This is a genomic window from Flavobacterium sp. PLA-DH12 (genome assembly GCF_059511845.1).
On the sequence record NZ_JCAMPD010000013.1, the window covers coordinates 1 to 115,343 of the forward strand.

The following is a 115,343-nucleotide window of genomic DNA, read 5'->3' on the forward strand; positions in this document are numbered from 1 at the left end:
AATTATTACAATATTTATATTACTATAATCACGAAAGACCACATCAGGGAATTGATGGAAAAAAGCCAATTGAAATGATAAATCCGTTACCGAAATAAGTGACTTTTACAGAAATGACAAACTGCATGGAAACTTTATCAAAAAGCTTCGCGTCTTTGCTCCCGATAGCTATCGGGATTGCGAGATTAAAAATAAAAACTTCGAGTCTTCGTGCCTTTGTGGCAAAAAAAACTTGATTAAAAATTTAACATTCCAAAAAGGCATTCAGTAGAAAAATGAAGCCTTACATTTTCTTTTTCTCATTTTCAATCACCAATACATCATAAGGTTCTAAATGGTACGGCTTCTCATCAATTGTAATAACTGTTTCATTGAAAGAAAATAAAATCACTATTTCAGCATTACAATTCTGATTGCCATTTACTATTTCCAGTTTATGATTGGATATTTTTTCAGAAACCATCCAATTAAAATCAGTGCCTTTGGTGAAAGAAGTTACTTCATCATCCGAATTAAATTCCATGATTTCATACTTCTTATATTCTTTTTTCGCTTTGTTTACCTCAACATCTAATTCGTTATCAAGCATAACCAAGTATCGGTAATAGCCTTTAAATTTGGTAAACTCTGAAGGCACTTCCTCAATTGTAGCACTGCTTATTCTAAACCCAAAATTTCTATCGGCATAAATGGCTGTTTTTGGGTAGATTATAATTTCATACGTCAATCCGCCGCTCCAAATAGAGGGTTTAGTATTTTTTTAGAGAGAAGCTGTATGTTCACTTATTGAATGTTTTATAAGGTCAAAAAAAACTTCGCGACTTTGCCCCCGATAGCTATCGGGATTGCGAGATTAAAAAAACTTCGTGCCTTCGCGCCTTCGTGGCAAAAAAACTTAAATACTTTTCTCCAAATAAATAAACTCCAAAGGTTCAGCAGAAACTGTAGTATGAATTTCACTCTCAGGAAAAGCTTCACGTTTTCCTGTATCTACATAACCATGACGTTTGTACCACGCCACAAGCTCTTCACGAACTGAAATTACTGTCATAATAATACTTGATAATCCCAAAGATTTTGCATGATTTTCGGCTTCAGCCAAAAGTTTTTTCCCGATTCCGCTGTTTTGAAGTTCTGGCGAAACGGTTAGCATTCCTAAATACAATTGATGTCCTTTTTCAACCAATAAAACCGAACCGATGATTTTGTCATTTTCTGTAAATTTCAGAATTGTATTTTTTGGATCAAGAAAGATTTCGGTCATTTCCTGTTCGTCGGTTCTTTTTCCTTCTAGTAAATGCGCTTCGGTTGTCCAGCCTTTTTTAGAAGTTTCGCCTCTGTATGCTGAGTTTATTAAGATGGTTAATGCTGGAATGTCTTCTAGTATTGCTTTTGTAATCATATATTTTGTGAAATGTGAAATGTTAGATGTTAGGTGTAAAATTACATTAGAAAATGGCTTTAGCCTAATCTTTTTAATTAGGACACAGATTTAACGGATTCGTTATCACGAAGACGCGGATTTACACTGATTAAATTAAAAAATCCTTATAATTCGCGCTATCGGAACAGCTTTTATTAATAACGGTGTTCCGTGATCGATCTTACAAAATTGTCTGCTAGTGTTAGTCATGAAGCACTTTATACAACTCATCCAACAATTCCATTTCATCGGAAGGCAAAAGCTGTATTGCGATTTCAAGGAGAAGCATAACATCAATGGCAGTTTTAGAATCTTCCTGTTGAAGCGTGTTAATACTTGTTCTTAATAGGGAAATAATGGTTTGCATTAATTCGTTGTAACACGATATCGTCATTTTGGTTTTAAAAGAGTTTCTGTTCTTTTTACTGGGTTTTAATTGTGTAAAATAGTTAACTCTGGCTGCAAATTCTAAAAAATCGGTTATAGATAATTTACTTGATTCTGTCATGGCTTATAGTTTTAATTGATGTAAAAATCTTACTTTTGTGTAATTAGCGGCAAGTAAGCCAGAGATTTTGAGTTACAAAAATATTTACGTTTGTGTATCACAAATGGGCTTAGTTTTTTACAAAAATCTATTTTTCCTTAAGAATTTTAAATATCTTTGAATTATGAGTACAGCAACAAAACCAAAACATATCGGCAGAAATATAAGCCGTATCAGAGAGCTTAAAGATATGAAGCAGGATGCACTGGCATTGGCTTTAGGCATAAGTCAGCAGATGGTTTCGAATATTGAAAACAGCGAAACGGTTGACGAGCAAAGATTAATTGAGATTGCAAAAGCCCTTGGAGTTTCTGTTGAAGCCATTAAAAACTTTTCGGAAGAAGCTGTTTTTAATATTATTGGAAATACCATTCAAGATAACGGAACGCTTTCGACTGTAACAGGTAATTACAATTGTACTTTTAATCCTTTAGATAAAGTAGTTGAACTTTACGAACGTTTGGTGCAAGCTGAAAAAGATAAAGTGGAGTATTTGGAGAAGTTATTGAACGGGAAATAAACGATTTAGAAGATATATTAAAATGCGAAGAGACCTTTGGATGAGGTCTCTTTTTTTATGTCCTGTTGCTAGCGCGAGCGTCTCACTCGTGAACGTTCCAATTGGTTTTTGAATTTCTTTGTGTTCACGAGCGGGATGCACGCGCTAGCAGGGAAGAAAATCTAAATCTTCTATAATTTTTATTTGTTTTATGAGAGATGATAAAAGAAAAAATTTGTTGCAATGATTATTATAAGTATTTCTTTAAATGATCGGAAGAATGTTTTGTTAAAATAAGTTTGTTATTAAATCATATTAATTACATTTGTTTTGAAATTGAGAAAATTTCTCAAATTAAAACTATTAAATATGTTGTTAGAATTCACAGTTGGGAATTTCTTGTCATTTAAAGAAAAAAAGACATTTACTTTAGAAGCTTCTAGTATTACAGAATATAAAGACAATGTAGTACAAGAAGGTAAATATAAAATACTTCGTTCAGCAGTTATTTATGGTGCAAATTCTAGTGGTAAGAGTAATTTTATTAAAGCTCTAGAATTCATGGTTAATACTGTTAAAAATTCTTCGAAGTTAAATTCAACTGATAAATTAAATGTAAAGCCTTTTTTACTCAATAATAAAACGGAAAATCTTCCTACTCATTTTGAAATCTTGTTTACCAAATTTGGGAATAGATATAGATATGGATTTGAACTAGATAATGATCAAATTCATGAAGAATGGCTTTATATTTTAAATAAAAATTCAAAAAAAGAAACTTTGTATTTTATTAGAAATATTAATGGAATTGGTGTTTCAGATATTTTTGAAGAGGCAAAATCGTTTATTGAAAATACAAGAGATAATGGTTTATTTTTATCATTGTTGGATCAATTGAATATAGAAATAGCCAAAGATATTATGGGAAGCTTTTCTTTTGTATATGTTCAATCAGGATTAGAACACGAGCGTTCAATTTCAATGACTTCTGCTCTTCATGAGAACGATGATTATGAAGATATTGTAGATAAATTTATTAATAGATTAAATCTAGGTTTTAAAAAATTTATTATAGAATCGGATTCTAATAAAAGTTTCAAAAAAAGAATTAATACAATTCACAATATTTTTGATGATAAAGGCAACAAGGTTGGAGAGCGAGAATTTAAATTGATAGATCATGAATCTTCTGGTACAAATAAACTCTTTGATATCTCTGGATATATTGCTTTGACACTTTATTTTGGATTACAGCTATTTATTGATGAGTTAGATGCAAAACTTCATCCTATTTTAACTCAAGAGATTATTAAATTATTCAATAACCCGGAAACAAATCCAAAAAAAGCTCAATTGGTATTTACAACTCATGATACAAATTTATTGGGGGCAAAACTTTTCAGAAGAGACCAAATTTGGTTTGCTGAAAAAAATGAATTTGAAGCTACGGATTTATATTCTCTACTTGAGTTCAAAGATGAAGAAGGTAATACGATTAGGAAAGATAGAAGCTTTGAAAAAGATTATATAATGGGACGTTACGGAGCTATTCCTTATATTTCAAACTTTCAAGAGATTTAATCTTATGGCAAATATTATTAAAATTGATAATGCTGTTCTTAAAAGACAAAAAAGAACTGAAAAAAAACGAAAACAAAATACTAAAGAAGTAAGAGTTTATTTTTTGATAGTTTGTGAGGGAGAAAAAACTGAACCTAATTATTTTAAATCATTTAAATCAAATGTAAAATCATTTGTTTATACAATTGATACTTTAGGAGAAGGTTCTAATACCAAGGATTTAGTAAAAAGAACTATTAAGGCAAGAGATAAATCAAGTCAGAAATATGACAGGGTTTGGGCTGTTTTTGATAGGGATAGTTTTAATCCTGATAATTTTAATGGAGCGATCCATTTGGCAAATAGTCAAGATATTAATGTTGGATGGTCTAATGAAGCTTTTGAACTTTGGTATTTATTACATTTTCAATATCGAAACACTTCAATGTCAAGAGAAGATTATAAAAAAGCGATTGAAGATGAGATAAATGCTAGAATAGCAAAAGAATCAAAAAGTAAAAAGCCAAAAAAATTTGAGTACAAAAAGAATAGTACAGAAATGTATAATCTTTTAGAAAAATATGGTAATCAAACTCAAGCGATAAAATGGGCTGAAAAGTTGATCGCAACACATACCTGTGAAAATTATGCTATTCATAATCCTTGCACTCTAATTCATCTTTTAGTTAAGGAATTAATTGGAGAATCAGAAGAATTAATTAAAGAAATTAAAGATAGAGATGCTTAATTTTCTTTAGTCTTTTCATAAAAAAAAGCCAAGAATTATGTTCAATAGTTCTTGGCTTTTTATTTTATATAAAAAAAATTATCCCAAAAAGGCCTTCAACTCCTCATAAGTACCAATCTTCACACTAACTTTCTCCTCATTAATAACACTCTCAATTTGAGCAGGAATAGGAAGTGTAATTCCTAAAGCAGGTTCAACAACATCTAAGAATTTAATAGGATGTGCTGTTTCTAAGAAAATACCAATGGCGTTAGGGTGTTTTTCTAGTTCTTTTTTCAAACCTAAATAACCAACAGCACCGTGAGGTTCTGCAATGTAACCGTCTGTGTTATAAATTTTCTTTAGCGCTTCAAGCGTTTCTTCATCGGTATAACTATAAGAAGAAAAGTCTTTTTCGAAAGCTTTTAGGTCGTTGTTGTACAATTCCTGAATTCTAATAAAGTTACTTGGGTTTCCAACGTCCATGGCGTTAGAAATTGTGGCTTTAGAAGGTTTCGGGTCGTATTTTCCGTTTTCTAAGAATCTTGGCACCGTGTCGTTTACGTTTGTAGACGCAACGAAATGCTCAATTGGCAAACCTAATTTCTTTGCCATAATTCCGGCACAGATATTTCCGAAGTTTCCGCTTGGACAAGAGAAAACCAAAGGTTTGTTTTGGCTTTTCAAAGCTTTGTAAGCAAAGAAGAAATAAAACATTTGCGGTAACCAGCGTGCAATATTAATCGAGTTTGCAGATGTCAAGTTTTTATGCGCTAAAGTTTCATCCAAAAACGCTTTTTTCACCATATCCTGACAATCATCAAAAACACCGTCAACTTCAAGCGCTTTTATGTTTTGCCCTAAAGTAGTCAATTGTTTTTCCTGAATATCGCTCACTTTTCCTGACGGATATAAAATGACAACATCAACGCCATCAACGCCAAGAAATCCGCTGGCAACGGCTCCGCCTGTATCTCCAGAAGTAGCTACCAAAACGGTGTTTTTAGCGTCTTTTTTATCTTTATTGAAATAACCCAAACAACGCGACATAAAACGCGCTCCAACGTCTTTAAACGCCATTGTTGGCCCGTGGAATAATTCTAACGAATAGATTCCGTTTTCGACTTTCACAACAGGGAAATCAAAAACTAAAGTTTCAGCAATGATTTCTTTTAGTTTTTCTGCCGGGATTTCATCGCCGACAAATTGTTTAATCGCTTCAAAAGCGATTTCTTCGTGGCTTAAACTTTCAATTTTATCAAAAAAAGAAGGATCAAGCGGTGTAATGCTTTCCGGGAAATATAATCCTTTGTCAGTTGCTAATCCTTGTATAACAGCTTCTTGGAAAGAAACTTTTGGGGCATTATGATTTAAACTGTAGTATTTCATTTTTTTGTTGCTTTAGGCAGTAAGCTTTAGGCTTTAGGCTTTTTTGCGTGGCTTTAAGCTTTAGGCAGTAGGCTTTATGCTTTTTTCTTAGTTTTACATTTTTTCGCAAAGGTTTTAAGCTTATTGCCTAAAGCCTATTGCTTACAGCGTCCCGTGCTAAAGCACGCGGACACCATCAGGGTTGATTTTCGAGACGTGAATTTCATACGGTAAATTCATTTTTTCGTACACTTCGCTCATGGCTTTTGCTATTTGGTCGGCGGTGTTTTTTCCTCGGCTTAAAGCGAAGATTGATGGACCAGAACCTGAAATTCCAGAACCTAAAGCGCCGTTTTCGTAAGCCGTTTGTTTAATTTGATCGAAACCTGGAATTAAAACACTTCGTAAAGGTTCTACGATTTCGTCATGAAGCGAACGTCCGATTAAATCGTAATCTTTGGTGTAAAGACCTGCAACAAGTCCGCCTACATTTCCCCATTGCATAATGGCGCTTTTTAGGGAAACGTTTTGTTTTAAAACCGAACGTGCGTCAGACGTTTTCAATTCAATTTGCGGGTGAACCACTGTTGCATATAATTCTTCTGGACTGTCAATTCTAATAATATCAAGCGGCGCATAACTTCTTACCAAAGTAAATCCGCCTAAAAGGGCAGGAGCAACGTTGTCGGCATGCGCGTTTCCGCTGGCTAATTTCTCGCCCTGCATCGCAAACTGAACCAAATCTTTACGAGAATAAGGTCTTCCTAATAATTCATTAATTCCGAAAACCGCTCCGGCAGAACTTGCAGCACTGCTTCCGATTCCGCTTCCAGCTTTGATATGTTTATAAATTTCGATTTCGAATCCGAAGTCTAGTTCATCCAAAGTTTCTAACATTGCCAAAGCCGCAACTCCAGAAACGTTTTTTTCGGTTTCCAAAGGCAAATCGGCACCCACAATTTTAGTGATTCGAACTCCTTTTTGATCGACTTTTCGAACAATCATTTCATCGCCCGCATTGTCTAAGCAAAGTCCAAGTACGTCAAATCCGCATGAGAGGTTGGCGATAGTTGCTGGGCAAAATAGTTTAATTTCCATTTTTAAGGTTCTGAGGTTCTAAGATGCTAAGATTCTAAGGTTTCTGTAGCAACTTTTTATTTTTTAGTTTCTAAGGTTTCGAGATTCTAAGAGGCTAAGATTAGTTTTTAAAAAAAAAACTCAGAACCTTAGCATCTTAGAACCTTAGCATCTTTAAATATTTCCTATTCTAATAACGTCAGCAAAAATTCCTGATGCTGTTACTGCTGCTCCTGCACCGGCTCCTTTGATCAATAAAGGCTGATCTACGTAACGATCTGTGTAGAACAATACAATATTGTCTTTTCCTTCTAAATTGTAGAAAGGATGATCTTTTGGAATGAATTGCAGACCTACGCTTGCTTTTCCGTTTTCGAATTGCGCCACGTATTTCAATCTTGAATCTTTGGCTAAAGCTTCTTTGTAAATGTTTTCAAAGTGCGAAGCATGTTTGATTAACGAAGCAAAGAAATCGTCGTTGTTTGTTGTTGCTAAACATTCTGCAGGCAAGAACGATTCGTTTGCAATGGCATCAATATCCATTTCGTAACCGCTTTCGCGAATTAAGATCAGGATTTTACGCGCCACGTCGATTCCGCTTAAGTCAATTTTCGGATCTGGTTCTGTGAAACCTTGAACTCCAGCTTCTTTTACCACATCGTGGAAAGAATTGTTTTCGTCAAAATTGTTGAAAATGAAGTTCAAACTTCCAGATAAAACCGCCTGAATTTTATGCACTTTATCTCCAGATGCAATCAGATTTTTTACCGTATCGATAATTGGCAATCCCGCACCAACATTCGTTTCAAATAGGAAAGGAGCGTTGTATTGACGAGATAAGCTTTTTAATTTTTTATAGTTGTCGTAAGCAGAAGAACAAGCAATTTTATTGCAAGTTACAACGGCAATACTTTCTTTTAAGAATTTCTCATAAGCTTCAGAAACTGTTGCGTTTGCAGTGATGTCTACGAAAATACTGTTACGTAAATTCAGTTCTTTTGCTTTTTTGATGAATTCTTCAATGCTTGCTGGTTGACCTTCGCTTAAAGCGGCATCCCAATTTTTTAAAGAAATTCCGTCTTCATCAAATACCATTTTTCTTGAATTAGACAAAGCAATTACGCGAACGTTGATCTTTAAATTGTCTTTTAAAAACTTTCTTTGGTTGTGGATCTGCTCGATGAATTTTTCTCCCACATTTCCAACTCCCATTACAAATAGGTTCAGCTGTTTTGTGTTTTCTTCGAAGAAATTCTCGTGTAAAGTATTCAATGCTTTTTTAACGTCTCTTTCGTTAATTACAGTCGAAATATTTCTTTCAGAAGCACCTTGCGCAATGGCACGAATGTTTACGTTGTTTTTTCCTAAAGTAGAGAACATTCTTCCGCTTAAACCTTGGTGGTTTTTCATGTTTTCGCCAACAAGAGCAATAATGCAAAGGTCTTTTTCTACATAACAAGGATCGATTTTGTTTTGAGAAATTTCGATTTCAAAAGCGCTGTTGATTGCAGCTTCTGCATTATCAGCATCAGAATTCAAAATTCCGATACAAATTGAATGCTCAGAAGAAGCCTGAGTAATAAAAATTACGTTGATTTTTTCCTGAGACAATACTTCAAACAAACGTCTAGAAGAACCCGAAACTCCAATCATTCCTGGACCTTCAAGAGTTAAAAGCGAAATATGATCGATATGGCTAATTCCTTTTACAACAGTATCTTTTGATGAAACTTGATTCGAAATCAAAGTTCCCTCAGCTTCTGGCTCAAAAGTATTTTTGATTAAAATTGGAATGTTTTTTCTTAAAACGGGCTGAATTGTTGGTGGATACAACACTTTTGCACCAAAGTGCGACAATTCCATTGCTTCTTGATAAGAGATGTTTGAAATTGGCTGTGCCTGCTTTACAATTTTTGGGTTTGCAGTAAACATACCGTTTACGTCAGTCCAGATTTCCAATTGTTCCGCATTGATTGCTCCCGCGATAATGGCGGCAGTATAATCTGAACCTCCGCGACCTAAAGTCGAAGTGATTCCGTCAAGAGTCTGCGCAATAAATCCAGGCATGATATTGATTTTCGCTTCATTCGAACCAAAATATTCCTGAATCAATTTATTTGAAACTTCGAAGTTTACAACTGCTTTTCCGAAGTTATTATCTGTTTTAATTAATTCTCGACTGTCTTTGTAAACCGCATCTTTACTAATTTGCTCATAAGCTTTAGCAATAATGAATGACGATAGCAATTCGCCAAAACTTAAAATTGTATCGGCAGTTCTAGGAGATAATTCACCAAGTAAGAAACACCCGTCCAATAAAGTTTCTAAATGGTTAATGATTCTTTTTACATGGCTTAACAAACTGCTTTGCTCGCTTACCGGAATCAGTTCTTTTAGTGTATCAAGGTGTTTTTTCTCGATTTCAGCCACAACATCTCTAAAGCTTTCGTCGTTTGCCGCTGCTTTTGCTGCCGCTGATTGCAATAAATCGGTTACTTTACTAAGAGCAGAAACTACTACAACTAATTGATCCTGCTTAGATTTTTGATTGACAATTTCGAGAACGAGTTTTATATTTTGAGCATTGGCAACCGAAGTTCCGCCAAATTTTAATACTTTCATTTTGTGATATTTTTTTCTTTTGATGCAAATATTTTTATGTATCCAATAACTCTCTTCTTTCAAGAAAAAAGTATAGGTAACCTAGGATTATATGTAAAAATGTATACCCCTAAGGGGTAGTAGTTGTTGTAGTAGTAATAATGGTAGCAGCAATTGCAACTCCTGTTTGAGTTGTAATAATTGTAGATTGATATTTTATGCTGTTACTTTTCATTTTTGATTTTTCAAAAGTACAGCTTTTTATATGAGTTAAAAACTTAGAAGGCGTTTTTACGAATATTTTAATAATTCAAATCTCTATAAATCAATATTGAGTATTTGTTAAAATTGAATATGCTAAATTGATGTTTTGATATATTTTGGATCGCTTTTTTTTGGAATTTAGTCAGTGCAAATGATTGATGTTTAACTCAAAAAGACCTTAAAAATGAGATATAACAGTATATTTTGATCTGAAAAGCGATTTGAAATAGTTAAACCGCTTTTAAAGAAATCTTAATTATTGTGATAAAATGTTGCTTTTTAATATTGATTTGTTGAATTTTGGCGTTTAAAATTTACAATCATCATGAGAGAGATCCATTATATAAGTTCAGAAACGATTACTTTAGAAACATTACAAGAAATTTTAAGCCAAAATAAAATACTTGAATTATCTGAAGAAGCTAAAGTAAATGTTCAGAAATGCCGCGATTATTTAGATAAGAAAATGGCATCGCATACTGCACCAATTTACGGAATCAATACTGGTTTTGGGTCTTTATATAGTGTGAAAATCTCTAATGAAAACTTATCTAAGCTTCAAGAAAACTTAGTAAAATCGCACGCTTGTGGAACAGGAGAGGAAGTTCCTGCTGAGATTGTGAAGATGATGCTTCTATTGAAAATCCAATCTTTAAGTTACGGACATTCTGGAATTCAGTTAGTCACATTACAACGTTTAGTTGATTTTTATAATAATGATATTCTTCCAATAATATATACTCAAGGTTCGCTTGGAGCTTCAGGAGATTTAGCTCCTTTGGCACATTTGTCTTTGCCTTTAATTGGAGAAGGAATCGTATTATTTGAAGGAAAAAAGGTAGCTTCTGCCGAAGTTTTAAAACATTTTAATTGGGAACCGATTGTACTTCAATCCAAAGAAGGTTTGGCTTTATTGAACGGAACTCAGTTTATGAGTGCTTATGGAGCTCATATTTTAATTAAAGCATATAAGTATTCGTATTTGGCAGATTTAATTGGAACTATTTCTCTAGAAGGTTTTGATGGAAGAATCGAGCCATTCAACGAATTGATACATTATATACGTCCGCACAAAGGACAAATCGTAACGGCACAAAGAATAACTGAATTCTTAGACGGAAGTGAAATTATCGCTCAGGAAAAGAAACACGTTCAAGATCCGTATTCTTTCCGTTGTATGCCACAAGTTCATGGAGCTTCAAAAGATGCAATTGATTATGTTCGAAAAGTATTCAAAACAGAAATCAATTCGGTAACTGATAATCCTAATATATTTATAGAAGCCGATCAGATTATTTCTGGTGGAAATTTCCATGGACAGCCTTTAGCATTAGCTTTAGACTTTATGGCAATTGCTTTGGCAGAATTAGGAAGTATTTCTGAAAGAAGAACCTATCAGTTAATTTCGGGACTGCGAAATCTTCCAGCATTTTTGGTTGATAATCCAGGATTAAATTCTGGTTTCATGATTCCACAATATACTGCAGCAAGTATTGCAAGTCAAAACAAGCAATTGGCGACGCCTGCAAGTATCGATAGCATTGTTTCAAGCAACGGACAAGAAGATCACGTAAGTATGGGAGCAAACGGAGCAACAAAAGCCTTACGTATTTTAGATAATTTAGAACGTATTTTGGCAATCGAATTATTAAATGCGTCTCAGGCAATTGCCTACAGAGAGCCTTTAAAATCAAGTGATTTTATCGAAATGTTCTTAAACAGCTATAGAGAAGTTGTGCCTTTGGTAAAAGAAGATAGAATCTTACATAATGACATAGAAAACACGGTGTTATTCCTTGAGAGTTTTCAAATTGAAAACGATTTGTTAACAATGGCTTAACACTGAAACGTGTTATTGAAGGTAATTTTGCGCTATCAAAAATAAAACAATGTCAATAAACAGTATTTTCCAATTTTTAGTGCCGAAAGACAAAAAATTCTTTCCACTTTTTGAAGAAGCTTCTAGCAATTTAATTGAATTAGCTTCTAACTTACACGAAGCTGTAAATTTACCATTAAAAGAAAGAGAAATTCTTTTTCAAAAGATTGACGAATTAGAACAAAAAGGAGAAGACATTACACGTCAGACTAACCTTGAGTTAAGCAGAAACTTTATTACTCCATTTGATAGAGAAGACATTCACACGTTAATTACTTCAATTGACAACGTTGCAGATTACCTTCATGGTGCATCTAGCCGTATGAGATTGTATCAAGTTGATAAGATTACAAAATCTATCAGAAAGATGACAGAAATCAACCTTGAAGCTTGTCAAAACATTGACAGTGCTGTAAAAGAGTTGAGAAACTTACAAAACTTTAAAGTTATTAAAGATGCTTGTGCTAGAATCAACAAACTAGAAAACAAGTCTGATAACGTATATAACAAAGCAGTTTTTGAAATTTTTGAAAACGAAACAGACGCTAAAAATATTATTAAATATAAAGAAGTGTTATCTGTTTTAGAATCAGCAACAGACAAATGTAAGAGTGTTGCGAACATACTAGAATCTATTTCTGTAAAACATTCTTAATTCAATTTTTCAATCTGAAGTTATAATTTTATGACGCTACTTATATTAATTATAGTACTTGCCTTAATTTTTGATTACATCAATGGTTTTCATGATGCGGCAAATGCTATAGCGACTGTTGTTGCAACAAAGGTTTTGACACCTTTTCAGGCGGTTGTCTGGGCAGCATTTTTTAACTTTCTGGCTTATTGGGTTTTTGGATTTGGTGTTGCGGATACTGTTGCCAAAACAGCGCACACAATGGAAATTAACCTTGTTGTTATCCTAGCCGGAGTAATTGCAGCAATCTGTTGGAATTTATTGACTTGGTGGTTAGGAATCCCTTCAAGTTCTTCGCATACCTTAATTGGAGGTTTTGCAGGAGCAGCTGTAGCGCACGCTATTGCAGTTCATGGCTTCTCTGGATATGTTGGAGAAGACGGAGCAACTCACTACTGGTATGAAATTGTAAGCTGGTATAAGGCCGGTAAAGATGGCGGAATGCCCTCGGGAGTCCTCATTATTATTGCATTTATTGTATTAGCACCGCTTTTAGGAGTTATTGCTTCTTATTTAATTTCGATTTGGCTGTTAAATGCTTCTCGTAAAAGTATCGGACCAAAAATATTTACTGTAGCTTTAATGCTTGCAACGATTTGGTTTGTTTACGTTCAAATGGTTTCTTATGAAGAAATTTTAGAGCACGGAAAACCTCGTTTCGAATCTCATTTCTGGAGCGTTGTATTCGATTCTCATAATATTAAATGGTTCTTAGTTGCTTTCATTATCTTGACAGTAAGCGCATTTTGTTTAATATTCAGCAGTTTAAATCTTCATCAGGCCGATGCTGCTTTAAAGAAAATGCAATTATTATCTTCTGCGGCATTTAGTTTAGGTCACGGAGGAAACGATTCTCAAAAAGTAATGGGTATTATTGCTGCTGCTGTAGCAGTTTATATCAATACTAATCCAGGAGTTCATATGGATGCTTGGTTAGATGTTGTGCTTCCAAATGACGACGCAGGTATTAAAGGTGTAATGCCAAGCTGGATTCCCTTAGCGTGTTATTCTGCAATTGCAGCAGGAACTTTGAGTGGTGGATGGAAAATTGTGAAAACAATGGGTTCTAAAATCACTAAAGTAAGCTCGTTTGAAGGTGTTGCAGCAGAAACTGCAGGAGCTTTGACACTTTACTTTACAGAACACTTAAAAATTCCAGTAAGTACAACACATACTATTACAGGATCTATTATTGGAGTTGGATTAACAAAACGTGTTTCTGCCGTTAGATGGGGAGTTACAGTAAGTTTAATCTGGGCTTGGATCTTAACTATTCCAATTTCAGCTTTATTGGCAGGTTTGGTTTATTTTATTCTAAGCGTCTTTATTTAATCTGAGAAAATGAATTTTGTAAAATGTGAAGAGTAAATCACATTTTGTTAATATAGAAAACCGATTTCAAATCTGAAATCGGTTTTTTTTGTTTAATTTGTTTTAAAGTGAAACAATAAAAACTTTTGTAGGTTATAGATAAAACCGATTTCACAGACTTTTGTAAATGGCTTAATATTTAAAATAATGAAGAGAATAATTTTGTTGGTTTTGATGCTGATTGTAAAAACTGGTTTTGCTCAGGCAAATGACAAAACTTTTAAATATGGTTTTGTTGATCAGACAGGAAAAGAAATAGTTCCTTGCAAATACGACGGTATTACTGCTTTTGAAAATGGGTTTGCTGTTGTGCAATTAAAAGGCAAAAGCGGGGTGGTTGATAAAACTGGGAAAGAAGTAATTCGCTGTATTTATGATGAAATAGTTAATAAGCAGAATTGGATAACTGTAAGCAATAAAAATGCTAAAACTCAATATTTAATCAAGTCTTCAGATATTTTGCTAACTAAAAAATACGATGATGCAAAAACGTTATCTCCAGAAATTACAGCTGTAAAACTAAATAATAAATGGGGTTTTATAGATGTGGTTGGAGAAGAGATAACTCCGAAATATGACGAAATAATTGACTTTGCGGATCGATTTGCAGTTGTGAAATTAAATGGCAAATTTGGTATTGTGGATCAGATAGGGAAAGAGGTTGTTACTCCAATTTATGATCAAGTTCAAAATTTTAAAGAAGGTTTCGCAGTAGTAGAGTCCAATAATAAGTTTGGAGTAATTAGTGAAGAAGGGAAAATTATAGTGCCTGTTAAGTACGATATGAATTTTTATTTTAAGGATAATGTATTTATTGTAAAGCAGGAAAATAAATATGGCATTTTGGATAACGATGGAAAAGAAATCGTTCCAATAAAATACGATTTTATGGTTTTAAATGATGACTTAATTCAAGTGAAAATAGGCAATAAATACGGATTGATTGATAAAACAGGAAAAGAAATTGCTCCAATTAAATATGATGCAATTGAATCGTTTAAAGACGGAATTGCTGTGGTAAAGTTGGATGGGAAATATGGTTTTATTGATAAAGAAGGAAAAGAAATCGTAGTGCCTAAATATGAAAAAGCAGATGATTTTAAAGATGGTTTAGGTGTTGTTAGAATCCAGATCGGAAAATAAAAATCAAAACTTTTGAAGGTTTTTATGATTGTGTTTTCGTTTATAATGCGTCTGCTTAAGGTGTTTCTGGTCTTTTGAAATAATACTTATTGTTCCGTCAATCTCAAGCATGGCAAGTTTAATGTCTGTTAGATGTTCTAAACCGTGTTCGCGTGCGGCTTCTTTTAGTTCTTCGTGTGAAACATCTAATCTGCTTAAAGTTTTAAAATCTAATATGCCATCATGAATTAAGATTTCGGGTTTGTCAAGTAGCAAATCGCCAAGAGTTTTGAATCTCTTTGTCAATTTCTTAATAGCAAAGTTGATTGAAAATAAAACCAAAGCTGCGATTAATCCTCCAATTAAACTTGTATCAGGTCCGACCATTGCATTCTGGACGGCGTTGCTGATCAATAAAATTAGAATTATGTCGGCAGTATTTAATTGCGAAAGTTCTTTTTTTCCGAATACGCGTAAAGCAATTGTCATAAAGAAATAGACAGCAACACTTCGTATAACAATATCTAAATAAGGAAAAGTCATGTTTTTTATTTTAAAGTTAAATAAAAAAGCTTTGCTAAAGTTTTAAACTTTGGCAAAGCTGCTAAATTATTTATGAGAAATTAAGTTTAAATGAACTTAATTATAGTTTAAAATTCTTTTCAATCGCTCTAATCATTTCTCCTGCCACATCTTTATTTGTTGCGCCTTCAATTCCTTCAAGACCTGGAGAAGAGTTTACTTCAAGCAATAATGGGCCTTTAGAAGAGCGAATAATATCAACACCAGCAACTTTTAAATCCATTGCTTTTGCGGCTTTTATGGCGATCTTTTTTTCTTCGGCAGTTACTTTAATGACAGATGCGGTTCCGCCTAAGTGAATATTAGCTCTAAATTCGCCAGGCATGGCTTCGCGTTGGATTGCGGCAACCACTTTTCCATCAATTACAAAACAACGAATATCTTTTCCGTTGGCTTCTTTAATAAATTCTTGAACTAAGATATTGGCATTTAAACTTTTGAAAGCATTGATCACACTTTCTGCAGCTTTTTTGGTTTCGGCTAAAACAACGCCTTTTCCTTGTGTTCCTTCTAATAATTTTACAATTAAAGGAGATCCGCCAACCATTTTAATTAAATTGTCCGTATCAAGCGGAGAGTTGGCAAATCCTGTAGTTGGAATGTCGATTCCACTGTTTAAAAGTAATTGCAGTGAATATAATTTATCTCTCGATTGCGTAATTGCTGTAGCTGAATTTAGTACAAAGACTTTTAAAGCTTCAAATTGACGTGTCAAAGCGCAGCCATAAAAAGTAATGCTTGGTCGGATTCTTGGAATAATAGCGTCAAATTCGTTTAAGATTTTACCGCCTCTATAATGAATTTCGGGTTTTTTAGCGTCTAGTTTCATGTAGCATTCTTTAATATTTAAGAAATGCATCTCGTGCCCACGCATTTCACCTGCTTCCATGATTCTTTTATTGCTATACAATTCTGGATTACTGGCTAAAAGACCAATTCGTAAACCTGTCGTTGCTTTTTCTGAGTTCTGGTATAATTCTTTTAAAGATTCTGCTGTAGGCTGTCCTAAAAGGTATTTTTGTTCTGGATCGACTAAAACCCTTCCGCTCATCGCTTCGCGTCCTAAAAGCATTCTAAATCCCATAGAATCGCGATTTGTTAGAGTCATTTCTATTGGCCATTTTGCATCGCCAATTTTTAAGTTGGTTTGGATCACATATCGATGTTCTCTAAATCCGCTCGAACTTTTTACAATTCGTTTGTCAACCAAAGGAGCTTCGCAATGAATAATGGTTTTGATATTATTCTGAATCGGGTTAATGTCGAATTTTACCCAATTCGCATCATTTTTTATAAAAGGAGCTATGTTTAAAGCGTGCATTGCCGAAGTTTTGGCGCCAGAATCTACACGAGCCTTAATTGTCGGGATTCCTAGTTCTGGAAATGAGCACCATTCTTCGCTGCCTAAAATGACTTTGTTTTGAAGCATATTTTGTTTTGTATTATAGAATTTAAATTCAAAAATAGCTATTTGCTTTTATTAAAGATAGTGATTTTTGATAAAAAAAATACCCGTTATGTTATGAAAACGTAACGGGCATATTATGAATGTTATAAATTTTAACTAATTTATTGATTCGATGGCTCTTCGGCTTTGTGAATTTCAACTGATAATTCTTGAGAATCATCTTTTAAGTCCATCATGATTTCGTCACCAGAATGAATTTTTGAAGTGATAATTTCTTCAGCTAACAAATCTTCAACATATTTCTGAATTGCTCTTTTCAGTGGTCTAGCTCCAAACTGTTTGTCAAAACCTTTTTCAGCAATAAATGCTTTGGCTTTGTCTGTTAAAGTTAATTTGTAGCCTAACTCTGCAATACGAGAATATAGTTTTTTCAATTCGATTTCGATAATCAAATCAATATCTGATTTTTCTAAACTGTTGAATACAATTACGTCATCAATTCTGTTTAAGAACTCAGGAGCAAAGGTTTTCTTCAGTGCATTTTCGATAATGCTTTTTGAGTTTTCATCAGCTTGCGCTGTTCTTGCAGCAGTACCGAATCCAACACCTTGCCCGAAATCTTTTAACTGACGCGCACCAACGTTAGATGTCATGATAATGATAGTGTTTTTAAAGTCAATTTTACGACCTAAACTATCTGTTAAATATCCGTCATCTAAAACCTGAAGCATCATATTGAATACATCTGGATGTGCTTTTTCGATCTCGTCTAAAAGAACTACACAATAAGGTTTTCTACGAACTTTCTCAGTCAATTGACCACCTTCTTCGTAACCAACGTATCCAGGAGGCGCTCCAACTAAACGAGAGATTGCAAATTTTTCCATGTATTCGCTCATGTCGATACGAACCAAAGCATCTTCAGAATCAAATAATTCTTTTGCTAAAACTTTAGCCAACTGCGTTTTACCAACACCGGTTTGGCCTAAGAAAATGAACGAACCAATTGGTTTGTTTGGATCTTTAAGTCCGGCTCTGTTACGTTGAATAGAACGTGCAATTTTTAAGACAGCTTCATTTTGACCAATTACTTTATTCTGAATTAATTCAGGTAATTGCGCTAATTTATTGCTTTCTGTTTGTGCAATTCTATTCACAGGAATTCCAGTCATCATCGAAACAACATCGGCTACATTATCTTCTGTAACTTCAATTCTGTTGTTTTTAGAATCTTCTTCCCATTGTTCTTGTGCTAAAGCAAGATCTTTTTCGATACGTTTTTCATCATCGCGAAGTTTGGCTGCTTCTTCATATTTTTGTTTTTTAACAACCATATTTTTCATTTCGCGAACTTCTTCCAACTGACGTTCTAGATCCAAAATTTGTTTCGGAACATCGATGTTGGTAATGTGTACGCGAGAACCAGCCTCATCCATAGCATCAATAGCTTTGTCCGGTAAGAAACGTTCAGACATATATCTGTTTGTTAATTTAACGCAAGCTTCAATAGCTTCTGGAGTATAAGTTACATTATGGTGATCTTCGTATTTATCTTTTACGTTGTTCAAAATCGCAATAGTTTCTTCAACAGAAGTTGGTTCTACAATTACTTTTTGGAAACGTCTTTCTAAAGCACCGTCTTTTTCAATATATTGTCTGTACTCATCAAGAGTAGTAGCGCCAATACATTGTATTTCACCTCTTGCTAAAGCAGGTTTGAACATGTTTGAAGCATCAAGCGAACCTGTTGCTCCACCAGCGCCGACAATAGTATGAATTTCATCAATAAAAAGAATAATATCATCATTTTTTTCAAGCTCGTTCATCACGGCTTTCATTCTTTCTTCAAATTGTCCTCTGTATTTAGTTCCCGCTACTAAACTTGCTAAATCTAAAGTAACAACACGTTTGTGGAAAAGAATACGAGATACTTTCTTTTGAATAATACGCAAAGCAAGTCCTTCTGCAATAGCAGATTTACCAACTCCAGGCTCTCCAATAAGAAGCGGATTGTTCTTTTTTCTACGGCTTAAAATTTGCGATACACGCTCAATTTCTTTTTCTCGTCCTACAACAGGGTCTAATTTCCCTTCCTCAGCCATTTCTGTTAAATCTCTCCCAAAATTGTCTAAAACTGGGGTTTTAGATTTTTTGTTTGACTTATTGGCGGGATTATTAAAACTGCTTTCTTTTAGACTGTCATCTTGTCCTGAATCGTCATTATACGATTCGTTTCTTGGCAAGTTTTCTAAGAATTCTTCTTCGTTTGGAGTCATATTTAAGTACTGTTCTTTAGCTACGTCATAATCTATTTTTAGTTTATTCAATAGCTTGGTTGTTGGATCGTTTTCGTTTCGTAAGATGCATAACAGCAAATGTGCGGTGCTAATCGATGAACTTTGAAATACTTTTGCTTCCAGAAAAGTGGTCTTCAGGGCTCTTTCGGCCTGTCGGGTAAGATGAAGGTTTTTCTTTTCGGCATTTACTTCAACGCTCAGGTTGGCAGGGCTCAGTATTTCTACTTTTCTGCGTAAATGATCTAAATCGACATCTAGGTTATTAAGTATATGAATAGCTTTTCCGTTACCATCTCTTAAAATACCTAGCATAAGATGTTCTGTACCAATAAAGTCGTGCCCTAGACGTAGAGCTTCCTCTTTACTGTACGTAATAACATCTTTTACTCTTGGTGAAAAATTATCATCCATAATATATAATTGGTATTGTAAATTTAGTGAATTACAGTTTTAAAAACAAAAACCGTACCCATCGACATCTCCTGTCAGCTAATAGACGAAAAAAAAGACAATAAAAGAGTTAAAAAACGTTTAATTTATTAACTAAAAGCCAAAATAAAGTTGTTAATAAATCATTTAAATAAGTGTAAGGAAATAGCTGAAAAAATTTTAAAAAAACGTATCTTGGCACGCTTTGAAACTATTATAATTATTTAATATAACAACTTATGTCTGAAGGAGAAAAGTTAATTCCTATTAACATTGAAGATGAAATGAAATCAGCTTACATCGATTATTCGATGTCAGTAATTGTATCGAGAGCACTTCCTGATGTTAGAGATGGCTTGAAACCAGTGCATCGAAGAGTTCTTTACGGAATGTATGATTTAGGTGTAACATCAAGATCTGCCCATAAAAAATCTGCAAGAATCGTGGGAGAGGTTCTGGGTAAGTATCACCCGCACGGAGATACCTCTGTTTACGACGCAATGGTTCGTATGGCTCAAGAGTGGAGTATGCGATATTTATTAGTTGATGGTCAGGGTAACTTTGGTTCTGTCGATGGAGATAGTCCTGCAGCAATGCGTTATACTGAAGCCAGAATGCGTAAAATTTCTGAAGAGATTATGGCCGATATTGAAAAAGAAACAGTTGATTTTCAATTGAACTTTGACGATACAATATATGAGCCAAAAGTAATGCCAACAAGAGTTCCTACTTTATTAGTAAATGGAGCAACAGGTATTGCAGTTGGTATGGCGACAAACATGCCGCCACACAATTTAACTGAAGTTATCAACGGTACTTTAGCATATCTTGATAATAACGATATTGAAGTAGATGAATTAATAACTCATATTAAAGCACCTGATTTCCCTACAGGAGGTATTATCTACGGATATGAAGGTGTTCGTGAAGCTTTTAAAACAGGTAGAGGGCGTATTGTAATGCGTGCTAAAGTCGGTTTTGAAGAAGTAGACGGAAGAGAATGTATTATTGTTACAGAAATTCCATATCAAGTTAACAAAGCCGAAATGATCAAACGTACGGCTGATTTGGTTAACGATAAAAAAATTGAAGGTATTGCCAATATTCGTGATGAATCGGATAGAAATGGTATGCGTATCGTTTATATCTTAAAACGTGATGCTACGCCAAACGTAGTTTTAAATACTTTATACAAATACACTCAATTACAATCTTCATTTAGTGTTAATAATATTGCATTAGTAAAAGGACGTCCTCAATTACTGAATCTAAAGGACATGATTCACTACTTTATTGAGCACCGTCACGATGTGGTAGTTAGAAGAACGCAGTTTGAATTACGCAAAGCTGAAGAAAGAGCACATATTTTAGAAGGATTAATTATTGCTTCTGATAATATCGACGAAGTAATCGCGTTAATTAGAGGTTCTAAAAACACAGATGAAGCAAGAGAGAAATTAATCGAAAGATTTAAATTGTCAGATATTCAGGCTCGTGCAATTGTAGAGATGCGTCTACGTCAGTTAACAGGTCTGGAGCAAGATAAATTAAGAGCGGAGTTTGATGAGTTAATGAAGTTAATCGAGCATTTAAAAGCTTTATTAGCAGATGTTAATTTGAGAATTGATTTGATTAAAGAAGAGCTTACAGAAATCCGTGATAAATACGGTGATGAGCGTCGTTCTAAAATTGAATATTCTGGAGGAGATGTAAGTATTGAAGATTTGATTGCAGATGAAAATGTGGTAATTACCATTTCGCATGCAGGTTATATCAAACGTACGAACTTGACAGAATACAAAACTCAGAATAGAGGAGGAGTTGGTCAAAAAAGTGCAGGAACAAGAGATCAGGATTTCTTGGAGCACATGTTCGTAGCAACAAACCACCAATATATGATGTTCTTTACGCAAAAAGGAAAATGTTTCTGGATGCGTGTTTATGAAATTCCAGAAGGAAGCAAAACGGCAAAAGGTAGAGCAATTCAGAACTTGGTGAATATTGAAAGCGATGATAAAGTAAAAGCTTTCATTTGTACACAAGATTTAAAAGATAAAGATTATATCAATACTCATAATCTTGTAATGGTGACTAAACAAGGACAGGTTAAGAAAACTTCTTTAGAGAAATATTCTAAACCTCGTGTAAATGGAGTTGCCGCAATTACAATTAAAGAAGGTGATGAGTTGCTTGGTGCTCAGTTAACAAATGGTGAAAGCCAAATTATCTTAGCAGTTAAATCTGGTAAATTAGTTCGTTTTGAAGAAACTAAAACACGTCCGATGGGAAGAACAGCTTCTGGAGTACGTGGAATTACCTTAAAAGATGAAACTGACGAAGTAATCGGAATGGTTACGGTTGATAAAAATGATATTTCTGAATCACAAATCTTAGTGGTAACTGAAAATGGTTACGGAAAACGTACTAAGTTGGTTGATGAAGATGGAGAAGATGTTTACAGAATTACAAACCGTGGAGGTAAAGGGGTTAAAACGCTTAATATTACTGAGAAAACCGGTAAATTAATCTCTATTAATGCGGTAACTGACTCAGATGATTTGATGATTATCAATAAATCAGGATTGACAATTAGAATGGCAATCGAAGATTTACGTGTTATGGGGCGTGCAACTCAAGGTGTTAGATTGATCAATTTAAAAGGAAAAGATTCTATTGCTGCTGTAACAACTGTAATGAAAGATGATGCAGAAGAAGTAATTGTTGACGAAGACGGTAATGTTATCGAAACTGTAATTGAAAGGGTTAAGCCTGATTTAGAAGTTCTTGAAGACGACGGATCTGTTGAAGATGATGATGACTCTGATGATGAAGTAGAAGACGAAGACGATACTGAGGCAGAAGACGAAGAATCTGAAGAATAAGTAAAAAACAAAAAATTAAATACAAATAAATACCATTATGAAAAGTAAATATGTAATACTTGCATCAGCATTACTGATCTCTGTAGCTACGTTTGCTCAAAAAGATCAAATTAAAAATGCTGAAAAAGCATTAAAAGGAGGAGATGCGCAAGGTGCTCTTGCTCAATTAAAAGATGCAGAGAGTTTAATTGTGAATGCTAAAGATACTGAGCAGGCACAGTATTATTTCGTTCAAGGAAATGCTTTTCTTGAACTTGCAAACAAAAAAGTTGAAGAAAGTAAAAATTTATTAGCTGCAGCTGACAGCTACAAAAAATTAATTGAAGTAGAAAAAACTTCTGGAAAGCAAAAATATTCAACTCAAGCTGCTGCTTCAATTACAAACATTAAAGGTTTGTTGATTAATTCTGCAATTGCTGATACACAAGCTAGCAAACATGTTGAAGGTGCAAAAAAATTGTACGAAGCATATGAATTAGACAAAAAAGATACTATTAACTTGTATTATGCAGCTTCTACTGCTGTAAATTCACAAGATTTTGATCTTGCTTTGCCAATGTACGAAGAGTTGAAAAAAATAAATTATTCAGGAAAAGGAACTTTGTATACAGCTGTAAACAAAGCTTCTGGAAATGATGATAGTTTTGCTAATGCTAAAGAAAGAGATTTAGCGGTTAAATTAGGTACTCACGAAAAACCTAAAACTGAAGCTATTGCTTCTAAAAGAGGTGAGATCTACAAAAACTTAGCATTAATCTTAGTTCAAAAAGGACGTACAGAAGATGCTAAAAAAGCAATCGCTGATGCTAGAAAAGCAAATCCAGACGATTCTTCTTTAATTTTAACAGAAGCTAATTTATATCTAGAGACTAAAGACTACGATATGTACAAAAAATTAGTTAATGAAGCTTTAGAGAAAGATCCTAAAAATGCTGACTTAGTATTCAATTTAGGAGTAATCAGCGCTGGGGCTAAAAACAATGCTGATGCAGAGAAATATTACTTAAAAGCAATCGAAATCAATCCTGAGTATACAAATGCTTATTTGAATCTTGCTGCATTAAAATTAGAAGCTGAAAAACCAATCATTGATGAAATGAATAAATTAGGTACTTCTGCTAAAGATATGAAACGTTACGATGTTTTAAAAGCGCAAAGAGAGGCTGTTTTCAAGGGAGTTATTCCTTACCTTAAAAAAGCGAATGAATTAGATCCTAAAAATGAGGATGTTTCTAAAACATTATTAGGAGTTTATAGCGCTCTTGAAATGACTGCTGAAGCTAAAGCCTTAAAAGCAAAAATGTAATTATTGGCATTATAAAATAAAAAAACCATTCACAATTGTGAATGGTTTTTTTATGTCCTTAACTGATTAGTTCAGCAGATAAAGTAATGGTTGTATTTAACAGTTTTGAAATCGGACAGATTTCTTTGGCTTTTGCAGCTGTTGAAGCAAATTCCTCAGCAGATATGGATGGAACTTTACCTTTTAAATCTAAGTGAATCAAAGTGATTGATCCATCTTCAAAAGTTACTGTAGCTTCTGTAGTTAAATCATCGGCTGTAAACCCAGCTTCATTTAGTAAAAAACTTAATTGCATCGTAAAACAGCCAGAATGAGCCGCAGCAACCAATTCTTCAGGATTTGTTCCAACACCGTCAGCGAATCTTGTTTTAAAAGACAATTGTGCATTATCTAAAGTTGTACTTTGTGTACTGATTGTTCCTTTTCCTTCCATACCGGTTCCTTTCCAGTTGGCGTGTGCTTTTCTTGTAAATTTCATATTCTCCTTATTTAAAATTAGTATTAAATGTTATTTGCTTGATTGCCAGTTAATAGTGGTAACTCAAATATAATCAATATTTTGCAGAATAATTTTATGAAATTTAATTGTATTGTTAAGTTTTGGGTTTTAAGTTAGAGTGAGTTTTAACCACAAAGCATACAATCCTGATGGCTATCGGGATACAGAAAGTCTTTAAGTAAAGCTTTGCGAACTTTGTGTTTTTATAAAACCTTATATATTTAAAAATCTTTGCGGACTTTGCGTTAAAAAATAAAAAAAAAGTGTAACAATTGCTCGTTACACTTTATTAGTTTTAGAATTCGACTGGAATTACTCTTGTCCTAAGTTTCTTAATTGTTTCAATTTATCTTTCCAAACTTCAAGGCTTTCTTTGTGAATTGCAATGTTTTTACGAACCTCTGTCACAATTGAATTCTCTTTTTTGGCATTTTTTGTATTGGTAAAGAACTGAATGTTATTTTCTAATTGAAAAATTTCATTTTGAACTTCTTCAATTTTACGCATAATAAAGATCTTTTCATTATCTAATTTACGCGTATCATTGCTGTCAGATAAAGAATCAAGACGATTTGCAAAACGCATCATTTCAGATTCTTTTTTGCTTAAACTTAGTTTTTCAAAAAGAGCATCTAAGATTTTATTAAATTTCCCTTCAATATGTCTTCTAGAAAAAGGAACTTTTCCAAAACCTTTCCAAGTTTCAATATGTGCTTTAATGGCATCTAAATCAGTTTTGTGATCTCCAGTTAATTGGAAAGCTCTTAAAACATCTAAATAAGCCTTTTTGCTATCAAAAGCAGCAACTTCATCACTGTTCTCTTCAGATTTATGCTCTTTTAATTTGTCAAAATAATGGTTGCAAGCATCCTTAAATTCTTTCCAGATTTTGTCTGAATATTTTTTAGGAACATGCCCAATTTGTTTCCATTCTTCCTGGATCTGTTTCATTACAGGTGTAGTAGCTTGGAAATCGGTGCTTTCCTGTAATTCTTTAGCTTTTGCTACAAGAGCCAGTTTTTTATTTAAATTATCGTTTTGGTCTTTTTTAATGTCTTTATAAAACGAATTTTTAAAAGCATTGAAATTTCTAACCGCAGTTTTAAAAGTAGCCCAAGTTTCTTCATTAACTTCAGAAGGCACTTTTCCAGCTGCAAAAAACTCATTTCTTAGCTCTTCTACTTTTTGAATTTGAATAAGCCATTGAGAATGAGAATTTACTTTTTCGCTTCCAAGCACTTCAATTTTAGCAATAATTTCTTTTTTGGCCTCAAGATTTTTTTGCTCATTTGCTCTTTGGCTTTCAAATAAAAGTTCTCGCTTGTCATGTATTTTCTTAGTCAGTTCGCTAAACTGATTCCAGATTGCATCACGATGTTCTTTAGAAACAGGTCCGATTTCTTCTTTCCAGATTCTGTGTAAATCTTGTAATTCGCGGAAAGATTTGCTCACATCGGCATCGTTTGCCAATTCTTCAACGCGTGCTATAATTTTTTGTTTTAATTCTAAGTTATGTTTAAAATCTAAATCTCTAGCCTCACGGTCTAAATGAAGATAATCGTAGAAATTTTCTACGTGGAAGTGGTAATTATTCCAAACATGATTGTATTTGTCTTTTGGAATAGCTCCGGCATTTTTCCATCTTTCTCTTAATTCATTAAAATGTTTAAGAGTATCTTTTATATTTTCTTGCGGATTAATTAGTTCTTTTAATTCTTCAACAATAGCAAGACGATTTTCTAAATTGCTTTTTAAATTCGTCTGTAAATGTTTAAAATGAGCATTTCTTTTTTCTCTAAAAACATTATAATATTCGTCGAATTTTGATTTTAACGGAAGGTGATATTCAAATTCTTCATTCGGATCTGGATTGGAAGCTAAAAATTCTTCTTTTTTCTCTTCTATAAGATGATGATATTGCAGCAAGAAAGCTTTTTTGATTTCTTCAATATGATCTTTTACAGACATTGCCTTGTCTATATTCACCAATTTTTTTAGTTCATCAACAAGTGCATCCAGAGTAAAGGTATTGTAATCTTGCATAGGAATGTCGTGACGTTCCTTTAGCGTTTCGTCTTCACTTTCAGCAGCGTTCGAATTGGTAATAACATCTAATGCCTCCTGATGGGCATCTTCTTGTTTTGTTACTTCATTTTCAGTTTCTGAGACCAAATCTTCGGTCAAAGTTTCTGAATCTGAGATTTCGATTGCATCATTTGCTACAGAATCATTTATTTCGATTCCTGATTTTCCGTCTGCTTCATGCAGGTTATCATTCTTTTCTTCTAACATCTTTAAAAATGTATAAGGTTTTTATTTTAAACAGTGCGAAAGATAGTAAAGGTGTTTCTAACTACAAAATAAATCCTTTGTTTATACGCTAATTTGCGATGAAATTCTTATTGTTTACTTCAATTTGACAGTATGATATATTAATTTTTGTTGTTTTAATTGATAAGTTAGAAATAATATTTTTTTCGATTTTTAATTGAAAAACATATAAATCCTAAAAAGTCAAGCTGAAATAGCAGTTTGTTCAAAATCAAAACAAAATCAGCATCCCGACTTCCATACCAAAATTATATGATTTTTCGCCACCAAAAGCTACGCTGGGGTGTACATAAACTAAGTTTGTTGGAGTTATTTTTCGGCCAAATTCCATAAAAGCATTATTTTGAAAGCCGTCCAAAACGTAATTGTATCTAAAAGCTACATCTGTAGCAATCCAATTTTTTCCGAAGAACCATAACAGGTTGTTTTCTAGTAATGTTACACTTACATCGCTTCGATTGCTTGATCCCGCAAAACTTTGGGAATGTTCAATGGTCGCAATCCATAAAAATTTCTTGTGATTGAAGTATTTTGCAAAAATACCAGCAGGAATCACGACCCATTTTCCACTTCCAAAACTTGGATCTACAGCAGAATTTGAGATGACGCGGGTTCTAAGGCCAATGCCATTATTTTTCTTAAAATAGGGTATGAAACTTAGTCCAGCACCAACATCGCCAAGTCCTGTTTGATTAATAGAATTGGAGTTGGTTGAAATTAAAGGCAAATCAAATCTCAGATTCCAAGCTTTGTTGCCTATTGGTTGTAAGACACGTAAATTTGTAGTGTTAAAAGAGCCATTCTTAGTGTCTAAATATTCATTGTACAATAGAATGGTTTGCAGAAAATAATGATATCTAGGCTCGGCAAACGGACTATTGCTTCTGTCAATATCTTCGTCTTGAGCAGCTGCAAGAAATGTAATAAGAAAAAAAATGCTAAAGTAAAGTAGTTGTTTTTTCATAACTGTCTGCAAATGAGTAGACTAATTTACAAAAATTACTTTAACATTTTAATTTTTTATTTATTCCAAATTTTCCACGCTTTCTCCGCCTGAAAAATAAGCATATCATGTCCATTTTTAATTACAGCTCCCATTTCTTTTGCTTTTCTTAGGAAAGTGGTTTCTGCTGGATTGTAGATTAAATCGTAGGCAATATGTTTTTCTGTAAAAAATTCATAAGGCAAATTTGGACAAGCATCCACATTTGGACTTGTTCCAACTGGCGTACAATTAATTATAATTTGAAAATTATCAAAAGTAGTAGCATTAATCAAATCGTAATCAATAATGTTTTCTTTTGCTTCTCTTGAAACAAAAGTATACGGAATATCTAATTCATCCAAAGCAAAAGCAACGCCTTTAGAAGCGCCTCCTGTACCTAAGATAAGAGCTTTTTTATGATGTGGCTCTAATAATGGCTTTAAAGACTTTTTAAATCCGTAGTAATCGGTGTTGTAGCCTTTTAATTTGCCGCTTTTAGTAAATTTAATGGTATTAACAGCGCCAATTAGAGCAGCTTTTTTTGATAGTTTATCTAAGAAAGGAATAACTTGTTCTTTGTACGGAATCGTAACATTTAATCCCTTTAAATCAGGATTGTTTTTAATTAATTCTGTGAAGTAATTAATCTCAGAAATGTCAAAATTCTCATAGCTGTTACCGGCAAAAACTTCATTATTAAATTTCTCTGTAAAATAACCTTTTGAAAAAGAGTAGCTTATGTTGCGTCCTAATAATCCAAAACGTCTTCTTAATAAAATATCAACCATTCTTATTTACGATGTTTTTCTATATAATTTTTTACTGTTTTTTTTGTCCAAACCACAGGAAATAAATCTTCTATCAAGATATAATTGTCAAAATTTAGACGTAAACCATTGCTTAAATGAAATTTAGCTTTTGTATTGTCCTGAATCATGAAATACAATCCTGCTAAACGGTATTCGATTTCATTTTCTTCTGGAAAATATTCTGTCGCCTGCAATAAAGTCTGTATAGCAGTTTCAAATTCTCCCAAAAATTGAAGAATATCAACCCAGTACAACCAAGTATCTAATGCATAATCTCCAAATTCAACTGCTTTTCTAAAACCAAATTCGGCTTCTTCAAAGAAATTCATTTGTTTATTGATTGTTGCATATCTTTTCCAGTACAAACGATTTTGATTATCAATCGCTAAAGCTTTATTCACAAAGAACAATGCTTTTTGATAGTTTTTCTGGCGAAGATGAAAATCTGTTATCGCAATCCAGCCTTTATCTAAAAGCGGATCTTCATGAACAGTTTGGTTATAATATTGAATTGCTTTCGCTAAATTTCCAAGTTTTTCATAACATTTTCCAATTCGAAGCAATGCATACGATGTTGCATCATCTAACTCGATGGTTCTGTTATAGCTTTCAATTGCTTCATTGTATTTTTTAAGGCGTTCGTAAGCTTTTGCTTTTTCCATGAAAGCACCTAAAAATTCATCATCAATCAATGTTGCGTAGTCAAATGCGCGAATAGCATTTTCATATTCTTTTACGCCATAATGAAGACGTCCAAGCTGATGCCACGCAATTTCGCTATAGGGATTTCTGTTAATATATTCGTTAAGATATACAATAGCCTCTTGGTTCTGATCTAAAAATTCAAAACAATAGACTACGTTGTAAAGAGCAGATTGGTCTTCTAAGTCTTCTTCAAGACATTTGATAAAATTCTCCTTTGCCAGCTCGAGATTGTCCATAAATAGATATTCCATTCCGATCAAATTGTACACGTCAGCATAATCATCAGTGTATTGAAGCGCGATTTTTAGCAGTTCGACTGCTTTTTCGTGCTGATCTCTTTTTGAACAGATATTGGCTTTCTGGATATAGATTTCCTCGTTGTTAGGTTCAATTGCGTATAACTCATTCAAAAGCTTTTCAGCAATCTCGAGTTTGTCATCATAAACTAGCATTTCTACTTGTACTAATTTTAAGCCTGTAGATTTTGGATGCTGGTCTAATGCAAGTTTTAAGGCCTTTTTTGCTAAATTAGCCTTACCTATGTCTAAGTAATGAAGAATTATTTCTTCAAATTCTTCAGAATCAAAAAAGAGCACTTTGTTAGTTTTTAACATCGACTCAAATTTGGATAGGGATAGGTTATAATCTTCTTCTTCGTTGCTTAATTGCATACTTCGTATATTTGAAATTAGCCTGTTATAAATTTAGGCAACCATATAATTGTTGTAAGGATAGGAAATTAATTGTTTTGAACAATTTAATTAACAAAATATGGCGTTTTTTATTCTGTTTTGGGAAGAAATCTCCTTTATAATTAAGGGGTTAACTTCGATTTTGTCATTTTTTTAATTAAGCCGAAAGATTATAGTGAAATATAAATGGAATGGTACTTCCTGTCGTTTTTATTAAAAAGCACCGAAATATTTCAAAAATAATTTTTCATTTTAGCTGTTGCTCTTTTGCATTATCCCATCCATAACCTCTAAAATAATGGCGCATCCTTCTCTAATTTCGTCTTCAGAAATGGTCAAAGGAGGTGTAATTCGTATAGCACATCCTTCAAATAAAAGCCAAAATAAAATAAGTCCTCTGTCTTGACAGGTTAAAATGACTTCGTTGGTAATGTTTGCCGAATCTGTCATAGCAGCAAGCATTAATCCTTTTCCTCTAACTTCTTTAATCAAAGGGTGTACCAAAAGCGATCTGAAGAGTTTTTCCTTCTCCAACGTTTCTGCCATTAAATTTGTTTCAGTTAATTCTTGCAAAGTAGCCAAACAAGCTGACGCAATGACAGGGTGACCACCAAAAGTGGTGATATGTCCTAATTTCGGATTTTCTGTTAAAAGGTCCATTTTTTCAGCAGAAGCAGTAAAAGCACCAACCGGCATACCGCCGCCCATTCCTTTACCCATAACTACGATATCTGGAACAACATCGTAATTTTGGAAACCAAAAAGTTTTCCTGTTCTTCCAAAACCTGGCTGGATTTCGTCAACAATCATTAAAGCTCCAACTTCATCACAGCGTTTACGCACTTTTTGAAGGAAATTGTTTTCTGGCTGAATAAAACCTGCTCCACCTTGGATGGTTTCTAAAAGGATGGCTGCTGTTCTGGTAGTTATTTTTTGTAGATCTTCTTCGTTATTGAAGGTAATGAAATCAACATCTGGCAATAGAGGTCTAAAAGCCTGTTTACGCTCTTCAAATCCCATAACGCTCATAGAACCCATCGTGTTTCCGTGATACGCATTGTGGCAAGAAATAAGCTGACTGCGGCCTGTAACTCGTTTTGCTAATTTTAGCGAACCTTCGATTGCTTCCGTACCTGAATTAACCAAATAGGTTTTATTTAAAGATTCAGGCAGGAGAGAAGCCATTAATTTGCAATATTGAACTGCTGGACTCTGAGAATATTCTCCGTATACCATTACGTGCGAATATTTATCCAACTGATCTTTTATAGCCTGATTTACTCTAGGATGCTGATGTCCTAAAGTACAAGCCGAAACTCCGGCAACAAAATCTAAATATTTTTTATCGTCTGTGTCGTAAATGTAAGAGCCGATGGCATGCGAAACTTCCATTCCGAGTGGGTAAGGAGAGGTTTGCGCTTGGTATTTTATAAAATCTGGATTCATTTTTTTAGCTTCTAAGTTGCTGAGATACTAAGATTCTGAGCTTCTATGTTTTTAACTGTACACTGTGACTGCGACTGAAAACTTTTTTAGGTTCAAAGTGGCGAAGGTACTAAGGTTCTAAGTTTTTTTACTTTACGCTTAAGTTAACTTTGTGGTTTAAACAATCGTAAAGCACTGTAAACTGTAACTGCGACTGAAAACTACTTGTTTTTAGCTTTCGTGTCTGTCTTAGTGGCTGTGTTTTTCTTATCGTAATTCAAGGTTTCCTTCCTGACTTTCAGAGGAACATTTTTACCTTTTTCTTCTTCGTCTTTACCCTGTTTAATCAGTTTTTCATTCATTTCATTTTCTTCGGCGGTAAAAATATCATCTTTCGACTTTATTCTTTCGTTTCCGCGCCAATTCATGCCTCGCAGTTTACGCGCGTTTTCGGGAAGTTCATCCTCAGGAAAAATATCTCCATCAACTTTATTGAAGAACGTAATGGTTTCAATAGCATTGTTTTCCAATATCATATTGATTTTACTGCTGACATTTTTATTGATTCCGATTAGTTCATGAGCATCGTTCCGCATATAATAAATTACTTCGGTGTTTTTGATGACATCAACATCATGAAGTTTCCCATCCCGGAATTTTCCAAACAAATTGAGTCCCTTGACTTGATTAAAACCGGTTCCGAGCGTGTCCTTGGATAAGACAAAAGTATTGTTTAGAACTTTCAAAGAATCAATTTTCCTTGTTTTATTGTCGCCAATTAAGTGCATTAAATCACCAGTAATTTGGTTATCGCCATTCCACAGAATCGGATTTCCAATCAATTTCGTTAAAGCAGTTTTAGAATTCGAATGAATAGAATCGCATTTACCGCTCATGTCTGTTTTATAGAAGCGAACATTTTTAAAAGCTCTCAAAATTCTTTCTCCTTCTTTACCTGTAACCATTAATTTTTGTCCGTGAATGTAAACCGAATCATTTTCAACTAGATTTACAGCAACAGCTCTTTTGGTAACAAACATGGAATCTTTCAGTTTGTAAAGTTCTGCATAATGGCCTTTTACAATTCCTTTGTTAATAGAGTCGGTAATTTTTACATTTCGAGTTGCCGATGCAAATTCGGTATTTCGATTATAGTATAAACTATCGCCTTCTATACGCCTATCGTCGTATTTGATATACGATTTTCGAAGAAAATGCGCTAAGTTTTTCTTTGTATCGTAAAAACCTTTTTCGGTATAAATGTAATTGGCTTTACTGGTAATAGTTGAAGGTCCAAGAAGATAAGTGTGTCCAGAATTACTGTAATAATCCAAGTGATTGGATTTAATTACATATTTTGGATTGGTAATGGTAACTTCGGTTAAAAACTGAAACTTCTTTTCTTTTACAAAATACCTTCCCGATTTGCTGACCAAAGTATTGTCTTTGTTTACAATTGTTCCTTTTGTATTGTAAAATGCTTCTTGAATATTTCTATCAAAATTAATAGTATCAGTCTGTAAAGTAGCATCAGGTGAAGTTAGAACTGCATTTCCTGTTGCAAAAGCTTTTTTTTCATTACCGCTATACTCAGCATATTTACTATTTAAAAACAAAGTATCTCCCTGTACCAATTGTACATTTCCAAATGCTTTTAGATAATTTTCTTTTTGAAAAAAATAAGCTTTGTTACAAGTTAATACAACTCCATCATGGTTTACTTTTACATTTCCGGTAAGTAAAAGCGCATCAGGTACATTAACTTGATCCACGTCGGAAAAGTCAGCATTCTCGATAACAATTGTTTTTGGAGATTGTGCAGGTTTTTTTGCTTGCGCGAAAGTAAATTGAACGCTTAAAAAAGACAGGCAAATAAATATGAAAAAGAGTGATTTCTTCAACTGATTAAATTTTTGTCAAATTTATAAAAAAGGTTAGAACCTGTCGCGGTTATTAGCATTAATTTATAATTAGTCATTAACAGTCTAATGTTGAATTTGGATGCGATTTAATTTTTCAACAAAATTTCCAACTCTCACGTTGTAGTAGTTGTATTTTAAGCAGAAAAGGGTGTAAATTAGATAAATCGTTTTCGGGGTTTTAAAAAATGAGCTATTTTTAGAAAATTGTTCTGATGCTTTTTGGTATCAAAATTAGATAGACAAGATAAGAATAGCCCAAAATATATGATAACTAAAAAAATAATTGCAGCCGGAATCACATTAACTATACTTTTTTCGGCCTGTAAAACAAAAGATCTAAAAATGAGTACTGCAAAAGAGCAAACTGCAACTGATAAAAAAGTTGTAGTGTATCAAGTTTTTACACGCCTATTTGGAAATAAAAATACAAACAATAAGCGATGGGGAACAATTGAAGAAAATGGTGTAGGGAAGTTTAATGATTTTACAGATAAAGCGCTTCATGAAATAAAAGATTTAGGGGTTACCTATATTTGGTATACCGGAGTTCCGCATCATGCTTTAGTACGTGATTATACAGCGTATGGAATTTCAAATGATGATCCAGAAGTAGTAAAAGGCCGTGCTGGTTCTCCTTATGCTGTAAAAGATTACTATAATGTAAATCCAGATTTGGCTGTAAATCCTGCAAAACGACTAGAAGAATTTGAAGCTTTAATCAAAAGGACTCATAATGCCGGTTTGAAAGTGATTATCGATATTGTTCCAAATCACATTGCCAGAAAATATGAAGGAAAATCGAATCCAGAAGGCGTAAAAGATTTTGGTGCAGATGATGATGTTACAGTTGAATATAAACGAGATAATAATTTCTATTATATTCCACAGCAACATTTTGAAATTCCTGACGGAGATATTCCTTTAAACGGAGAAAAAAATGTGCTTATTGATGGAAAATTTGACGAAAACCCTGCTAAATGGACAGGAAATGGTTCCCGTAAAATTAAACCAGACCAAAACGACTGGTATGAAACTGTAAAAGTAAACTACGGAGTGCGTCCAGATGGCACTAAAGATTTTCCTGAACTTCCTGCTGGTTTTGATCAGAAATCGTATGAAGAACATTTTGTTTTTTGGCAAGATAAAGATGTTCCAGATTCTTGGAAAAAGTTTAGAGACATTGCCTTGTATTGGACAGTAAAAGGTGTAGATGGATTTCGTTACGATATGGCAGAAATGGTTCCGTACGAATTTTGGAGTTATATGAATTCTTCCATTAAAATGAAAAATCCAAATGCATTTTTATTGGCTGAAGTTTATAATCCGAATGAGTATCGCAATTACATTCGTTTAGGAAAAATGGATTATTTGTATGATAAAGTCGAAACGTATGATAAGCTGAAAGATGTAATTCGCGGAAAATCTTCACCAGACGAATTAACTAAAATCCAAAACGGAATGGCAGATATCGAGCATCATATGCTGCATTTTTTGGATAATCATGATGAACAGCGTTTAGCAAGTCCTGAGTTTGCAGGAACTCCAGAGAGAGGAAAACCTTTAATGGTGGTTTCGGCAACAATTAGTACTTCGCCAACTATGATTTATTTTGGTCAAGAAGTAGGAGAGGCTGGAAATGAAGATGCAGGTTTTGGAAAACGCTCTAGAACATCAATTTTTGATTATATCGGAGTTCCAAATCATCAGCGTTGGATGAATGATGGTAAATTTGATGGAGGACAACTTTCTGAATCTGAAAAACAGCTTCGTGACTTTTACAAGCGCTTATTGAATTTTACGATTAATAGCAGTGCTTTAATGGGAAGTTTTGAAGAAATTCAAACCGTAAACCGACAAAACAATGGAGGTTATGATGCGTTGCTTTATTCTTATGCGCGTTGGTCTGATAGCCAGAAATTGATTGTAATTGCGAATTTTTCTTCTGAAAAAGGAAGTGAATTTAATCTAAAAGTGCCTTCATCGCTTATTTCTAAATGGAATTTGAAAGATGGAGAATATCAAATGAAAGACCAATTGTATCAAAAGAATATTGTAAAGTTAATTGTAAATGATGGCGAAGGTATTGCAAGAATTAAAATAGCACCTTCAGAGTCTTTTATTTTCGAACTGAGGTGAATCTCTTCCTCTAAGGTTTCTTAAAGCTTTGTAGATATTAATAAAAGTTAAGAAAATACCTAACAGGTTTTTAAAACCTGTTAGGATTATATGCTATAAATTAATGTTTGTAAATAATAAAACTATTTGGTTTTAGCTCTTTTTGACCTAATAATATTTTTGCATCGTTTGGCAATGATATTGCTTTTTCTATACCAAAATTAATTATAACTGTAATTTTTTCTTCTTGAAAAGATCTGGTAAATGAGATTTGATCTTTTGATAATTCAAGATTCTCATAATTTCCATATTGCAAAACTTTTTCCTTATTTCTTAAGGTTAAAAGTTTTTTATAACTGTTAAGAATAGAATTTTTTTGTTTTTCAAGAATCTCAACATTTGTTTTTTTATAGTCAGGGGTGATTTTAATCCAAATTTTTTCTGTAGAAAAACCAGCTAAAGTATCTGAACTCCATTGCATTGGACTTCTTGATTTATCGCGATTATTTTTGTTTCCTTCAAGAAGGGCTTCTTTTTCGTTTTTGCTTTTTTCAATAGCCAATTTATAGTGCGTTCTACCTTGTATATCTACTATTTCATTTATGTTTTCTGCGATGATATTGTGCATGCCAATTTCTTCTCCATAATAAATAAACGGAACTCCCTTTGCTGTTAATATCAAAGCAGTTAAAGCCACAGCACGATCCGTATCTCCATTAGCTAAACGGTCTATCATTCTGGGCATATCATGGCTTCCAAAAAAGAGAGTAGGGTAATTGCGCATGTTTTTTTCCATGCTCTGTAACTCATCAAAAATTTGCTGTGTCGAAAATTCTTTAATGCTTCCGAAGTTGAAATTAAAAACAACATCTAGTAAATCCTGCGATTGGTATTGTTTTAAAATTTCTATTTTATCACTTCCGATTTCTCCCACAATAAAACGATTTTCGTATTCATTAACGGTAGATTTTATAATACGCATTGCATTTTTTACACCTTCCTGATCTATATCATAGATGTGATCTTGTTTTCCATCTTTCATCGGATTATCTTTTGTGATTCCGTTTGTGGTCAGAAAATTAATTACATCCAAGCGAAATCCATCTACACCAGCATCGAGCCAAAAACGTAATACATTTTGAATTTCTGTAACTACTTTTAGGTTCGACCAATTTAAATCGGCCATTCTTTTATCAAATTTATGATAGTAATATTGATTGGTTTCAGCATCTTTTTCCCAAGCTGTACCTCCAAAAAAGGATTCCCAATTGTTCGGAGTATCTTTCCAGATATAGTAATCACGATACGGATTGTCTTTTGATTTTCTAGATTCCTGAAACCATTTAGAATCAGTAGAAGTATGATTAAAAACCATATCTATAATTACTTTTATTCCTCTTTGGTGTGCTTCTTTTAAAAAAGTATCAAAGTCGGCTCTAGTGCCGTAAGTTGGATCTACTTCGTAGTAATCGGCAACATCATATCCGTTATCTACTTTTGGAGAAGTTAAAAACGGAGTAAGCCAGACGGCTTTTATACCAAGATTTTCCAGATAATCCAGTTTTTGGGTCATTCCCTTAAAGTCTCCATATCCATCACCATCACTGTCAGCATAACTGGGCATATAGATTTGATAAAATACAGATTCTTTCCACCATTTTTTGTCAATTGCTGTTTTTTGAGCAAAAGCAGAGTTTATGTTTAGCATTAATAAAAATAAGAATATGTATTTCAATAAATTATTTTTCATGAAGTTACAATTTGATTAATAATTGTATAGGTTGTAAAAAATGAGATAGATTACGTTTGCCATTGTTATGTTTGAGACATAAAAAATACCTAACAGGTTTTAAAACCTGTTAGGTAACTCATGTAAATTTTGTAGAATTATTGATTTTACTTTTTTGGTTGAACCTGATAATCGACCACAGTATCATTAATTAGCATTTTTTCTCCTTTATAAGTTACTTTTCCATTTGCTGGAACACATACAATAACTACGGCTTCTATCGGATTAATTTTTATTTTGGCAGATGATGTAACATTTCTTGCTACAAAACTTCCTGAAACGGTATTGTATAAATCTACTTTTTTACCTTTTTCGGTATTTATAATAACCGTTTTACTTTTTGAATGTGGGTTAAAATATAAATAAGATGGATATGCTTTTTCGTGATAAAAATCTGTAGCCAATAAATCTAGCTGCAATATTCCCGTAACATTTGTAGTGCGAATGATACTGCCAAAAATACCAACATGACCGCTTCCGTAAACACTAAATTGAGATTCTTTAGGATTTTTTCCAAGTACCCAAAGAGGCCCATCGCCTTGTGCTACAGGACCTTTTAAATGTTCGTATTCTTTATAGCTCGATTGTTTAATAATTCCTTCATAAGCAATTACACCTTTGGTTGCATCGGCAAGTTCAGGAATAGTCTGATGCTCTTTCGGCATATACTGCGGATAGAAAAAGCGAGAAGCATTAGCGGCATTCAGCATCCATTTCCCAATCGCAGCTGCATACGATTGATTGTATCTTACCATTGGTACCAATGGCCATGCAGCATCATAAGTGTTCATAAGAAACCCGTAGCCACCGTGATCAACTGTACTTCCAAATGTTCCCGAAATATCGATTCCGTTCCAATTGCCAACTAGTGCTCCCCATCCTTCACGACAAATTGGTGTGCCGTCAAAAGTCCAGTCGAGCATTTTATTGGTATCATATTTTGAACTTTCTTCCGCATTGATTCTTGCAGCCAAATAAGCTCCAAACGGCATTAAAACTTCATAAGTGGGATTTTTTGATTGTGATTCTAATGCTGCTAATGCACTTTTTGCGCCTTTTAAATATTTGGCATCACCAAACTTTTTGTACGCCATATATAACACCCAAGCATGCCCTGCAGCCGCATCTGGCTGTGCACAAATATGGTTGGTCATTGGTGTCATTTTGTTATAATCAAAATACGAATAATTATAATTTCCGTTTAAAATGAGATCGGCTTCGTAAAATTTATCGGCAATAGTTCTGGCTATTTCTATAAAACCTGGCTCATTAGGATATTGGTCATAAACAGCAAAGAACAAAAGATTAGGATAGACATCGTACCACCAGTCTCGGCCATAACCACCGCCTAATAAAGCAACTTCTGGGCAAGTATTATTCATCATAATATTCCAATTAGTTTCTTTGTTGAAGTAATTTTTCAACATAGCAACATAATTCAAGTTCTGCTGATTGGTTTTGTCAATTCCTACTAGTGTGGCACCCATTGTAGCACCCATTGTAGCAAGAGCTTCATGAAACATTCCCTTATTATTGGTTCCTTGTCTTACATCTGCTACAGCAGTATACAAACCAACTACATTTTGAGGAAAGTTCTTCTGACTTTCATCAATCCAAACCATTGGCCAGAATTTACCTTTGGCATTAAAATCATAAACGGTTTTGTCAAAATCTAAAGCTAGTTTCTTATAATCTATAATCTGTAATGGTTGCGGAAGATTTGGCATTTGATCGACCCTTGGTATTGGTTGCTGTTTTACCTGAGCATTGGCGGTCAGACTTAAAACAATCAGGGAAGAAGTTGTAATTTTTATAAATATATTCATTTTTTGATCTTTAAATTTGGTTTACCATCACTTCATCCAGAATTTTAGTTTCTGTATTTTCATCTTGAGAAAGTTCGATTCCTTGTTTAATAATTTTTTTGCTGATAAAAATGGAGCATAACTGCAACAGAGCAATAATTCCGATGGCGTATCTTAAAGCAAAATCTTCAGAAACGGTGTAGTACAATACTAAAAAGGTTCCTGCTCCTAAAAGTCTGCCAACGTATAAACCTGCTTCATGATTTAAGATATACGTAAATTCACCTCTTTTTTCTATCTTAGAAACAACATCAATTACTTTTAATTGAATAGGGAAGTAGGCTAAATCCATTAATGGTTTTGCTATTAGTAACAACAACAAAAAGATTATTACACCCATTTTGTCGAATAAAATTCCGTTAAGACAAGCTCCCAAAGCAAATAAAATCAAACCAACAGAAAAGGTTTTGATTCTGTCTGAAGGTTTAGAAAAACGACCAATAAAATAAATTATAATAGCCGCCAAAATAGCTCCAATAGACTGTGCCTGACCTAGCGCTCCTTCTTCTCCTAAAATTTTAAAAATAAGCATTGCCGGTGCTGTTACCAGAAAACCTTGTGCTAAACCCTTAAAAGTAGCCAGCGATAATAGTTTGTACCATAAAGGATGAAACTTGAAAAAGATGTATTTTTTTTGTGTAGGATTTTCAAATCTGCCTCTGTAACAAACAATTGAAGCTATAATTGTAATTATAAACACTACTGCAGTAATGATTACATATGCCTGATGTTTTTGATCTTCGCCAGTTTTAGATTGTATAAACCAGCCAATTGTTGCAGGTATTGCAATTGCGATTATAGTATAAATAAATGTCTCTAAACCGTAGTAATAATTTCGATTATTATCATTTGTGATAGACAAAGCAAGATAATCTCTATTTGACCAATATAAACCAAATGAAAGCCCCATTGTGATTCCTGCAATTCCAATTCCTAATAGATCTAATGTTTTTAAAGACATCATGATAATCATTGAAACACCACTAAGCATCATTCCTATAGAATACAATTTTTTGATATTGAAGTGCTTCAGCAAGAAACCATTTAATAAAAATGTAAGCGGAATTCCGGTATAAATTGCCAACTGATAAATAACAACTTTAGAGGTGTCATTTGAGTTTCGCATGATATAAGCAGCAACAAAAATATCGATTACAGGCAATACCAGTGCATATACCAAGTTAGTGAAAATGAGTATTCGAAAATTATGGGTTTGGCTTTTAAAATGATCAATTTCTGATATAAGTTTTTTGAACATTATTTATTTTTTAAAAGTAAAAGGATTTCTTTGATCGAAAATTGAGCACCACAAACAAATTCATCTGAAGCTCCGTAATAAATAGTGAGCGTATCGCCATCTGGTTCTACAACATGACCGTTAGTAAATACTACATTGCCAAAAAATCCACTTAATTCATATTGCGTTGTCGGGATCATAATTGGCTCTTCGGTTCTTGCAATTACTTTTGAAGGATCGTTTAAATCCATTAAAAAAGCACCCAAACAGTATTGATGATTTTCGTTTGCACCATGATAAATTTCAAGCCAGCCTTTTTCTGTTTTTATTGGTGCAGCGCCCGCGCCGACTCTTTTGCTGTCCCAAAAGCCTTTTCTTGTTTTAATGATACAATGGTGATTTCCCCAGTGAATACCATCTGGAGAGGAGGCAAGCCAGATATAGTTACCGCCAATATCTACACTACTCGGGCGATGTAAAGTATAAAATAATCCGTTAATTTTTTCTTCAAAAATGGCACAGTCTTTATTGTGTGCGGGCAAGATCATACCATGTTTTTTAAAGCTTTTCCAATCTGTAGTAGTACGCAAACCAACTCCAACGCCATTGTCTGATACCGAAGTAAAAGTTAAATAATAAGTTCCTTCAATCAAGGCAACTCGGCAATCTTCTATACCAAATGTTTCCAGCATCCCTTCTCCAACCAAAGATGGATAATTTTCAGGTTCATAAAAACTATGTCCGTCTTCACTGCACAGTAGGCGAAGGTGAGATAGCGTTGTCAAATAGTCAACTCCTTTATAGTTAATTACCCTCGCATCTGTTGCGATTAATTCGGGATCATTTTTTGAAATTTCGATAATTTGAATTTCGCCTGTTTCAGTCAATATTGGAAAAGAAATAATATTCTCTTTTTGTTTTGGTCTTTCTGCAACACGCACCACTAGCCATGTTTTATTTTCATATTGGAATACTCCGGGATTTAATAAGCATGTAATTTCTAATCCTTCTCTACTTGCAGGTATATCTTTAGGAGATAATAATGGGTTGTCTGCAAAACGTTTTGCTATATCTTTCATATTTGATTTCTTTATTATTATAAAACCCAAACAGATTGTGTAACCTGTTTGGCTTCAATTTTAAATTAATATCCAGGATTTTGAGTCAAAAGCCCGGCAGATGCATCAATTTCTGATTGAGGGATTGGATACAGCATATGTTTATCTAAGAAAATTTTTCCGTGAGCGGTCATTACTTCTTTGGCAATTCCCCATCTTTTTAAATCAGGCATTCTTTGATTTTCAAAACCAAGTTCAGCTCTTCTTTCAGAGATAAGCCAATTTTTCACAGTGGTTTTATCGCCAGAGTTTGGTCTGTTTGGTAATGTTCCTGCGGGCGGCGGAGGACCAACAGTAGTTACTGTAATTGTCTTGCCTGGATCAGCAGGAAAAGCAGGATCCTGAGTTCTTACTGTAACTGTGGTTACAGTATTACGCGCTCTAGCTCTAATTTGATTAATAACGCTGACTGCTCCTGTTAAATCGCCTATTTCTGTAAGTGCTTCTGCTTTCCAAAGTAAAACATCGGCATAACGAAGAAATACTTTATTGTTTGGTGCGTCATCATCGCCTTTATTACCTCCGTTTGTAGTTCCTAAAAGTTTGTTTGCCCACTGTTCACTAGCATTTACTGTGTATGCTTTTCTAGGATCATTTGGCTCAAATGAATTTAGAAAATCGGTACTTGGCGCAAAGAATCCCCATCCGAGAGGTGCACAAATTCCGTTTCCTTTTCTTGGATCAGCTTGTTTAACATGATTATAAGAGAAGATTACTTCATTGTCAGCATATTCAGTATACATGCTGAAACTGTCAAAATAATTGGCATTTAAACTATAAAAGCCAGTTGATTCTAATTCTGAAACCAATGTTTTTACACTTTCCCAGTCTTTGTTGTATAAAGCAGTTTTGGCAAGAAGTGCAATAACAGCTCCTTTAGAAGCCCTCCATTTTTCTGTAGCCGAAGAATATTTTGTATTTGGTAAAAGTGTTTTTGCTGTTTCTAAATCTTTTTTAATTTGAGCCCACACTTCTTCTTTTGGCGCTCTGACCGCTTTGTCAAAAGCTTCCTGATATGTTTTTATAGGTGCCACAATTAAAGGTACACCGCCAAAATTAGTTACCAATGAAAAATAATAGTACGAACGCAAAAAATAAGCTTCGCCGAGCAATTGGTTTTTTCTAGCTGTGGTAATTCCTGTAATTTTTTCGATATCAGGATTTAATAGAAAATCAAGTGCAATATTGGTTCTTTTTATACCTTCATAATCATATTTCCATAATCCATTTGGTCCTCCGTTGGTTGATGTAAAAGTAAAATTGTTTATTTCGTCCATCCAGGGCTGATCTCCGTCTGGCGACCATTTTTTCTCCATATCATCAGATGCTACATCATCTATTATAATGTCATTTTGAAATACTAAACCGCCATTCCAATCCCAATCTGCCAATTGATTCAGTTTGTTGGATAACATGTCGTAAGAAGAGGTTACAGAGCTTTCAACAGAGGCCAATGTTGGCTGAGATTTTGCCTGTTCCAAAGTAATAGCACCTATAGGCTCTGTGGTAAGTTCGTCCTGGCAGCCTGTTAAGGTTAATAGCGAAATCATAATCGCTGTTATATATGTATGTTTCATGATTCGTTTATTAAATTTTAAACTTTAAACCTAGTAGTATTGAAGTTGACTGAGGATATGTACCCTGATCGATAAAAGAAGTCGATTCTGGATCTAAACCAGTGTATTTTGTAAAAGTCAATAAGTTTTGACCTGATATATACATTCTTAAATATGTACCGCCAATGATTTTTGGATCAAAAGTGTATCCTATTTCAAGGTTTTTTAATCGTAAGTAAGAAGCATCCTCTACAAAAACACTTGAAACCTGACTTCCTCCGTTATCATTAAGGGTGTTACGTGGAATTGTGTTGCTTGTACCTTCACCATGCCATGCACCCAGTACTGCGGTTGTAGAATTAAAAGGTCTGCTGTCATAATCTAAAATCTGTTTCAAATCGTTGTAACGGTCTACATCAGAAACTCCTTGGAAAAGAAATGACATGTCAAATCTTTTGTATGAAGCATTAAACGAAAAACCATAGGTTACTTTTGGGATTGGGCTTCCAATGAATGTTCTGTCATCGGCATTAATCTGCCCGTCACCGTTTAGATCTTTAAATTTAATATCACCAGGTTTTGCACCGTTTGAATTGGAATATAATGTAGAGTTTATTTCTGCCTGATTTTGATAAATACCGTCAAATTGAAGTCCGTAATATGAACTTATAGGTTGTCCGACAACCGTTTTAGTATGTGTTTTATCATCGGTAATTTCTGTTACATATTGTTGCAGTTGCTCGACATTATTTTTTAATGTAGCAATATTTCCGTTGATTCCGTATTTAAAGTCGTGATCGTTGTTTTGATAATTAACTCCAAATTCAAAACCTTTATTTGTTACAATACCTGCATTTACAAAGGTTCTGTTGATTTGACCTACCGTAGACGAAGGCAATCCTACAGTTAATAAAATATCATCTGTTTTTTTATCAAAATAATCAGCAGTGAAAGTTAATTTATTGTTTAATACACTCAAATCAAGACCAAAATTGGTTTGTGTAGTAGTTTCCCATTTTAAATCTGGATTACCATAACGAACAACATTTATAATGCCGCCTGTTTCTGTAACCAAAGTTTCATAAGCATTATTTGGAATCTCTTGATTTCCAGATTGTCCCCAGCTGGCTCTCCATTTTAAGTTTGAAATCCATTTGGTGTTTTCCATGAATTTTTCTTTAGACATTACCCAGCCTCCAGAAAATGAAGGGAAGTAACCCCATTTGTTATTAGGCCCGAAACGTGAAGAACCATCAGCTCTTAAAGTAGCAGAGGCTAAATATTTGTTATCATAAGCATAATTTGCAGACGCAAAAAACGAAATCAGATTCCAGCTTTGCGCAGATCCAGAACTGTGCTTGTTGGTATCACTACCATAATCCAAATAACGGAATGGGTCAGTGGTATTGTTGTAATTTGTTCTGCTTCCGCCTACTGCAGACTGATCGTAACTTACAGTTTCTGATCCTAATAATGCATTGATACTATGTTTCTCAGCAAGAGTTTTAGTATAGTTTAATGTATTTGTAAATGTAAAAGTAGTTGCTTCACCTCGGTTTTCGTTCAAGCTTGAAGGTCTGTTTTGTCTGCCTTGTCCAGGATACAATTCATTTGGATCGTTGTCATTATCATCTCCAAAATTTTCTGAAAATGCTTTGTTGTGGTCAAAAGTGATTTCAGCTCCAAAATTACTTCTGAATTTCAGTGATTTATCGTCTAAAAAAGCATACTCACCATATACATTTCCAAAAGTTTTATAAGCGGAACGTACATCATCTGTATATTTTACAATAGCAAGAGGATTAGATGTTAGTTCGTAATTACGGCTCCATCCGCCATTAGGGTCATTGTTCAGGTAAAAAGGAAGATCAGTGTAAGGATCATTTGCTTTATAGGTAGGGTCGTTTACATCTTTATAAACTCCTAAAACCGAAGGACGCAATAAAGCATGTCTTATTACGCCGGGAGCATCTCCGCTAGATGACATTTTATCTTGTTTGGTACCTGTAATTTGTAAATTGGTTCCAACTTTAAATCGATCTGTAATTTCTGTATTAATGTTCGCTCTAAAATTAATACGTCTGTAAGTATCGTTGTCTCCTGTTACAATACCATTTTGGCCAAAATAACCTCCAGAGATCAGATATTGTGTTTTTTCTGTACCTCCGCTAAAAGAAAGCTGGAAATTGTCTGTTCGTCCTGTAGTGAATAATTCTTTTAACCAATCAGTGTCTGATAATGCTATACCGTTTACTTTTCCATTAGTTTTGTCTGTACGGTAAGGACTTATTGCATTTGCTGAATTGTTGTTAGAATTATGCCAAGCCTGATCCATAACATCTAAATATTGATTAGCATTCAGCATTTTTGGAAGGTTTGTGGCAAAATTAATTCCCGAAAAATAATCGATATCAATGCTTGTTTTTCCTTTAATACCGCTTTTTGTGGTAATAATAACAACACCTCCAGCAGATCTTGATCCATAAATCGCGGTAGCTGCTGCGTCTTTTAATACAGTCATCGATTTTACATCAGACATGTTTACAAAAGAAATATCACGCGTAGGAACACCGTCTACAACATAAAGGACTTCATTGTTACCCAAGGTGCCTTCACCTCTAATACGTATTTTAAGTCCGTCTCCAGGCGCTCCAGTATTAGCAGATACTGAGACACCTGCTACCTGACCTTGTAAGGCCTGACCGACATCGGCTACTTTTGTTTTTGCCAGTTCAGCCATATCTACAGTTGCTACCGCACCAGTAATTGAGGACTTTTTCTCGCTTGTATATCCCACAACAATAACTTCGTTAAGCGTGTTTAAATCGGTCAGCATTGTAACATTTAGTTCTTTTTTACCTGCTGCATTTACTTCCAGCGTTTGATATCCGATATAACTAAAAACCAAAACTGCATTTGCATCTGTAGTTGCAATGGAATAATTTCCATCAAAATCGGTGGTGCTATAGATGGAAGTTCCTTTTATATTGACATTTACTTGTGGCATTGGACCTTCATTATCCGAAACTACACCTTTGATAGTTTGAGAATACATACTACTTCCCAACAACATTATTCCCAACAGGAATAATTTGAAAATATATTTCTTAATCATAATAGGGAAGTTTTAATTGAATTACTGGTTTGATTGTTTTTTTTCATGGTTTTAAAAGGGTTAATTATAATTAGTAAGTTTTTCGATAACGTTTGAGTTGGTTATCGTTTATAAAATTAATAAGTGCATATAAAACTTGATGTACACTATTTCTTCAAAAGTGTACACTGGATTTTATTTGTTGTAAGCCAGTATTTTATCGGATTTTATTAGCTTTTTGACTTGTATTTAAGCTGATAGTTTTTGGGAGTTAAATCATATAGTTTTTTAAACTCACGATAAAAGTAAGAACGGTTATTAAAACCAGATTTGTAACATGCTTCAGAAACGGTTAATTTATTCCTGCGCAACAATTCTGCCGCATATTTTAATCTAACGGTACGGATTAAATCGCCCGGTGAAAAACCGAATAGCTCTTTGACTTTTCTGTATAATTGTGAATTGCTTATACCTAATTCTTTTTCGATAAATAAACTTTGAAGATTTTCATTATCAATATTAGCACGAATAAGTTCAATAACTTTTTTTATAAAATCTTTTTCGTCACTATCAATAGGAAGGTCTGATAAATTTTCTACAAGAGGGTCCTGTTTAAAATATTGCGAGATCAGTTCTTTCTCTTCAAGGAGTTTTTGTATTCTTACGAGTAAATGATCCGGATAAAAAGGTTTTGGTATGTAGGAATTTGCACCACTTTCTATTCCTTCAATTCTATGTACAACAGAATCTTTTGCAGTAAGCATAATAAAAGGAATATGGCAGGTTTTAAGGTTTGTTTTAACTTTTCCGCACAATTCAACACCATCCATAAAAGGCATCATGACATCACTGATAATAATATCGGGAACCGTATGCTCAATAATTTTTAAGGCTTCAAGGCCATTGTATGCTGTAATAAGCTTGTATTTTTCGCTAAGTAAACTATTCAGCAGTGAATGAATATCTTTTTCGTCCTCAACTACTAAGATTACTTTTCGATTATTGTTGAGATTTTCCAGCGATGCAATTTTATCTGGCAGCTCCTCAGATTTAATAGTGTTTTCTTCAAGAATATTCTTTAGATGATGTGATATTAAAACAGGGTTAACAGTTGTATCTAATTCTTTTTCGCTGAATGCCTGTTTGTTGCATGGTAAAAGTATCGTAAAAGCGGTTTTTTTATTTAAACCGCTTGAGACATGTATTTCGCCTTTTAATACAGTCACTAGTTTTTTTACATAAGCAAGACCTATTCCTGTCCGGAACATATTGTTGTCAAAATCCTTGCTTGAGTCGGACAGAAAAAACTGATTGAATAAGGAGTCTAATTCTTCCTTAGGAATTCCTTTTCCTGTATTTGTAATGATAATATGTAAAGTTTCCTTTTCTTTTTCCTTAAATGAAAATCTAAGATTTATTTTTCCGTTTGCTGGGGTATATTTAAAAGCATTCGACATCAAATTAAACACTATCTTCTCAACCTTGTCTTTATCAAACCATCCTGGCAAGGAAGGAGGGATGTCAAGCTTGTATTCGATATTTTTATCTAATGCCCATTCATCAAATAACTCGGCAATCTGCTCAATCAAACTTACTAAGTCAAACTTTTTGACGGTAACTTCCAGATAATCATATTCTGCTTTTCTAAATTCAAGGAGCTGCTGTGTTAGGAATAGCAAACGTGAAGAATTTCGTTGAATCATTTGGATAAACTTTTGGTTTTTTTCACTGAGATCTGTTGTTTCGGCAAGTTTTTGAATAGGACCTACAATAAGAGTCAATGGAGTTTGAAATTCATGGGCAATTTCAGTAAAAAACGTAAGTTTGTTTTCATGAAGTTCTTTTTCTCTTTGTCTAAAAAGGATATTCTGCGTTAACGACTGGCGTTTTTTGTAATAGCTTAGAACAAACAACACAAAAGCGATGAGCATTAAAGAGTATAGTATAATAGCAAGATTTGACTGCCAGAAAATCGGTTTAATCCTAATATCAACCGCATGAACGGGTTTGCTCCATACACCATCACTATTTGACCATTTTATCCATAAAGAATAGTTTCCTTTAGGGACATTAGTAAAAGAAATGATTCGTCGGTTATTAATAGTATTCCAGCCTTTATCAAAATTCATTAACTGATAAGCATACTGGCATTTTTCAGTATTGATATAAGTTAAAGCGGTGAGCTCAATATCAAAGAAGTTTTGATCATGATTTAAAACGATAGAAGGATGTGTATTTAAATTTGGAGTTATTACTAATCCCTGATAATAGGGTTCCGGCTGATTCTGACCACTTATTTTATCAATAAAAAGATCAGGAATAACGGTTGATTCTTTTATGTTTTGAGGAAGAAAATAATTAAAACCTTTAATTCCTCCCATAAATACAAATTCTGATTCAGGGTCTTTATAAAAAGCACCATCTGAGAACTCATTGTTCTGAAGGCCTTCGTTTCTGGTGTAATTTGTAAATTTTTGTTCGTTGATATTGAAGTTTGACAAGCCAAAATTAGTGCTCAGCCAAAGATTGTTTTTTTTATCAGCAATAATTCCGTGAATTGTATTGTTAGGCAGTCCATTTTTTACTGTAAAGTTTTTAAATTGTGCCTTTCCATTATTATCTATGTGGTCCAATACGTTAAGACCAAAACTGGTACCAATCCAAAGTTTGTTTTTTGCATCAGTTTGCAAGCACAAAATATCATTATTAGAAAGACTTTCAGGATCATTTGGATTGTTTTTGTAAACTGTAAAATGCTCAGATTTTTTATCAAATAAATTTAAACCTCCTAATCGAGTTCCAATCCAGAGCTGATTTTTATTTTTAGGAATTATGGAGAAAATAATATTGCTGCTTAAAGTGTTTTTTTGATGATTAACAGCAAGATATTTTTTAAAGTCAGTAACTTTTAGATAGTCTCCCGATCTTTCAATCTTGCATCGAAGCATCCCGTATCCATTGGTTCCTAGCCAAATAAAGCCCTCTGCATCCTGATAGATTGAATAGACAGATTTAAAGTAATCGCTGTTTTTGCTGCCTATAAGATCTGTCCAATTCATTAGTTTAGATCTTTTAAGATCAAAAACAGAAATTCCTTCGCCATCACTTCCAATAAAAATTAAATCGTTTTGTCCTTTAAATAAAGAAAATACAGCATTATTAATGGCACTGTTATTTTCATTGTAGTTTTGATATTCAATTGGTTTTTCAGGATTTAGATAAAATTTTGATGAGAAACGGAATACACCTTTTCCTTTTGTACCCACTAAAAATGAATTTTTATCGACCTGCAAAAAGGTTCTAACAATTGCGCCATCTAAATCTGGAACCTCAGATTTAGAAATTAAGTTAAATGATTTTTCGAGGGGAAACATTTTAATAATTCCATCACCATCTGTTCCAGTCCAAAGAATATTTTCATTTCCTCTAATTATGGTAGTGGTTTTTTGTTTATTCAGATGTGCTAACCAATTGTTGTTTATTGTGTTACCGGTAGTGTCAATAATATAATGCCCAGTTTTACTTGAAACAATAAGCCCTTCTGGGATATTTCCGATAATATTTTCAATGTCTTTTTTAGGAAGCAATGTATTCTTATGACTGGTAAAAGAATATAAATTACTATTTCCAGTAAGCGATACTGTGCATATTTTCTCTTTAGAAACAATTCCAAATGTTCGGATATTATTAGAAATTAATGCCGTTTTAGAAACAACAGGTTTTTTATTTGGTTTGTTTTTAAAGGATATCGAATAGAGTTTATTATCCTCAAATAATACAAGTAATTCACCATTTAAAGTGAATTCCATTTTTCTTACAGCTTTTTTTAAAAACTTCTGATTATATAATAATTGAAAAGAATTACCATCAAAATAGCCAATTCCCCAATCTTTTACAGCACAAAATACGTTTTTAGAAGCATCAAGAGACATATTAAATTCAGATTCAGACAATGGAGGAATATTTTCTCTTGAAAAATAATAATGTTCAAAAACACTGGTTTTTTTATCATAACGGTTAATTCCATGTATAGTTAATATCCAGATCTGTCCAGCATTATCCTCATCTATTTTTAAAATTACCTGATTACTCAGGCTGTTTTTGTTATTTAATTCTGGTCTGAAAATTTCAAAGCTGTTTCCATCATAACGGTTTAAGCCATCCCAAGTTCCTATCCAAAGTAAGTTTTCCGAATCTTGAAATATTGCATTAATTGAGCTGTTAGATAAACCTTTGGTATTGTCTAGTTGATCTAATGAATATTCCGTATTAAGTGTTTTTACATGGTCAAAAACTGATTTTGGGTTCTGATTTTCAATTTTTAATTGAGAAGTTTCAAATAACTCATGGGCGGTAGATTTATTATTTGGACTGGCATTCTTTTTATTTTGACATGAAAAAAAGAATATTATACAGGCAAAATAAATATAAATGGGTTTAATTTTCAATTTTTTATTTATGTATCTAGTAGAATATTTATGGTTTTTTACTACGTAATAAATACTCTTTTTGGGTTACTATGTTGATGCTAAGGTAAATAGATGTGTTTTGTAAATGTATGACTTTTGTCACCCTTGTTTCGCTTTTACTGGTTAAAATAATTGTGAGAGACAATTTAAGCAAAAAAAAGCTGATACTTAATTTGTATCAGCTTTTTTGTTTTATACTTTTTTTACCTTTTTGAGTGCTTCAACGTAATATTCGTTTACTTTCTCCCAATTTATATGATTATAAAAGGCGTCAATATAACTGCCTTTTCGATTTTGATAATCTAAATAATAGGCATGTTCCCAAAGATCAATTCCCATAATTGGAGTTCCTGGAATCAAGGCATTTTTCATTAACGGATTATCTTGATTGTCTGTTGTAGTAATTTGTAATTTGCCATAACGGTCCACAACTAACCAAACCCATCCAGAACCAAATTGTTTTTCTGACTGTGCTTTAAATTGATTTGTCAGATTATTAAAAGAACCAAATTCTTTATCAATAGAACCTGCGAGAGTATCTTTTGGAGTCTGCTCTTTTGGAGTCAGAATGTTAAAATACAAAGTATGATTGTAGTATCCACCTGCATTCTGACGAAGTTTTAAATTAGTAAGAGGCATTTTCTTTAAAATGTCTTCAATAGGCATATTTTCAAACTCAGTCGATACAATTTCTTTATTAAAAGCGTTGGTGTATGACAAATAATGTTTAGAATAATGAGTCTCTAAAGTCAGAGTTCTAATGTTTGGCGCAAGTGCATCATAATTAAATGGCAGTTTTGTCATTTCAAAAGAACCGGGATCGGCTTTAACATCATTTGGTGAACCAATAGTTATTTTTTCTTCTTTTGTTGGAAGAGGAACTTCAACTACTTCAACCAGCTTATCTTCTTTACAGGAAAATAATAGTAAAAATGAAGCTAAAGTGCTGAAAAGAACAACGTTTTTCTTCATAATGTTTTTATTTTGATGTTAATGAATTGATGATTTCGATATAATTTTCTTTGGCTTCGTCTACAGACATATGGCTAATCTGCATCCAAGCATTGGTTTTAAAAGCATTTCGCAAATCAAAATTTTCAGATTGATTGTAGACTGCTGTACCAAAAGTAGCTTGTTTGTAAAAAGCGTAAAGTCTTAACTGCACATCTTGTGGCAGCGAAGCCTGAGTCATTGTCATAGCAGCTTCTACGGCTTTAGCGAAGCGAATATCTAAATCTTTATCGGCCATTTATGCTTTTGTAGCAATAATTGTTTTTCCTCCAATCGCTTTTTGATTCAACTCAACATTGATTGGTGTACCTAAAGGTAAAAATAAATCTACTCTTGAACCAAATTTAATAAAACCAGCATCGGTTCCTTGCACAACTTGCATTCCTTCTTTAGCATAGTTGACAATTCGGCGAGCCAAAGCTCCTGCGATTTGTCTGTATAGAACAGCGCCAAAAGTTTCGTTTTCGATTACTACAGTAGTTCTTTCGTTTTCTTCACTCGCTTTTGGGTGCCAAGCCACTAAGAATTTACCAGGGTGATATTTACTAAATTTAATAATACCATCCATTGCATAACGTGTTACGTGCACGTTGATTGGCGACATAAAAATAGAAACCTGTAAACGTTTATCTTTAAAATATTCTCCTTCATAAACTTCTTCAATCACCACCACTTTTCCATCAACTGGAGCTAAGATATGATCGCTGTTTCTAACTGCAATTCTCTTCGGGTTTCTGAAGAATTGTAAAATAATAATCAAAATTACAAGCGCTGCAATTTGAACAAGCATTCTAAGCCAATTGATATCTATAAATCTTTCAGCAATTAAAAGTACAGCTACAGTAAATACAGTACCTAATAAAATGGACGGGCCTCCCTCTTTATGAAACATAATATAAAATTTGATAAAATAAAAATATAATTGGTGCTACAAATATAACACTATCTAATCGATCTAAAATACCTCCGTGGCCTGGCATTATCGAACCACTATCTTTTATGCCAGCAATTCGCTTAAATTTGGATTCTATTAAGTCGCCAATAGTTCCAAAAATGCTCACAATTAATGCGATAATCGTCCAAATTAAGATCGATGTGTTGCTAAACTCAGGTTTAGGCTGAATATAGAGTTTAGAAATCAAAAATCCGGCAAAAGCTGCAAAAACAACCCCGCCAAGAAAACCTTCGATTGTTTTTTTAGGAGAAACTCTCTCGAATAATTTGTGTTTTCCCATTGATTTTCCAACTAGATAGGCAAAAGTATCGTTGGTCCAGATTAAAACAAATAGTCCTAAAATGATTTTCGGATTGTAATCATTTGTTCCAAAAGAGATTTTTACAATAAAAATAAATGGAAGCGTAATATATCCAAGCAGATATAAATACTTTGAAGAAGTGCTTATTTTCTGAATAGAATCATAAAATAAGAATATGATACATTTTATAGATACAACAATTGTGACAGCAAGAAGAATTAAGTCTAATTGTTTAATGTTAACTTCAAGATTTATGTTGGAATTAAAAGTATCGTTTAAGAATTTGCTTGTCTGTTTATTGTAATGACTTACTAGAATAGTGGTCGAATAAATCAGAATTCCAAAAAGTATAGAAAACACTTTATTCAGGTTTACTATATTAGAAAATTCATATATCGTAATAATTAAGAAAACGCCAAAAAGAGTAATGAAGCTTTCAGTAGAAAACAATATTGAAGTTAATAATAAAGCGATATAAACAGCACCAGAAATGGTTCTCTTCAGTGTTTCGTTCATCTTAAAGATCTTCTAAAAGCAATAAATAAAGGTTTTTCGCAACACTTCCGTATTGTGTAAAATCTTCTTCTTTCGCTTTTTCGAAATATTTTATGGTAGTGATATTAGTAGGATAGTCCCTTTCGTATTTACGTTTAATTGCGCTTAATCCATCACTTTTCATGGGAAGGATTTGGCTGGTAGTGGCTATTATGACAATATTTGCGGGTAATTCGTTTGGTTTGTTTTGTTTAATTTGTCTAGACGAAAATAAGATAGAACCTTCATCGGCAATAAGGTTTTCGCAGCTTGCTAATAAGAACCTTGGCTTGGTTGGTGCGCTGTAAAAGAGTTTGTTTTCTTCTAATAAACCAAATAAAGCAGGTTCATAACATAAAACTTCTTGTTCGAACCAGTCATTTTCTTCTAAAATGTTTTCAAACTGTTCAGAAAGTTCTCCTGTGTTTTCGCAGTACAAAAATTTACCTCCATTTTTTTTGAAATTGAAAATAAATTGCTCATCTAAAGATAAATGACTGTTCTGCGCAGAAGTTCCTGCATATTCGCTTTCGTTCTCTTCGTCAGAAGCGGCTTCACTAGAGCCAAATATTTTTTTGAAAAAATTCATTTTTTATATGAAATGCTTTACATGTTAATTGAAAACGTTCAAAGATAAAAAAATCTTAATTCAAAAGGATGTTTTGAATTAAGATTTTAAAAAATTATTACGTATTTCGTAATTACTTATGAAACTACTTCTTCTAAATTTTTATCAAAAGTACGTTTTCCGAATATGTTTTCTAAGTCATCTTTAAAGATTACTTCTTTTTCAATCAGAATATCAGCAAGTTGGTTTAACTTGTCCTTGTTTTCCTCTAAAATCTGAATTGCTCTCTGATATTGACCTTCAATTAACTCAGAAATTTCTTTGTCAATAATTTTTGCAGTCTCATCAGAGTATGGTTTAGAGAAGTTGTATTCGCTCTGTCCAGTTGAATCGTAATACGTAACATTACCGATTTTGTCATTCAATCCGTAAATAGTTACCATAGCACGAGCTTGACGAGTTACTTTTTCTAAATCACTTAATGCACCAGTCGAAATTCTGTCGAAAGTTACTTTTTCAGCAGCTCTACCTCCCATAGTAGCACACATTTCGTCTAACATTTGATCTGTTCTAACGATTTGTCTCTCTTCTGGTAAATACCATGCAGCTCCTAAACTTTGCCCACGAGGAACAATTGTTACTTTAATTAGTGGTGCAGCATGCTCCAGCATCCAGCTTACAGTAGCGTGACCGGCTTCATGAATTGCAATTGCTCTTTTTTCGTCTGGAGTAATGATTTTGTTTTTCTTTTCAAGACCACCAATAATTCTATCCACGGCATCAAGGAAATCTTGTCTGTCAACTGCGGCTTTGTTGTTACGAGCAGCAATAAGAGCAGCCTCGTTACAAACATTGGCAATATCAGCACCAGAGAATCCTGGAGTTTGTTTTGCTAAGAAATCTAAATCTAGACCTTCAACTTTTTTGATAGGAGCTAAGTGTACTTTGAAGATTTCAGCTCTTTCGCGAATATCTGGTAAGTCAACAAAAATTTGTCTGTCAAAACGTCCTGCACGCATTAAAGCTTTGTCTAGAACGTCAGCTCTGTTTGTTGCTGCCAAAACGATTACGTTAGAGTTTGTACCAAAACCGTCCATTTCTGTCAGTAATTGGTTCAAAGTATTTTCTCTTTCATCGTTTCCGCCAGACATATTGCTTTTTCCTCTCGCTCTACCAACAGCATCGATCTCATCAATGAAAATGATAGCAGGAGATTTTTCTTTAGCTTGTTTGAATAAGTCACGTACACGTGAAGCACCAACACCTACAAACATTTCTACGAAATCTGAACCTGATAAAGAGAAGAAAGGTACTTGCGCTTCACCAGCAACTGCTTTTGCCAATAAAGTTTTACCTGTTCCCGGAGGCCCTACCAATAAAGCTCCTTTTGGAATTTTACCTCCAAGATTCGTGTATTTTTCAGGGTTTTTAAGGAATTCAACAATTTCTTGAATTTCTTCTTTAGCACCTTCTAAACCTGCAACATCTTTAAATGTAGTTTTAATGTCTGTTTTTTCATCAAACAATTTAGCTTTAGATTTTCCGATATTGAAAATCTGTCCGCCTCCGCCAGCGCCTCCACCAGACATTTTACGCATAATGAAAATCCATACACCAACAATGATGATGATAGGAAGTAAGCTAATTAAAATATCGCTCCAGTTATTTTTTTGAAGGAAGTTGAAATCTTTTAATTTTCCTTCGCTAACTGCTTTTTCTAATTTAGTCTGAAAGATTTGATCATTACCAATTTCCAAAGTATAGTGTGGGCCTTTGTTTGGCTGTTTGAAAATATCTTCAGCAACTTTTTTGTTTGCTGGGTCTTTAAGAGCCGCAGCATTCAAGTATACCTCAGCTTCTGCTTTGTTGTAAACAATTACTTTTTCAATTTGTCCTTTTTCTAGAAGGGTGTTGAATTTAGAAGAAGTTAATTGAGCAGGTTCGCTTAAGCTTGATCCTCCTGTGGCAAAACTTATGAATAAAAAAACTAAAAGTATTGCGGTGTATATTAACCAAGGACTTATTTTAAATTTATTCGGATTTGGATTATTATCTTTAGCCATTTAATGAAAGTTTCTTTAGTATTTGTTCTCGATTGAAGTTATTTTGGCATCGCCCCAAAGGCTTTCGATGTTGTAATATTCGCGAATATGTTTCTGGAAAACGTGTACTACAATATGTACATAGTCCATTAAAACCCATTCTGCATTATCGGTTCCTTCTACGTGCCAAGGTTTATCTTTTAAGTCTTTTGATACAATTTTTTGAATTGAGTTTACGATGGCGTTTACTTGGGTGTTTGAGCTACCGTTGCAAATAACAAAATAGTCGCATACAGCAGTATCTATTTCTCTTAAGTCAAGAATATCGATATCATTTCCTTTTACTTCCTCAATCCCTTTGATTATGTTCGCCAGTAGAACATCATTATTAACAGTCTTTTTCGCCATGAATTATTTTATATGAATTTGTAAAGTTACCAAATTTTGTGATTATTTTTGAACCTTAACAAAATATTAAATTAAGATATTTAAATTATTTAATGAAACTAATCAAACTCGATGCCATAGATTCTACAAATGACTTCTTAAAAGCTTTATCAAGTCAAGATGAACTGGAGAATTTTACAACGGTAACAGCTGAAAATCAGACAAAAGGCAAAGGACAAGTAGGTGGCGTATGGAAGACTGAAGCGGGTAAGAACTTAACTATGAGTGTCTTGGTGAAAGATTTCCTGTTTAATAACGACGAAGTTTTTAATTTGAGCGTCTTGGTATCTTTATCTGTTGCAGAGGTTTTAAAAGCATTAAATATTCCTGATATTTGTATTAAGTGGCCAAACGACATTCTGTCATACAATAAGAAATTGGTTGGCATATTAATCGAAAATACCTTAAAAAGCGATGGCAGAATCGTGTCAGTTGCTGGAATCGGAATCAATGTCAATCAAACCGATTTTACCGAATTGCCAACTGCTTCTTCTATGGCAGTAATTGCTGGTAAATCTTTCGATAAAGAAAAATTGGCAATTTTAATTGTCGAAAAACTAAAAGAGAAAATTCAATTATGGAAAACAGAATCACAAACCTTTTGGAACGATTATTTCAATTTTTTATTTAAAAAGGGAATTCCGACTGCATTTAGAGATAATAATAATCAAGATTTTATGGGAATCATTCAAGGCGTTTCTCCAATTGGTAAGCTACAGGTTTTGTTAGAAGATGATTCGATTTCCGAATTTGAGATTAAGGAAGTTAAGATGCTTTACTAAGGTGCTAAGGTTCTGAGATGCTAAGATTCTAAGTTTTTTATTTTTATCTCGCAAAGTCGCTAAGACGCTAAGTTATTAATGGTTTAATCTTAAAATAAATGTTTGAGTCTCTGCGACTTTGCGAGAGCATAAAAAAAAATGTCCAACAATAGTCGGACATTTTCATTTATAATTCACAATTAATAATTCACCATTATTAAAGCTTGTTCATATTGTTTGCTAAAGTTTCAATAAACTTACTAATAGGACCTTTAACCATCATCGCCATCATAGCGTTGAATTCTCCTTCAAAAAATAATTGAACAGCGCTTTCTGAATCAGAAACAGTGTCAATATTTGAAGTTAGTGTAAACGGAAGTTTATCACTTGCAGCACCCAAAACAATTTTGTTTGGAGCTACTTTATCTTTCATCTTTAATTTGATTTCAGGCATTCCTTTCAATCCAAAAATAAAAGCGTCTTCGCCAGTCACTTCAAATTTAGCAATATTGTCTGGCATTAATTTTTCGAAATTCTTTACGTCAGTCAATTGATCGAATAAATCTTGAGCTGATTTCTGAACAGTAACTTTTGGACTTTCTAAGTTCATATTGTTTTTTGTTTTTTTTTTTGTTTTACCGCAAATGTTTTTTTACCGCAAAGGACGCAAGGTTTTTTATGTTACTTTGACTTTATTTAAATTCGCAAAGCTGAAATTTAAATAAAATCCCAATTTTTTAATCCCGATAGCTATCGGGACAAATTCCAAAAGGAGCAAAGCGATTTTAAAATCTAAAATCTAAAATCTTATTCCTGTCCCCAAGTAGACGGGCTTACGCTCCATTCTTGCAGAGTAGATTGCTGATCTTCTGTGATGTATTGTTTTTGAACTGCTAAATCTAACAAGTTTTCGTAGTTGCTTAAAGTGAACAAATCAACGTTAGCTTCTTTAAAGTTTGCTTCGGCAACACCAAAACCATAAGTAAATACAGCTGCCATACCTTTAACATTAGCACCTTCGTTTCTTAAAGCTTCAACAGCCAATAAACTACTTTTTCCGGTACTAATTAAATCCTCAACAACCACAACATTTTGTCCTTTTTGCAAAAAACCTTCTACTTGGTTTTGTCTACCGTGTTTTTTTGGTTCCGGACGCACGTATACGAACGGAAGACCTAAGCTTTCGGCAACCAAAATTCCAACTCCAATGGCTCCAGTAGCAACACCAGCAATCACATCAGGTTTTCCAAATTGTTTTTCGATGTTTTTAGCAAACTCATCACGAACATAGTTTCTAATGCTCGGAAATGAAAGAATTAACCTATTATCACAGTAAATAGGAGATTTCCAACCAGAAGCCCATGTAAAAGGATTTTCGGGATTCAATTTAATTGCATTTATTTGCAAAAGCAATTCGGCTGTTTTTTCGGCAGTATCTTTATTAAAAATCATAGTACAAATGTATAAAGTTTTTGTAAACGACAAACCACTTTTTTTGACAAATGAAATCTCGAAGGAAACAGATTTCCAATTGTTCTTGTTGGAGAGTATTGATATCGAACAGCTTATTATAAAAATTTTTCAAAATAAAATTCAAAAAGCGATTCTATATCATCCTGACGAAAGTGAGATAATGAAAACCCTTAAAGCCAAGATTCCCGTGAATAAAGCGGGCGGAGGTTTTGTCTACAATAAGAAAGGCGAAGTCTTGTTTATCTTTAGAAACGGAAAATGGGACCTGCCAAAAGGCGGAATCGAGAAGGGGGAAGACATTGAAGCGACGGCTATGCGTGAGGTAGAGGAGGAGACAGGAGTAAACCAGCTTCGTATTACGAATAAACTTCAAAAAACCTATCACATCTTTAAACGCAACGGAAAATACAAATTAAAAATCACGCATTGGTTCGAAATGTTCTCCGATTTTGAAGGAACACCACACGGTCAAATCGAAGAAGGAATAGAAAAAGTAGCGTGGTTAAACCCAGAACAAATCAGAGAAGCACTTAAAAACTCATACGAAAACATCAAATTGTTATTCGAAGAAGAAAAAAAAGTTCCAGTAGATTTAAAGACAAAGAAAGAAAACTTAGAATCTTAGTAGCTTAGCATCTTAGCATCTTTAAAATAAGGGCGTGCCACCAATAAAAAAAAGACCCAATCAACTTTGCGTTCATTGGGTCTTTTTTTTATTGCTGTCGGGCTTTCGCCGCTACTTCGGTAGCCTGGCTCTATCCCTCACGCGGGCACTCGTCTTTAAAAGTTCATTTGGTTTTTAGTGAGAACTTTTTTATTCGCTATCCTCGTTTTTAATGCCTTTGAGCAAAGCATAAATTGCCATTGCATGACCTTGCCCTAAGGCGAAATCATTTTTAAGCCAGTTTACAATATCTCCAGCTTTTACTTCGGGTTTTAACTCACCGTTTGCAGTAAAACCTTTTTGCTCTGCCAAAGTTCTAAACTCAGCTGGACCATTTCCTGTTTTTTCTTTAATCGTTTTTAGGTATCCTTGAAATGACATAAAATAAAAGTTAGAAGTTAAGTAAAACGAAAATACAAATTAAAAGTAGGATTAATATTCGGTTTTTTGAATTTCTTTAGCTCAACTTTTTTATAAAATTAGCCTAGTGCATTCTAGGACTATTTATTTTATCGATATAACTTATTTAACTTTTTTATAAACTTTGTACAGCAAATAAAGTATTGCTATCCCAAAAAGTAAACAAAAAAATTGCCAAGCCATCAACGAATAATCGTAATCTTTTATAACTGCATTCATAATGTCTAAAGTTTCTGTTTTACGGTTAAAAAAATAAGGTTAAGGTACTTTAATTGACCTTTTTATTAATTATCAAAAAAGATATTTTAGAAAGCAAATTAAGACTTTTTTTTAATCTAATTTTAAGTTTGTCAAAGTTTTAAACTTTGACAAACTTAAAAGTTAACACCGTAGAATCTCAGAAACTTAAAAACTTACTTAATTTCATGTCTCAAAAATCGTACTTTTGTTTAAAACCTAGTAACTAAAAAGATTAAATCATTTTAATGGTACGATACCATTTAAATCTGTTTGTTACTAGATATTTGTTATGACCTTTTTATATTATCTTTGACTTATGAGCACACATACAAAACCAAGCCATATAGGCCGAAAAATAAGCCGAATTCGTGAGCTTCGTGACATGAAGCAAGAAGCTTTGGCTCAGGCTTTAGGAATGAGCCAACAAACTGTTTCAGCTTTAGAAAATAGCGAAGAGATTGATGATGAAAAGTTAAAACAAATTGCTAAAGCTTTGGGAGTAACTGTTGAAGCGCTGAAAAACTTTTCAGACGAAGCGGCAATTAATTTTTTTAATAGTTTTACAGATAACAGTGCAGGAACTTTTAATAATCATTGCAATTTCAATCCATTAGATAAATTGATTGAAGCTTACGAAGAAAATAAAAAGCTTTATGAACGTTTGGTTCAAGCTGAAAAAGATAAAGTGGAGTATTTAGAAAAAATATTGAAGGATAAATAAGATTTTTTTATTCTTTGTGGAATATAGAAAAGCCTAATAAATCTTGTGTTTTATTAGGCTTTTTAATTTTGTCTATTGTAGCTGGCGCGAGCGTCTTGCTCGTTCTCTTTTTACGTATTGATTTAGATTGCGTTCACGGGCGGGACGCTCGCGCCAGCGGAGGAAGTTTTTTGATTTTCTGATAATTGGCATCGGTAAAACCCATTATCGTTTTCCTGTATTCGTAGGTCATTTTTACACGTTCGGCATATTTTTTCAGCATGTGCATTTCGATAATAAAACATTTTAACTATTAAAACAAAATAAATGATTGTATTTTAAAAAAATTATGATACTATATCATCTAATAATTCTTTTAGCTTATTTTTTTCTTCTGACAATTCTAATGGTAATTTCTCAAATATCTTATAGAAACTGCGTTGTAAATTAGGATATTTTTCTAGTAGAAGTGGTTTACATTCAGTTTTTTTTGTTTTAATAGTTTCAGAAATTTTAATAGCTCTTTTGCAAGATTGTCTTACTGCCAGTCCTCCATCTTTTACTTTACTATAATATTTAATACATTGACAAATCCAATATAGTAATTGCACATTTTTAAGTGGAGTATTTTCTAAGCACTGATTTGAGAATAATCTAGCACTTTCACCTCTTATTTTATAAAATTTTTCATTTAAATCCTTTTTGATTTCCTTATGCATTTTCTTCTTTTCCGCCGCAAAGATTTTCCTAGTCTGTTTTATTATTTGTGTTTTAGCAACAGTTATGTTGTACAAGTAAGATGCACCGATAAAAAGAGTTAAAAGACCAAAGAATACTAAAAATATTGTATTATTGGTAGATGTTTGGTTTGTTAAAATATCTTTGTATACTTCGGCTTTATCTATTTTTGTAGCGGTAATCGTTTGATAGATTGTATCTCTGACAATAATTGTATCGTGTATTACTGTAATTGGTTTGGTCATTTAACTTTTGATTAGATTGAATGAAATTTATAAATGCTAAAATTGATAAAGTAGCATAACTTCTTATATTAGGGCGTTTTGATTATTGAAAGCCTCACTAGATTACTCTGATTTTCTAGCTATTAATAATCCAAAAGCAAATGATTTAGGAGCTTCTTTAACGCCGTGATGTTGAAACATTCCATAATCAACAATAACATATTCATTTGTGACTTCAATTAAGGATATGTCAGCTGAAGATTGTGGAATAACAAATACAACAGGTTTTTTGACAAATATTGGTAGTTGGTCACCTATTATGGTTGTCATATTTTTAAAGTAAAACTTTTTATTAATTTCAATTTTTACTTCATTTTGATAATGATTTTTAATTTCTAAATTATCAATAACATAAAAACTTTTATCTAGTACATTTCTTTTTTTGATATTGTTTATTGTGTCCTTTAGTGATAATAGATCTTTGTTGGATGCTAGCATTTCTTTAGAAAATTTGACTTTGCTTAAATCCATTTTTCTCAGAAAAATATCATAAGCATTTATTTTGGTATCGTATTTTGCAATATTGGAATCTAATGACTTTATCTTTTTGTCATACAATTTTAATTTAATATCTAGTGAATCTGTTTTCTTTTGAAATTCTGCTACAAAATTTTCGTATTTGTCCACGCCAAAAAAACCTGCAACAGCTATTACTATAACACCAACTGAAGTTATGAATTGCAACTTATATTTCAATTCGTAATATCGGTCATCACTTATTCCATTGTAATTATATTGGTTGTTCTGTTTTTTAATTTTTAATAAACTCGCAAAAGACATAATAACAAAAACAGTTATTACCAATAAGAAAATATAAATTAATGTCATCTTTAAATTAAAGTTGTTTATAGGTATTTACAATTATCAATAACCATTATAATTATTTTATAAACTTATATAAAAATAATTAAACAATTTTTGCAGCTTAGACAAAGATTTACACGTAAAATCTTAGCGCACTTTGCTTAAAAAAATCTACAGAACACGATAAACAGGATACTGCATATGCGCCTTTTCGTAATAAACCGAATGCTTGTAAATCCAATCCAATTGTGCTTCGGCGCTTCTAGCAAATTCTCGGTCGTTTTGTTTTTTAGCTTCTAATTCTGCTTTTAGGTCTGGATTTTCTTTTAAAAGCTGTCCAGCAGTATCTTCAAAAATATATTCTGAGTAATGTTCTTTTTGCTGTAAAATAGGGTCGAAGAAATTCCAGTTAAAGAACGAATCAACGCCCTCTGGTTCAAAAGCTTCTACAAGATATTTTACACCTTTTTGGTTGGTTGGAACTAGGTAATCTCCTTTGGCGAAAGCCATTTTAACAATTTTAGAAGTTACGGTTGTATTTCTATGCATATAATGACCTTCGTAAGCGGACGGAACCGTTTTAAAATCGGCAATTCTGTAGCTTTCGACTTCTATAATAGTATCGTTTTTAATCTCTTTAAACGAGGTGTTATTGTTTTTTAAAAGATCAATAATATTCCAATATCCTCTTGGAACAACATAAGCCGTAGGAATCACCACTTCTTTAACCGATTTAAATTCTTTGATGTACGGAACGTCTTTTTTGTAAGGTTTGCTTCGGTCGTAATACAAACGATTTCCTGTTGTAGCGTCGCTTTTTTTGTAACCTGCTTCATAACCTAAAAACGAAAAAGTGGTCGCTTTTGTACTGTCCAATTCCCATTTTAAAGTGTATGATTTCTTTGGCTGATATTGCTCCAAATTTTGTACTCTTAATTCTTTTATTTTTTGATAATTAGCATCGGTAAAATCCATCGTCGATTTCATGTATTCGTAGGTCATTTTTACACGTTCCGCGTATTTTTTCAGCATGTGCGTTTCGACTACAAAACCAATTGTATTAAATAGTGAAGTATAACCCGTTGTATATCGCGGACTATCAACAAACTGTCCGAAACCTTTGTCAGGAGTATCTTTAAACGAATCGACATAAGGCGTAGTTTCGATTTTCTTTTTCTGAAGATCTTTTACCAAAGCTGGCATCATTTCGTTATTCATAAAATCGCCCAAAACTGTTCCCAGTTTGTTGTGCTGCGTCATGATGTACGTCAGTTTGTATTGATAATCAGAACCGTTACTTACGTGATTATCGATAAAAACATCTGCATTTATTTTCTGAAAAATCTCCACAAAACTTTTTGTATTTCGAGTATCCGATTTCATTAAATCACGATTCAAATCGTAGTTTCTGGCATTTCCTCTAAAACCATAAATCTCTGGGCCATCTTGATTGGCACGCGTTGTCGAATTTCTATTTAAAGCACCACCAATATTATAAACTGGAATGGTAACCAAAACGGTGTTTTTTGGCGCTTTCATTTTTCCTGTTGCCAAATCTCTGTAGAATTGCATTGTGGCATCGATTCCGTCAGGTTCTCCTGCGTGGATTCCGTTATTGACAAAAAGAACGGCTTTGGTTTTCTGAATTTTATCAAAATCAAATTCCTTGTCAGGATTAAAGGTAATCATGTGCAAAGGTTCACCAGAATCTGTGAGTCCCATTTCTTTCATTTGAATAGTCGGGAAATCGGCAGCAAGCATCTTCCAGTAAGCGATAGTTTCCTGATAAGAAGCAGATTGATTACCGTTTCCTTTCTCAAAAAAGGTATCGTATTTCTTATTGTTTTGAGCGGAAATAGTGATGGTGAAAAGTGAAAAGAGAATGGTGAAAAGTTTCATGGTTTTGGGTTTTTGATGGTCAAATATAATAGTTTTATTTGTTTAAATTTTCAAGTTTCAAGTTGATATGCTTTGTGGTTATTAGTCTCTCGCAGATTTTGCAGATTTAGGAGATTTTTTATTTTGGTATTTAAAATTTAATCTGCTTGATCTGCCAAATCTGCGAGAAACAAAATTCAACAGCATTCAAATCTGAACACTAAAAACTGTAAACTGCCAACTATTTTTCTCTACTTTTGCAGAATGAATAAAAAACACCATTCCAACGATATACTTTCGAATTTAGGAATTCAGAGCCTGAACGAAATGCAGGAAACGGCACACGATGCTATTTTAAACGAAAACAACGTTTTATTACTTTCTCCAACAGGATCTGGAAAAACATTGGCGTTTTTGCTTCCTATTTTAGAATTGTTACAGCCTGAAATTCTTTCTGTTCAATGTTTGATTTTGGTTCCGTCACGTGAATTGGGGCTTCAGATCGAACAGGTTTGGAAAAAAATGGGAACGCAGTACAAAGTAAATATTTGTTATGGCGGACATTCAATTGATACTGAAATCAAAAACTTAAGCAATCCGCCAGCAGTTTTAATTGGAACGCCTGGAAGAATTGCCGATCATATTGACAGAGAAACTTTTAGAACCGATAAAATTCAAACTTTGATTTTGGATGAATTTGATAAATCGCTTCAATTAGGATTTCACGAGCAAATGTCTTTTATCATTGGCAGATTGCCGAAAGTCAATAAAAGAGTTTTGGTTTCTGCGACTTCAGATATTGAGATTCCGAAATATACACGAGTGGTAAACCCGACGGTTTTAGATTTTATTCCTGAGGAAGAAGAAAAAGCCAATCTATCTATGAAAATGGTGATTTCGCCATCTAAAGATAAATTGCAGAGTTTGTTCAATTTGATTTGTTCGTTGAAATCAGAATCGGCTATTATCTTTTGTAATCATAGAGATGCTGCAGAACGTATTAGTGACACTTTAAACGAAAAAGGAATCTATTCAGTTTATTATCATGGCGGAATGGATCAAGAAGAACGTGAGCGTGCTTTGATTCAGTTTAGAAACGGAAGCGTAACGTATTTGGTTACAACAGATTTGGCTGCCAGAGGTTTGGATATTCCAGAAATGAAACATGTTATTCATTATCATCTTCCGTTAAAAGAAGACGAGTTTACACATAGAAACGGTCGTACGGCGCGTATGCAAGCAACAGGAACGGCATATATTATCATTCACGAAAGTGAAAAGCAACTAGATTACATTGATTATGAAATGAAGGTTTTGGATGTTGAAGGAAAAGTTTCGCTTCCGAATCCGCCTCAATTTCAGACTATTTACATCAGCGGCGGAAAGAAAACTAAGTTGAATAAATTTGATATCGTAGGATTCTTTTCTCAAAAAGGAAAATTAGAAAAAGACGATTTAGGTTTAATTGAAGTAAAAGATTTTGTTTCGTTTGCAGCAGTTAAATACAATAAAGTAAAAGAACTTCTGAAAAATATCAAGGATGAAAAAATGAAAGGCAAGAAGTTTAAAATCGAAGTTGCCCGAAATGTCATCAAGAAAGTAGAGGAGGAGAAGAAAGGGAAATATTGATTTTAGATAAGTAAGAGGAAAGATGCGATAAGCAAGATGTAGATATGAAGATTGGAATTTATAATTTAAATTTTCGTATTTATTTTATTGTATTTCAATAGTTTAGAATTGAGTGACTAAGTTTTACAATTTTATGTTAAAAAAATAACGAATTGATAGGTGTTTTTTCAATATTTCTATGTTTTTTTGTGTTCGTAAAATTGTAACCCCAAATACTATATGAAAAAGATTATTACTCTTGCCGCATTGTTTTTTACTTTTATTTCGTTTGCACAGGTTAAGGTTCTAGAAACAGTTCCTGTAGAAAAATTAGGAAAAGTAAATAACAACTACATTCAGAAAATTGGTGACGAATACACTGTGTATTACACTATCGTTCAAAGTGATGACGATTCGACTTTGAGAAAATTTTCATTTAAAAACATAGATAATGCTTATAATTCTTTATACAACATTATCATGGGCGGATTTACAGCTTCTCCGTTGTACGATATCAAATTAGAGTTACCTAACAACTACATTTGGTTGCACTACACAGGAAATGTGGTTCCAGACAAAGCTACAGTTCAATTTATGGTTTCTGGTAAAGAAAGAGACGCAGCAACAAACAATGTTTCTGAGCCATTCGTAAAAGACCAAATCAATAAATTATTCCAGAAATAATTTTTCGTTAGAAACAATATATTAAAAAGCCCGTTCAGTTTTATGAACGGGCTTTTTTTGTTTCAAGTTTCAGGTTTCAGGTTGATATACCTTGTTTTTGATTTTACCGCAATCCTGATAGCTATCGGGAGCAAAGTTTTTTTCTAATTTAAGACTTTATAAAAGCGCAAAGTTCGCAAAGCTTTATGGATAAAACTTTGCGAACTTTGCGTAAATCATTGTGTCCTTTGCGGTTAAATTATTAGTATTCTAAAAAAGCTTAGAATCTTAGCATCTCAGAACCTTAGCACCTTTTTTAAATCTTCTTCACATACTGCGTAATAATCACAATCTGCTGTCCGTCTACTTTTCCTTCAATATATTCAGCGTTTTCGTGGTCTAAACGGATGTTTCTAACAGCAGTTCCTTGTTTGGCAACCATGCTCGAACCTTTAACTTTAAGATCTTTGATTAAAACAACTGAATCTCCGTGTTGTAGTACTACGCCGTTACTGTCACGGTGAACTAATTTATTTTCGTCATCTTCGCCTTCTCCTGTTGCTTTTGCCCATTCAAGAGTATCTTCATCTAAGTACATCATATCAAGCAATTCTTGTGGCCATCCCGCTGAGCGCATACGGCTTAACATTCTCCAAGCCACAACTTGAACAGGAATATTTTCGTTCCACATACTGTCGTTAAGGCATCTCCAGTGGTTTAAATCAACATTGTCTGGATTTTCGATTTGGTCAATACAAGTGTTACAGGCAAATATAGCTTCATCAATTCCGCCTTTTTTAGTTGGCAGGACTTGATAAACTTTTAAATTTTCTTCATTTCCGCAAAGTTCACATTTTGATCCGCTTCGTTTGCTTAATTCTCTCTCGATACTCATTGTTTGGTGTTTATTTTAAAAATGCGAAATTACTTATAATTGATAAGCATTGCAAATTTAATGATTAGAACTATTTTTGATTTAAATCGGGTTTAAGGTTTTTAATCCAAGTAATAATTTCGGTCAAGGCTTTTTGGTCCATGCCATATAAATCATTGTATTTTTTTGTTTCTTTCCAGTCATCATTACCTTTTATTAAGAAGTGATTTAAGCCATCGATTATTCTAACATCAATGTTTTTATTATTGACTGAACGTAAAAGATCGGCAGTTTTTTCACTTTCTAAGAAACTATCATTAGAACCTGCTATGAATAATAAGGGGATATTTATGTTTTCAAATACAGTTTTGGCACTTACTTTTTTAATGCTATTAAAAGGGAATTGTGATTTAGTAAATCTTCCATATTTTTCAAATGGAGTTGACATCAGTACAATAAAATCTAAATTCAGACCTTTTTGATAATTATCGATAGTTGCAATTCCTCCCAAACTATGTCCCAAAATTCCAATACTTTTTTGAGATAAATTGCTTGCTTTTTTAATATTAGTATAAGCATAATATAGATCACGTATTATTTGATCTACACTAAAATTAATATTTCCTTCTGATTCTCCAACTCCACGATCATCAAATCGGTAAACAGCAATATTGTTTTTTAATATTTCTTCTGCTAAAACGTAATGAGAATTTTTTGTATTCTTTCCACTACCAGGAACAATTATAATGATCTTTGAATATTCTGTTTTGGGAGATATTAAAGTACCGCTTAATTTTTCATTATTTTCGGAATCAATAAAATCAATTTTGTCAAAATTGTATTGACTAGGATTTTCTATTTCTTTTTCAAAATCCTTATCTTTTTGTGCTAGTAATTTGTGTGATGAAATTGTCAGAAAAAATACATGTGTAATAATGTAGAAAAGAATTTGTTTCTTATTCATATTATTTTTTCACTCTAACTGCTTCTGGAACCAGCATTTCATATTCTCCACCATGACGCAATACATCGCGTACAATGCTCGAACTGATAAATGAGGTACTTGCAGCTGTTAGCAAGAAAACGGTTTCTATTTTCGAAAGTTTTCTGTTGGTGTGGGCAATGGCTTTTTCAAATTCGAAATCGGCAGGATTGCGCAAACCTCTTAAGATGAAATTGGCTTTTTCTTTTTTAGCGAGATCAATCGTTAAGCCTTCATAGGTAATCACAGAAACTTTTGGTTCGCCTTTGAAGGTTTCTTCAATAAAGCGTTTTCTTTCTTCTAACGAAAACATGTATTTTTTTTCGGCATTGACACCAATGGCAATTATGATTTCGTCAAATAAAGGAATGGCTCTTTTTATAATGTCTTCGTGCCCTAATGTAATTGGGTCGAATGATCCTGGGAATATGGCTTTTCGCATTTTTTTAAGGTTCTAAGGTTCTGAGATGCTAAGATTCTAAGCTTGATTAGGATTATGATGAATCTTAGTTTTTATTTTTCTGGAATTTGTTTAAGTGATTCTTTTTGAGTTTATTGCTGTTACCCATTCGTCTTTGTGGCAGATTTCGCAGTTTGCAGTTCCTTTTAGCAACTCTTGTGTGTGTCCGCAGAAGGAACAAGCATAGATTCCGTTGGTTGGAATTAATTTGCTCTTAGCGTTAAATAAAGAAGGTAAAATAGGCAATCCGTATTTTACTTTTTCGTCGGGATAAAAAAATACGCTTATTTCTCCGCTTGGTTCTATAAAAGCATGTTTTACTTGTCCTAAATGTTCGATTGATTTTACGCGAAGTTCTGAGAAAAATTCATCTTGTGCCAAAGTTTCTTTTTTAAAACTCGATATGGAAAATTTTCCATCATTAATTAAACATTCGGTTTTGCCTTCTATAAACTCTTCGAATTTTTTGCTTTTTCCAGTAAGCCATGTCACAGAACGGTACAAGATAATAATGACCAAAAAGACAATTGCTGCCGGAATGATTCCGACATCTTCATAAAACATAGGATCGCCAGCAGCAGAACCTAATGCAATAATGATTACAGTTTCAAAAATCGATAATTGTTTTACACCTCGTTTACCAGCCAATTTTAATGTTAGCAATAAAATAGTGAACATTACTGTCGAACGAAATATTACTTCCAAAAGGAAAACTTCTGGCAATTCATTAAAAAAAAGTCTATTCCATTCGAAGATTTCTTTCATTTTCTTTTAGTTACTAAGGTTTTAAGTTGCTGAGATTCTAAGTTTTTATTTTGTTGCTGGAATTTTGTATTCAAGTTCTTTCGCTTCTAATGGGTATTTAGCTCGTTTGATTTTTATTATTTCATTATTATCATAAAGTTTAATGATTGCTTTTTTTGAATAAGATACTTTTCGATCTGAATAGTTTTCATTTTTATCTAAATCATCTACTTCGTAAGGCATATAAGCATCAAAATCATTATGTGTTGTAAAAATGCTGTCGGTTGTTATTCTATCTATTTTAAAACATGAATAATAACCGTTTGAAAACTTTAAATTATAAACATCACCTACCTGAGGTTTTTTTATTAAAATTGCTGTTTTGTTATTATTGTTAATATAAGTATTTATACTATAAATAATGGCTAAAAGCATTATAATGCTTCCAGAAAACATCCAAACTGAACTTTCTAATTTTTGATTTCGTAATTTTTCTTGTGCGTTGGAAGATAAATCATTGTAATCAAATAAAATTTCACAGTTCCTACATTGTATATTTACATATTTCCCGACGGGAAAAAGAGGAATCATAGTAATATGAGTATACGTTTTGTATATACTAAAATGCAGAGTGTTTTTAATCTCGCATTTAGGACATTTTTCATTTGAAATTATCCCATTTTTTACATTTGAATCTCGAGTTCCGACTAGAAAGAGCATATTTTATTAAGGTTCAGAGAGGCAAAAAATTAAATTGTTTTATAAAAAACAAAGGTGCTAAAATCTTAGAATCTTAGCACCTCAGTATCTTAGTGTCTATTTTAAAGCTAACTCAATTGCATTTGTGAACAAATCTTCTAGTGAAATTCCGGCTGCTTTTGCTTGCTGCGGAATTAAACTTTCGGTTGTTAAACCTGGAATAGTGTTCATTTCCAGCATGTGCGGTTCGTCGTTTACGATAATGAATTCGCTTCTTGAGAAACCTTTCATTTTTAAAACTTCGTAAGCGCGTTTTGCTGTTTCGCTTACTTTTTTAGTCAATTCGTCAGAGATTCTTGCTGGTGTGATTTCCTGAGATTTTCCTTCGTATTTCGCTTCGTAATCGAAGAAATCATTGTCTGATACAATTTCTGTAATTGGCAATACTTTAATTTCTCCCTGATAGTTAATTACACCAACAGAAACTTCAGTTCCGTCAAGGAAACTTTCAATGATGATTTCGTTATCTTCTTTATACGCAACTTCAATTGCAATTGGCAATTCCGCTTCGGTTTTTACTTTTGAGATTCCGAAACTTGAACCTGCTTTGTTTGGTTTTACGAAACATGGCAATCCAACTTTTTTTACGATTTCGGCTGTATTGATTTCATCTCCTTTGTTTAGATAATAAGAAATAGCAGTTTTGATTCCGTATGGTTTTAAAACAGATAATAAATCTCTTTTATTGAATGTTAATGCAGATTGGTAATAATCGCAAGAAGATTGTGGCATGCCGATTAATTCAAAGTAAGCTTGCATTAATCCGTCTTCGCCCGGAGTTCCGTGAATGGCGTTGAAAACACAGTCAAAAGTAATTTTCTCGCCGTTTACTGTTACAGAAAAGTCATTTTTATCGATTGGGAATTCGGCATCGTTTTGGTCTACATAAACCCATTTTTCTTTGAAAATGTGAATACGGAATCCGTTGTATTTTGTTTTGTCAAGATATTGATACACGACATTCCCGCTGATTAATGATATTTTGTATTCGCTGGAATAGCCGCCCATGATGATGGCAATGTTTTTCATGTTTTTGTTTCAGGTTTTAATTTGTTTCAAGTTTCAGGTTTTGCCGTAAATCGTTTAAATCTGTTTTGAAACTTTATTTGATATATGTTTTTTTAATAAATAACGTTCTTATGAAATAGAGTGCCCTAGCCCTGATAGGAGCGGCATCTCCCGATTTAGAAAAACAAGGCTTTTTAGCCGTAGTTTTTGTTTATCGGGAATACAGCGGATAGCAGGAAGCAGCTCCTGAAAATTATCCTTCGGCTTTGCTCAGGATGACAATCATGGCACTTTCTTGTTTTAAACAAAATTATCATTTTTTTTGAAACGAAATACTTTATCTTTGTCGCTATTAAAAATAAATTTATGAGTTTACGTCAGTATTTAACAAGCCGAGTTTTTTTCTTGCAATTGCTTGCGGCCGCAGCTATAATTGCGGTTATTGGTTATTTATTTATGCATTGGTTAACTTTTACAACAGATCACGGACATGAAATTGCTGTTCCGAATTTGTCAAAACTAACTGAGGAACAAGTGGAAAACAAATTGGACGAACTTGATTTAGATTACGTTCTTTTGGATAGTGTTGATTACAGAAGTGAATACCCAAAATATAGTGTTGTGGAGCAAGATCCGTTGCCTGGAACGATGGTAAAAGTGGGTAGAAAAATTTATATCAAGATTAATGCTTCTGGTTTTTCTTCTGTGAAAATTCCAGATTTAATCGAGAAAACATATCGTGAAGCTGTACCAACGTTAAAAGCATTAGGTCTTGAGCCTGGAACGATTACGTATATTCCGAATCTTGGAAAAGACATGGTTTTGGAAATGCGTTTGAAAGGAAGAAACTTAAAAGTAGGAGATAGAGTGCTTAAAGCTTCTAAAATTGATTTGGTTTTAGGAGACGGAAAAGCAAGTTATGTAGATGAAAGTCAGGCAACAGATAGTACTGCGGTGCCTGCAGAAACCCCAAATGATGAACAATAATATTGAAGAAAATTTAGATCTGGAAGACGAATTATTTGAGCACTACAGATTTGAAGTACCAAAAGGTCAGGCGTTTTTGCGTATTGACAAATATTTAATGTATTTGATTCCGAATGCCACACGAAATAAGATTCAGAATGCGGCAACTAATGGAAACATTTTTGTGAATGAGATTCCAGTAAAATCAAATTACAAAGTAAAACCTTTTGATGTGATAACGGTTATGTTGTCGCATCCGCCATTTGAAAATCATATTCTTCCTGAAGATATTCCGTTGAATATTGTTTATGAAGATGATGCTCTTTTATTGATTAATAAAGAGCCTGGAATGGTTGTACATCCTGGTCACGGAAATTATACAGGAACTTTGGTAAATGCTTTGGCGCATCATTTTGATAATCTGCCAATGAACAGCAGTGAGCGTCCAGGTTTGGTTCATAGAATTGACAAGGACACTTCTGGTCTTTTGGTTGTGGCTAAAACTGAAGCGGCTATGACGCATTTAGCAAAGCAATTTGAAGCTAAAACTACCGAACGTGAGTATATTGCTCTGGTTTGGGGAAATGTTGTGGCTGAGAGCGGTACAATTGAAGGAAATCTTGCTAGACATTTAAAAGACAGAATGCAGATGGCGGTTTTTGATGATCCAGAAATTGGAAAACCTGCTATTACGCATTATAAAGTTTTGGAGCGTTTTGGTTATGTGACTCTTATTTCTTGTAAATTGGAAACAGGAAGAACACACCAGATTCGTGCGCATATGAAACATATTGGTCATCCGTTATTTAATGATGAGCGTTATGGAGGTCATTTGATTTTGAAAGGAACGACTTTTACAAAATACAAACAGTTTATAGAAAATTGTTTTAAAGCTTTACCACGTCAAGCACTGCATGCTAAAACGCTTGGATTTGTTCACCCAACTACGGGAGAAATGATGCGTTTTGATACAGAATTGCCTCAGGATTTTCAGGATTGTATCGAGAAATGGCGTGTTTATGTGAAATCGCATAATACGGAAGAAGAGAATTAATTAGATAATTTGCCAATTTGAAAATTAGATAATTCTTATACTAAATAAAAAAAGCTCCTTTTTGGGAGCTTTTTTTATGATTCTATTTTTACATTTCTGTTTAGAAATATTGAGATTTTTTCTGCTATTTCATATGCATCTTTTTCTTTTAATTGTTTTTTAATGATGTAATCATTAGAAGAAATAGGAAAAACATCCAAGTATACTTTCCAGCCTAAACTATATTTCTCGTTGAGATAAACTACATTTACAGATTGTAATTTATATAATTTGCAGTGAAGTTTATTATTAATATACAAATCTTCATCTCTAATACTAAACACATGAAATTTGTTTTTGTACCATTCAAAATAATCATTAAACAGTACATATGTGAGTGCTGGCATTGCAATGATTATTGAGATAAAGGTTTCAGCGATTAGGTCAGGTTTTAATTTGCTTATAATTAATAGCAATATTGAAAAGAAAATTATCCAAGGAACAATCAGTGATTTTTTATTGAAATAAAATGAAATAGTCATTTCGTTATCACCATTTTGCAAGATCTCGTATTTTTCCATTCGTTATGACTGTTTTTAGAAAGATTTAATTCTTAAATCAGTTATTTTGACTTCTCCGTTGCTTATGAAACCTAATTTCCCTTTTTGATTTAAATTGCTTTTTTCAAGGGAACATTCTAATGAAGTCTGGTTGTCTACAGAAAAGTATAATTGGTTGTTTTGAACTCTAATTTTTATAACATACCATTTGTTGTTTTCCAACTTCATTGGTTTTTTGAATAGGGTTGGACCGCCTCGTTTGCCATACGAATCGTCTTTTTTATCATAAAGTCCGTCGCCAATTACTAGGTTTTGATCAATTTGATATAAATATGTTCTAATGTATTTTCCTTTATTCAAATTGAGCATGGTTTCGAATAAAGATGCATTTGTCATGTTGACTTTAAAATCAATTTCATAATTCTCTGGAAGCTGTTTCTTTGAAATTAAAACTCCCCAAGGTGAAAGAGAACCATTTCCAGTAAGGGTATCATTTTTTAAAATCCATTCTTTAGAATCAATTGTCCAATCTGATTTTAATTCTTTTGATGTATTAAACGTATATTCTTTTTTTACTGTTGAAATGGTGCTAGAACAAGAAATCAACACGAATGGTAACAGTAGAAATACTGCAAATTTTATTTTCATTTAATTTGATTCTGAGTGATGTTTTATTTTTCCGATTGAACCTGTTTCAGATGGCAAAAGTTCAAAAACAGAAGTAGGAGCAAGACCTTGTTCGATTCGGTGCGAAACATAGAGTATGGAAACGTTTGTTTCTTGTTTTATGGTGTTGATAAGCTGAATTACCAAATCTACATTTTCGTCGTCTAAACCTTCTACGGGTTCGTCTAAAATTAATAATGGCGGGTGTTTTAAAACTGCACGAACGATTAATGCAACGCGTTGTTGGCCAATAGAAAGATCAATAAAACGTTTTTTGCGTAAATGCGTCATTTCGATTACTTCGAGCCATTGTGTTACAATATTTTTCTGATGTGTTGTAGGTTCTGTATACAATCCGATTTGGTCAAAGAATCCTGATAATATCATCTGTTCAACCGTATGGCTTTTCTGGAACAGATCCATCATAGAAGTAGCGTAAATCCCGATTTGTTTTTTAATATCCCAAACACTTTCTCCGGTTCCTTTTTTTCTTCCAAATAAAAATAAATTCTGTCCAAAACCTTTTGGATTGTCTCCTGTGATCAAAGATAAAATAGTACTTTTTCCGGAACCATTTGGACCGACTAACTGCCAGAATTCGCCTTGTTTTATTGTCCAAGAAATATTGTTGAGAATCTTTCTTTCGTCATAACTAACTGAAACATTTTCGAGTCTGATTAATTCGTCTTCTGGAAAAGTATGGACTTCCGTTGCTTTTGGAATTGCAGTTGTGTTTAATGTTTTGAAATGATTTTCGGCTTTTTTAAATGGATGCAATTCGAATGTATTGTCTTTAATTTGAGCTTTATTGGGCACAAATTCTAGCACATCAACGGTACGATTTAAAAGCTGAATAATTGCAATATCGTGGGTTAGATCTTTTAACGAATTGGCTAAAACAACTCTTGAAGCCTGATCCAAATGGTCAAAAGGATTGTCGAAAATAATGTAATCCGGTTTCTGATTGATACAGTATTTTAAAAACTCTTTTTTTCGCTCGCCGGAAGAAAAAGTTCGAAGTTGTCTGTGCGAATCTGGAGAAGCTTCAACGCTGTCGTATTGAAACTCTTTTTCGATAAATTTTTCAATTGCAATATCAGAAAATAGTATTCCTTTTTGATTGTTAAAAACAGCTAATTCTCCAGTTGCTTCGCCGTTTAATATATTTTCTATTAATTTCTTTTTATTTACCTGATTTGATAAAAGTATATCCCAGTGTTGCATTGTAATTTTTATTTGTATTATTTTTTTTAGCCACAGATTATAAGGATTAGAGAAGTTTAATCATTCGAATCTTTTTAATCTGTGGCAAAAAAATATATTTTATTCTGTTTTTTGTGTTGCCATTTCGCGGTCGTTTCTTGACCATTCACTCCAAGAACCAGCATATAGTTTCGGAATTGGAAGTCCAGCGTAATCCATCGCCAATAAAGTATGGCAGGCCGTAACGCCAGAACCGCAATGTACGATTGTATTTTCTGGTTTTTTATCTTTTAAAACGGCTTTGTACTTTTCTGCTAATTCATTGGCTGGTTTAAAGAATCCGTTTTCATCCAGATTTTCTGTTAGTGGAACATTAACAGCTCCTGGAATATGTCCTGCAATTAAATCAAGCGGTTCTACTAAGCCATCATATCTGCTTTTATCACGAACATCGATTACAATATTTTGATCATTTTTACGGGCTTTTTCGACTTCTTCAATATCGGCTAAAAGCAATTTCCATTCTTGAGAAGGATATGTTGTTTTATCAAAAGTCTCAATTCCAGAAATGGTAGGAAAACCTGCTTGAATTGCTGCTTGATAACCGCCATTTAAAACCTGAATTTTTTCATGTCCAATGGCGCGCATCATCCACCAGAAACGAGCAGCGAAATTAGAACCGTTTTTATCATCGTAAACGACAACATGATCGGAAGGTGAAATTCCTAATGAAGAAAGTACTTTAGAAAAATCTTCTGGAGATGGCAAAGGGTGTCGTCCACCATTTGCTGGATTTTCTGGAATCGCAGCCAGATCGCGATTTAAATCTACAAAACGAGCGCCTTTCAAATGTTCTTTTTGATAATTTTCGAAAGTATTCGCGCCGGCTCTAGCATCAACTAAAATGATTCTAGTATTAGCAATTAATTCTTGAGCTGAAATTATAGGAGAAAGGATAGTTGACATTTTTTATTTTTTCTTTGAATTGCCAAGCCAGAGCAAGGCATTTAAAATTAATTGACTTTGTGTTTTGTTTTCAAAAGTATAGGATAAAGTCTTGTTTGTTCCTCCTTCATAATCAATATCATTATGCCCCATATTTACATACAGCATTTTGTATTTTTTATTGGTCCAAACAACGGGATAATAACCGCTGTGCCAGATTTCATGCGCTTTTGGACCAGTTCCTAAAGGAAAACTAGATTCGTCTATTGCTAATAAAATTTCGATATCAGGATTTTTAGTCAAATCATTCGACCATCTATACCATTCGTTTGGAGCAGAAGAGAAGGTTTTAGGCAGATTTTTAGTTACAGGATGCTGATTTTCTATTCTTAAAACTGCCGAAGTCGGTTTCCATGTATTGCTTCCGTATTCGCCAGAACCTAAAAAAGTATTATGATACCAGTTCCAATCTTGATTATAGCTCGAATTATTTAAAGCAAATGCCGAAAAGTGAAATCCGATGAAACCGCCGCCATTTTCCATATATTTTTGAAAAGCTTCACGCTGTTCCTTTTTCTCAGGTCTTGTGTCTAAAAACAAAACAATTTGATATTTAGACAAGAACTTCGCATTTAGATTATCCCAATTGCTAGTTGAATCATATTGAAAATGATTCTCTTCTGCTAGCTTTGGAAAGTATTTATTGGCTTCATGTACAAAACTGATATGTGCTTGATCGTTTTTTGCGGTATAAAAAGCAATGACTTTAAATTTAGTATTTTCTTTTTTGTTTTGCGAAAAGCCAAAAAATGAAATAAGGAAAAGAATTAATAAAAGGCTTTTTTTAAAATTGGTTTGGTGGTTTTGGTTAAAAATAGTCATAAATGCTTAGGAAATTATACTGGAATTTTTTCGATTAAAATTTCATTCTCAGATTTGTCAAAATATGTGCAAGTCATTTCCACTATATCAACTCTCCATTTTGCAATTCCTGCTTGTGCACAGTGCTTACAGAAAGTCATATAATCGGTTTCGCCGTGCTGATGTTTTACCAAGTTTTCTATAAAAAGTTCTTTGTTAGGAAAATCGGCTACTTTCATTTCAGGATATTTTTCTTCTGCAGCAGCGGTATAATTGTTTAATCCGTAATAAACAACGCTTCCGTCATGTACATAAGTATCGTATCCTTTTACACCCAGAATTATTAAATCTTGAATGTAATTAGGGAAATCTGCGCCCGTTTTTACTTTTGAATGGGCTTCTTTTATTTGTTCTATTGTAAACATATTTATATGATTTTTAAGTTAGGGTTTGCCACGAATTGCACTAATTTATACGAATTTTTTATTTAAAAATTTCGGAAAATTAATTAGTGTCAATTCGCGAAATTCGTGGCGAAAAAAAAATTATTTCAAAAATACGATTAATGCTTTTATAAATGAATCAAAAGATTCAATATGTGGCAAATGTCCTGTATTTGGAATTTCTACCAATTTTGAGTTCGGAATTTCTTTTTGAGTTCTTTTACCCAGCTCGGCATAATTTCCCATTGTTTTTCTCACTTCTTCAGAAACCAATGGTTTGCCTAAAGCCGTTTTATCTCTTGTTCCGATAATCAATAGTGTTTGGCATTTGATATTTTTAAATTCATATAATACAGGCTGTGTAAAAATCATATCGTACAAAAGAGCCGAATTCCAAGCCACAAGATCATAATCTGGTGCTGTGGTCCAGCCTGCGCTAAGTTCAGCCCATTTTTGATAATCGGCATTCCATTTTCCGTCATAATAATTTGCCATTTGGTACTGTTTAATGCCTTCGTAATTCTGTTTCAATTCCGCTTCGTACCACCAATCAACAGTTTTGTACGGAACAACCAATTTCCAGTCTTCTAAACCAATCGGATTTTCTAGAACCAATTTTTCTGTAGTTTCTGGATACATCAATGCAAAGCGCGTTGCCAGCATTCCGCCCATAGAATGTCCTAATACAGTCGTCTTGCTAATTCCTAAATGATCTAAGAGTTTTTTGGTGTTTTCTGCCAGCTGCTGAAAAGTGTATTGAAAATGATCTGGTTTTGTCGATTTTCCGAAACCAATCTGATCGGGAACAATTACGCGATAACCTTCTTTTGTCAACGCTTTAATAGTAGTTTCCCAATAAGCGCCATTGAAGTTTTTTCCGTGCAGTAAAACGATATTTTTCTGGTTATAGTTTTCGGGAATAATATCCATATAACTCATTTTTAGATACTGTCGCTGACTGCTCAGCTCGATAAAATGAACAGGAAATGGATATTCGTAATTGCTTAAATTAATATCTAATGCTTTTATATTTCCCTGTTGGGCAAAACTTAAGCATGGAATAAGTATGAATAATAGTCTTAGAATTTTCATTTTAGAAGGCATTGTTTTTATGATTTATAAAGTTAAACCGAACCATTTTTAAAACAAAGCTTAAAATCTTAAAGTTATCAGAAAAAAAGAGTTTGAAATGATTTTCTTGTTTTTAGTGCCAATAATCGATGTTTTGTTGAAATTTTATCGATTAAATGATGTTGATTATGAAAATAATGTATTTTAACGAATAATGGAGCACTTCAAAGGACTTCTTTTATTAATAGGAAAATAGGACGTAATTTAGTGTAAGAATGTTGTAAGCCTTAAATGATAGTATTATGAAAAAAACTATACTTTTACTCCTGCTCACAGTCCCCACATTTGCCCAAGAACTCAATACTTTTGATTTCGCCGTTATAAACTCAACCTTAATTTCTGCCAATATAGATCTTGACAAAGGTCGGAGCGTTGTTGCGGCAAATCAAGATCAATATTCAGCTTATTTTCAGTACGCTCTTACAATGTGTGAAGACGACATCATTTTTGGCGCTGGAATAGACAAGTCCGAAATCGATCGTACTTATGTGGGTTATATCGGAAAGATTTGCGATAAATTTAGAGCGACAATTGGCATAGGATATGTCGATTCTAGAAGTGGTTACGAGGGAACTTTTACAGGTTTTAGCATCTCATGGCATTTTTCTGAAAATACCTATATTGGTGGAAACTTAGAAAATTTACATTCGTCAATAATTGATTATGATACCGACGAAAGTTTTGATTATTATAAGAAACTTGTTCCCAAATTTTTTGGAAGTTATGAAATTATCCCAAATGTGATTGCTTTTGGACAGCTGAGTTCGAGAGTAAATGATATCGCTTTAAAATATCAGGTTCGCCGATTTTCAGCGGGAGGGTTTTATTCTGGACATTCGTTTGGTGGGATTTTCGGAACCGTTAATGTCGGACGATTTGCCTTTTCTTGCAGTACCACTTTTGAAAGAGTAAATTTTGGGTTAAAGTTTGAATAACGAAATTAAAGATAAAGTTTGATTAAGAGAAAAATCCCAAAGACAATATCAGCAATTGTTTTTGGGATTTTTTATAAAATTAATTTGCTTGTTATAGTCCAACAAAATCATCGCTTTTCGGGAAAATGCTCAAAGCTTGAATTGCAATTTCTGGAGTAGGAGAAGCTAATTTTCTAAGTTTTGTATCCATCCATGCACCATCAACCGTAATGGTTGCGCAAAGCGTATCATCTTCTCTTCTAAATTCGTGAATGATAGACCAGCGAGAAGCATCGGCCTTCATTTTTGAAGTTTTAGTATGAATGAATATTTTGTCTGAAAGTTTTAATTCTTTTCTGAAAACACATTCTTCTCTAAATAAAACAGGACCAAAACCTTGTGTCTGCATTACTTTTAAAGTTAAACCTAGTTCTTCTAAGATTTCGATACGATGCTGTGCACCAAAATCGTAATAAGCACTGTGACGAACGTGAAAATTTGGGTCAAGATCTGACCAGCGGAAAGATATTTCTTTTACAAATGAAGCCATTTTATAATTGTAATTTTAATGAGAAATCGAAATTACGAATAAAAAATAAAAGAAAATTATAAAATTACTATGCGTGCATATTTTTTTATTGTTATTTGTACTCATTTACATGATGTGGAAATTCTTCTTCGTAAAACGGATAAGAAATTCCAATAATAGCTATTTCATAATGTTCTGAATCCATTCCAGCAATATAGCAACCAATTCCTTTTATTTCTTTACTACTTTCATTATAAACTTTTAGATTAGGAATAGTTTGAGTTGAAATAAGCAGATTTTCTGGATGTTTTTCTGCTTTAATTGAATTCTTTTTACAGTACTCTGTGAAGAAATTATAATTGAAATTTTCGCTTACAAAGGTAATTTTTCCAGATACAACTCCCATAGGAGCATCTGCATTTTCAAGATTGCAGGTGCCAATTTTTTTATTATCAAGAAATATAGTGTAGTTCATTTAAATTTTCATCTTCGATAATTCTACCTCCAATTTATCAAAATTCTCCTCGTTTTTGTCGACTACATATTGTTTGAGCTTCTGGCATTCTGCTTCGGTTTCAAAAAGCATTTTGAAAACTACTTTGGTTTCCTTTTCAGAAATGGCTTCAAATGTTGTCAGAATCTGAAAAAGCGGTTTAGAATGACGTTTCCATGCAATAAGATTGGGTTTGTCAATTTTTATGAATTCACACTCATTTTCAAAATTTCCTCTTTCTGGACCATGCATGGTAAATTTCCATATTCCGCCTTCGCGAAAATCAAATTCATGAAATGTATTGGTAAAACCTTTTGGTCCCCACCAATTTTTCAAATGTTCAGGATTGCTCCATGCTTTAAAAACTAGTTCTTGAGGGAAATTCAAAATACGTGTGGTAACAATTTCTGAATCTGGGGTTGTCGAAAGAATCTCTGAAGTCATTTTTTTAAGTTTTAAATTAAACAAAAATTCACGGTTATAAAATTACGTCTATTTTTAAATACTTTCAAGATTGTCCCATTCGTATTCGATTTTATTTATTTTCATGAAATATGGAATTAATAGCAGAATTTCTAGTCTAAAAGAAAAATGATCTTTTCCTGCACTAAAAGGAAGTATGAAAAGAGAAGCAATGCATATTGCAATTCCAACAATGGCATCTATTTTGGCAATCATAATGGCGTTGGGCTTTTCAAACCAAAGAGAATATGCTGCAAATCCTTTAAGAAGCATGATAGAAATTATAAAAATTCCAGTTCCAGAATAAGCGGTATCGGTTGAGAATCCGTAAAGAGATAAATTTACATTAGGAACAAAAAGATTTGTAATAAGGGAACCTATTGCACATATAGCCATAAACATAAAAATCCAGCAGAAAACTTTTATCCACCAAGGCAAAAGCTTGCGTCTTATTATTTCTGGTTTTTCAAATTCATCAAAATTGCTTTTTAATTCTTGTTCCATGGTTTGTTTTTGGTATAGATCGATTGGTTAGATATATTTTGAGTTTAATTTTTAAGCTGTCTTTTCTCTTCTATCTTGTTTATTTTTTTGACAATCCATGGGAGTGTTAATCCTTGGCCAATTAAAGTAAGAAGTACAACTGCAATAGAAATGAAAATAATAGCATTTCTAAGCGGAAATGGCGTTCCGTCTTCTAAAAATTTTGGCAATCCAATTGCAATGGCAAGCGAAACAATGCCGCGCATTCCTGACCAGCTTATAATTAAGCTGTTTCCGAAGTCGAGAAGAGCATTTTCGCTTACTTTTCGCTTTTTCTTGTCGTTATTTCTAAAAGCTTTCTGAAGGTTTATTTTTTGAAGAAATATTCTGACCATTCTTGTTAGCAATGCTACAATTGTTATTATTACGGCATAACCAATATACGGCAAAATCATGTCATTTTCTATATCTTCTAAAACGTATCTGAAATTTAGTCCGATTAAGATAAAAATTAATCCGTTGAGTAAAAAGATAATAACATCCCAAAGGCTTTTAGAACTGTTTTTTAAGTGCTCTGGAAAAACTTTACTGCTTAAACGGGCCATTGCCAAACCTAAGAAAACAACTGCTATAACTCCAGAAACGTGTAAATGCTCGGCGACAAGATAGGTCACAAAGGGCATTAAAAGCATAAAACTCACAACGACATTAGTGTTGTTTCTAACCGTTCTTAGTATAATTCCTAATACTTTCCCCATTACCGCACCTACCAAAAAACCTCCTCCCAATAAAAAAACAAATTGAAAAGCGGCTTTCCAGATTACAAAAGTAGCGCCCATAACGGCAGCAACTGCAAAATGATAGGCAACCAAAGCAGAGGCATCGTTTATTAAGCTTTCGCCTTCAAGTATAGTTAAAGTTTTTTGAGGTATTCCAAGTCCTTTTGTAATGTTTATGGCAGCGACAGCATCGGTAGCTGAAAGTACAGCCCCTAGTACAAATGATAAAGGCCATGTCATGCCGGGAATCATATAATGAGAAACGACTGCAATCCAAAAAGTAGTGAAAAAAACTAATGGTATTGCTAGTGAACTAATTGTACCTATATTAGTTTTGAAGTGTTTAGGCGAAATGTTAAAAGAAGCATCATATAAGAGCGGAGGAAGAAAAATCAGAAAAATGATTTCGGGATTGATTTCGATTTCATTGATCGTTGGAATAAATCCGATGGCAACGCCAACAATTACGAGCAGAATCGGGTAGGGAAGTTTGGCTTTGTCTGCAAAAGCAGAAATACCGATAACGATGGCTAATATGAAAATGATTATGGTGTAGTTTTCCATTATGCTGATGCGCTAAATTTAGTTTTTAGATTTTTACCACTACAGTTCCGCTGATAATGTCATGAATTGCTCTTTTCTTTGAACTTGAAAAAATAGATATAAAAGAAAGCCATCCTAATAATAATTTGAATGAATATCGAATTATTGCCTGTAAAATATTTATTGATTTTGTTTCGTCTGAATTTTTTCTAATTCTAATGCTTTTAATATTGTTTCCAATTGTTCCTCCAAAAGTTGTTGCAATAGGTTCATACATAAATAAAGCTATCAATAAAACAGCTCTTAGCCAATCAGGAACATTTTTAAAATTGGATAAAATATCCGAAAAAATAATCATGCAAGCGATTATTAATACTGAATCAATTAAAATAGATTGTATTCTTTCTAATAAAAAAGGGTATTTTTCTTTCATTGATTTTTTTAACGAATATAATTAATTCTCTTTTATGCAGGAGTGATAAAAATTTTTGATCAACCCGAATGAAAAATATATTTTATCTTATTTAATGTTCTAATAATGACACCTAAAAAGGAATATGCCACATCTGTCAGGTATGTAAAATGTCATGTTGTCAGATGATTTTTTTGGCACTGACGCAAAACTGACAATTTTATTTGGTTTTTTATATTGGCACAAAGATTGACTTATGCCACCTGAGTTATTAAAATAAAATCAAAAATTAAATATATAAAAAATGGGTAAAATAATCGGAATTGACTTAGGTACGACGAACTCTTGTGTTTCTGTAATGGAAGGTAACGAAGCAGTTGTTATCCCTAACGCAGAAGGAAAAAGAACTACACCATCTATCATCGCTTTTGTTGAAGGTGGAGAAATTAAAGTAGGTGATCCTGCAAAAAGACAAGCAGTAACTAACCCTACAAAAACGATTGCTTCTATTAAACGTTTTATGGGACACACTTTTGCTGAAACTACAGAAGAGGCAAAAAGAGTTCCTTACAGTGTTGTAAAAGGTGACAACAATACGCCACGTGTGGATATTGATGGTCGTTTATACACTCCACAAGAATTGTCTGCAATGACACTTCAAAAAATGAAAAAAACTGCTGAAGACTATTTAGGTCAAACAGTTACTGAGGCAGTTATCACTGTTCCTGCTTACTTTAACGATGCGCAACGTCAGGCTACAAAAGAAGCTGGTGAAATCGCTGGTCTTAAAGTTATGCGTATCATCAACGAGCCAACTGCTGCTGCACTTGCTTACGGATTAGATAAAAAAGGAACTGATCAAAAAATTGCTGTTTACGATTTAGGTGGAGGTACTTTTGATATCTCTGTTCTTGAATTAGGAGACGGTGTATTTGAAGTATTATCTACAAATGGTGATACTCACTTAGGTGGTGATGATTTTGACCAAGTTATTATTGACTGGTTAGCTGACGAATTCAAAACTGAAGAAGGAATTGATTTACGTTTAGATCCAATGTCATTACAGCGTTTGAAAGAAGCTGCTGAGAAAGCTAAGATTGAATTATCATCTTCTGCTGAAACAGAAATCAACTTACCATACGTAACTGCTACTGCTTCTGGACCAAAACACTTAGTAAAAAAATTAACTAGAGCTAAATTTGAGCAATTATCTGATTCTTTAGTAAAACGTTCTATGGAGCCAGTTGCTAAAGCATTAAAAGATGCAGGTTTATCTACATCTGATATCGACGAAGTAATCCTTGTAGGAGGTTCTACTCGTATGCCAAGAATCGCTGACGAAGTTGAAAAATTCTTCGGTAAAAAAGCGTCTAAAGGTGTTAACCCTGATGAGGTTGTTGCTATTGGAGCTGCTATTCAAGGTGGAGTTTTATCTGGAGATGTAAAAGATGTATTGTTACTTGACGTAACTCCTCTTTCTTTAGGTATCGAAACTATGGGTGGTGTATTGACTAAATTAATTGAGTCTAACACAACTATTCCAACTAAAAAATCTCAAGTATTCTCTACTGCTGCTGATTCTCAACCATCTGTTGAAATCCACGTATTACAAGGAGAAAGAGCGATGGCTGCTGATAACAAAACTATCGGTCGTTTCCACTTAGACGGTATTCCACCAGCACCAAGAGGAGTTCCTCAAATCGAAGTAACTTTCGATATCGATGCTAATGGTATCATCAAAGTTTCTGCAACTGACAAAGGAACAGGAAAATCTCACGATATTCGTATCGAAGCTTCTTCTGGATTAACAGCTGAAGAAATCGAAAAAATGAAAAAAGATGCTGAAGCTAACGCTGATGCTGACAGAATTGCAAAAGAAAGAGCTGAGAAATTGAACGAAGCTGATAGTACTATCTTCCAAACTGAATCTCAATTGAAAGAATTAGGAGATAAATTAACAGACGATCAAAAAACAGCTATTGAATATGCTTTAACTGAATTGAGAATGGCTCACCAATCTCAAGATCTTGATGCAATCCAAAAAGGATTAGACAATGTTAATGCAGCTTGGAAAACAGCTACAGAAGCAATGTACGCTCAAGGAGGTGAAGGACAACAAGCTGCTCCACAACAAGAGCAGTCTTCTGGAGATAACGTTGAAGACGTTGAATTCGAAGAAGTAAAATAATTTACTCCGTAAAGACGTATTGCGTCTTTACAATTGAATATGAAAACCGAGTCAGAAATGGCTCGGTTTTTTTGTTTGTATCAATTAACGTAGATACGCACCACAGTTCGTCCAAATCTAGGTTTTTCACAAACTGATAATTGTCATTTCCTGTTCGGAATCTTTTTCGTAATATTACTATTGTAAATTTTCATGAATGAGAAAGATCAAATACAAGAAAGGACGCAAGCTGCAACACATTACTTTAGAGTATACAGGCTCACATAAAGAGCATGAGACCGAAATGCAGCTTTTTGTATACGATGATGCCGATGTTATTGAATACGATAAGTTTACCGTCTTGGCTCTAAATTCTTGTTTTGATTATACTAAAAACAATTGGCTTAATATTCATGGCTTAAATGACATTGATCTTATTAAAACGATTGGTGCTCATTTTAAACTTGATGATTTTCTTTTGGCCGATATATTAAATACCACCAAAAGAACCAAGCTAGAAGAACAGCAAAACGTTTTATTCTTCAATATAAAATCACTTTTACCTTCTGAGTATTCGGACAATCTTAGTGTAGAACAAATCAGTTTTATTTTGAAAGATGGACTTCTAATCTCTTTTCAAGAAAAACGAAGCGATTTTTTTACGCATATCAGAGAGCGTCTTCGCACACACGCAGGAATTGTTAGAACTAAAAAAGTAGATTATCTCCTTTATTTATTGCTTGATGCTGTAATGGAAAACTTCTATATTACTATTGAAGATGAAGAAGATAAAATTGAAGAATTAATTAATCAGGCTAAAAAAGGGGCACATCCTGTTATTCTTGAAAAAATTGAAAACCATCGTGATAATTTTAATTTTTTAAAACGTTCCATTGTGCCACTTCGAGATTCACTTTATTATCTAAAAACAATTAAAGATGATGATGAATCAAACGGCTTAATTCAGAAAGAAACATTTAATTTCTTTATCAGGCTACATCAAAAAAGTCTGGAACTTTTAGAACAGGTAGAATCGGATATGAGCGCACTAGAAAGTGCCTCAAACTTTTATTTTTCGGAACAAAGCCGAAAAATGAATGAAATCATGAAAACGTTGACTATCATTTCAGCGATATTTATTCCGCTTACTTTTATTGTGGGAGTGTACGGAATGAACTTTGAAAACATGCCAGAACTTAAAACCCAGAACGGCTATTTTGTGGTCATGGGCATTATGTTTCTGCTGGTAATAGCCCTAATTATCTATTTCAAAAAAAGACGCTGGTTTTAACGTTTGTTACAGTCGTGAAGAATTAGGATTTATGTAATTTTGTTATTTAGAATAAATATAAATAATTATGAGTAAAGCAATATATATTGCCACTAGCGACCATAATAGTGGAAAATCAATTATTACGCTCGGTTTGATGAGCATCTTAATTGGTAAAACAGCCAAAGTAGGGTATTTTAGACCTATAATCGAAGATTTTGTGGATGGTGAAGTAGATAATCATATCGAGACTGTTTTGTCGTATTTTAACCTTGATATTGCGTTTGAAGATGCTTATGCTATTACCAAAAGCAGATTAATTAAGAAAAAGAACAAAGGGAAAATAGGAGAGGTTCTAGATTTAATTATCGAGAAGTATAAAAAACTAGAAGAACGTTTTGATTTTGTTTTGGTTGAAGGAACAAGCTTTACGGGAGAAGGAACTTCTATCGAATTAGATTTGAATGTTTTGATTGCCAAAAATCTCGGAATTCCAACCATAATTGTAGGTTCAGGAGTTGGTAAGACTTTAGAAGAACTTTTAGATAGTCTGTATTTGGTTTACGATTCTTTCAAAGTAAAAGAGGTTGAAGTTTTATCTGTTTTTGCTAATAAAGTACAGCCCGAAAATATTGAATTGGTGACAAAAAGCTTGCAGAAAAGTTTGCCTTCCAATGTTTTGATAAATACAATTCCGCTTATTTCAAGTTTGAATAATCCGACCATGCAGGAAATTGTAAACGAATTGAATGCCAAAGTTTTGTTTGGAGAAAATTATCTGAATAACGAAATCGGACATTACAGTGTTGGAGCAATGCAACTTCATAATTATTTGGTGCATTTGCATAACAATGCTTTAGTAATTACTCCTGGAGACCGTTCTGATATTATTTTAGGAGCTTTACAAGCTAATGAATCGGCAAATTATCCGACGATTTCAGGAATTATCCTGACAGGAAATATTGTTCCAGAGGAAAGTATTTTAAAGCTTATTGAAGGGCTTTCGGCTATTGTTCCGATTATTGCTGTAGATGGAGGAACTTACCACATAACAAATAAAATAGGCTCTATAAAATCGGAGATTTACGCCAACAATACACACAAGATTGAAACCTCAATTAATACTTTTGAAAAATACGTCGAAATTGAAGCTTTATCGCAAAGAGTAATTACTTTTCAGCCGGAAGGTATGACGCCAAAAATGTTTCAATATAACATGGTTAAAAGAGCCAAACAGCATAGAAAACATATTGTGTTGCCAGAAGGAAATGATGACAGAATTATTACAGCAGCGTCAAGATTGTTGGATATGGATGTAGTGGATATTTCAATCATTGGAGATAAAAAACAAATCGAAAGTAAAGTCGCAGAACTTGGACTTACATTTGATTTTTCTAAAGTAAATATTATCAATCCTATCGAATCTGAAATGTATGAGGATTATGCTAATACGTATTATGAGCTTAGAAAAGCTAAAAACGTAAGTATTACAATGGCAAGAGATTTAATGGAAGATGTTTCGTATTTCGGAACCATGATGGTGTACAAAGGTCATGCAGACGGAATGGTTTCTGGAGCCGCTCACACTACACAGCACACAATTTTACCAGCACTACAATTCATTAAAACCAAACCTAATTCATCTGTAGTTTCTTCTGTATTCTTTATGTGTTTAGAAGACCGAGTTTCTGTTTTTGGAGATTGCGCTATTAATCCAAACCCAACAGCTGAACAATTGGCAGAAATCGCTATTTCTTCTGCAGAATCAAGTTTAGCATTCGGAATTGAACCAAAAATTGCTATGCTTTCTTACTCTTCAGGGGCATCAGGAAAAGGAGATGAAGTAGACAAAGTAAGAACAGCAACGGCAATTGTAAAAGAAAAAAGACCCGACTTAAAAATTGAAGGCCCAATTCAGTATGATGCTGCGGTTGATTTAAGCGTTGGAAAAAGCAAAATGCCAGATTCAGAAGTCGCAGGACAGGCCAGCGTATTGATTTTCCCAGATTTAAATACAGGAAATAATACTTACAAAGCCGTTCAGAGAGAAACAGGAGCTTTGGCAATTGGCCCAATGTTACAAGGTTTAAATAAACCAGTAAATGACCTAAGCCGAGGATGTACTGTTGATGACATAATCAATACAGTGGTTATTACAGCCATTCAGGCTCAAGGAATGTAAATAATTGTGAATTGCTAATGGTAAATTATGAATCTACTTTGCCTTAAAAATTTGCTTTTATTTCAATTTTAATTCGAGATATAAAAAATATAAAATAAAAAGTCTTGAGTCTTTAAAAAACTCAGCACCTTAGAAACTTAGCATCTTAGTACCTTAAAAAAATGAAAATATTAATTATAAATTCAGGGAGTTCTTCAATTAAATACCAATTGATGATAATGCCAGAAAACGAAGTAATCTGTTCTGGAATGATTGACAGAATTGGTTTAGAAACTTCAAATATTACTTTTAAAACAGCTGTTGCTTCACGAGAAGAAACACTTCCAATTCCCAATCACAAAATAGGTTTGCAGAAAGTGGCTAATATGCTTTTAGATCCTGAAAAAGGAGTAATTAAGTCTACTTCAGAGATTGCTGCTGTTGGTCATCGTGTGGTGCATGGTGGAAGCGATTTTAGCGCAACAGTAAAAATTGATAACAAAGTTAAAGAAAAAATCAAACAGCTTTTTGAATTGGCGCCTTTGCACAATCCTGCCAATTTAGAAGGAATTAATGTGGCAGAAGAAATTTTTAGTTCGGCTGAACAAATTGCTGTTTTTGATACTGCTTTTCATCAAAGTATGCCAGAAGTAGCATATAAATATGCAATTCCGAATTACCTTTTGACAGAAAATAAAGTTCGTGTTTACGGTTTTCATGGAACAAGTCATAAATATGTTTCTGAAAAGGCAATTAAATACTTAAAAGATAATTCTAAAGTAATTACCATCCACTTAGGAAATGGCTGTAGTATGGCCGCAGTTAAAGACGGAAAGTGTATTGACACTTCAATGGGATTTTCTCCTTCAAATGGCTTAATTATGGGAACTCGCGCTGGAGATATTGACCAGTCTGTTGTTTTTTATATGATTAAAAATTTAGGTTATACTCCAGATGAGGTAAATGCTGTTTTATTGAAACAAAGCGGTATGCTTGGCCTTACTGGTTATAGTGATTTGCGTGACATTGAAGGTGAAGCCGAAAAAGGAAATAAAGAATGTCTCTTGGCATTGCAAATGAATGCTTATAGAATTAGAAAAACAATAGGGGCTTATGTCGCAGCTCTAAACGGATTAGATGCAATTGTTTTTACTGCAGGAATTGGAGAAAACTCATCGTATATGCGTAATTTGATTTGTACAGACATGGATTATTTCGGAATTGAAATTGATACAGAAAAGAATCAAATTCGTTCTAAAGAATTAAGAGAAATCAGCTCAGAGAAGTCTAAAGTAAAAGTTTTGGTAGTTCCGACTGATGAAGAATATGAAATTGCAAATCAGGTTTTTCAGTTGTTAAATAACTAATTTGCCAAATTATTTGAAATGAATATTATTTCGCTATTGTTGTTTTTAATTTTTGCCACCATTTCAGGAATTCATTTTTATTGGGGTTTTGGCGGAAAATGGGGAAGCAAGGAAGCTGTTCCTACAAAAGATGATGAAACACCGCTTTTTACACCAGGACCAATTTCGAGTTTTGTTGTGGCTGTTGGGACCTTGCTTTTTGGAGTTCTATATTTGATAAAATTTGGATTTATACAGTTAAGTTTACCAGTATGGATCGATAAATATGGGTTTTGGCTCATAATTTCGATATTTACTTTAAGGGCTATTGGAGAATTTAACTATGTTGGGTTCTTTAAAAAACACAAAAGTTCGCAGTTTGGTGTTAATGACACAAAATATTATTCGCCATTATGTTTGCTAATTGGTATATTGACTTTAGTTCTAGAATTAAATAACTAAGTTTTTAAATTAAAATTTATAAGACAGCTCCCTTTTAGGGAGCTTTTTTATGGCTTTATAATTAAATATTTGTGAGTATCTTTGAGGTATAAATCCGAATATCTTGAAATCGATACTTTTTAAATCCGTTTTCTTCTTTTTCATCGCTTTACAGCTTCAGGCACAAGAATTACTTCCCTTTGTAGAAAATTATAGCAAATCTGATTATCAGGGAGATAATCAAATCTGGAATGTTGTACAAGGTAATGATAATGCCATGTATTTTGCTAATAACCACTATTTGCTTCGTTACGACGGGGTAAAATGGGAAAAATATACACTTCCGAACAAAACAATTATTCGATCAATTCTGATTGAAGGAGACAAAATATATTCTGGTTCCTATAAAGAATTTGGTTATTGGTATAGAAAAGATGGCACTATGCATTATGTTTCGATTACCAAAAATCTCAGATTATTTGATGAAAAAGATAATGAGGAAATTTGGAAAATTTTCAGGTTTAACGGTTCACTTTATTTTCAATCGTTTAATGACATTTTTATTTATAACGGAAAAACTATTAAGAAAATTAAATTCCCTTTTCTTATTTCGTATTGTTTTGGAGTAGATAAAGATTTATACGTTGCTTCAGTTAAGGATGGAATTTACAAAATGAACGGTAAATATATTGCCAATCCAAAAGGATGGGATATTTTAAAAAATACAGTTGTCCATGCTATCGAAAAGGTTCAAAACACGACTTATATTTTTACGCAGAAAAAAGGTGTTTTTATTGTAGAAAAAAATGGACTAAGAAGCTGGGAACATCCAATAAATGAAACTTTAAAAGCGGCAACCGTCAATGTGGCAAAATTTGTTAAAAATGATAAGCTGATTATTGGAACCGGAAATCGCGGAATTTTCATTTTAGATTTAAAAAACAACACCTATAAAAATATCGAACGCGATAATGTTTTAATGAACAATTCGGTTCTCAGTATAGGATTGGATAAAGAAAATGATTTGTGGGTTGGTTTAGATAATGGTATTGCACATGTTGAGGTTAATTCTCCTATTTCTTTCTTTTACGATAATTCAGGACTTTTAGGATCTGTATATGCTGTGGCTACAATTAATAAAGGATATTTAATTGCATCCAATCATGGGATTTTTGAGTACAGTGCTGGAAAGTTTAATATGATGCCTAATACACAAGGCCAGGGTTGGAATATCTCTCTAATTGACGGAAAATATATTATAGGTCATAATGACGGCACTTTTTCATACGAAAATGGTACTTTGACGAAAATAAATGGTGTCAGCGGTGGCTGGAACATGTCTAAAAGCAGTATTAATAATGCTTATTTTCAATCTACATATAGTGGTATTCTGGTTTATGATGATCCTTCAAATATGTCTCATTATAAGATTATCAAGGATCTGGCAAAACCCATAAAGTATGTTGCTCAAAACAAAAAGAATGAAATTTGGGCAGCCGATAATTATCGCGGTTTATATCGTGTTTTGCTAGATGACAATTATAATACATTAAAAGTTGAAAATGTCACACAGCAAAGCAAAATACAAAACGATTTTGGAATAAAGATTTTTGAATTTAGAAAGGAAATACTTTTTCTAATTAATAACTCTTGGTATACGTACAATTCTATATCTAATAAATTGGAAGAAAATGAATTGTTTAATGCAAACTTCAGAAATGTGACAGATGTTGTTTCGATAGATGAAGATCATTTTATGGTTTTGCAAAACGGAATCTTATATCATATCTATGCTCAAGGAAACAAGTTTGTCTGGAATATTATTCAGGAGAAATATTATAAAGGAAAATTGATTAATGAGAATCTAAGAATTTTCAAAAAAGACAATTATTATTTGTTTAATCTGGATGATGGATTTATATCTCTTAAACTACAATATGAAAATAAACAAAATTCAGGAGTAAAAGTTGAAGCATTTAGCAATAATGTTTTAATCCCTGATGAAGAGAAAATCAAATTCAATACCGAATTGCAGATTAATGTTATTTCTGGAATTTACGGAGCAAGTAAACCTAATTTATTTTACAAGCTAGATAAAGAAAAAGATTTTATTCCAATTTCAGACGGATTGATTGTTTTGAATAATTTAAGCAGCGGGTATCATACGACAGAAATATATAAACACGATGGAGCAACTTATGAAAAAGTTTCGTCTTATAAATTTAAAGTTGCCGAACCATGGTATTTTTCTTTTTGGATGATTCTTTTATATTTTCTAGTTGTTGGAGCAGTTTTATTTTTCTATTATAAATGGAACAAACTTCGTTATATGCAAAAACTGAAATTGCAGGCAGAGGAATTAAAACATCAGAGAGAAATTCTTGAAATGGAATTGAAGAAAGAAAACGAACTTAATATCCAAGAATACGAAAAACACATTTTAGAATTAGAATTACAAGCGAAATCTTCAGAAGTAGCTGGTAAGTCATTGTCAATTGCAAAACAAACCGAAATGATTGATAAAATTCAAGGTATTTTGGAAAACGAAAAAGACTTTAGTAAACTTAAAAATGAAATTAGAAAAGCAATAAAGATTAATGAAGTAAATAAACACGAATGGGAAACATTTGAGACCAATTTGAACCAAATTCATAATGAGTTTATTATTAATTTATCAAAAAAATATCCGCATCTAACTCCAAAGGATATTAAACTATGTGTGTACCTTAAAATGAACCTTTCTTCTAAAGAAATTGCTCCTATGATGAATATCTCTTTTAGAGGTGTAGAATTACACAGATATCGTCTTAGAAAGAAGCTAAACCTTACTCAGGACGAAAACCTATCAAAGTTTTTATTAACTCTGTAAGATTCCATTTTATTTTTTACAGAATTTATATTTTTCCATATCATTTTTTATATAATTACGATACATCATTACTACATCATAATGTTATGTTAAACCAATTTTGTTAACATTTATGGTATTGATAATCATAGTGATAATATAAAATTTTAACACATTGATGTAGCTATGTTGTAGTGGTAATTGATGTACTACAACGTTGTAATTGCTTAATTTGGCTCTACTAACTTAAACGATTACGTACTGTATGAAAAATTTTATTTTTAGCTTTTTAGCGCTCTTGCTGCTGCCTACCTATATGATGGGGCAAGCTCAAGCAATTAAAGGAAAAGTAGTAGACAGTAATGGAATGGGAATTCCAGGAGCAATTATCGCTTCAGCTGATGCTAGAGCAACTGCAGATGCAGATTTCGACGGAAACTTTACAATTAATGCAAAACCTGGGGATATTTTAAAAATCTCTATGTTAGGTTTTGATTCGGTTTCTGTACCGGCTACAGCCGCACCAATGACAATAACCTTAAAAGAAGCAGGTGATACTGCTTTAAAAGAAGTAGTTGTAATTGGATACGGTACAAGAAAGAAAATTGATAATACTTCGGCGGTTAGCTCAATTAAGTCCGAAGAGATTACCAAAATGAAAGTAATGAATGCCTCTCAGGCTATTCAAGGAAAAGCTGCTGGAGTTCAGGTATCTACCTCAGATGCGCCAGGAAGTACTCCATCAGTTGTGATCAGGGGAGCTGGTACTGCATTAGGAGGAAGAAATCCTCTTTATGTTGTAGACGGTATGCCTACTGACAATATTAATAACATTAATACTAATGATATTACATCTTATGAAGTATTAAAAGATGCTTCTTCATTAGCGATTTATGGTACAAGAGGTGCAAATGGTGTAATTATGATTACAACCAAAGCAGGAAAAGGTAAGCTTACTGTTGATGTAGAAAGTTTTGCAGGAATTAGAACTCCACTAAAAACTGTAAAAATGGCAAATGCTGAGGAGTATGTTCGTTACAGTAATGCTGCTTATAGCAATGATTTTCCTCAAGGAAGATTTTCTGCAAATCAGCCATATAACACAGATTGGCTAGATGCGATCACAAGAACAGGATCTTATACTCAAAATAACATTGCAATTTCAGGATCTTCAGACAATGTAAAATACTTTTTTAGTGCTGGAAATTATGAAGAAAAAGGAATTTTGAACGGATCTGATTATGGACGTACAACTTTTAGAAATAACAACGAATTTAAACTTTCTGAGAAAGTTAAAATTAGCCAAAATTTCAGTGTAAGTAGCATTAAAAATACACCAATGCCTTTGAGCGCTTTTACTAATGCTTACAGACAATCTCCTTTAGTTCCTGTTCGTTATGCTGATGGAAAATATGGAGTTCCATTTATTTCTAATGGAGTTGTAGCAGAAACAGGATCATCATTTAATAATGTTGCAAATCCAGTGGCTCAATTAGATTATACAAATGAGCAGCAGCAATCGGTAACTTTACAAGGGGGATTAAAATTAGATTGGGATATTTTTAAATCTTTGAAATTCACATCACAATTTAATGGGGAATATTATACTTACAAGCAATATAATTATGTAGACAATTTAGCACTTTGGCTTTCTGCAGACCCTACTCGTATAGCTTCTGGTTATCCTTCAGATTTGAATAAAAACACTTTAACACGAGGTAGAGACGAATATTTTAACTGGAACTTGTCTAACTATTTAACGTATAACAAAGTTTTTGCTGAAATTCATGATGTTGAAGTTACTGCAGGTATTGAAGCAAATGTACAAGGAACTAGAGAAAAGTTAACGATTGATAGAAAGAATGTAAATGCAAATTCAAATTATTGGTCTTTAAAAGATGTTAACGTTGCAGGTAATGTTACAGGTTATAAAGATGAAGCACTTAATCAAAGAAGATTAGCATCTTATTTCGCTCGTTTTCAATATAAATTGATGGACAGATATTTGGTTACAGGTACTGTAAGACGTGACGGTTCATCTCAGTTTGCTGAAGACAAACGTTGGGGAACTTTTCCATCAGTTGGTTTAGGGTGGATCATTTCTAAAGAAAGCTTCTTAAGCAATGTAGAACCAATTAATTTATTAAAAATTAGAGGTTCTTGGGGTAGATTAGGGAATCAAAATGTACCTCTTAATACACAATTATTAACTTCTGGACTAGATTATTCTGGTTTAGGTTCTGGTACTACAATTAATTCTCAAGTAGATCCTAATTTATCTTGGGAGATTGTTGAAGAACTTTCAGGAGGTTTTGATTTTGAATTGCTTAATAGCAGATTAAAAGGGTCATTTGATTTGTATGATAAAAACACAAACAATACAATTTTGAATGTTAAGCCTTATTCAACTTCTGGAATTACGCTAGCTACGCCAGCGCATGTTGGAGAAGTGTCAAATAAAGGATACGAGATCTCTTTACGTTGGGATGATAAAATAAACGATAATTTAAGTTATTGGATTGGAGGGAATTTTTCTCATAATAAAAATGAACTTACAAGCCTTAAAAATGTTCAGTTAAATCCAATTATTGGAGGAAGTTTAGGAAACGGTCAAAACACCAAAATTTTAGATAACACTTCTGTAGGTCAGCCATTGGGTAGTTTCTTTATGTATGAATATGCGGGAGTTGACCCAACAAATGGGCAAATGTTATACTACAAAGCAGATGGTTCTAAAGTTGCTCAATCAGGTTTAGATGAACTTAAAGATAAAAAATACGTTGGTTCTCTTTTACCGACTTCTAACTACGGTGTTACTTTAGGAGTAAATTACAAAAACATTGATTTTTCTGTTGACGGTTACGGAACTGGCGGAGCAAAAGTATACAATGGAAAAAAAGCACAAAGATTTGGAGGAGAAAATGTAGAAGCTTCTATGGCTAATGGCTTTTGGACGCCTACAAACACTACATCTTCAATTCCAGCACCTTCTAATTTAGTTCCTTATGCTTCAACATATTATTTAGAATCTGCGGACTTCTTTAGAATTAATAATATTACGTTAGGATATAAACTTCCACTTAAAGAAGATCAGTTTTTAAGCTATTGCCGTCTTTATGTAAACGCAATGAATCCATTTATCACACAAAAATTCTCTGGGTTCTCACCAGACGTTGTGTCTGATGGTAAGTTAGTTGAAGGCACTCAAGGGGTTGAATTAGATGCTTATCCATCATTGAGATCATTTGTTGTTGGTGTTAATTTAAAATTTTAAAATTATGAAAAGAATATATATATCAATGTTTGTACTTTCTGGATTATTATTATCTGGTTGTTCAAATGATTTTTTAGATGTAGAGCCAAGTGAGGCTATTCCTGCTGATCCAGCTTTGGTCAATAGTGATGAAGGAGCTAAAAGTTTTGTAACAGCAATCTATAATCAGTTTTTAGGTTGGGAAATGTCTTCTTTTGGATGGAATGCGGTTTCAAGTATAATCTCAGATGATGCTGATAAAGGATCAGATCCTGGAGATACAGGGGGAGATAAAGATATTGTAGACGCATTGACATATAATGCTTCAACTCCATCATTTGAATCTACTTGGAATGCAAATTATGCTGGAATTAATAGATGTAATCAAGCATTAGCAATGTTTCCTAAATTAGATCAGGCATCACCAGATTTGAAAGCAAGATTAGTTGGGGAAACAAAATTCATGAGAGCTTTTATGTATTTTACTTTAGTTAAAGGATACGGAGGAGTTCCTATTGTTGATCATTTAGCTACAGTTCCAATTTCTGAGGAAGATAGAAAAATGCAATTGACACGTAAATCAGTAGCAGAGGTTTATGCTTTTATAGAACAAGATTTAAATGATGCTATTGAAGCTTTGCCTTTAAAATCTGCCTACACTGGAGCAGATGTTGTTAGGGCTTCTAAAGGAGCGGCGTATGCTTTATTAGCAAAAGTAAACCTATATCAAAAAAATTGGCAAAAAGTAATTGACAATTGTGATAAAGTAACAGGTTACTCTTTAGTTACCGATTATGCATTACAATTTAAAAAAGAAGGAGAATTTGGTTCAGAATCTATTTTTGAAATTAATGGAGTAGGTTCTACTTCTAGCCCTGGATTTGGAATTGGAAATTATACTGTTTCTCAAGCGCCTCGTGGTGCTGGAGGTTGGGGTTGGGGATTCAATACACCAACTAAAGGTTTAGCAGATGCTTATGAAGCTGGAGACGTTAGAAAAGATGCTACAATTATTTTTAGAGGTTCAGTTTTATATGACGGAAGAATAGTGGCATCAACTGTAGCTAATCCAAGATACAATTATAAGGCATATTCATCATCTTTCTATAATCAAGAATTTACAGACACTAATCTTAGATATTTAAGATATGCTGAAGTAATTTTAATGAAAGCTGAGGCATTAAATGAATTAGGAGAAACATCAGCAGCTATTCCTTTGGTAAATCAGATTCGTAAAAGAGCTGGTTTAGGAGATACTCCTTATACTTCACAGGCAGATATTAGAAAAGCAATTTATAAAGAAAGAAGATTAGAATTTGCTTTTGAGCACGACAGATGGTTTGATATTGTTAGAACTGGGCAAGCAGAAGCGGCTATGGCTGCAGATGGAAAAACTTTTATTGTTGGAAAACATGAGTTATGGCCTATACCAACTTCATTCTTGAGAGAAGCAAATGGGCTTTCTGAACAAAACCCTGGTGGTTATTAATCAAAATCTTAAAAATCACTTCCTTCAGATTTCCTGAGGGAAGTGATTATTTATCAAAAATCTTAAATTTTTATAATGGTTAGAATTTCAGTTTTATTTTTAGCTTTTGCTTTTTTTAGTTGTGGATCAAAGGAAGATAAGTCAAAAGAAAATGTACAGGAAAATACTTCTGGCGTTACTGCATTAACAGATGAGCAGCTTTTAGATGCTGTTCAAAAACAAACATTTAAATATTTCTGGGATTATGCAGAACCAAATTCTGGATTAGCTAGAGAACGTTATCATCCAGACGGAGTTTATCCTGAAAACGATTCAAATATTGTAACAACAGGTGGCTCAGGTTTCGGATTAATGGCTCTTGTTTCAGGAATGTCTCAAGGATATATTACTAAAGAACAAGGTGTAGAACGTCTTAACAAAATTGCAGATTTTTTAGGCAAAGCTGATCGTTTTCACGGAGCATGGCCACATTGGATGGACGGAAATACAGGAAAAGTAAAGCCTTTTGGAACCAAGGATAATGGTGGAGATTTAGTCGAAACCTCATTTTTGGTTGCAGGAATGATTACGGTTCGTGAATATCTTAAAGATGGTTCTGAAAAAGAAAAAGCAGTAGCTCAAAAATTTGATGCACTTTGGAAAGGTGTTGAATGGCAATGGTACACAAATAATAAAAATGTATTGTATTGGCACTGGTCGCCAAACTACGCGTGGCAAATGAATTTTCCTTTGCAAGGATATAATGAATGTCTTATTACGTACGTAATGGCAGCGTCTTCGCCAACACATACAATTGATGTGAAAGCATATCATGAAGGTTGGGCGAGAAGCGGCGGCATAGTTTCTTCAAAAACAAAATATAATATTCCACTTATTTTAAAGCACAATGGGGCAGAAGAATTTGGCGGTCCATTATTTTGGGCTCATTATTCTTATGTAGGTTTAGATCCAAATCAGTTAACAGATAAATATGCAAACTACTGGGATTTAAATGTAAATCAGACTAAAATCAATTATGAGTATTGTGTTCAAAATCCAAATAAAAATGCAGGTTATGGTCCTGAATATTGGGGTTTAACTGCTTCTTATTCTAGAAACCCCGATGGATCGATTGGATACAATGCACATATGCCAAGTAATGATCAAGGTGTGATTTCTCCAACAGCAGCAATTAGCTCAATTGTTTACACGCCAAAAGAATCTATGGCCGTAATTAGAAATTTATACGAAAATCATAAAGAAGAAGCTTGGGGAGATGCAGGTTTTTATGATGCTTTGAGTTTAGGAAATAAATGGGTTGCAAAACGTTATTTAGCAATAGATCAAGGTCCTGAAGTTGTAATGATCGAAAATTACAGAACAGGATTGATATGGAAATTGTTTATGAACGCGCCAGAAGTAAAACAAGGTTTAACAAAACTTGGATTTAAATCTGGAAAATACGGGATTCAATAATTGACATGAAATACAAATTAGCTTTTTTATCTTTTTTGATTTCACTTTTAGGCTTTAGCCAGAGTGAGACAACCGGAAAAATAAATACAGTCGTAATGGCAAAGTATGAACTTGGCTATGTTTTGCATAAACCGGCAAATACAAAAGAGAAAAAACCTTTGATAGTTTTTATTTCTGGAGATGGAGAAAAAGGAACTGATCTTGAGAAAGTAAAAATTAATGGACCTTTAAAATATTTAAAGACACATCAAGTAGATGCTTACGTTCTTGCTCCACAATGTAAAGAAGATGAAAACTGGGATATAGAATCAATTTATCAGCTGATTCTAAAAATTCAGAAAGAGAATAAAATTGATTCAGAAAGAATATATGTTACTGGTTTGAGCTCAGGAGGTTGGGCTTCTTGGAATTTGGCTTTTGCACATCCAGATCTATTTGCCGCAAATGTACCTGTCGCTGGCTTTGTAGATTTGATTCAGTTAGAAAAAGCATGTGAAATTGCCAATATTCCAACCAGGATTTTTCATGGATTACTCGATGATGTGGTAAATGTGAATTATGCAATCACGATTTACAAAGAATTAAAAAAATGTAATGCTAAAGATGTGAAGCTAACCATTTTTGATGATGCAGGTCATGACAGCTGGACAAAAGTATATGATAATCAAGAAATCTACGACTGGATGTTGCAGCAAAGAAAAACGAATACAAACAAATAAATAGAATAGAATGAAAAACAAATTAGTCTTACTTTTTTTAGGATGCGCTATTTTGGGTTATGCTCAAAAAAAGCCAGCTAAAAATACAGTGAAAATTAAACCAAAGTCTGAATTTGTGGCGGAATTAATGTCAAAAATGACTTTAGACGAGAAATTGGGTCAGTTAAACTTGCCAACATCTGGTGATATTACCACTGGGCAGGCAAACAGCTCAAATGTGGCAAAAAATATTGCTGAAGGAAAAGTGGGCGGTTTGTTCAATATTAAATCAGTTCAAAAAATTAAAGAAGTACAGAAAATTGCGGTTGAAAAAAGCCGTTTAAAAATTCCGTTGCTTTTTGGTATGGACGTTATTCACGGTTACGAAACAACATTCCCAATTCCGTTAGGATTATCTTGTACTTGGGATATGGGTTTAATTGAAAGAAGTGCTCAAATCGCTGCAAAAGAAGCAAGTGCAGACGGTATCAACTGGACATTCTCTCCAATGGTTGACATTTCTCGTGACCCAAGATGGGGAAGAGTTTCTGAAGGTTCAGGAGAAGATCCATATTTAGGAAGCCAAATTGCAAAAGCAATGGTTAACGGTTACCAACAACACGATCTTACTAAAAATAACTCAATCTTAGCATGTGTTAAACACTTCGCATTATATGGTGCTCCAGAAGGTGGACGTGATTACAACACTGTTGATATGAGCCATATTAGAATGTTTAATGACTATTTTCCTCCTTACAAAGCTGCAGTTGATGCAGGTGTAGGTTCGGTTATGGCTTCTTTCAACGAAGTTGACGGAATTCCAGCAACAGGAAACAAATGGTTAATGACAGATGTTTTAAGAAAACAATGGGGTTTCAAAGGTTTTGTAGTAACAGATTTTACAGGAATTCCTGAAATGATTCCTCACGGAATGGGCGATTTACAGCAAGTTTCAGCTTTAGCATTAAACGCTGGAGTTGAAATGGATATGGTTGGAGAAGGTTTCTTAGGAACTTTGAAAAAATCTTTAGATGAAGGAAAAGTAAAAATCGAAACAATCGATAATGCTGTAAAACTTATTTTAGAAGCGAAATATGATTTAGGATTATTCCAAGATCCATATAAATATTGCGACGAGAAGAGAGCAAAAACTGAAATCTTTACAACAGATAGCAGAAAAGAAGCACGTGATATTGCAGCTCAATCTTTAGTTTTATTAAAAAACCAAAATCAGTTGTTGCCTCTTAAAAAATCTGGAACAATTGGTTTAATCGGACCATTGGCAGATGCTAAAGAAAACATGCCAGGAACTTGGAGTGTGGCTACAAAAATGGAAAATGCTGTTTCATTATTGAGAGGTATTAAAGAAGTAGCTGGAACAGGAACTAAAGTTTTATACGCTAAAGGAAGTAATTTAGATTACGATGAAACTTTTGAAACTAATGCGACAATGTTCGGTAAAACGTTACACCGTGATGCTCGTACAAAAGAAGAATTATTAGCAGAAGCTTTAAAAGTAGCAGAGCAATCAGATGTAATTGTGGCAGCTTTAGGAGAATCTGCAGAAATGAGCGGAGAATCTAGCAGCCGTACAAATTTAGAAATTCCACAAGCTCAAAAAGATTTATTAAACGCTTTATTAAAAACAGGAAAACCAGTTGTTTTAGTTTTATTTGACGGGCGTCCGTTAGTAATTACAGACGAAGAAAAAACAGTTCCTGCAATTTTGAATGTTTGGTTCGCAGGTACAGAAGCTGGTTACGCTATTGCTGATGTTTTATTTGGAGATGTTAATCCTTCAGGAAAATTGACTTCAACTTTCCCAAGAAGCGTTGGACAATTGCCAATTTACTACGCACACAAAAATACAGGAAGACCTCTTTCTAACACAGAAGGGAAATTTGAAAAATTCAGATCAAATTATATTGACGAAAGAAATGAGCCTTTATTCCCATTCGGATTTGGTTTAAGCTATACCAATTTTGATTATTCAAACTTGAAAATTTCTTCTGATAAGATGGATTCAAACGGAAAATTGAAAGTAACTGTTGATGTTACAAACACTGGAAATTTTGACGGTAAAGAAACAGTTCAATTATACATTAGAGATTTAGTTGGTTCAGTAACAAGACCAGTTAGAGAATTGAAGGGTTTCCAAAAAATAGCACTTAAAAAAGGTGAAAAACAGACAGTAAGTTTTGATATTACTGTTGAAGATTTAAAGTTTTATAACTCTGATTTACAATTCGTAGCAGAGCCAGGGCAGTTTGATATTTTCGTTGGAGGAAATTCAAACGCCGATAAGAAAGTTAGTTTTGAGTTAACTAAATAGTTGGTTTATTTGATTAGTGAAAAGCCCTTCGTTTGGAGGGCTTTTTTTCTAAAATGAATAACCTTTTTTTGTAATTTTTTAACTGCGATTATTATGAATAAATTAAAAATATTTAGTGCATCATGCCTTATTGCTTTTTCATTTTGTAATGCACAAAAGAATGCAATTGTCGCGCATCGCGGTGCATGGAAAAAAAACAATCTTCCCGAAAACTCAATTGCATCTTTAAGACATGCCATCGATTTAAAATTACCAGGTTCAGAATTTGATGTTTGGAGAACGGCAGATGATTCACTTGTAATCAATCACGATGCACATTACAATAAACTGCTTATTGAAGAAACGAATTATGCAGATTTGATAAAATTTAAACTTTCAAACGGAGAAAAACTTCCAACGCTTCACGAATATATTTCAGAAGGAATGCGAAATAACAAGCACACACTTTTGGTGTGCGAAATTAAAACTTCAGAAATTAGTAAAGAAAGAGGGCAAAAAACGGGTGTAGCAGCAGTCGAAACCATTAAAAAATTAAAAGCCGATAAAAATACCTGCTACATCAGTTTTGATTATGATATTCTAAAGAAAATTAGAGAAATAGATTCTAAAACGTCTTTACAATATTTAGAAGGAAATAAATCTCCAAAAGAAGTCAAAGCAGATAAAATCAATGGTGTAGATTATCATTATTCAGTTTTTCAAAAGCATCCAGAATGGATTCAGGAAGCGAAAGACAATAAGATTATTCTAAATGCTTGGACTGTCAATGACGCAAAAGATATGGATTGGATTATTGCTCATAAATTCAATTACATCACCACAAATGAACCTGAACTTTTAAAGGAAAGAAAAGAGGTTAAAAACTAATCTTCTAAAACTTTACTAAAGAAATCTAACCATGAAAAAGATATATAAACAACTTACGCCGATTTTGTTTTCGATGCTTTTCGGAAGTACTCTTTTGGCACAAAATTCTGGTAAAACAGAATGGTTTGACCCTAGCAGACCCGCAACAACCTATTGTAATCCGATCAATATTGGGTACAATTATACGACTCATAATCACAATGGAATTCCAGAATCACGCCGTTCAAGCGCCGATCCTGTAATTATTACCTATAAAGGCGAATATTATTTGTTTGCTACCAATCAAGCAGGTTTCTTTTGGAGTAAAGACATGTCCGACTGGAATTTTGTTTATGGAAGTTTCCAAAGACAGCCAGGCGACGATGACCAGTGTGCTCCCGCAGCTTGGGTTGTAAATGACACATTATTTTATGTGGGTTCAACTTGGAAAAGAGATCATCCTATTTGGAAAACAGCTGATCCAAAATCAGGAAGATGGTCACGTCATGTAGATAAAGCAATGCTTCCAACTTGGGATCCAGCGATTTTTCAAGATGATGATAAAAAAGTATACATGTACTACGGTTCAAGCGGAAAATTACCGCTTGTTGGAGTTGAAGTTGATTATAATACTTGGCTTCCAAAGGGAAATCAGGCTGATTATGCAACTTTGTATAAAGCGACAGAAGTAGAGGATATTCAGAAACCTTACGGACAAATTAAAGAAGTTGCCATTTTAGATCCTTCGGCTCACGGATGGGAGCGTTTTGGCCCAAATAATGATATGGAACCAGCGCCATGGGGAAATTTTATTGAAGGAGCTTGGATGACGAAACATAATGGAAAATATTATATGCAATACGGAGCTCCTGCAACCGAGTTTAAAGGTTATGCAAATGGAGTTCATGTGGGAGATAATCCGTTAGGACCGTTTACGTATCAAAAACACAATCCGATGTCTTATAAACCGGGCGGATTTGTAATTGGAGCTGGACACGGAAATACCTTTGCTGATAATTATGGGAATTACTGGAATACTGGAACATGCAAAATTTCTATTAAAGATCGTTTCGAGCGTCGTATAGATATGTTTCCAGCAGGATTTGATAAAGATGATGTAATGTATTCTATTACCGCTTATGGAGATTTCCCAATTGTATTGCCAACAAGCGAGCGTGATCAGACAAAAGGCGCTTCATCTGGATGGATGTTGCTTTCATATAAAAAGCCTGTTACTGTTTCTTCTTCTGAGGAATGTATGGAAGTGGAAACGCATAGAATGGATAATGGAGGTAAAAAAGTGTATGAGAAATTCTGCTATGGGCCTGAAAATCTAACAGATGAAAATATTCAAACGTATTGGTCGGCAAAAACTAATAATCCGGGGGAATGGCTTCAAATGGATTTAGGAAAACCAATGGAAATTAATGCTTTGCAGATTAACTACGCAGACCATAAAGCGACGCAGTTTAATAAAGCTATGGATATTTATTATCAATATAAAATATTCATGTCTGATGATGCTCAGAATTGGACTTTGGTGGTAGATAAATCTAAAAATGATAAAGATGCACCACATGATTATGTAGAGCTTTCAAAACCAATTAAAGCGCGTTACATTAAAATGGAGAACATTCACAATGCATCAGGCTTGTTTGCCATTTCTGATTTAAGAGTTTTTGGAAATGGATTGGCTGCAAAACCAAAACCTGTAGCTTCTTTTAAGGTAGACAGAAATAAAGCAGATTCTAGAAATGCTATGATTTCATGGAAAAAACAGACAGATGCAATTGGTTACAATATTTATTACGGAATTGCTCCTGATAAATTGTATAACAGTATTATGGTTTACGGTGACAATACATACGATTTTAGAGGTTTGGATAAAGGCACAAAATACTATTTCACAATAGAGCCTTTTAATGAAAACGGAATTGGAACAAAAAATAAGATTATTGAAGTAAAATAATCTTTATTTATAGAATACGTAAAAGCTCCGATTGCAAATTGAAGAATTTGTAATTGGAGTTTTTTTTGTGAAAAGGTTGAGGAAAAAACTTTAGAAATGTCAATAATTTTGTTCCTTTGCGAATATGCCATTGGCATGCTAAACTCCAAATTACTATAAAAACTATGAAAAAAACGATTCTTTTAACTGCTTTAGTTTTAAACGGATTGACATCTTTTGCGCAGACAAATGATGAGAAAAACATTAAATTATTTTACAAAAAAGCTTTAACCGAAGCAAAATGCTACACTTGGCTAGAATACTTGTCAAATGATATTGGCGCTCGTTTGTCTGGATCTAAAGGAGCAGAACAAGCCGTTGAGTACACTAAAAGCCAATTAGAAAGTTTAGGGCTTGATAAAGTATATTTGCAAGAAGTTATGGTGCCACATTGGGTTCGTGGCGAAAAAGAAACAGCTTATATTCTGGATGGAAAAGTAAAAACCACTGTACCAATTTGTGCATTAGGAGGTTCAGTAGCAACTCCAAAAACGGGTCTTATAGCAGAAATAATTGAGGTTCAGGGAATAAAAGAATTGAATGAGCTTGGAGCTGATAAAGTAAGAGGTAAAATTGTTTTCTATAACAGACCAATGAATCCTGAAAATATTGAAACTTTTACTTCTTACGGAGCTTGCGTTGATCAAAGATATGCAGGAGCAAAAGAAGCTGCAAAATTAGGAGCAGTAGGAACAATTGTTCGTTCTATGAATTTAAGATTAGACGATTTTCCTCATACAGGAGCTCAAAGTTATGGTGACTTGCCAAAGGCGCAATATATTCCAACTGCGGCAATCAGTACAAATGGAGCTGAATTGTTAAGTAAATCTTTAAAAGCAAATCCTGCTTTAAAATTTTATTTCAAACAATCTTGTGAGACTTTACCAGATGCGTTGTCATATAATGTAATTGGTGAATTGACAGGAACGGTGACTCCAGAAAACATTATGGTTGTTGGAGGGCATTTAGATTCTTGGGATTTAGCAGATGGTTCTCACGATGATGGAGCAGGAGTAGTGCAAAGTATGGAAGTAATCCGTATTTTGAAAAACTTAAATTATAAACCTAAAAATACCATTCGTGTTGTATTGTTTATGAACGAAGAAAACGGCGGAAAAGGTGGTGCTAAATACGAAGAAGTTTCAAAACAAAACAAAGAGAATCATATTTTTGCTTTAGAAAGCGATTCAGGAGGATTCTCTCCAAGAGGATTTTCAATTGAAGCAGATGACGTTAATTTAAAAAAGATTCAAGGTTACAAAGATCTTTTTGAGCCTTATTTGGTGCACAGTTTTACAATTGGTCATGCAGGTTCTGATATTAATCATTTGACTTCACAAGCTATTGTTAAAGCAGGTTTGAAACCAGATTCTCAGCGTTATTTTGATTATCACCACGCTGCAAATGATAAATTTGATGCAATCAATAAAAGAGAATTAGAGCTTGGAGCTGCAACAATGACTACATTAATGTATTTATTAGACCAAAACGGAATCGAGACTAAAAAAGCAAATTAAGATTTATTTTGAAGCTGTTTTTAAATTTTATCGCGATCTTATTTGTAACATTCGTATTTGGACAGCATAAATCTGAAGACACCTCTGGGAAATTATATATAAGCGAAAAAAAATATTCAGTATTATTTCCTTATAACTGGCATCTTCAACAATCAGATTCTTTGCAAAAGAAGTTCATGCTTTTAAGCGAAAAAAGTTCGGCAAATGATAATTTTATTGAAAATGTAAGTTTGTGGATTTCTGATCTTGGATATTCAGGAGTTAAAGCAAAAACAGTAAAAAAGATAATTGATAAAAGATTCGGAGTAAGCAGCGAAATTATTTCTAATCGAAAGGTTGTAAAAAACGGTTTACATGGTCAAGAAATTGTTTACAAGCAATTAATGAGTAATGGTGTTTTCGGTACTATTTTGCAATACTATTTTATTAAAGATCGAGATTTATACATACTTACCTTTTGCAGTAAAAGTGAAGAGTACTTGTCTTATATGCCCGTTTTTCAATACATGTATGAGAATTTTGATATAAGATAAAACAGTATATTGTTATAAAAAAAACAGCAATCAGGTATTGATTGCTGTTTTTTTTTATATAATTATTATCGATTGGGATTAAAGTTTCATTACAATCAAATAAAATATAAAGGTGAGAGGAATATTAGAAAGTAAGATCAGAATTTTGGTTCCTATATCTCTTCGCTGTTCTGGAAGATGAATAAACCGGTCTGTTAAATGTACAAACATAATTGCATTTACAATTATTGCGCCCAACGCAAATGGCCAAGCGATAACCAAAACCATCGGATTTCCGTTTGAAATGATATAAAGGATAAACAGAATTGTGCTGATTATAAATGTGCCAACAGCCAATTCAATAGATTGTTTTTCTTCAAAAGGGTTGTGAATTGTTTTCATATGTTTTTAAATTTTAAAAGTTTGCTGAATAGTTTGAACAGGCATAAAAAGCATTTTTGAAAAATCGAGATAATGAAATGAATTTGCTTTTCTTCCTCTTTTAAATTGATGAATAAAATAGTTAATGCGCCTCGGGTAAAAAATAGTTCCAGTTGCTATTACCATAAACAGATACATACTTTTCTTTCCATTCCCAAGCAAATAATACTGCATGCCAATTTCTTCATAAACCGAAACGCCAGTATTCGTCAGAACATGGATAATATCGTGATCTTCGAGTTTTTCCTGAATATCAAAATGGTTTTTGTAAAGAAAACTTCCTAAGCCAAATCCTAAACTTTCTTCGGGATAATCCATTAGAGTATTTTTATCAATATTCCAAGGTTCATTATTTTTAAAATATTTTTGATACGGTTTTTTAGAACATTCATACAGTTTTTCAATCAAATAATCTCTCATACGGTATTGATTTAAAAGTTCTTTGAATTTCAAAGTTAATTAGCAAATAAAAAAGCTAGAATGAATAAAGGACTAGCTTTTTTGAAATATTAGTAAGTGTCTACTACTGTTTTTAGTATATTAGATTCGGCAATATCAGAAGGAGCAACGACTTTTTCTTCTAATGGAATATCATTGCCATAACGCTCTTTTAGTATTTTCTGAACTCTTGGATCTTGCAAATTAAAATCTTTCAACTCTCTAAGTTTAGACAATTCGATTCCTGCAGCGTTTTTATAAATCTTCCAAATCAATTCAGAGCAATATATTCTGCTGTCAGTCCATTCAAAATAGGCATCATATTCTTTACCGTCAAATTGCTGGCTGTAATCTTTCATTTTTTGCAAAATCTGCGGACTTAAAGCATTTTCGTCTTTTAACCTTTTTACGACATATTTGCTGTCTTTTCCGTGTTTAATCCAATCTTCAAGTGGAGTAAGTTTTACTGGCTGAACGGCTTCAAAAACAAAACAATTTCCGTTAATATCGTAAATAATGCCGCAATGTGAGAATTTCGAATTAGTTGCAATTCGAACGGCTTCGCATTGTTTAGATTCTGAGGTTTGAAAAATAAGATCACCATCCTTAAACTTGCTTGCCACCATTTTTTCTTTTTTGGTTCCAGTAAACGGATTGTTTGGGAAAACTTTTATAGCCACAAACAAGGCACAGCCAAAGCTTATGATAAAAGTAATGATCGGGAATAGGTATTTTTTGAATTTCATAAAGTAAATTTTAAAGTACTTTGAGTTGCAAAGTAAATGATAAAAAAAATAGCTGCCAAATAAAATGACAGCTATTTTCTAAAATATATTTTGAGAAATATTAGATTCTGAAAATACCTCCAACAGCAATAATTCGTTGAAAATAAGTAAAGTGTTGAGATGCTTTATCTTCAGGGCTTGTTGTAGTTTTAATATCCGGCATGTTGATATAACCTCCTTTTAACTCTCCTTGAACATAAAAATGTTTGAAAAAAGTAATGTTAAGACCTGCTTTTGCAGAAACTCCATAACCAGAAACATGAAAATCATCGTGACGTTCTTTACCCAAAAGCGTAGTATTAGTTTTTGGATATAAAACCCCAGCGCCAATACCTTCAGTTAAGTTAATCTGAACTTTATCGATATTTGGCAAACCAAACCATTTAGAAATATCATCAAATCTGGCAACTTCCGTATTAATGTAGTTTAAGCCATCTGTATGTTCGTACATTAAAAAAGCTGGACCGTTTACATTTACTTCACCATTGCCATAACCACCTTCTTTAGCTCCTCCCTGAGACATATCGACAGGAGTATTGTTATAATTACCATTGTAGATTGATGCAGGATCATCTGAAGGCAAATTGATGTATCCGTTAACGTTTGCAATTTGATTCTGAGCCATTACATATTTCATGTGGTCAACACCAATTGTAACACTATAATGATCACTAAAAAAGTAACCAAGTCTCAAATTCGTTTGAGGAATAGTCATATTTGCAGGATTAACATAGTCAACATGCCATCCTTTTGGTTTGTCATGAGCTGCCATATTTTCAACAGTAAAGTTGTAATCCTTACCTCTAAAGTTAACATCAGATTTTGAGTAACTTTCTCTATTACCACCCCACATTACAAAGAATTTTCCTTTGTTGTGTGCAGCGTATTTTTGTACTGGTATTTCCTCCTGAGCAAATGTGTTTAAAGAAACACAAGCCAGTAAGAAAAATAAAATTTTTGTTTTCAAAGAACTTAAGTATTATAAAAAATTAAAATGAGTTAACTGTTTTTCTAATAGCTACTAATTTGTTCATCAAACCTTCAAAATAGTCTAAATGAAGCATATTAGCACCATCACTTTTTGCGTTAGCAGGATCAAAATGCGTTTCGATAAAAATACCATCAACACCAACTGCAATACCGGCTTTTGCTACTGTTTCGATCATGTCAGGTCTTCCGCCCGTAACCCCAGCAGTTTGATTTGGTTGTTGAAGTGAATGCGTTACGTCTAGAACTGTGGAAGCATATTGTTGCATAGTAGGAATTCCTCTAAAATCTACAATCATGTCTTGGTAGCCAAACATAGTACCGCGATCTGTAACCATAACATTCTCGTTATTACAGTCTAAAACTTTTTGAACAGCATGTTTCATGCTTTCTGGGCTCATAAATTGTCCTTTTTTCAAGTTTACGGTTTTTCCTGTGTTGGCAGCAGCTACAACAAGATCAGTTTGACGAACTAAGAAAGCAGGAATTTGCAATACGTCTACATATTGTGCAGCCATATCAGCATCTTCATTAGTGTGAATATCTGTTACAGTCGGAACGTGAAAAGTTTCAGAAACTTTTCTTAAGATTTTTAATGCTTTTTCGTCACCAATTCCAGAAAAACTGTCAATTCTAGAACGGTTTGCTTTTTTAAAAGATCCTTTAAATACATAAGGAATCTGAAGATTGTCGGTAATACCAACTAATTTTTCAGCAATTCTAAGAGCCATTTCTTCTCCTTCAATAGCGCAAGGTCCTGCTAATAAAAAGAAATTTCCGCTGTCAGTATGCTTAATTTGTGGAATATGTTGTAAGTTCATAAAATTATTTTTTTGCAATGCAAAGGTAGTTATGATTTATGAATAGCGGATGAAGATTTAAGATTATTTTAAGAAGTCGAATAACTGACTAGGAGCTTACTAGAATTAACGAATTTCTAAAACTTCTTCTAAATGATTAAATGCTTTTTCCGAGGCAATATTAAAGTATGGAAAGAACATGATGAATGACATTTATCATGTTCTGAAGTTTTGCAGTTCAATGTTGTTTTTTAGTTTTGACTAATATGTCTTTTTGATTTATTTTCTTTCCATCTTTTAATCAAAAATTGAGTGACAATAATCAAAATGAGAACAAAAAGAAAAAAGAAACAAGCTACAGCAATTCCGACAAGAGGCATTCCGCATCTTACAGGATTTGGATATTGTTCGTATTGTTTAGAAAAATTATAATCCGCAATATTAAAAGCCACAAAGGCAAGTACAATTTGAAGGATAAAATTTATCAAAGAAATAATAGTGAATTTTAGAGAAGACGGTTTATAGATTGAAAAACTTCCCAGTATTAATTGTGATAAGACAGGTAAAATAATGAGAAGCAAGGGTAGTAAATTAAGCATAATTTTAATTTGAGACTGTTTATTTCAGCCTCAAACCTAGAGGAACCATTAAAATCCCTTTTTCATAAATATTCAAATACAGTTTTACCGGTTTTTTTTGTCCTTCCCATTTTAACTCGTAAACGTTCAAAAATCCAGCGCCCATATTACTTCTTTTAGTCGGGAACGGGCAGCACGTTTCTAATCTGGAATACGTTATTTTTTCGCCATTTGGGCCAGCCAAGGCGTTTAAGAAACGGGTTTCGTTTAGAGCTTCATTATTTGTGTTTTGAAAAAAGATATTAATTGGATAATCAGGATCATAACCGTACTTTTTATCTTTAGCAAATTGCGTTATAGCAAAAGTATTGTCCTTTTTTAGAATCAAATCAGGTGCGTTATCGTCGACATTCTTTAAAGTCGATTTTGTGCTTACGCAAGAAGAAACACTGATTAATAAAACAATTAAAAAAGCTATTTTTTTCATGGTCGAGATTGTTGGATAATTAAACTGCTTGTTCTGTTGTTTTTGGATTTAGCCTTAAAGTACCAACTACAATCAGATATTGTGCCAGAAGATAAGTCAGCATAATAAAAAAGGAACTTTTAGGAATGGGAGCATAAAATTTATTCACTGCCAAAATACTATCAGAAATAATAAAGAAAATGGCGCCTAAAAATACAAGTTTATTCCCTGGTTTTTCCCATACCAGAAATCCGTTGAAAGCAAATAAAAGCATAATTGAAATCACAGAAGCATAAATGGAAACAGGAATTTCAAGTTCTCCTAAATAAGGCATTAAAATAGAAACCATTCCGATTAAGTAGCATGCAATAAAGACACTTCCAAATATAAAAAGCGGTTTGTTTTGTTTTTTTCTGATTCTTTTCTGTTTATTAAAAAGTACACAGTAAACAATGTGTGCCATTAAAAAAAATACAAGCCCCAGAATAAAATAAATTTCACCAAGATCAGTAAAAAGCAAAATGACATCTCCAAGCCAAGAAAGCGCAAGTGCGGCCAATAAAATATTCTGAGTTGGAAATTTCCTGTAAAAGTAAGCTCCGAACCCAATAATTGGTATTAGGATGGGTTTAAGAAAAAGGTCAAAACGTTCGTAGCCAAAGAGCAGAATAATGAGATAAACTATACTAAATGCTACATAAATTTTAAAAAAAAATGAGTTTCTCATAATAGGGGTTATGAATTGGTATATTGGTTTTGGTTGGTTTTAAAGTCAAAATTAACAAAATAAAGTGTTGTCAAGAAAGATAAAATTAGGTAAGTAAAAATAATATAATTACTAATTGGAATTGTACGATTTAAACCAAACCAATCTCCATAATAACCAATGATACAAATTACAATTCCCAATCGGATAGCTTCCCATAAAATAGCAAACCGATTTTTATCCATTAGCTCTGTGTAGCTATATATGGTTACAAAAATAAAAAAGCCATAGATGAAGATGTTTGGAAGACCAATTTTAGCAATATTTTCAAACAGATAACTTACAAATAGTAATGTTACCAGCATTTGAATAACAGACCAGTAAATTAGTTTTTGAGAATTCTGCGTGCCATATTTTTCAAAATTAAAAACATTCTCGATTTTGTTTACGGGATATTTTTCTTCAAAGTTTTCCGGACGCCAGCCTGTTGGTTTAAACCAAATTGTCAATTTGTCTTTCCATTTTGGAGCGCGCCAAGCATCTTTTATTAATAAACTCAAATGCTGAAAATTTATCTTTATAGGATTCCAAGTATTGGCTGGTCTTGTGATTCCGAAAACAGGAGGTACATCGTCTAATTCTTCTTGAAAAGTACCAAAAAGCTTGTCCCAAAAAATAAAAATCTGCGAATGATTTTTATCTAGATATTCTGGATTAATGGCATGATGCACTCGATGATGTGAAGGAGTTACCAAAATATACTCAACAAATCCCATTTTCTTAATATGTTTGGTGTGATACCAAAATTGTAAAAATAAATGAATAGGTAGCGTAATTGCAATTACAGAAGCAGGAACGCCCAACAAAGCTGCGGGAATCAATAAAAAAGTAAATAAATTGACCAAACTAGCAATGGGCTGGCGCAATGCACAAGCAAGATTAAACTCTTCACTGCTATGATGAATGGCATGTTTGTTCCATAGAAAATTAATCTGATGTGCCAAACGATGGCTCCAATAACCGTAAAAATCGATAACAAAAAAGGCAATGCAATAGGAGAGAACATTTGCTTCCAAATGCTGTAATGCAATTTTAGAAACTAGCCATTCGTAAGAAAGAAAAGTCACGCTCAGTCCTAAAACATCTTTAACCGAATTGGTAATGCCAGAACTGATGCTGGAAACGCTGTCTATTAATGGTGCAGTGTCGTTTTTTTTGTAAATGCCGTAAATTTTTTCAATGATAATCAAGGCTAAAAAAACCGGCATTGCAATAATCAATATCTTTCCGTATTCTTCCATAAAAAATGCATTCTATTTCGTTCAAATATATAATAAAATCAAATGCATTTTGAATTATTTGTAATTAAACAGTTATGATTGTGTTATTTATTCAAAATAGAATTGCAAATTATTGAGACTCAAAAGGATATTTTACAGGATGAAATTTTACCGCTTTTGGGTTCTTTATATTAAATCGTACCGATTCTTTTATGATTTGAAATGAATCGTATTTTATATCTAAGAGTATTTGATTATCAGAACTGACAACTCCGTACTTATTGTTTTTCTTTACAACAAATTCTCCCGTTCCGTAAATCTCTGTAATCGCATCATATTCTGCCGGAATTGCTATTGTATTGTTATTGATGTAAACACCAAATTTGTTCTTGTCTTTAAAAACTTGATAGTTGCTCTTTGCAAATCCTCTAAAAATAGAATTATCCTTTACAAATTCATCTACAAAAATTTCGGTCTCAGTGTAATTATTGTTTTCAATTGTAAGAAGATATTTTTTAGACTTTTTTGCAG

The 115,343-nt window shown here is 33.3% G+C and carries 98 protein-coding genes (1 of these 98 running past the window's edge); 33 read left to right on the forward strand and 65 right to left on the reverse strand.

The window, feature by feature from the left end; all coding sequences use genetic code 11:
• Positions 1 to 283: 283 nt before the first annotated feature.
• The 3 genes from AC5ZCW_RS20470 to AC5ZCW_RS20480 all read right to left on the reverse strand — a co-directional run bounded on the left by AC5ZCW_RS20470 (position 284) and on the right by AC5ZCW_RS20480 (position 1,931).
• A complete protein-coding gene (locus AC5ZCW_RS20470; protein ID WP_496121493.1) occupies positions 284 to 727 on the reverse strand; it encodes a HutD family protein in 444 nt (147 codons plus the stop codon).
• Positions 728 to 895: 168 nt separating this feature from the next.
• Positions 896 to 1,402: a GNAT family N-acetyltransferase gene (locus AC5ZCW_RS20475; protein WP_496121494.1), complete on the reverse strand. Its 507-nt coding sequence runs from the start codon at positions 1,400 to 1,402 to the stop codon at positions 896 to 898.
• A 223-nt stretch (positions 1,403 to 1,625) separates the two neighbouring features.
• Complete coding sequence (locus AC5ZCW_RS20480; RefSeq protein WP_129748557.1) at positions 1,626 to 1,931, reverse strand: hypothetical protein; 306 nt, start codon at positions 1,929 to 1,931, stop codon at positions 1,626 to 1,628.
• A gap of 163 nt (positions 1,932 to 2,094) precedes the next feature.
• Between AC5ZCW_RS20480 and AC5ZCW_RS20485 the strand changes: the two genes are divergently transcribed.
• The 3 genes from AC5ZCW_RS20485 to AC5ZCW_RS20495 all read left to right on the forward strand — a co-directional run bounded on the left by AC5ZCW_RS20485 (position 2,095) and on the right by AC5ZCW_RS20495 (position 4,777).
• A complete protein-coding gene (locus AC5ZCW_RS20485) occupies positions 2,095 to 2,490 on the forward strand; it encodes a helix-turn-helix domain-containing protein (RefSeq protein ID WP_111424207.1) in 396 nt (131 codons plus the stop codon).
• 348 nt (positions 2,491 to 2,838) lie between these two features.
• On the forward strand, positions 2,839 to 4,050 hold the full coding sequence (locus AC5ZCW_RS20490) for an AAA family ATPase (protein ID WP_496121495.1): 1,212 nt from the start codon (positions 2,839 to 2,841) through the stop codon (positions 4,048 to 4,050).
• Positions 4,051 to 4,054: 4 nt separating this feature from the next.
• Positions 4,055 to 4,777 carry an RloB family protein gene (locus AC5ZCW_RS20495; protein ID WP_496121497.1) on the forward strand — a complete coding sequence of 241 codons (723 nt, stop codon included), beginning with the start codon at positions 4,055 to 4,057 and terminating at the stop codon, positions 4,775 to 4,777.
• 78 nt (positions 4,778 to 4,855) lie between these two features.
• Here AC5ZCW_RS20495 and thrC read toward each other — a convergent pair whose 3' ends face one another.
• The 3 genes from thrC to thrA form a co-directional block, all read right to left on the reverse strand.
• Positions 4,856 to 6,145, reverse strand: coding sequence for a threonine synthase (thrC, locus tag AC5ZCW_RS20500; protein ID WP_343589129.1), 1,290 nt, complete (start codon positions 6,143 to 6,145; stop codon positions 4,856 to 4,858).
• 156 nt (positions 6,146 to 6,301) lie between these two features.
• Positions 6,302 to 7,222 carry a homoserine kinase gene (locus AC5ZCW_RS20505; RefSeq protein WP_496121499.1) on the reverse strand — a complete coding sequence of 307 codons (921 nt, stop codon included), beginning with the start codon at positions 7,220 to 7,222 and terminating at the stop codon, positions 6,302 to 6,304.
• 153 nt (positions 7,223 to 7,375) lie between these two features.
• Complete coding sequence (gene thrA, locus AC5ZCW_RS20510; RefSeq protein ID WP_496121501.1) at positions 7,376 to 9,823, reverse strand: bifunctional aspartate kinase/homoserine dehydrogenase I; 2,448 nt, start codon at positions 9,821 to 9,823, stop codon at positions 7,376 to 7,378.
• A 568-nt stretch (positions 9,824 to 10,391) separates the two neighbouring features.
• Between thrA and hutH the strand changes: the two genes are divergently transcribed.
• The 4 genes from hutH to AC5ZCW_RS20530 all read left to right on the forward strand — a co-directional run bounded on the left by hutH (position 10,392) and on the right by AC5ZCW_RS20530 (position 15,153).
• A complete protein-coding gene (gene hutH, locus AC5ZCW_RS20515; protein ID WP_496121503.1) occupies positions 10,392 to 11,906 on the forward strand; it encodes a histidine ammonia-lyase in 1,515 nt (504 codons plus the stop codon).
• 49 nt (positions 11,907 to 11,955) lie between these two features.
• Entirely contained in the window at positions 11,956 to 12,600 is a 645-nt protein-coding gene (locus AC5ZCW_RS20520) for a DUF47 domain-containing protein (protein ID WP_008462731.1), read from the forward strand.
• Between the two features lie 30 nt (positions 12,601 to 12,630).
• Complete coding sequence (locus tag AC5ZCW_RS20525; RefSeq protein ID WP_496121505.1) at positions 12,631 to 13,971, forward strand: inorganic phosphate transporter; 1,341 nt, start codon at positions 12,631 to 12,633, stop codon at positions 13,969 to 13,971.
• A gap of 186 nt (positions 13,972 to 14,157) precedes the next feature.
• On the forward strand, positions 14,158 to 15,153 hold the full coding sequence (locus AC5ZCW_RS20530; RefSeq protein WP_496121507.1) for a WG repeat-containing protein: 996 nt from the start codon (positions 14,158 to 14,160) through the stop codon (positions 15,151 to 15,153).
• Between the two features lie 3 nt (positions 15,154 to 15,156).
• On the opposite strand, the gene AC5ZCW_RS20535 is transcribed toward AC5ZCW_RS20530, so the two are convergent.
• The 3 genes from AC5ZCW_RS20535 to AC5ZCW_RS20545 form a co-directional block, all read right to left on the reverse strand.
• Positions 15,157 to 15,675, reverse strand: coding sequence for a DUF421 domain-containing protein (locus tag AC5ZCW_RS20535; protein WP_496121509.1), 519 nt, complete (start codon positions 15,673 to 15,675; stop codon positions 15,157 to 15,159).
• A gap of 100 nt (positions 15,676 to 15,775) precedes the next feature.
• Positions 15,776 to 17,143, reverse strand: a complete 1,368-nt coding sequence (rimK, locus tag AC5ZCW_RS20540; RefSeq protein WP_095930862.1) for a 30S ribosomal protein S6--L-glutamate ligase — start codon at positions 17,141 to 17,143, stop codon at positions 15,776 to 15,778.
• Positions 17,144 to 17,283: 140 nt separating this feature from the next.
• Entirely contained in the window at positions 17,284 to 19,830 is a 2,547-nt protein-coding gene (locus tag AC5ZCW_RS20545) for an ATP-dependent Clp protease ATP-binding subunit (RefSeq protein ID WP_496121511.1), read from the reverse strand.
• A gap of 257 nt (positions 19,831 to 20,087) precedes the next feature.
• On the opposite strand from AC5ZCW_RS20545, the gene gyrA reads away from it, so the two are divergent.
• Positions 20,088 to 22,730, forward strand: a complete 2,643-nt coding sequence (gyrA, locus tag AC5ZCW_RS20550) for a DNA gyrase subunit A (RefSeq protein ID WP_496121513.1) — start codon at positions 20,088 to 20,090, stop codon at positions 22,728 to 22,730.
• A gap of 37 nt (positions 22,731 to 22,767) precedes the next feature.
• Entirely contained in the window at positions 22,768 to 24,036 is a 1,269-nt protein-coding gene (locus AC5ZCW_RS20555) for a tetratricopeptide repeat protein (protein WP_496121515.1), read from the forward strand.
• Between the two features lie 58 nt (positions 24,037 to 24,094).
• Here the strand turns inward: AC5ZCW_RS20555 and AC5ZCW_RS20560 are convergent, their stop codons facing one another.
• From AC5ZCW_RS20560 to AC5ZCW_RS20590, 7 genes are all read right to left on the reverse strand, one after another.
• Positions 24,095 to 24,514 carry an OsmC family protein gene (locus AC5ZCW_RS20560; protein WP_111283188.1) on the reverse strand — a complete coding sequence of 140 codons (420 nt, stop codon included), beginning with the start codon at positions 24,512 to 24,514 and terminating at the stop codon, positions 24,095 to 24,097.
• A 333-nt stretch (positions 24,515 to 24,847) separates the two neighbouring features.
• Positions 24,848 to 26,827 (reverse strand): DUF349 domain-containing protein, encoded by a 1,980-nt coding sequence (locus AC5ZCW_RS20565; RefSeq protein WP_496121517.1) that lies wholly within the window; start codon positions 26,825 to 26,827, stop codon positions 24,848 to 24,850.
• A gap of 250 nt (positions 26,828 to 27,077) precedes the next feature.
• Positions 27,078 to 27,830 carry a lipid A phosphoethanolamine transferase gene (locus AC5ZCW_RS20570; protein WP_496121519.1) on the reverse strand — a complete coding sequence of 251 codons (753 nt, stop codon included), beginning with the start codon at positions 27,828 to 27,830 and terminating at the stop codon, positions 27,078 to 27,080.
• A gap of 56 nt (positions 27,831 to 27,886) precedes the next feature.
• On the reverse strand, positions 27,887 to 28,639 hold the full coding sequence (locus AC5ZCW_RS20575) for a shikimate dehydrogenase family protein (RefSeq protein WP_496121520.1): 753 nt from the start codon (positions 28,637 to 28,639) through the stop codon (positions 27,887 to 27,889).
• Positions 28,640 to 28,641: 2 nt separating this feature from the next.
• Entirely contained in the window at positions 28,642 to 30,036 is a 1,395-nt protein-coding gene (locus tag AC5ZCW_RS20580; protein ID WP_177210100.1) for a tetratricopeptide repeat protein, read from the reverse strand.
• A 273-nt stretch (positions 30,037 to 30,309) separates the two neighbouring features.
• Positions 30,310 to 31,503 carry an aspartate aminotransferase family protein gene (locus tag AC5ZCW_RS20585; protein WP_496121521.1) on the reverse strand — a complete coding sequence of 398 codons (1,194 nt, stop codon included), beginning with the start codon at positions 31,501 to 31,503 and terminating at the stop codon, positions 30,310 to 30,312.
• A gap of 200 nt (positions 31,504 to 31,703) precedes the next feature.
• Entirely contained in the window at positions 31,704 to 33,383 is a 1,680-nt protein-coding gene (locus AC5ZCW_RS20590; protein WP_496121522.1) for an OstA-like protein, read from the reverse strand.
• A gap of 285 nt (positions 33,384 to 33,668) precedes the next feature.
• On the opposite strand from AC5ZCW_RS20590, the gene AC5ZCW_RS20595 reads away from it, so the two are divergent.
• The gene (locus AC5ZCW_RS20595) at positions 33,669 to 35,540 is read left to right on the forward strand and encodes an alpha-amylase family protein (RefSeq protein WP_496121523.1); all 1,872 of its coding nucleotides are present in this window, start codon (positions 33,669 to 33,671) and stop codon (positions 35,538 to 35,540) included.
• Positions 35,541 to 35,640: 100 nt separating this feature from the next.
• Here AC5ZCW_RS20595 and AC5ZCW_RS20600 read toward each other — a convergent pair whose 3' ends face one another.
• The 14 genes from AC5ZCW_RS20600 to rsfS all read right to left on the reverse strand — a co-directional run bounded on the left by AC5ZCW_RS20600 (position 35,641) and on the right by rsfS (position 56,466).
• The gene (locus AC5ZCW_RS20600) at positions 35,641 to 37,269 is read right to left on the reverse strand and encodes an alpha-glucosidase (protein ID WP_496121525.1); all 1,629 of its coding nucleotides are present in this window, start codon (positions 37,267 to 37,269) and stop codon (positions 35,641 to 35,643) included.
• 146 nt (positions 37,270 to 37,415) lie between these two features.
• The gene (locus tag AC5ZCW_RS20605; protein WP_496121526.1) at positions 37,416 to 39,134 is read right to left on the reverse strand and encodes a hypothetical protein; all 1,719 of its coding nucleotides are present in this window, start codon (positions 39,132 to 39,134) and stop codon (positions 37,416 to 37,418) included.
• A gap of 10 nt (positions 39,135 to 39,144) precedes the next feature.
• On the reverse strand, positions 39,145 to 40,431 hold the full coding sequence (locus tag AC5ZCW_RS20610; protein ID WP_496121528.1) for an MFS transporter: 1,287 nt from the start codon (positions 40,429 to 40,431) through the stop codon (positions 39,145 to 39,147).
• Positions 40,431 to 41,489 carry a glycoside hydrolase family 130 protein gene (locus AC5ZCW_RS20615; protein ID WP_496121529.1) on the reverse strand — a complete coding sequence of 353 codons (1,059 nt, stop codon included), beginning with the start codon at positions 41,487 to 41,489 and terminating at the stop codon, positions 40,431 to 40,433. Before AC5ZCW_RS20615 ends, AC5ZCW_RS20610 begins: the two co-directional genes overlap by 1 nt.
• A gap of 65 nt (positions 41,490 to 41,554) precedes the next feature.
• Positions 41,555 to 43,105 (reverse strand): RagB/SusD family nutrient uptake outer membrane protein, encoded by a 1,551-nt coding sequence (locus AC5ZCW_RS20620; protein ID WP_496121530.1) that lies wholly within the window; start codon positions 43,103 to 43,105, stop codon positions 41,555 to 41,557.
• 10 nt (positions 43,106 to 43,115) lie between these two features.
• A complete protein-coding gene (locus tag AC5ZCW_RS20625; RefSeq protein WP_496121532.1) occupies positions 43,116 to 46,199 on the reverse strand; it encodes a SusC/RagA family TonB-linked outer membrane protein in 3,084 nt (1,027 codons plus the stop codon).
• Between the two features lie 209 nt (positions 46,200 to 46,408).
• The gene (locus tag AC5ZCW_RS20630) at positions 46,409 to 50,626 is read right to left on the reverse strand and encodes a hybrid sensor histidine kinase/response regulator transcription factor (RefSeq protein ID WP_496121534.1); all 4,218 of its coding nucleotides are present in this window, start codon (positions 50,624 to 50,626) and stop codon (positions 46,409 to 46,411) included.
• 213 nt (positions 50,627 to 50,839) lie between these two features.
• On the reverse strand, positions 50,840 to 51,619 hold the full coding sequence (locus AC5ZCW_RS20635) for a superoxide dismutase (RefSeq protein ID WP_496121535.1): 780 nt from the start codon (positions 51,617 to 51,619) through the stop codon (positions 50,840 to 50,842).
• Between the two features lie 7 nt (positions 51,620 to 51,626).
• The gene (locus AC5ZCW_RS20640) at positions 51,627 to 51,896 is read right to left on the reverse strand and encodes an acyl-CoA-binding protein (RefSeq protein ID WP_177210095.1); all 270 of its coding nucleotides are present in this window, start codon (positions 51,894 to 51,896) and stop codon (positions 51,627 to 51,629) included.
• Positions 51,897 to 52,550: a phosphatidylserine decarboxylase family protein gene (locus tag AC5ZCW_RS20645; protein WP_177210094.1), complete on the reverse strand. Its 654-nt coding sequence runs from the start codon at positions 52,548 to 52,550 to the stop codon at positions 51,897 to 51,899.
• Positions 52,540 to 53,430, reverse strand: a complete 891-nt coding sequence (locus AC5ZCW_RS20650) for a phosphatidate cytidylyltransferase (protein ID WP_177210093.1) — start codon at positions 53,428 to 53,430, stop codon at positions 52,540 to 52,542. The genes AC5ZCW_RS20645 and AC5ZCW_RS20650 overlap by 11 nt, the downstream gene beginning before the upstream one ends.
• A 1-nt stretch (position 53,431) precedes the next feature.
• Positions 53,432 to 54,037 carry a lactate utilization protein B/C gene (locus tag AC5ZCW_RS20655; RefSeq protein WP_343543511.1) on the reverse strand — a complete coding sequence of 202 codons (606 nt, stop codon included), beginning with the start codon at positions 54,035 to 54,037 and terminating at the stop codon, positions 53,432 to 53,434.
• A 116-nt stretch (positions 54,038 to 54,153) separates the two neighbouring features.
• Positions 54,154 to 56,079 (reverse strand): ATP-dependent zinc metalloprotease FtsH, encoded by a 1,926-nt coding sequence (ftsH, locus tag AC5ZCW_RS20660; RefSeq protein ID WP_177210091.1) that lies wholly within the window; start codon positions 56,077 to 56,079, stop codon positions 54,154 to 54,156.
• A gap of 15 nt (positions 56,080 to 56,094) precedes the next feature.
• Positions 56,095 to 56,466 carry a ribosome silencing factor gene (rsfS, locus tag AC5ZCW_RS20665; RefSeq protein ID WP_177210090.1) on the reverse strand — a complete coding sequence of 124 codons (372 nt, stop codon included), beginning with the start codon at positions 56,464 to 56,466 and terminating at the stop codon, positions 56,095 to 56,097.
• Positions 56,467 to 56,558: 92 nt separating this feature from the next.
• On the opposite strand from rsfS, the gene AC5ZCW_RS20670 reads away from it, so the two are divergent.
• Positions 56,559 to 57,287 carry a biotin--[acetyl-CoA-carboxylase] ligase gene (locus tag AC5ZCW_RS20670; protein ID WP_496121536.1) on the forward strand — a complete coding sequence of 243 codons (729 nt, stop codon included), beginning with the start codon at positions 56,559 to 56,561 and terminating at the stop codon, positions 57,285 to 57,287.
• Positions 57,288 to 57,483: 196 nt separating this feature from the next.
• On the opposite strand, the gene AC5ZCW_RS20675 is transcribed toward AC5ZCW_RS20670, so the two are convergent.
• A complete protein-coding gene (locus tag AC5ZCW_RS20675) occupies positions 57,484 to 57,876 on the reverse strand; it encodes an SRPBCC family protein (protein WP_111283220.1) in 393 nt (130 codons plus the stop codon).
• A gap of 197 nt (positions 57,877 to 58,073) precedes the next feature.
• Positions 58,074 to 58,718, reverse strand: coding sequence for an orotate phosphoribosyltransferase (gene pyrE / locus AC5ZCW_RS20680; RefSeq protein WP_343543505.1), 645 nt, complete (start codon positions 58,716 to 58,718; stop codon positions 58,074 to 58,076).
• A gap of 7 nt (positions 58,719 to 58,725) precedes the next feature.
• Between pyrE and AC5ZCW_RS20685 the strand changes: the two genes are divergently transcribed.
• Positions 58,726 to 59,364, forward strand: coding sequence for an NUDIX hydrolase (locus AC5ZCW_RS20685; RefSeq protein ID WP_496121537.1), 639 nt, complete (start codon positions 58,726 to 58,728; stop codon positions 59,362 to 59,364).
• A gap of 189 nt (positions 59,365 to 59,553) precedes the next feature.
• Here the strand turns inward: AC5ZCW_RS20685 and AC5ZCW_RS20690 are convergent, their stop codons facing one another.
• A complete protein-coding gene (locus tag AC5ZCW_RS20690; RefSeq protein WP_250835607.1) occupies positions 59,554 to 59,784 on the reverse strand; it encodes a DUF4287 domain-containing protein in 231 nt (76 codons plus the stop codon).
• Positions 59,785 to 60,379: 595 nt separating this feature from the next.
• Between AC5ZCW_RS20690 and AC5ZCW_RS20695 the strand changes: the two genes are divergently transcribed.
• Positions 60,380 to 60,784 carry a helix-turn-helix domain-containing protein gene (locus tag AC5ZCW_RS20695; RefSeq protein ID WP_496121538.1) on the forward strand — a complete coding sequence of 135 codons (405 nt, stop codon included), beginning with the start codon at positions 60,380 to 60,382 and terminating at the stop codon, positions 60,782 to 60,784.
• A gap of 326 nt (positions 60,785 to 61,110) precedes the next feature.
• Here the strand turns inward: AC5ZCW_RS20695 and AC5ZCW_RS20700 are convergent, their stop codons facing one another.
• The 3 genes from AC5ZCW_RS20700 to AC5ZCW_RS20710 all read right to left on the reverse strand — a co-directional run bounded on the left by AC5ZCW_RS20700 (position 61,111) and on the right by AC5ZCW_RS20710 (position 64,488).
• A complete protein-coding gene (locus AC5ZCW_RS20700) occupies positions 61,111 to 61,746 on the reverse strand; it encodes a hypothetical protein (RefSeq protein ID WP_496121539.1) in 636 nt (211 codons plus the stop codon).
• Positions 61,747 to 61,848: 102 nt separating this feature from the next.
• The gene (locus AC5ZCW_RS20705; protein WP_496121540.1) at positions 61,849 to 62,613 is read right to left on the reverse strand and encodes a hypothetical protein; all 765 of its coding nucleotides are present in this window, start codon (positions 62,611 to 62,613) and stop codon (positions 61,849 to 61,851) included.
• 147 nt (positions 62,614 to 62,760) lie between these two features.
• A complete protein-coding gene (locus tag AC5ZCW_RS20710) occupies positions 62,761 to 64,488 on the reverse strand; it encodes a M14 family metallopeptidase (RefSeq protein ID WP_496121541.1) in 1,728 nt (575 codons plus the stop codon).
• Between the two features lie 243 nt (positions 64,489 to 64,731).
• Between AC5ZCW_RS20710 and AC5ZCW_RS20715 the strand changes: the two genes are divergently transcribed.
• Both AC5ZCW_RS20715 and AC5ZCW_RS20720 read left to right on the forward strand, forming a co-directional pair.
• Positions 64,732 to 66,096 carry a DEAD/DEAH box helicase gene (locus AC5ZCW_RS20715; protein ID WP_496121543.1) on the forward strand — a complete coding sequence of 455 codons (1,365 nt, stop codon included), beginning with the start codon at positions 64,732 to 64,734 and terminating at the stop codon, positions 66,094 to 66,096.
• A gap of 219 nt (positions 66,097 to 66,315) precedes the next feature.
• Complete coding sequence (locus AC5ZCW_RS20720) at positions 66,316 to 66,759, forward strand: hypothetical protein (protein WP_109192792.1); 444 nt, start codon at positions 66,316 to 66,318, stop codon at positions 66,757 to 66,759.
• A gap of 295 nt (positions 66,760 to 67,054) precedes the next feature.
• On the opposite strand, the gene AC5ZCW_RS20725 is transcribed toward AC5ZCW_RS20720, so the two are convergent.
• The 6 genes from AC5ZCW_RS20725 to AC5ZCW_RS20750 all read right to left on the reverse strand — a co-directional run bounded on the left by AC5ZCW_RS20725 (position 67,055) and on the right by AC5ZCW_RS20750 (position 71,586).
• Positions 67,055 to 67,633, reverse strand: a complete 579-nt coding sequence (locus tag AC5ZCW_RS20725; protein ID WP_496121544.1) for a PhnA domain-containing protein — start codon at positions 67,631 to 67,633, stop codon at positions 67,055 to 67,057.
• A gap of 70 nt (positions 67,634 to 67,703) precedes the next feature.
• Entirely contained in the window at positions 67,704 to 68,576 is an 873-nt protein-coding gene (locus AC5ZCW_RS20730; protein ID WP_343543491.1) for an alpha/beta hydrolase, read from the reverse strand.
• A 1-nt stretch (position 68,577) separates the two neighbouring features.
• Positions 68,578 to 69,036 carry a pantetheine-phosphate adenylyltransferase gene (gene coaD, locus AC5ZCW_RS20735; RefSeq protein ID WP_496121545.1) on the reverse strand — a complete coding sequence of 153 codons (459 nt, stop codon included), beginning with the start codon at positions 69,034 to 69,036 and terminating at the stop codon, positions 68,578 to 68,580.
• Positions 69,037 to 69,126: 90 nt separating this feature from the next.
• A complete protein-coding gene (locus AC5ZCW_RS20740) occupies positions 69,127 to 69,819 on the reverse strand; it encodes a DUF421 domain-containing protein (RefSeq protein ID WP_343543488.1) in 693 nt (230 codons plus the stop codon).
• 45 nt (positions 69,820 to 69,864) lie between these two features.
• The gene (locus tag AC5ZCW_RS20745) at positions 69,865 to 70,518 is read right to left on the reverse strand and encodes a zinc ribbon domain-containing protein (RefSeq protein WP_496121547.1); all 654 of its coding nucleotides are present in this window, start codon (positions 70,516 to 70,518) and stop codon (positions 69,865 to 69,867) included.
• A gap of 96 nt (positions 70,519 to 70,614) precedes the next feature.
• Positions 70,615 to 71,586 (reverse strand): D-alanine--D-alanine ligase, encoded by a 972-nt coding sequence (locus AC5ZCW_RS20750; RefSeq protein ID WP_496121548.1) that lies wholly within the window; start codon positions 71,584 to 71,586, stop codon positions 70,615 to 70,617.
• A 345-nt stretch (positions 71,587 to 71,931) separates the two neighbouring features.
• Between AC5ZCW_RS20750 and AC5ZCW_RS20755 the strand changes: the two genes are divergently transcribed.
• Both AC5ZCW_RS20755 and AC5ZCW_RS20760 read left to right on the forward strand, forming a co-directional pair.
• Complete coding sequence (locus AC5ZCW_RS20755) at positions 71,932 to 72,552, forward strand: PASTA domain-containing protein (protein ID WP_281632108.1); 621 nt, start codon at positions 71,932 to 71,934, stop codon at positions 72,550 to 72,552.
• Positions 72,542 to 73,585, forward strand: a complete 1,044-nt coding sequence (locus AC5ZCW_RS20760; protein WP_177212495.1) for an RluA family pseudouridine synthase — start codon at positions 72,542 to 72,544, stop codon at positions 73,583 to 73,585. The genes AC5ZCW_RS20755 and AC5ZCW_RS20760 overlap by 11 nt, the downstream gene beginning before the upstream one ends.
• Positions 73,586 to 73,659: 74 nt before the next feature.
• Here the strand turns inward: AC5ZCW_RS20760 and AC5ZCW_RS20765 are convergent, their stop codons facing one another.
• From AC5ZCW_RS20765 to AC5ZCW_RS20795, 7 genes are all read right to left on the reverse strand, one after another.
• Positions 73,660 to 74,145 carry a hypothetical protein gene (locus tag AC5ZCW_RS20765; RefSeq protein ID WP_343543481.1) on the reverse strand — a complete coding sequence of 162 codons (486 nt, stop codon included), beginning with the start codon at positions 74,143 to 74,145 and terminating at the stop codon, positions 73,660 to 73,662.
• Positions 74,146 to 74,160: 15 nt separating this feature from the next.
• Positions 74,161 to 74,772 carry a 3-keto-alpha-glucoside-1,2-lyase-like domain-containing protein gene (locus AC5ZCW_RS20770; RefSeq protein ID WP_343543480.1) on the reverse strand — a complete coding sequence of 204 codons (612 nt, stop codon included), beginning with the start codon at positions 74,770 to 74,772 and terminating at the stop codon, positions 74,161 to 74,163.
• The gene (locus AC5ZCW_RS20775) at positions 74,773 to 76,014 is read right to left on the reverse strand and encodes an ATP-binding cassette domain-containing protein (protein ID WP_343543478.1); all 1,242 of its coding nucleotides are present in this window, start codon (positions 76,012 to 76,014) and stop codon (positions 74,773 to 74,775) included.
• 99 nt (positions 76,015 to 76,113) lie between these two features.
• Entirely contained in the window at positions 76,114 to 76,959 is an 846-nt protein-coding gene (locus AC5ZCW_RS20780) for a sulfurtransferase (RefSeq protein ID WP_496121551.1), read from the reverse strand.
• 3 nt (positions 76,960 to 76,962) lie between these two features.
• Positions 76,963 to 77,820 (reverse strand): ThuA domain-containing protein, encoded by an 858-nt coding sequence (locus AC5ZCW_RS20785; RefSeq protein ID WP_343543474.1) that lies wholly within the window; start codon positions 77,818 to 77,820, stop codon positions 76,963 to 76,965.
• A gap of 14 nt (positions 77,821 to 77,834) precedes the next feature.
• The gene (locus tag AC5ZCW_RS20790; RefSeq protein WP_496121552.1) at positions 77,835 to 78,224 is read right to left on the reverse strand and encodes a DUF1398 domain-containing protein; all 390 of its coding nucleotides are present in this window, start codon (positions 78,222 to 78,224) and stop codon (positions 77,835 to 77,837) included.
• A gap of 120 nt (positions 78,225 to 78,344) precedes the next feature.
• A complete protein-coding gene (locus tag AC5ZCW_RS20795) occupies positions 78,345 to 79,334 on the reverse strand; it encodes an alpha/beta fold hydrolase (protein WP_496121553.1) in 990 nt (329 codons plus the stop codon).
• Positions 79,335 to 79,615: 281 nt separating this feature from the next.
• Between AC5ZCW_RS20795 and AC5ZCW_RS20800 the strand changes: the two genes are divergently transcribed.
• Positions 79,616 to 80,308: a hypothetical protein gene (locus tag AC5ZCW_RS20800; protein ID WP_496121554.1), complete on the forward strand. Its 693-nt coding sequence runs from the start codon at positions 79,616 to 79,618 to the stop codon at positions 80,306 to 80,308.
• 91 nt (positions 80,309 to 80,399) lie between these two features.
• Here the strand turns inward: AC5ZCW_RS20800 and AC5ZCW_RS20805 are convergent, their stop codons facing one another.
• The 6 genes from AC5ZCW_RS20805 to AC5ZCW_RS20830 form a co-directional block, all read right to left on the reverse strand.
• Complete coding sequence (locus tag AC5ZCW_RS20805; RefSeq protein ID WP_111366488.1) at positions 80,400 to 80,837, reverse strand: acyl-CoA thioesterase; 438 nt, start codon at positions 80,835 to 80,837, stop codon at positions 80,400 to 80,402.
• Positions 80,838 to 80,928: 91 nt separating this feature from the next.
• Positions 80,929 to 81,291 carry a hypothetical protein gene (locus tag AC5ZCW_RS20810; protein ID WP_343543466.1) on the reverse strand — a complete coding sequence of 121 codons (363 nt, stop codon included), beginning with the start codon at positions 81,289 to 81,291 and terminating at the stop codon, positions 80,929 to 80,931.
• The gene (locus AC5ZCW_RS20815; protein WP_496121556.1) at positions 81,292 to 81,753 is read right to left on the reverse strand and encodes an SRPBCC family protein; all 462 of its coding nucleotides are present in this window, start codon (positions 81,751 to 81,753) and stop codon (positions 81,292 to 81,294) included.
• A 54-nt stretch (positions 81,754 to 81,807) separates the two neighbouring features.
• Complete coding sequence (locus AC5ZCW_RS20820; RefSeq protein WP_496121557.1) at positions 81,808 to 82,275, reverse strand: hypothetical protein; 468 nt, start codon at positions 82,273 to 82,275, stop codon at positions 81,808 to 81,810.
• A 44-nt stretch (positions 82,276 to 82,319) separates the two neighbouring features.
• The gene (locus AC5ZCW_RS20825; RefSeq protein WP_496121558.1) at positions 82,320 to 83,597 is read right to left on the reverse strand and encodes a Na+/H+ antiporter; all 1,278 of its coding nucleotides are present in this window, start codon (positions 83,595 to 83,597) and stop codon (positions 82,320 to 82,322) included.
• A 25-nt stretch (positions 83,598 to 83,622) separates the two neighbouring features.
• Positions 83,623 to 84,009 carry an RDD family protein gene (locus AC5ZCW_RS20830; protein WP_496121559.1) on the reverse strand — a complete coding sequence of 129 codons (387 nt, stop codon included), beginning with the start codon at positions 84,007 to 84,009 and terminating at the stop codon, positions 83,623 to 83,625.
• 283 nt (positions 84,010 to 84,292) lie between these two features.
• Here AC5ZCW_RS20830 and dnaK point away from each other — a divergent pair, with 283 nt between their 5' ends.
• The 15 genes from dnaK to AC5ZCW_RS20905 all read left to right on the forward strand — a co-directional run bounded on the left by dnaK (position 84,293) and on the right by AC5ZCW_RS20905 (position 108,352).
• Positions 84,293 to 86,176, forward strand: coding sequence for a molecular chaperone DnaK (dnaK, locus tag AC5ZCW_RS20835; protein WP_177210065.1), 1,884 nt, complete (start codon positions 84,293 to 84,295; stop codon positions 86,174 to 86,176).
• Between the two features lie 196 nt (positions 86,177 to 86,372).
• Complete coding sequence (gene corA / locus AC5ZCW_RS20840) at positions 86,373 to 87,446, forward strand: magnesium/cobalt transporter CorA (protein WP_177210064.1); 1,074 nt, start codon at positions 86,373 to 86,375, stop codon at positions 87,444 to 87,446.
• A gap of 67 nt (positions 87,447 to 87,513) precedes the next feature.
• Positions 87,514 to 89,607, forward strand: a complete 2,094-nt coding sequence (gene pta / locus AC5ZCW_RS20845; RefSeq protein ID WP_496121560.1) for a phosphate acetyltransferase — start codon at positions 87,514 to 87,516, stop codon at positions 89,605 to 89,607.
• Between the two features lie 161 nt (positions 89,608 to 89,768).
• Entirely contained in the window at positions 89,769 to 90,953 is a 1,185-nt protein-coding gene (locus AC5ZCW_RS20850; protein WP_496121561.1) for an acetate/propionate family kinase, read from the forward strand.
• Between the two features lie 18 nt (positions 90,954 to 90,971).
• Positions 90,972 to 91,394, forward strand: a complete 423-nt coding sequence (locus AC5ZCW_RS20855) for a DUF3995 domain-containing protein (RefSeq protein ID WP_496121563.1) — start codon at positions 90,972 to 90,974, stop codon at positions 91,392 to 91,394.
• A 103-nt stretch (positions 91,395 to 91,497) separates the two neighbouring features.
• Positions 91,498 to 94,242, forward strand: coding sequence for a helix-turn-helix and ligand-binding sensor domain-containing protein (locus tag AC5ZCW_RS20860; protein WP_496121564.1), 2,745 nt, complete (start codon positions 91,498 to 91,500; stop codon positions 94,240 to 94,242).
• Positions 94,243 to 94,486: 244 nt separating this feature from the next.
• Complete coding sequence (locus AC5ZCW_RS20865) at positions 94,487 to 97,495, forward strand: SusC/RagA family TonB-linked outer membrane protein (protein WP_496121565.1); 3,009 nt, start codon at positions 94,487 to 94,489, stop codon at positions 97,493 to 97,495.
• Between the two features lie 4 nt (positions 97,496 to 97,499).
• Positions 97,500 to 98,963, forward strand: a complete 1,464-nt coding sequence (locus tag AC5ZCW_RS20870) for a RagB/SusD family nutrient uptake outer membrane protein (protein WP_496121566.1) — start codon at positions 97,500 to 97,502, stop codon at positions 98,961 to 98,963.
• A 75-nt stretch (positions 98,964 to 99,038) separates the two neighbouring features.
• Positions 99,039 to 100,418 (forward strand): glucoamylase family protein, encoded by a 1,380-nt coding sequence (locus tag AC5ZCW_RS20875; protein ID WP_496121567.1) that lies wholly within the window; start codon positions 99,039 to 99,041, stop codon positions 100,416 to 100,418.
• 5 nt (positions 100,419 to 100,423) lie between these two features.
• Complete coding sequence (locus AC5ZCW_RS20880) at positions 100,424 to 101,137, forward strand: carboxylesterase family protein (RefSeq protein WP_496121568.1); 714 nt, start codon at positions 100,424 to 100,426, stop codon at positions 101,135 to 101,137.
• A gap of 10 nt (positions 101,138 to 101,147) precedes the next feature.
• Positions 101,148 to 103,448, forward strand: coding sequence for a beta-glucosidase BglX (gene bglX, locus AC5ZCW_RS20885; RefSeq protein ID WP_496121569.1), 2,301 nt, complete (start codon positions 101,148 to 101,150; stop codon positions 103,446 to 103,448).
• 93 nt (positions 103,449 to 103,541) lie between these two features.
• Positions 103,542 to 104,315, forward strand: a complete 774-nt coding sequence (locus tag AC5ZCW_RS20890) for a glycerophosphodiester phosphodiesterase family protein (RefSeq protein ID WP_496121570.1) — start codon at positions 103,542 to 103,544, stop codon at positions 104,313 to 104,315.
• 31 nt (positions 104,316 to 104,346) lie between these two features.
• Positions 104,347 to 106,263 carry a discoidin domain-containing protein gene (locus AC5ZCW_RS20895; protein ID WP_496121572.1) on the forward strand — a complete coding sequence of 639 codons (1,917 nt, stop codon included), beginning with the start codon at positions 104,347 to 104,349 and terminating at the stop codon, positions 106,261 to 106,263.
• Positions 106,264 to 106,427: 164 nt separating this feature from the next.
• Positions 106,428 to 107,819, forward strand: a complete 1,392-nt coding sequence (locus AC5ZCW_RS20900; protein ID WP_496121573.1) for a M20/M25/M40 family metallo-hydrolase — start codon at positions 106,428 to 106,430, stop codon at positions 107,817 to 107,819.
• Between the two features lie 8 nt (positions 107,820 to 107,827).
• Positions 107,828 to 108,352, forward strand: a complete 525-nt coding sequence (locus AC5ZCW_RS20905) for a hypothetical protein (protein ID WP_496121574.1) — start codon at positions 107,828 to 107,830, stop codon at positions 108,350 to 108,352.
• A gap of 78 nt (positions 108,353 to 108,430) precedes the next feature.
• Here the strand turns inward: AC5ZCW_RS20905 and AC5ZCW_RS20910 are convergent, their stop codons facing one another.
• From AC5ZCW_RS20910 to AC5ZCW_RS20955, 10 genes are all read right to left on the reverse strand, one after another.
• Positions 108,431 to 108,733, reverse strand: coding sequence for a hypothetical protein (locus AC5ZCW_RS20910; RefSeq protein WP_496121575.1), 303 nt, complete (start codon positions 108,731 to 108,733; stop codon positions 108,431 to 108,433).
• A gap of 6 nt (positions 108,734 to 108,739) precedes the next feature.
• Positions 108,740 to 109,192 (reverse strand): hypothetical protein, encoded by a 453-nt coding sequence (locus tag AC5ZCW_RS20915; protein ID WP_496121576.1) that lies wholly within the window; start codon positions 109,190 to 109,192, stop codon positions 108,740 to 108,742.
• An 89-nt stretch (positions 109,193 to 109,281) separates the two neighbouring features.
• On the reverse strand, positions 109,282 to 109,956 hold the full coding sequence (locus AC5ZCW_RS20920; RefSeq protein ID WP_496121578.1) for a YiiX family permuted papain-like enzyme: 675 nt from the start codon (positions 109,954 to 109,956) through the stop codon (positions 109,282 to 109,284).
• A 100-nt stretch (positions 109,957 to 110,056) separates the two neighbouring features.
• Complete coding sequence (locus tag AC5ZCW_RS20925; RefSeq protein WP_496121579.1) at positions 110,057 to 110,962, reverse strand: hypothetical protein; 906 nt, start codon at positions 110,960 to 110,962, stop codon at positions 110,057 to 110,059.
• A gap of 22 nt (positions 110,963 to 110,984) precedes the next feature.
• The gene (kdsA, locus tag AC5ZCW_RS20930) at positions 110,985 to 111,803 is read right to left on the reverse strand and encodes a 3-deoxy-8-phosphooctulonate synthase (protein ID WP_132990404.1); all 819 of its coding nucleotides are present in this window, start codon (positions 111,801 to 111,803) and stop codon (positions 110,985 to 110,987) included.
• 230 nt (positions 111,804 to 112,033) lie between these two features.
• Entirely contained in the window at positions 112,034 to 112,381 is a 348-nt protein-coding gene (locus AC5ZCW_RS20935) for a hypothetical protein (RefSeq protein ID WP_496121581.1), read from the reverse strand.
• A 19-nt stretch (positions 112,382 to 112,400) separates the two neighbouring features.
• Entirely contained in the window at positions 112,401 to 112,847 is a 447-nt protein-coding gene (locus tag AC5ZCW_RS20940; protein WP_177210046.1) for a 2-dehydro-3-deoxyphosphooctonate aldolase, read from the reverse strand.
• Between the two features lie 19 nt (positions 112,848 to 112,866).
• Positions 112,867 to 113,553: a lysoplasmalogenase gene (locus tag AC5ZCW_RS20945; RefSeq protein WP_496121582.1), complete on the reverse strand. Its 687-nt coding sequence runs from the start codon at positions 113,551 to 113,553 to the stop codon at positions 112,867 to 112,869.
• 8 nt (positions 113,554 to 113,561) lie between these two features.
• Positions 113,562 to 114,833, reverse strand: a complete 1,272-nt coding sequence (locus AC5ZCW_RS20950) for a sterol desaturase family protein (RefSeq protein WP_496121584.1) — start codon at positions 114,831 to 114,833, stop codon at positions 113,562 to 113,564.
• A gap of 109 nt (positions 114,834 to 114,942) precedes the next feature.
• A protein-coding gene (locus tag AC5ZCW_RS20955; protein ID WP_496121585.1) for a WG repeat-containing protein crosses the window boundary here: on the reverse strand, positions 114,943 to 115,343 show its 3' portion. It continues 1,111 nt past the right edge of the window; the window shows 401 of its 1,512 coding nt (coding positions 1,112-1,512); its start codon lies off the right edge, out of view — the gene reads right to left on this strand; its stop codon occupies positions 114,943 to 114,945.

Excerpts from the sequence above, each read along its gene's own strand:
- AC5ZCW_RS20475 (WP_496121494.1), bottom strand. The coding sequence starts at position 1,402 with ATGATTACAAAAGCAATACTAGAAGACATTCCAGCATTAACCATCTTA.
- AC5ZCW_RS20480 (WP_129748557.1), bottom strand. The coding sequence starts at position 1,931 with ATGACAGAATCAAGTAAATTATCTATAACCGATTTTTTAGAATTTGCA.
- AC5ZCW_RS20485 (WP_111424207.1), top strand. The coding sequence starts at position 2,095 with ATGAGTACAGCAACAAAACCAAAACATATCGGCAGAAATATAAGCCGT.
- AC5ZCW_RS20490 (WP_496121495.1), top strand. The coding sequence starts at position 2,839 with ATGTTGTTAGAATTCACAGTTGGGAATTTCTTGTCATTTAAAGAAAAA.
- AC5ZCW_RS20495 (WP_496121497.1), top strand. The coding sequence starts at position 4,055 with ATGGCAAATATTATTAAAATTGATAATGCTGTTCTTAAAAGACAAAAA.
- thrC (WP_343589129.1), bottom strand. The coding sequence starts at position 6,145 with ATGAAATACTACAGTTTAAATCATAATGCCCCAAAAGTTTCTTTCCAA.
- AC5ZCW_RS20505 (WP_496121499.1), bottom strand. The coding sequence starts at position 7,222 with ATGGAAATTAAACTATTTTGCCCAGCAACTATCGCCAACCTCTCATGC.
- thrA (WP_496121501.1), bottom strand. The coding sequence starts at position 9,823 with ATGAAAGTATTAAAATTTGGCGGAACTTCGGTTGCCAATGCTCAAAAT.
- hutH (WP_496121503.1), top strand. The coding sequence starts at position 10,392 with ATGAGAGAGATCCATTATATAAGTTCAGAAACGATTACTTTAGAAACA.
- AC5ZCW_RS20520 (WP_008462731.1), top strand. The coding sequence starts at position 11,956 with ATGTCAATAAACAGTATTTTCCAATTTTTAGTGCCGAAAGACAAAAAA.
- AC5ZCW_RS20525 (WP_496121505.1), top strand. The coding sequence starts at position 12,631 with ATGACGCTACTTATATTAATTATAGTACTTGCCTTAATTTTTGATTAC.
- AC5ZCW_RS20530 (WP_496121507.1), top strand. The coding sequence starts at position 14,158 with ATGAAGAGAATAATTTTGTTGGTTTTGATGCTGATTGTAAAAACTGGT.
- AC5ZCW_RS20535 (WP_496121509.1), bottom strand. The coding sequence starts at position 15,675 with ATGACTTTTCCTTATTTAGATATTGTTATACGAAGTGTTGCTGTCTAT.
- rimK (WP_095930862.1), bottom strand. The coding sequence starts at position 17,143 with ATGCTTCAAAACAAAGTCATTTTAGGCAGCGAAGAATGGTGCTCATTT.
- AC5ZCW_RS20545 (WP_496121511.1), bottom strand. The coding sequence starts at position 19,830 with ATGGATGATAATTTTTCACCAAGAGTAAAAGATGTTATTACGTACAGT.
- gyrA (WP_496121513.1), top strand. The coding sequence starts at position 20,088 with ATGTCTGAAGGAGAAAAGTTAATTCCTATTAACATTGAAGATGAAATG.
- AC5ZCW_RS20555 (WP_496121515.1), top strand. The coding sequence starts at position 22,768 with ATGAAAAGTAAATATGTAATACTTGCATCAGCATTACTGATCTCTGTA.
- AC5ZCW_RS20560 (WP_111283188.1), bottom strand. The coding sequence starts at position 24,514 with ATGAAATTTACAAGAAAAGCACACGCCAACTGGAAAGGAACCGGTATG.
- AC5ZCW_RS20565 (WP_496121517.1), bottom strand. The coding sequence starts at position 26,827 with ATGTTAGAAGAAAAGAATGATAACCTGCATGAAGCAGACGGAAAATCA.
- AC5ZCW_RS20570 (WP_496121519.1), bottom strand. The coding sequence starts at position 27,830 with ATGAAAAAACAACTACTTTACTTTAGCATTTTTTTTCTTATTACATTT.
- AC5ZCW_RS20575 (WP_496121520.1), bottom strand. The coding sequence starts at position 28,639 with ATGGTTGATATTTTATTAAGAAGACGTTTTGGATTATTAGGACGCAAC.
- AC5ZCW_RS20580 (WP_177210100.1), bottom strand. The coding sequence starts at position 30,036 with ATGCAATTAAGCAACGAAGAAGAAGATTATAACCTATCCCTATCCAAA.
- AC5ZCW_RS20585 (WP_496121521.1), bottom strand. The coding sequence starts at position 31,503 with ATGAATCCAGATTTTATAAAATACCAAGCGCAAACCTCTCCTTACCCA.
- AC5ZCW_RS20595 (WP_496121523.1), top strand. The coding sequence starts at position 33,669 with ATGATAACTAAAAAAATAATTGCAGCCGGAATCACATTAACTATACTT.
- AC5ZCW_RS20600 (WP_496121525.1), bottom strand. The coding sequence starts at position 37,269 with ATGAAAAATAATTTATTGAAATACATATTCTTATTTTTATTAATGCTA.
- AC5ZCW_RS20605 (WP_496121526.1), bottom strand. The coding sequence starts at position 39,134 with ATGAATATATTTATAAAAATTACAACTTCTTCCCTGATTGTTTTAAGT.
- AC5ZCW_RS20610 (WP_496121528.1), bottom strand. The coding sequence starts at position 40,431 with ATGTTCAAAAAACTTATATCAGAAATTGATCATTTTAAAAGCCAAACC.
- AC5ZCW_RS20615 (WP_496121529.1), bottom strand. The coding sequence starts at position 41,489 with ATGAAAGATATAGCAAAACGTTTTGCAGACAACCCATTATTATCTCCT.
- AC5ZCW_RS20620 (WP_496121530.1), bottom strand. The coding sequence starts at position 43,105 with ATGAAACATACATATATAACAGCGATTATGATTTCGCTATTAACCTTA.
- AC5ZCW_RS20625 (WP_496121532.1), bottom strand. The coding sequence starts at position 46,199 with ATGATTAAGAAATATATTTTCAAATTATTCCTGTTGGGAATAATGTTG.
- AC5ZCW_RS20635 (WP_496121535.1), bottom strand. The coding sequence starts at position 51,619 with ATGAAGAAAAACGTTGTTCTTTTCAGCACTTTAGCTTCATTTTTACTA.
- AC5ZCW_RS20640 (WP_177210095.1), bottom strand. The coding sequence starts at position 51,896 with ATGGCCGATAAAGATTTAGATATTCGCTTCGCTAAAGCCGTAGAAGCT.
- AC5ZCW_RS20645 (WP_177210094.1), bottom strand. The coding sequence starts at position 52,550 with ATGTTTCATAAAGAGGGAGGCCCGTCCATTTTATTAGGTACTGTATTT.
- AC5ZCW_RS20650 (WP_177210093.1), bottom strand. The coding sequence starts at position 53,430 with ATGAACGAAACACTGAAGAGAACCATTTCTGGTGCTGTTTATATCGCT.
- AC5ZCW_RS20655 (WP_343543511.1), bottom strand. The coding sequence starts at position 54,037 with ATGAATTTTTTCAAAAAAATATTTGGCTCTAGTGAAGCCGCTTCTGAC.
- ftsH (WP_177210091.1), bottom strand. The coding sequence starts at position 56,079 with ATGGCTAAAGATAATAATCCAAATCCGAATAAATTTAAAATAAGTCCT.
- rsfS (WP_177210090.1), bottom strand. The coding sequence starts at position 56,466 with ATGGCGAAAAAGACTGTTAATAATGATGTTCTACTGGCGAACATAATC.
- AC5ZCW_RS20670 (WP_496121536.1), top strand. The coding sequence starts at position 56,559 with ATGAAACTAATCAAACTCGATGCCATAGATTCTACAAATGACTTCTTA.
- AC5ZCW_RS20675 (WP_111283220.1), bottom strand. The coding sequence starts at position 57,876 with ATGAACTTAGAAAGTCCAAAAGTTACTGTTCAGAAATCAGCTCAAGAT.
- pyrE (WP_343543505.1), bottom strand. The coding sequence starts at position 58,718 with ATGATTTTTAATAAAGATACTGCCGAAAAAACAGCCGAATTGCTTTTG.
- AC5ZCW_RS20685 (WP_496121537.1), top strand. The coding sequence starts at position 58,726 with ATGTATAAAGTTTTTGTAAACGACAAACCACTTTTTTTGACAAATGAA.
- AC5ZCW_RS20690 (WP_250835607.1), bottom strand. The coding sequence starts at position 59,784 with ATGTCATTTCAAGGATACCTAAAAACGATTAAAGAAAAAACAGGAAAT.
- AC5ZCW_RS20695 (WP_496121538.1), top strand. The coding sequence starts at position 60,380 with ATGAGCACACATACAAAACCAAGCCATATAGGCCGAAAAATAAGCCGA.
- AC5ZCW_RS20700 (WP_496121539.1), bottom strand. The coding sequence starts at position 61,746 with ATGACCAAACCAATTACAGTAATACACGATACAATTATTGTCAGAGAT.
- AC5ZCW_RS20705 (WP_496121540.1), bottom strand. The coding sequence starts at position 62,613 with ATGACATTAATTTATATTTTCTTATTGGTAATAACTGTTTTTGTTATT.
- AC5ZCW_RS20710 (WP_496121541.1), bottom strand. The coding sequence starts at position 64,488 with ATGAAACTTTTCACCATTCTCTTTTCACTTTTCACCATCACTATTTCC.
- AC5ZCW_RS20715 (WP_496121543.1), top strand. The coding sequence starts at position 64,732 with ATGAATAAAAAACACCATTCCAACGATATACTTTCGAATTTAGGAATT.
- AC5ZCW_RS20720 (WP_109192792.1), top strand. The coding sequence starts at position 66,316 with ATGAAAAAGATTATTACTCTTGCCGCATTGTTTTTTACTTTTATTTCG.
- AC5ZCW_RS20725 (WP_496121544.1), bottom strand. The coding sequence starts at position 67,633 with ATGAGTATCGAGAGAGAATTAAGCAAACGAAGCGGATCAAAATGTGAA.
- AC5ZCW_RS20730 (WP_343543491.1), bottom strand. The coding sequence starts at position 68,576 with ATGAATAAGAAACAAATTCTTTTCTACATTATTACACATGTATTTTTT.
- coaD (WP_496121545.1), bottom strand. The coding sequence starts at position 69,036 with ATGCGAAAAGCCATATTCCCAGGATCATTCGACCCAATTACATTAGGG.
- AC5ZCW_RS20740 (WP_343543488.1), bottom strand. The coding sequence starts at position 69,819 with ATGAAAGAAATCTTCGAATGGAATAGACTTTTTTTTAATGAATTGCCA.
- AC5ZCW_RS20745 (WP_496121547.1), bottom strand. The coding sequence starts at position 70,518 with ATGCTCTTTCTAGTCGGAACTCGAGATTCAAATGTAAAAAATGGGATA.
- AC5ZCW_RS20750 (WP_496121548.1), bottom strand. The coding sequence starts at position 71,586 with ATGAAAAACATTGCCATCATCATGGGCGGCTATTCCAGCGAATACAAA.
- AC5ZCW_RS20755 (WP_281632108.1), top strand. The coding sequence starts at position 71,932 with ATGAGTTTACGTCAGTATTTAACAAGCCGAGTTTTTTTCTTGCAATTG.
- AC5ZCW_RS20760 (WP_177212495.1), top strand. The coding sequence starts at position 72,542 with ATGAACAATAATATTGAAGAAAATTTAGATCTGGAAGACGAATTATTT.
- AC5ZCW_RS20765 (WP_343543481.1), bottom strand. The coding sequence starts at position 74,145 with ATGGAAAAATACGAGATCTTGCAAAATGGTGATAACGAAATGACTATT.
- AC5ZCW_RS20770 (WP_343543480.1), bottom strand. The coding sequence starts at position 74,772 with ATGAAAATAAAATTTGCAGTATTTCTACTGTTACCATTCGTGTTGATT.
- AC5ZCW_RS20775 (WP_343543478.1), bottom strand. The coding sequence starts at position 76,014 with ATGCAACACTGGGATATACTTTTATCAAATCAGGTAAATAAAAAGAAA.
- AC5ZCW_RS20780 (WP_496121551.1), bottom strand. The coding sequence starts at position 76,959 with ATGTCAACTATCCTTTCTCCTATAATTTCAGCTCAAGAATTAATTGCT.
- AC5ZCW_RS20785 (WP_343543474.1), bottom strand. The coding sequence starts at position 77,820 with ATGACTATTTTTAACCAAAACCACCAAACCAATTTTAAAAAAAGCCTT.
- AC5ZCW_RS20790 (WP_496121552.1), bottom strand. The coding sequence starts at position 78,224 with ATGTTTACAATAGAACAAATAAAAGAAGCCCATTCAAAAGTAAAAACG.
- AC5ZCW_RS20795 (WP_496121553.1), bottom strand. The coding sequence starts at position 79,334 with ATGAAAATTCTAAGACTATTATTCATACTTATTCCATGCTTAAGTTTT.
- AC5ZCW_RS20800 (WP_496121554.1), top strand. The coding sequence starts at position 79,616 with ATGAAAAAAACTATACTTTTACTCCTGCTCACAGTCCCCACATTTGCC.
- AC5ZCW_RS20805 (WP_111366488.1), bottom strand. The coding sequence starts at position 80,837 with ATGGCTTCATTTGTAAAAGAAATATCTTTCCGCTGGTCAGATCTTGAC.
- AC5ZCW_RS20810 (WP_343543466.1), bottom strand. The coding sequence starts at position 81,291 with ATGAACTACACTATATTTCTTGATAATAAAAAAATTGGCACCTGCAAT.
- AC5ZCW_RS20815 (WP_496121556.1), bottom strand. The coding sequence starts at position 81,753 with ATGACTTCAGAGATTCTTTCGACAACCCCAGATTCAGAAATTGTTACC.
- AC5ZCW_RS20820 (WP_496121557.1), bottom strand. The coding sequence starts at position 82,275 with ATGGAACAAGAATTAAAAAGCAATTTTGATGAATTTGAAAAACCAGAA.
- AC5ZCW_RS20825 (WP_496121558.1), bottom strand. The coding sequence starts at position 83,597 with ATGGAAAACTACACCATAATCATTTTCATATTAGCCATCGTTATCGGT.
- AC5ZCW_RS20830 (WP_496121559.1), bottom strand. The coding sequence starts at position 84,009 with ATGAAAGAAAAATACCCTTTTTTATTAGAAAGAATACAATCTATTTTA.
- dnaK (WP_177210065.1), top strand. The coding sequence starts at position 84,293 with ATGGGTAAAATAATCGGAATTGACTTAGGTACGACGAACTCTTGTGTT.
- corA (WP_177210064.1), top strand. The coding sequence starts at position 86,373 with ATGAGAAAGATCAAATACAAGAAAGGACGCAAGCTGCAACACATTACT.
- pta (WP_496121560.1), top strand. The coding sequence starts at position 87,514 with ATGAGTAAAGCAATATATATTGCCACTAGCGACCATAATAGTGGAAAA.
- AC5ZCW_RS20850 (WP_496121561.1), top strand. The coding sequence starts at position 89,769 with ATGAAAATATTAATTATAAATTCAGGGAGTTCTTCAATTAAATACCAA.
- AC5ZCW_RS20855 (WP_496121563.1), top strand. The coding sequence starts at position 90,972 with ATGAATATTATTTCGCTATTGTTGTTTTTAATTTTTGCCACCATTTCA.
- AC5ZCW_RS20865 (WP_496121565.1), top strand. The coding sequence starts at position 94,487 with ATGAAAAATTTTATTTTTAGCTTTTTAGCGCTCTTGCTGCTGCCTACC.
- AC5ZCW_RS20870 (WP_496121566.1), top strand. The coding sequence starts at position 97,500 with ATGAAAAGAATATATATATCAATGTTTGTACTTTCTGGATTATTATTA.
- AC5ZCW_RS20875 (WP_496121567.1), top strand. The coding sequence starts at position 99,039 with ATGGTTAGAATTTCAGTTTTATTTTTAGCTTTTGCTTTTTTTAGTTGT.
- AC5ZCW_RS20880 (WP_496121568.1), top strand. The coding sequence starts at position 100,424 with ATGAAATACAAATTAGCTTTTTTATCTTTTTTGATTTCACTTTTAGGC.
- bglX (WP_496121569.1), top strand. The coding sequence starts at position 101,148 with ATGAAAAACAAATTAGTCTTACTTTTTTTAGGATGCGCTATTTTGGGT.
- AC5ZCW_RS20890 (WP_496121570.1), top strand. The coding sequence starts at position 103,542 with ATGAATAAATTAAAAATATTTAGTGCATCATGCCTTATTGCTTTTTCA.
- AC5ZCW_RS20895 (WP_496121572.1), top strand. The coding sequence starts at position 104,347 with ATGAAAAAGATATATAAACAACTTACGCCGATTTTGTTTTCGATGCTT.
- AC5ZCW_RS20900 (WP_496121573.1), top strand. The coding sequence starts at position 106,428 with ATGAAAAAAACGATTCTTTTAACTGCTTTAGTTTTAAACGGATTGACA.
- AC5ZCW_RS20910 (WP_496121575.1), bottom strand. The coding sequence starts at position 108,733 with ATGAAAACAATTCACAACCCTTTTGAAGAAAAACAATCTATTGAATTG.
- AC5ZCW_RS20915 (WP_496121576.1), bottom strand. The coding sequence starts at position 109,192 with ATGAGAGATTATTTGATTGAAAAACTGTATGAATGTTCTAAAAAACCG.
- AC5ZCW_RS20920 (WP_496121578.1), bottom strand. The coding sequence starts at position 109,956 with ATGAAATTCAAAAAATACCTATTCCCGATCATTACTTTTATCATAAGC.
- kdsA (WP_132990404.1), bottom strand. The coding sequence starts at position 111,803 with ATGAACTTACAACATATTCCACAAATTAAGCATACTGACAGCGGAAAT.
- AC5ZCW_RS20935 (WP_496121581.1), bottom strand. The coding sequence starts at position 112,381 with ATGCTTAATTTACTACCCTTGCTTCTCATTATTTTACCTGTCTTATCA.
- AC5ZCW_RS20940 (WP_177210046.1), bottom strand. The coding sequence starts at position 112,847 with ATGAAAAAAATAGCTTTTTTAATTGTTTTATTAATCAGTGTTTCTTCT.
- AC5ZCW_RS20945 (WP_496121582.1), bottom strand. The coding sequence starts at position 113,553 with ATGAGAAACTCATTTTTTTTTAAAATTTATGTAGCATTTAGTATAGTT.
- AC5ZCW_RS20950 (WP_496121584.1), bottom strand. The coding sequence starts at position 114,833 with ATGGAAGAATACGGAAAGATATTGATTATTGCAATGCCGGTTTTTTTA.